General features: G+C 71.5%; 108 protein-coding genes and 2 pseudogenes (1 of these 110 running past the window's edge). 58 read left to right on the forward strand and 52 right to left on the reverse strand.

What is annotated here, in order from left to right:
• On the forward strand, positions 1 to 808 hold an 808-nt coding region (locus DMB66_RS05540; protein ID WP_125802920.1), incomplete at its 5' end, for a TerC/Alx family metal homeostasis membrane protein.
• A 66-nt stretch (positions 809 to 874) separates the two neighbouring features.
• Here the strand turns inward: DMB66_RS05540 and typA are convergent.
• Complete coding sequence (typA, locus tag DMB66_RS05545) at positions 875 to 2,740, reverse strand: translational GTPase TypA (protein WP_125802921.1); 1,866 nt, start codon at positions 2,738 to 2,740, stop codon at positions 875 to 877.
• 160 nt (positions 2,741 to 2,900) lie between these two features.
• Between typA and DMB66_RS05550 the strand changes: the two genes are divergently transcribed.
• Together DMB66_RS05550 and DMB66_RS05555 are read left to right on the forward strand one after the other, a co-directional pair.
• Entirely contained in the window at positions 2,901 to 3,692 is a 792-nt protein-coding gene (locus DMB66_RS05550) for a lytic transglycosylase domain-containing protein (RefSeq protein ID WP_125802922.1), read from the forward strand.
• Between the two features lie 183 nt (positions 3,693 to 3,875).
• Positions 3,876 to 4,301 carry an uL11 family ribosomal protein gene (locus DMB66_RS05555; protein ID WP_125802923.1) on the forward strand — a complete coding sequence of 142 codons (426 nt, stop codon included), beginning with the start codon at positions 3,876 to 3,878 and terminating at the stop codon, positions 4,299 to 4,301.
• Positions 4,302 to 4,354: 53 nt separating this feature from the next.
• Here DMB66_RS05555 and DMB66_RS05560 read toward each other — a convergent pair whose 3' ends face one another.
• On the reverse strand, positions 4,355 to 4,963 hold the full coding sequence (locus tag DMB66_RS05560) for an ATP-dependent Clp protease proteolytic subunit (protein ID WP_233624327.1): 609 nt from the start codon (positions 4,961 to 4,963) through the stop codon (positions 4,355 to 4,357).
• Between the two features lie 150 nt (positions 4,964 to 5,113).
• On the opposite strand from DMB66_RS05560, the gene DMB66_RS05565 reads away from it, so the two are divergent.
• Positions 5,114 to 5,728 carry a cysteine hydrolase gene (locus tag DMB66_RS05565; RefSeq protein ID WP_125802925.1) on the forward strand — a complete coding sequence of 205 codons (615 nt, stop codon included), beginning with the start codon at positions 5,114 to 5,116 and terminating at the stop codon, positions 5,726 to 5,728.
• Positions 5,729 to 5,731: 3 nt separating this feature from the next.
• Here DMB66_RS05565 and DMB66_RS05570 read toward each other — a convergent pair whose 3' ends face one another.
• The 3 genes from DMB66_RS05570 to DMB66_RS05580 all read right to left on the reverse strand — a co-directional run bounded on the left by DMB66_RS05570 (position 5,732) and on the right by DMB66_RS05580 (position 7,599).
• Positions 5,732 to 6,172, reverse strand: coding sequence for an AAA family ATPase (locus DMB66_RS05570; protein ID WP_125802926.1), 441 nt, complete (start codon positions 6,170 to 6,172; stop codon positions 5,732 to 5,734).
• A 72-nt stretch (positions 6,173 to 6,244) separates the two neighbouring features.
• Positions 6,245 to 6,898: an MBL fold metallo-hydrolase gene (locus DMB66_RS05575; RefSeq protein WP_125802927.1), complete on the reverse strand. Its 654-nt coding sequence runs from the start codon at positions 6,896 to 6,898 to the stop codon at positions 6,245 to 6,247.
• Positions 6,899 to 6,900: 2 nt separating this feature from the next.
• Positions 6,901 to 7,599: a maleylpyruvate isomerase family mycothiol-dependent enzyme gene (locus DMB66_RS05580; RefSeq protein ID WP_125802928.1), complete on the reverse strand. Its 699-nt coding sequence runs from the start codon at positions 7,597 to 7,599 to the stop codon at positions 6,901 to 6,903.
• 188 nt (positions 7,600 to 7,787) lie between these two features.
• Between DMB66_RS05580 and rsgA the strand changes: the two genes are divergently transcribed.
• The 13 genes from rsgA to DMB66_RS05650 all read left to right on the forward strand — a co-directional run bounded on the left by rsgA (position 7,788) and on the right by DMB66_RS05650 (position 25,125).
• Positions 7,788 to 8,828 carry a ribosome small subunit-dependent GTPase A gene (gene rsgA / locus DMB66_RS05585; protein ID WP_125802929.1) on the forward strand — a complete coding sequence of 347 codons (1,041 nt, stop codon included), beginning with the start codon at positions 7,788 to 7,790 and terminating at the stop codon, positions 8,826 to 8,828.
• Positions 8,829 to 8,850: 22 nt separating this feature from the next.
• Positions 8,851 to 10,644, forward strand: coding sequence for a hypothetical protein (locus tag DMB66_RS05590; protein WP_125802930.1), 1,794 nt, complete (start codon positions 8,851 to 8,853; stop codon positions 10,642 to 10,644).
• A gap of 110 nt (positions 10,645 to 10,754) precedes the next feature.
• Positions 10,755 to 13,712, forward strand: a complete 2,958-nt coding sequence (gene uvrA / locus DMB66_RS05595) for an excinuclease ABC subunit UvrA (protein WP_125802931.1) — start codon at positions 10,755 to 10,757, stop codon at positions 13,710 to 13,712.
• A 208-nt stretch (positions 13,713 to 13,920) separates the two neighbouring features.
• The gene (locus DMB66_RS05600) at positions 13,921 to 14,475 is read left to right on the forward strand and encodes a Rieske (2Fe-2S) protein (RefSeq protein WP_125802932.1); all 555 of its coding nucleotides are present in this window, start codon (positions 13,921 to 13,923) and stop codon (positions 14,473 to 14,475) included.
• A gap of 149 nt (positions 14,476 to 14,624) precedes the next feature.
• Positions 14,625 to 17,063, forward strand: coding sequence for an excinuclease ABC subunit UvrC (uvrC, locus tag DMB66_RS63500; RefSeq protein WP_233624328.1), 2,439 nt, complete (start codon positions 14,625 to 14,627; stop codon positions 17,061 to 17,063).
• Positions 17,064 to 17,534: 471 nt separating this feature from the next.
• Positions 17,535 to 18,431 carry an RNase adapter RapZ gene (rapZ, locus tag DMB66_RS05615; RefSeq protein WP_125803152.1) on the forward strand — a complete coding sequence of 299 codons (897 nt, stop codon included), beginning with the start codon at positions 17,535 to 17,537 and terminating at the stop codon, positions 18,429 to 18,431.
• An 89-nt stretch (positions 18,432 to 18,520) separates the two neighbouring features.
• Positions 18,521 to 19,567, forward strand: coding sequence for a 2-phospho-L-lactate transferase CofD family protein (locus DMB66_RS05620; protein ID WP_125803153.1), 1,047 nt, complete (start codon positions 18,521 to 18,523; stop codon positions 19,565 to 19,567).
• Positions 19,568 to 19,609: 42 nt separating this feature from the next.
• Complete coding sequence (gene whiA, locus DMB66_RS05625) at positions 19,610 to 20,590, forward strand: DNA-binding protein WhiA (protein WP_125802933.1); 981 nt, start codon at positions 19,610 to 19,612, stop codon at positions 20,588 to 20,590.
• A gap of 676 nt (positions 20,591 to 21,266) precedes the next feature.
• Positions 21,267 to 22,262: a type I glyceraldehyde-3-phosphate dehydrogenase gene (gene gap, locus DMB66_RS05630; RefSeq protein ID WP_125802934.1), complete on the forward strand. Its 996-nt coding sequence runs from the start codon at positions 21,267 to 21,269 to the stop codon at positions 22,260 to 22,262.
• A gap of 5 nt (positions 22,263 to 22,267) precedes the next feature.
• Complete coding sequence (gene pgk / locus DMB66_RS05635; protein ID WP_125802935.1) at positions 22,268 to 23,464, forward strand: phosphoglycerate kinase; 1,197 nt, start codon at positions 22,268 to 22,270, stop codon at positions 23,462 to 23,464.
• Entirely contained in the window at positions 23,464 to 24,255 is a 792-nt protein-coding gene (tpiA, locus tag DMB66_RS05640; RefSeq protein ID WP_125802936.1) for a triose-phosphate isomerase, read from the forward strand. Before pgk ends, tpiA begins: the two co-directional genes overlap by 1 nt.
• Positions 24,256 to 24,342: 87 nt before the next feature.
• Entirely contained in the window at positions 24,343 to 24,597 is a 255-nt protein-coding gene (gene secG, locus DMB66_RS05645) for a preprotein translocase subunit SecG (RefSeq protein WP_125802937.1), read from the forward strand.
• A gap of 180 nt (positions 24,598 to 24,777) precedes the next feature.
• A complete protein-coding gene (locus tag DMB66_RS05650) occupies positions 24,778 to 25,125 on the forward strand; it encodes an RNA polymerase-binding protein RbpA (RefSeq protein WP_125802938.1) in 348 nt (115 codons plus the stop codon).
• A 5-nt stretch (positions 25,126 to 25,130) separates the two neighbouring features.
• On the opposite strand, the gene DMB66_RS05655 is transcribed toward DMB66_RS05650, so the two are convergent.
• On the reverse strand, positions 25,131 to 25,748 hold the full coding sequence (locus tag DMB66_RS05655) for a GNAT family N-acetyltransferase (protein WP_125802939.1): 618 nt from the start codon (positions 25,746 to 25,748) through the stop codon (positions 25,131 to 25,133).
• Positions 25,749 to 25,866: 118 nt separating this feature from the next.
• Between DMB66_RS05655 and DMB66_RS05660 the strand changes: the two genes are divergently transcribed.
• The 4 genes from DMB66_RS05660 (at position 25,867) to DMB66_RS05675 (ending at position 27,705) form a co-directional block, all read left to right on the forward strand.
• The gene (locus DMB66_RS05660) at positions 25,867 to 26,256 is read left to right on the forward strand and encodes a hypothetical protein (protein ID WP_125802940.1); all 390 of its coding nucleotides are present in this window, start codon (positions 25,867 to 25,869) and stop codon (positions 26,254 to 26,256) included.
• A gap of 16 nt (positions 26,257 to 26,272) precedes the next feature.
• Positions 26,273 to 26,857, forward strand: a complete 585-nt coding sequence (locus tag DMB66_RS05665; protein WP_125802941.1) for an RNA polymerase sigma factor — start codon at positions 26,273 to 26,275, stop codon at positions 26,855 to 26,857.
• Entirely contained in the window at positions 26,854 to 27,177 is a 324-nt protein-coding gene (locus DMB66_RS05670; RefSeq protein ID WP_125802942.1) for a hypothetical protein, read from the forward strand. The genes DMB66_RS05665 and DMB66_RS05670 overlap by 4 nt, the downstream gene beginning before the upstream one ends.
• A gap of 120 nt (positions 27,178 to 27,297) precedes the next feature.
• On the forward strand, positions 27,298 to 27,705 hold the full coding sequence (locus DMB66_RS05675) for a VOC family protein (RefSeq protein WP_125802943.1): 408 nt from the start codon (positions 27,298 to 27,300) through the stop codon (positions 27,703 to 27,705).
• Between the two features lie 40 nt (positions 27,706 to 27,745).
• Here the strand turns inward: DMB66_RS05675 and pgl are convergent, their stop codons facing one another.
• The 6 genes from pgl to tkt all read right to left on the reverse strand — a co-directional run bounded on the left by pgl (position 27,746) and on the right by tkt (position 35,883).
• The gene (pgl, locus tag DMB66_RS05680; RefSeq protein ID WP_125802944.1) at positions 27,746 to 28,516 is read right to left on the reverse strand and encodes a 6-phosphogluconolactonase; all 771 of its coding nucleotides are present in this window, start codon (positions 28,514 to 28,516) and stop codon (positions 27,746 to 27,748) included.
• A gap of 72 nt (positions 28,517 to 28,588) precedes the next feature.
• Positions 28,589 to 29,605: a glucose-6-phosphate dehydrogenase assembly protein OpcA gene (locus DMB66_RS05685; protein WP_125802945.1), complete on the reverse strand. Its 1,017-nt coding sequence runs from the start codon at positions 29,603 to 29,605 to the stop codon at positions 28,589 to 28,591.
• A gap of 16 nt (positions 29,606 to 29,621) precedes the next feature.
• The gene (zwf, locus tag DMB66_RS05690) at positions 29,622 to 31,139 is read right to left on the reverse strand and encodes a glucose-6-phosphate dehydrogenase (RefSeq protein ID WP_199752036.1); all 1,518 of its coding nucleotides are present in this window, start codon (positions 31,137 to 31,139) and stop codon (positions 29,622 to 29,624) included.
• Positions 31,140 to 31,189: 50 nt separating this feature from the next.
• Positions 31,190 to 32,680, reverse strand: coding sequence for a glucose-6-phosphate isomerase (locus DMB66_RS05695; RefSeq protein ID WP_125802947.1), 1,491 nt, complete (start codon positions 32,678 to 32,680; stop codon positions 31,190 to 31,192).
• Positions 32,677 to 33,819: a transaldolase gene (tal, locus tag DMB66_RS05700; protein ID WP_125802948.1), complete on the reverse strand. Its 1,143-nt coding sequence runs from the start codon at positions 33,817 to 33,819 to the stop codon at positions 32,677 to 32,679. The genes DMB66_RS05695 and tal overlap by 4 nt, the downstream gene beginning before the upstream one ends.
• A 9-nt stretch (positions 33,820 to 33,828) precedes the next feature.
• Positions 33,829 to 35,883, reverse strand: coding sequence for a transketolase (gene tkt, locus DMB66_RS05705; protein WP_233624348.1), 2,055 nt, complete (start codon positions 35,881 to 35,883; stop codon positions 33,829 to 33,831).
• Between the two features lie 333 nt (positions 35,884 to 36,216).
• Here tkt and DMB66_RS05710 point away from each other — a divergent pair, with 333 nt between their 5' ends.
• Entirely contained in the window at positions 36,217 to 37,179 is a 963-nt protein-coding gene (locus tag DMB66_RS05710; protein ID WP_370318336.1) for a heme o synthase, read from the forward strand.
• Between the two features lie 228 nt (positions 37,180 to 37,407).
• Positions 37,408 to 37,704, forward strand: coding sequence for a hypothetical protein (locus DMB66_RS05715; RefSeq protein ID WP_125802950.1), 297 nt, complete (start codon positions 37,408 to 37,410; stop codon positions 37,702 to 37,704).
• A 561-nt stretch (positions 37,705 to 38,265) separates the two neighbouring features.
• Here the strand turns inward: DMB66_RS05715 and DMB66_RS05720 are convergent.
• Positions 38,266 to 39,219 carry a heme A synthase gene (locus DMB66_RS05720; protein WP_125802951.1) on the reverse strand — a complete coding sequence of 318 codons (954 nt, stop codon included), beginning with the start codon at positions 39,217 to 39,219 and terminating at the stop codon, positions 38,266 to 38,268.
• A 140-nt stretch (positions 39,220 to 39,359) separates the two neighbouring features.
• Here DMB66_RS05720 and DMB66_RS05725 point away from each other — a divergent pair, with 140 nt between their 5' ends.
• From DMB66_RS05725 to DMB66_RS05760, 8 genes are all read left to right on the forward strand, one after another.
• Positions 39,360 to 40,097 carry a metalloregulator ArsR/SmtB family transcription factor gene (locus DMB66_RS05725; protein WP_125802952.1) on the forward strand — a complete coding sequence of 246 codons (738 nt, stop codon included), beginning with the start codon at positions 39,360 to 39,362 and terminating at the stop codon, positions 40,095 to 40,097.
• A complete protein-coding gene (sufB, locus tag DMB66_RS05730; protein ID WP_125802953.1) occupies positions 40,094 to 41,527 on the forward strand; it encodes a Fe-S cluster assembly protein SufB in 1,434 nt (477 codons plus the stop codon). Before DMB66_RS05725 ends, sufB begins: the two co-directional genes overlap by 4 nt.
• A 64-nt stretch (positions 41,528 to 41,591) precedes the next feature.
• On the forward strand, positions 41,592 to 42,725 hold the full coding sequence (gene sufD / locus DMB66_RS05735; RefSeq protein WP_125802954.1) for a Fe-S cluster assembly protein SufD: 1,134 nt from the start codon (positions 41,592 to 41,594) through the stop codon (positions 42,723 to 42,725).
• Complete coding sequence (locus DMB66_RS05740) at positions 42,722 to 43,054, forward strand: non-heme iron oxygenase ferredoxin subunit (RefSeq protein WP_125802955.1); 333 nt, start codon at positions 42,722 to 42,724, stop codon at positions 43,052 to 43,054. Before sufD ends, DMB66_RS05740 begins: the two co-directional genes overlap by 4 nt.
• A complete protein-coding gene (gene sufC / locus DMB66_RS05745) occupies positions 43,051 to 43,815 on the forward strand; it encodes a Fe-S cluster assembly ATPase SufC (RefSeq protein ID WP_125802956.1) in 765 nt (254 codons plus the stop codon). The genes DMB66_RS05740 and sufC overlap by 4 nt, the downstream gene beginning before the upstream one ends.
• A 17-nt stretch (positions 43,816 to 43,832) precedes the next feature.
• The gene (locus DMB66_RS05750; protein ID WP_125802957.1) at positions 43,833 to 45,062 is read left to right on the forward strand and encodes a cysteine desulfurase; all 1,230 of its coding nucleotides are present in this window, start codon (positions 43,833 to 43,835) and stop codon (positions 45,060 to 45,062) included.
• Positions 45,059 to 45,520, forward strand: coding sequence for a Fe-S cluster assembly sulfur transfer protein SufU (gene sufU, locus DMB66_RS05755; protein ID WP_125803155.1), 462 nt, complete (start codon positions 45,059 to 45,061; stop codon positions 45,518 to 45,520). Before DMB66_RS05750 ends, sufU begins: the two co-directional genes overlap by 4 nt.
• A complete protein-coding gene (locus DMB66_RS05760; RefSeq protein ID WP_125802958.1) occupies positions 45,517 to 46,014 on the forward strand; it encodes a metal-sulfur cluster assembly factor in 498 nt (165 codons plus the stop codon). The genes sufU and DMB66_RS05760 overlap by 4 nt, the downstream gene beginning before the upstream one ends.
• A gap of 94 nt (positions 46,015 to 46,108) precedes the next feature.
• On the opposite strand, the gene DMB66_RS05765 is transcribed toward DMB66_RS05760, so the two are convergent.
• The 5 genes from DMB66_RS05765 to DMB66_RS05785 are packed head-to-tail and all read right to left on the reverse strand — an operon-like array spanning position 46,109 to position 50,334.
• A complete protein-coding gene (locus DMB66_RS05765) occupies positions 46,109 to 46,846 on the reverse strand; it encodes an SDR family NAD(P)-dependent oxidoreductase (RefSeq protein WP_125802959.1) in 738 nt (245 codons plus the stop codon).
• A 5-nt stretch (positions 46,847 to 46,851) separates the two neighbouring features.
• Positions 46,852 to 47,865 carry a zinc-binding dehydrogenase gene (locus DMB66_RS05770; RefSeq protein ID WP_125802960.1) on the reverse strand — a complete coding sequence of 338 codons (1,014 nt, stop codon included), beginning with the start codon at positions 47,863 to 47,865 and terminating at the stop codon, positions 46,852 to 46,854.
• Complete coding sequence (locus DMB66_RS05775; protein ID WP_125802961.1) at positions 47,865 to 48,707, reverse strand: fumarylacetoacetate hydrolase family protein; 843 nt, start codon at positions 48,705 to 48,707, stop codon at positions 47,865 to 47,867. Before DMB66_RS05775 ends, DMB66_RS05770 begins: the two co-directional genes overlap by 1 nt.
• Positions 48,704 to 49,579 carry an SMP-30/gluconolactonase/LRE family protein gene (locus DMB66_RS05780; RefSeq protein ID WP_125802962.1) on the reverse strand — a complete coding sequence of 292 codons (876 nt, stop codon included), beginning with the start codon at positions 49,577 to 49,579 and terminating at the stop codon, positions 48,704 to 48,706. The genes DMB66_RS05775 and DMB66_RS05780 overlap by 4 nt, the downstream gene beginning before the upstream one ends.
• On the reverse strand, positions 49,576 to 50,334 hold the full coding sequence (locus DMB66_RS05785; protein ID WP_233624329.1) for an IclR family transcriptional regulator: 759 nt from the start codon (positions 50,332 to 50,334) through the stop codon (positions 49,576 to 49,578). Before DMB66_RS05785 ends, DMB66_RS05780 begins: the two co-directional genes overlap by 4 nt.
• A gap of 59 nt (positions 50,335 to 50,393) precedes the next feature.
• Here DMB66_RS05785 and DMB66_RS05790 point away from each other — a divergent pair, with 59 nt between their 5' ends.
• Both DMB66_RS05790 and DMB66_RS05795 read left to right on the forward strand, forming a co-directional pair.
• Positions 50,394 to 52,109 carry an IlvD/Edd family dehydratase gene (locus DMB66_RS05790; RefSeq protein ID WP_125802963.1) on the forward strand — a complete coding sequence of 572 codons (1,716 nt, stop codon included), beginning with the start codon at positions 50,394 to 50,396 and terminating at the stop codon, positions 52,107 to 52,109.
• A gap of 38 nt (positions 52,110 to 52,147) precedes the next feature.
• A complete protein-coding gene (locus DMB66_RS05795) occupies positions 52,148 to 52,891 on the forward strand; it encodes a maleylpyruvate isomerase family mycothiol-dependent enzyme (protein WP_125802964.1) in 744 nt (247 codons plus the stop codon).
• A gap of 3 nt (positions 52,892 to 52,894) precedes the next feature.
• On the opposite strand, the gene DMB66_RS05800 is transcribed toward DMB66_RS05795, so the two are convergent.
• Positions 52,895 to 53,584: a histidine phosphatase family protein gene (locus DMB66_RS05800; RefSeq protein WP_125802965.1), complete on the reverse strand. Its 690-nt coding sequence runs from the start codon at positions 53,582 to 53,584 to the stop codon at positions 52,895 to 52,897.
• A gap of 170 nt (positions 53,585 to 53,754) precedes the next feature.
• Here DMB66_RS05800 and DMB66_RS05805 point away from each other — a divergent pair, with 170 nt between their 5' ends.
• On the forward strand, positions 53,755 to 54,378 hold the full coding sequence (locus tag DMB66_RS05805) for a LysE family transporter (protein WP_125802966.1): 624 nt from the start codon (positions 53,755 to 53,757) through the stop codon (positions 54,376 to 54,378).
• A 201-nt stretch (positions 54,379 to 54,579) separates the two neighbouring features.
• Here DMB66_RS05805 and DMB66_RS05810 read toward each other — a convergent pair whose 3' ends face one another.
• Entirely contained in the window at positions 54,580 to 55,266 is a 687-nt protein-coding gene (locus DMB66_RS05810) for a DNA alkylation repair protein (protein ID WP_370318337.1), read from the reverse strand.
• A 27-nt stretch (positions 55,267 to 55,293) separates the two neighbouring features.
• Between DMB66_RS05810 and DMB66_RS05815 the strand changes: the two genes are divergently transcribed.
• Positions 55,294 to 55,929: an acVLRF1 family peptidyl-tRNA hydrolase gene (locus DMB66_RS05815; RefSeq protein WP_125802968.1), complete on the forward strand. Its 636-nt coding sequence runs from the start codon at positions 55,294 to 55,296 to the stop codon at positions 55,927 to 55,929.
• Between the two features lie 158 nt (positions 55,930 to 56,087).
• Here DMB66_RS05815 and DMB66_RS05820 read toward each other — a convergent pair whose 3' ends face one another.
• Positions 56,088 to 57,008: a neutral zinc metallopeptidase gene (locus tag DMB66_RS05820; protein ID WP_125802969.1), complete on the reverse strand. Its 921-nt coding sequence runs from the start codon at positions 57,006 to 57,008 to the stop codon at positions 56,088 to 56,090.
• Positions 57,009 to 57,225: 217 nt separating this feature from the next.
• On the opposite strand from DMB66_RS05820, the gene DMB66_RS05825 reads away from it, so the two are divergent.
• From DMB66_RS05825 to DMB66_RS05840, 4 genes are all read left to right on the forward strand, one after another.
• Entirely contained in the window at positions 57,226 to 58,830 is a 1,605-nt protein-coding gene (locus tag DMB66_RS05825) for an ABC-F family ATP-binding cassette domain-containing protein (protein ID WP_125802970.1), read from the forward strand.
• A 489-nt stretch (positions 58,831 to 59,319) separates the two neighbouring features.
• A complete protein-coding gene (locus DMB66_RS05830; protein ID WP_015620263.1) occupies positions 59,320 to 59,547 on the forward strand; it encodes a helix-turn-helix domain-containing protein in 228 nt (75 codons plus the stop codon).
• Positions 59,544 to 60,323: an enoyl-CoA hydratase/isomerase family protein gene (locus tag DMB66_RS05835; RefSeq protein ID WP_125802971.1), complete on the forward strand. Its 780-nt coding sequence runs from the start codon at positions 59,544 to 59,546 to the stop codon at positions 60,321 to 60,323. Before DMB66_RS05830 ends, DMB66_RS05835 begins: the two co-directional genes overlap by 4 nt.
• A gap of 89 nt (positions 60,324 to 60,412) precedes the next feature.
• Positions 60,413 to 62,362, forward strand: coding sequence for an ABC transporter ATP-binding protein (locus tag DMB66_RS05840; protein WP_125802972.1), 1,950 nt, complete (start codon positions 60,413 to 60,415; stop codon positions 62,360 to 62,362).
• 10 nt (positions 62,363 to 62,372) lie between these two features.
• Here DMB66_RS05840 and DMB66_RS05845 read toward each other — a convergent pair whose 3' ends face one another.
• From DMB66_RS05845 to DMB66_RS05875, 6 genes and pseudogenes are all read right to left on the reverse strand, one after another.
• The gene (locus DMB66_RS05845) at positions 62,373 to 63,122 is read right to left on the reverse strand and encodes an alpha/beta fold hydrolase (protein WP_125802973.1); all 750 of its coding nucleotides are present in this window, start codon (positions 63,120 to 63,122) and stop codon (positions 62,373 to 62,375) included.
• Between the two features lie 216 nt (positions 63,123 to 63,338).
• Positions 63,339 to 64,085, reverse strand: coding sequence for a DUF429 domain-containing protein (locus DMB66_RS05855; RefSeq protein WP_125802974.1), 747 nt, complete (start codon positions 64,083 to 64,085; stop codon positions 63,339 to 63,341).
• 94 nt (positions 64,086 to 64,179) lie between these two features.
• Positions 64,180 to 64,779: an SET domain-containing protein gene (locus tag DMB66_RS05860; protein WP_125802975.1), complete on the reverse strand. Its 600-nt coding sequence runs from the start codon at positions 64,777 to 64,779 to the stop codon at positions 64,180 to 64,182.
• The gene (gene mug / locus DMB66_RS05865) at positions 64,776 to 65,348 is read right to left on the reverse strand and encodes a G/U mismatch-specific DNA glycosylase (protein ID WP_125803156.1); all 573 of its coding nucleotides are present in this window, start codon (positions 65,346 to 65,348) and stop codon (positions 64,776 to 64,778) included. The genes DMB66_RS05860 and mug overlap by 4 nt, the downstream gene beginning before the upstream one ends.
• A 653-nt stretch (positions 65,349 to 66,001) precedes the next feature.
• Positions 66,002 to 66,758 (reverse strand): annotated as a pseudogene (locus tag DMB66_RS05870) (SDR family oxidoreductase).
• A gap of 36 nt (positions 66,759 to 66,794) precedes the next feature.
• Positions 66,795 to 67,553: a helix-turn-helix domain-containing protein gene (locus tag DMB66_RS05875; RefSeq protein ID WP_125802976.1), complete on the reverse strand. Its 759-nt coding sequence runs from the start codon at positions 67,551 to 67,553 to the stop codon at positions 66,795 to 66,797.
• Between the two features lie 118 nt (positions 67,554 to 67,671).
• Here DMB66_RS05875 and DMB66_RS05880 point away from each other — a divergent pair, with 118 nt between their 5' ends.
• A complete protein-coding gene (locus DMB66_RS05880; protein WP_125802977.1) occupies positions 67,672 to 68,043 on the forward strand; it encodes a nuclear transport factor 2 family protein in 372 nt (123 codons plus the stop codon).
• Positions 68,044 to 68,224: 181 nt separating this feature from the next.
• On the opposite strand, the gene DMB66_RS05885 is transcribed toward DMB66_RS05880, so the two are convergent.
• From DMB66_RS05885 to DMB66_RS05895, 3 genes are all read right to left on the reverse strand, one after another.
• A complete protein-coding gene (locus DMB66_RS05885) occupies positions 68,225 to 68,737 on the reverse strand; it encodes a GNAT family N-acetyltransferase (protein ID WP_125802978.1) in 513 nt (170 codons plus the stop codon).
• 72 nt (positions 68,738 to 68,809) lie between these two features.
• Entirely contained in the window at positions 68,810 to 69,550 is a 741-nt protein-coding gene (locus tag DMB66_RS05890; protein WP_125802979.1) for an SDR family oxidoreductase, read from the reverse strand.
• 104 nt (positions 69,551 to 69,654) lie between these two features.
• The gene (locus DMB66_RS05895) at positions 69,655 to 70,320 is read right to left on the reverse strand and encodes a cutinase family protein (protein WP_125802980.1); all 666 of its coding nucleotides are present in this window, start codon (positions 70,318 to 70,320) and stop codon (positions 69,655 to 69,657) included.
• Between the two features lie 189 nt (positions 70,321 to 70,509).
• Between DMB66_RS05895 and DMB66_RS05900 the strand changes: the two genes are divergently transcribed.
• Complete coding sequence (locus DMB66_RS05900; protein WP_125802981.1) at positions 70,510 to 71,784, forward strand: CdaR family transcriptional regulator; 1,275 nt, start codon at positions 70,510 to 70,512, stop codon at positions 71,782 to 71,784.
• 11 nt (positions 71,785 to 71,795) lie between these two features.
• Here the strand turns inward: DMB66_RS05900 and DMB66_RS05905 are convergent, their stop codons facing one another.
• The 4 genes from DMB66_RS05905 to DMB66_RS05920 all read right to left on the reverse strand — a co-directional run bounded on the left by DMB66_RS05905 (position 71,796) and on the right by DMB66_RS05920 (position 74,603).
• Positions 71,796 to 72,233 carry a hypothetical protein gene (locus DMB66_RS05905; protein WP_125802982.1) on the reverse strand — a complete coding sequence of 146 codons (438 nt, stop codon included), beginning with the start codon at positions 72,231 to 72,233 and terminating at the stop codon, positions 71,796 to 71,798.
• The gene (locus tag DMB66_RS05910; RefSeq protein ID WP_125802983.1) at positions 72,230 to 73,048 is read right to left on the reverse strand and encodes a DUF692 domain-containing protein; all 819 of its coding nucleotides are present in this window, start codon (positions 73,046 to 73,048) and stop codon (positions 72,230 to 72,232) included. Before DMB66_RS05910 ends, DMB66_RS05905 begins: the two co-directional genes overlap by 4 nt.
• On the reverse strand, positions 73,045 to 73,959 hold the full coding sequence (locus tag DMB66_RS05915) for a TIGR04222 domain-containing membrane protein (protein ID WP_125802984.1): 915 nt from the start codon (positions 73,957 to 73,959) through the stop codon (positions 73,045 to 73,047). The genes DMB66_RS05910 and DMB66_RS05915 overlap by 4 nt, the downstream gene beginning before the upstream one ends.
• A 65-nt stretch (positions 73,960 to 74,024) precedes the next feature.
• Positions 74,025 to 74,603 carry a TetR/AcrR family transcriptional regulator gene (locus DMB66_RS05920; protein ID WP_125802985.1) on the reverse strand — a complete coding sequence of 193 codons (579 nt, stop codon included), beginning with the start codon at positions 74,601 to 74,603 and terminating at the stop codon, positions 74,025 to 74,027.
• Positions 74,604 to 74,765: 162 nt separating this feature from the next.
• Between DMB66_RS05920 and DMB66_RS05925 the strand changes: the two genes are divergently transcribed.
• Both DMB66_RS05925 and DMB66_RS05930 read left to right on the forward strand, forming a co-directional pair.
• The gene (locus DMB66_RS05925; protein ID WP_125802986.1) at positions 74,766 to 75,413 is read left to right on the forward strand and encodes an HAD family hydrolase; all 648 of its coding nucleotides are present in this window, start codon (positions 74,766 to 74,768) and stop codon (positions 75,411 to 75,413) included.
• A 153-nt stretch (positions 75,414 to 75,566) separates the two neighbouring features.
• A complete protein-coding gene (locus DMB66_RS05930) occupies positions 75,567 to 76,484 on the forward strand; it encodes a serine protein kinase RIO (protein WP_370318338.1) in 918 nt (305 codons plus the stop codon).
• A 79-nt stretch (positions 76,485 to 76,563) separates the two neighbouring features.
• On the opposite strand, the gene DMB66_RS05935 is transcribed toward DMB66_RS05930, so the two are convergent.
• The 3 genes from DMB66_RS05935 to acnA form a co-directional block, all read right to left on the reverse strand.
• Positions 76,564 to 76,809, reverse strand: a complete 246-nt coding sequence (locus DMB66_RS05935) for a DUF2630 family protein (RefSeq protein ID WP_125802987.1) — start codon at positions 76,807 to 76,809, stop codon at positions 76,564 to 76,566.
• Positions 76,810 to 76,833: 24 nt separating this feature from the next.
• The gene (locus DMB66_RS05940; RefSeq protein ID WP_125802988.1) at positions 76,834 to 77,574 is read right to left on the reverse strand and encodes a response regulator transcription factor; all 741 of its coding nucleotides are present in this window, start codon (positions 77,572 to 77,574) and stop codon (positions 76,834 to 76,836) included.
• A gap of 98 nt (positions 77,575 to 77,672) precedes the next feature.
• Positions 77,673 to 80,450, reverse strand: a complete 2,778-nt coding sequence (gene acnA, locus DMB66_RS05945; protein WP_125802989.1) for an aconitate hydratase AcnA — start codon at positions 80,448 to 80,450, stop codon at positions 77,673 to 77,675.
• Positions 80,451 to 80,638: 188 nt separating this feature from the next.
• On the opposite strand from acnA, the gene DMB66_RS05950 reads away from it, so the two are divergent.
• Together DMB66_RS05950 and pulA are read left to right on the forward strand one after the other, a co-directional pair.
• Positions 80,639 to 81,034: a hypothetical protein gene (locus DMB66_RS05950; RefSeq protein ID WP_125802990.1), complete on the forward strand. Its 396-nt coding sequence runs from the start codon at positions 80,639 to 80,641 to the stop codon at positions 81,032 to 81,034.
• Positions 81,035 to 81,059: 25 nt separating this feature from the next.
• Positions 81,060 to 84,365: a pullulanase-type alpha-1,6-glucosidase gene (gene pulA, locus DMB66_RS05955; protein WP_125802991.1), complete on the forward strand. Its 3,306-nt coding sequence runs from the start codon at positions 81,060 to 81,062 to the stop codon at positions 84,363 to 84,365.
• Between the two features lie 90 nt (positions 84,366 to 84,455).
• Here the strand turns inward: pulA and DMB66_RS05960 are convergent, their stop codons facing one another.
• Both DMB66_RS05960 and DMB66_RS05965 read right to left on the reverse strand, forming a co-directional pair.
• A complete protein-coding gene (locus tag DMB66_RS05960; RefSeq protein WP_158647149.1) occupies positions 84,456 to 85,685 on the reverse strand; it encodes a Clp protease N-terminal domain-containing protein in 1,230 nt (409 codons plus the stop codon).
• A 246-nt stretch (positions 85,686 to 85,931) separates the two neighbouring features.
• Complete coding sequence (locus tag DMB66_RS05965) at positions 85,932 to 88,931, reverse strand: ATP-binding protein (protein WP_125802993.1); 3,000 nt, start codon at positions 88,929 to 88,931, stop codon at positions 85,932 to 85,934.
• Between the two features lie 30 nt (positions 88,932 to 88,961).
• Here DMB66_RS05965 and DMB66_RS62440 point away from each other — a divergent pair, with 30 nt between their 5' ends.
• Positions 88,962 to 89,576, forward strand: a complete 615-nt coding sequence (locus tag DMB66_RS62440; RefSeq protein ID WP_199752040.1) for a hypothetical protein — start codon at positions 88,962 to 88,964, stop codon at positions 89,574 to 89,576.
• A 79-nt stretch (positions 89,577 to 89,655) separates the two neighbouring features.
• Here DMB66_RS62440 and DMB66_RS05975 read toward each other — a convergent pair whose 3' ends face one another.
• Together DMB66_RS05975 and DMB66_RS05980 are read right to left on the reverse strand one after the other, a co-directional pair.
• The gene (locus DMB66_RS05975; protein WP_125802994.1) at positions 89,656 to 91,122 is read right to left on the reverse strand and encodes an aminopeptidase P family protein; all 1,467 of its coding nucleotides are present in this window, start codon (positions 91,120 to 91,122) and stop codon (positions 89,656 to 89,658) included.
• A gap of 82 nt (positions 91,123 to 91,204) precedes the next feature.
• A complete protein-coding gene (locus tag DMB66_RS05980; protein WP_125802995.1) occupies positions 91,205 to 91,891 on the reverse strand; it encodes a superoxide dismutase family protein in 687 nt (228 codons plus the stop codon).
• A gap of 127 nt (positions 91,892 to 92,018) precedes the next feature.
• On the opposite strand from DMB66_RS05980, the gene DMB66_RS05985 reads away from it, so the two are divergent.
• Positions 92,019 to 92,960, forward strand: a complete 942-nt coding sequence (locus tag DMB66_RS05985; protein ID WP_125802996.1) for a carbohydrate kinase — start codon at positions 92,019 to 92,021, stop codon at positions 92,958 to 92,960.
• A 64-nt stretch (positions 92,961 to 93,024) separates the two neighbouring features.
• On the opposite strand, the gene DMB66_RS05990 is transcribed toward DMB66_RS05985, so the two are convergent.
• Positions 93,025 to 93,426, reverse strand: coding sequence for a helix-turn-helix domain-containing protein (locus DMB66_RS05990; protein ID WP_125802997.1), 402 nt, complete (start codon positions 93,424 to 93,426; stop codon positions 93,025 to 93,027).
• On the opposite strand from DMB66_RS05990, the gene DMB66_RS05995 reads away from it, so the two are divergent.
• On the forward strand, positions 93,425 to 94,156 hold the full coding sequence (locus DMB66_RS05995; RefSeq protein WP_125802998.1) for an alpha/beta fold hydrolase: 732 nt from the start codon (positions 93,425 to 93,427) through the stop codon (positions 94,154 to 94,156). The genes DMB66_RS05990 and DMB66_RS05995 overlap by 2 nt on opposite strands.
• Here the strand turns inward: DMB66_RS05995 and DMB66_RS06000 are convergent.
• Positions 94,140 to 94,727 (reverse strand): TetR/AcrR family transcriptional regulator, encoded by a 588-nt coding sequence (locus DMB66_RS06000; RefSeq protein WP_125802999.1) that lies wholly within the window; start codon positions 94,725 to 94,727, stop codon positions 94,140 to 94,142. The two genes, DMB66_RS05995 and DMB66_RS06000, sit on opposite strands and share 17 nt — an antisense overlap.
• Before the next feature lie 108 nt (positions 94,728 to 94,835).
• Here DMB66_RS06000 and DMB66_RS06005 point away from each other — a divergent pair, with 108 nt between their 5' ends.
• On the forward strand, positions 94,836 to 95,552 hold the full coding sequence (locus DMB66_RS06005) for an NADPH-dependent F420 reductase (RefSeq protein ID WP_125803000.1): 717 nt from the start codon (positions 94,836 to 94,838) through the stop codon (positions 95,550 to 95,552).
• A gap of 127 nt (positions 95,553 to 95,679) precedes the next feature.
• On the opposite strand, the pseudogene DMB66_RS65185 reads toward DMB66_RS06005, so the two are convergent.
• Positions 95,680 to 95,901, reverse strand: a pseudogene (locus DMB66_RS65185) (cyclase family protein); the annotation flags it as partial.
• Positions 95,902 to 96,059: 158 nt separating this feature from the next.
• Between DMB66_RS65185 and DMB66_RS06015 the strand changes: the two are divergent.
• Positions 96,060 to 97,070 carry a sigma-70 family RNA polymerase sigma factor gene (locus DMB66_RS06015; protein ID WP_233624330.1) on the forward strand — a complete coding sequence of 337 codons (1,011 nt, stop codon included), beginning with the start codon at positions 96,060 to 96,062 and terminating at the stop codon, positions 97,068 to 97,070.
• A gap of 6 nt (positions 97,071 to 97,076) precedes the next feature.
• Here DMB66_RS06015 and DMB66_RS06020 read toward each other — a convergent pair whose 3' ends face one another.
• From DMB66_RS06020 to DMB66_RS06035, 4 genes are read right to left on the reverse strand one after another with little or no spacing between them, the layout of a single operon-like run.
• Positions 97,077 to 97,469: a thioesterase family protein gene (locus DMB66_RS06020; RefSeq protein WP_125803002.1), complete on the reverse strand. Its 393-nt coding sequence runs from the start codon at positions 97,467 to 97,469 to the stop codon at positions 97,077 to 97,079.
• A gap of 9 nt (positions 97,470 to 97,478) precedes the next feature.
• Positions 97,479 to 99,083 (reverse strand): PH domain-containing protein, encoded by a 1,605-nt coding sequence (locus tag DMB66_RS06025; protein ID WP_199752055.1) that lies wholly within the window; start codon positions 99,081 to 99,083, stop codon positions 97,479 to 97,481.
• Positions 99,080 to 99,601 (reverse strand): PH domain-containing protein, encoded by a 522-nt coding sequence (locus DMB66_RS06030; RefSeq protein WP_125803003.1) that lies wholly within the window; start codon positions 99,599 to 99,601, stop codon positions 99,080 to 99,082. Before DMB66_RS06030 ends, DMB66_RS06025 begins: the two co-directional genes overlap by 4 nt.
• 9 nt (positions 99,602 to 99,610) lie before the next feature.
• Positions 99,611 to 99,832: a hypothetical protein gene (locus DMB66_RS06035; protein WP_125803004.1), complete on the reverse strand. Its 222-nt coding sequence runs from the start codon at positions 99,830 to 99,832 to the stop codon at positions 99,611 to 99,613.
• Positions 99,833 to 100,143: 311 nt separating this feature from the next.
• Here DMB66_RS06035 and DMB66_RS06040 point away from each other — a divergent pair, with 311 nt between their 5' ends.
• From DMB66_RS06040 to DMB66_RS06050, 3 genes are read left to right on the forward strand one after another with little or no spacing between them, the layout of a single operon-like run.
• On the forward strand, positions 100,144 to 101,277 hold the full coding sequence (locus DMB66_RS06040; protein ID WP_233624331.1) for a MoxR family ATPase: 1,134 nt from the start codon (positions 100,144 to 100,146) through the stop codon (positions 101,275 to 101,277).
• Positions 101,278 to 101,287: 10 nt separating this feature from the next.
• Positions 101,288 to 102,301 carry a DUF58 domain-containing protein gene (locus DMB66_RS06045; protein ID WP_125803005.1) on the forward strand — a complete coding sequence of 338 codons (1,014 nt, stop codon included), beginning with the start codon at positions 101,288 to 101,290 and terminating at the stop codon, positions 102,299 to 102,301.
• Positions 102,298 to 103,248, forward strand: coding sequence for a VWA domain-containing protein (locus DMB66_RS06050; RefSeq protein ID WP_125803006.1), 951 nt, complete (start codon positions 102,298 to 102,300; stop codon positions 103,246 to 103,248). Before DMB66_RS06045 ends, DMB66_RS06050 begins: the two co-directional genes overlap by 4 nt.
• A gap of 1,031 nt (positions 103,249 to 104,279) precedes the next feature.
• On the opposite strand, the gene DMB66_RS61030 is transcribed toward DMB66_RS06050, so the two are convergent.
• From DMB66_RS61030 to DMB66_RS06070, 4 genes are all read right to left on the reverse strand, one after another.
• The gene (locus DMB66_RS61030; RefSeq protein WP_158647150.1) at positions 104,280 to 105,464 is read right to left on the reverse strand and encodes an acyltransferase family protein; all 1,185 of its coding nucleotides are present in this window, start codon (positions 105,462 to 105,464) and stop codon (positions 104,280 to 104,282) included.
• Positions 105,461 to 106,516, reverse strand: a complete 1,056-nt coding sequence (locus DMB66_RS06060) for an alpha/beta hydrolase (protein ID WP_125803008.1) — start codon at positions 106,514 to 106,516, stop codon at positions 105,461 to 105,463. The genes DMB66_RS61030 and DMB66_RS06060 overlap by 4 nt, the downstream gene beginning before the upstream one ends.
• 74 nt (positions 106,517 to 106,590) lie before the next feature.
• Positions 106,591 to 107,250, reverse strand: coding sequence for a response regulator transcription factor (locus DMB66_RS06065; RefSeq protein ID WP_125803009.1), 660 nt, complete (start codon positions 107,248 to 107,250; stop codon positions 106,591 to 106,593).
• Positions 107,247 to 108,602: a sensor histidine kinase gene (locus tag DMB66_RS06070; RefSeq protein WP_125803010.1), complete on the reverse strand. Its 1,356-nt coding sequence runs from the start codon at positions 108,600 to 108,602 to the stop codon at positions 107,247 to 107,249. Before DMB66_RS06070 ends, DMB66_RS06065 begins: the two co-directional genes overlap by 4 nt.
• Positions 108,603 to 108,752: 150 nt before the next feature.
• Here DMB66_RS06070 and DMB66_RS06075 point away from each other — a divergent pair, with 150 nt between their 5' ends.
• The 5 genes from DMB66_RS06075 to DMB66_RS06095 all read left to right on the forward strand — a co-directional run.
• Positions 108,753 to 109,457, forward strand: a complete 705-nt coding sequence (locus tag DMB66_RS06075; protein WP_125803011.1) for a beta-ketoacyl-ACP reductase — start codon at positions 108,753 to 108,755, stop codon at positions 109,455 to 109,457.
• Positions 109,458 to 109,527: 70 nt separating this feature from the next.
• Positions 109,528 to 110,295: an enoyl-ACP reductase FabI gene (fabI, locus tag DMB66_RS06080; protein WP_125803012.1), complete on the forward strand. Its 768-nt coding sequence runs from the start codon at positions 109,528 to 109,530 to the stop codon at positions 110,293 to 110,295.
• Positions 110,296 to 110,359: 64 nt separating this feature from the next.
• Positions 110,360 to 111,388 carry a ferrochelatase gene (locus DMB66_RS06085; protein WP_125803013.1) on the forward strand — a complete coding sequence of 343 codons (1,029 nt, stop codon included), beginning with the start codon at positions 110,360 to 110,362 and terminating at the stop codon, positions 111,386 to 111,388.
• The gene (locus DMB66_RS06090; RefSeq protein ID WP_125803014.1) at positions 111,385 to 112,164 is read left to right on the forward strand and encodes an HAD-IIA family hydrolase; all 780 of its coding nucleotides are present in this window, start codon (positions 111,385 to 111,387) and stop codon (positions 112,162 to 112,164) included. The genes DMB66_RS06085 and DMB66_RS06090 overlap by 4 nt, the downstream gene beginning before the upstream one ends.
• 93 nt (positions 112,165 to 112,257) lie before the next feature.
• Positions 112,258 to 112,874: the 5' portion of a hypothetical protein gene (locus DMB66_RS06095; RefSeq protein WP_125803015.1), read on the forward strand. It continues 139 nt past the right edge of the window; 617 of the gene's 756 nt are visible here — the first part of the coding sequence; the start codon lies at positions 112,258 to 112,260; its stop codon lies beyond the right edge, outside the window.

Raw genomic sequence — 112,874 nt, forward strand, 5'->3', positions numbered from 1 at the left:
GTCCGCCGGTGAGTTCTATACGGGCTGGCTGACCGAGTACAGCCTCTCCGTCGACAACCTCTTCGTCTTCGTGATCATCATGGCGCGCTTCGCCGTGCCGCGGCAGTTCCAGCAGAAGGTGCTGCTCATCGGCATCGTGCTGGCACTTCTCATGCGTGGTGCCTTCATCGCCGCCGGCGCCGCGCTGATCTCGCAGTTCTCCTGGGTCTTCTACATCTTCGGTGCGTTCCTGGTCTACACCGCCATCTCCCTGCTCAAGCAGGGCGAGAACGACGAGGACGACTTCAAGGAGAACATCCTCATCCGGTGGAGCAAGCGCGCGCTGCCGATCTCGTCGTCGTTCGACAGCGGCAAGATGACCGTCATGACCGAGGCCGGCAAGCGGCTGTTCACGCCGATGCTCATCGTCATGATCGCGATCGGCACCACCGACCTGATCTTCGCGCTCGACTCCATCCCGGCAATCTTCGGTATCACGAAGGAGCCGTACCTGGTCTTCACCGCGAACGTCTTCGCCCTGATGGGCCTGCGTCAGCTGTACTTCCTGCTGGGCGGGCTGCTGGAGCGGCTGGTCTACCTCAACATCGGCCTGGCGTTCGTGCTCGCCTTCATCGGTGTGAAGCTGTTCCTGGAGGCCCTGCACAGCAACGCGCTGAGCTTCATCAACGGTGGCGACGGCGTGTCCTGGGCGCCGGAGATTCCGATCTGGTTGTCGCTGCTGGTCATCCTCGGCACGCTGGGCGCCGCCACGGTAGCGAGCCTGGTGAAGTCGTCCCGGGACAAGAAAAAGGAACTGGTCAAGGCCTGAGCAAGACAGCCAAAAGCGGGGGTACGGGAGCGCGACTGCGCTCCCGTACCCCCGCTCTTTGGTTTGTCAGCCCTGGTGCTTGCGGCGGGCAGCGGCCCGGCCGCGGACCTGCTGGTCGAGCACGACCTTGCGGATGCGCACGGCGGCCGGGGTGACCTCGACGCACTCGTCCTCGCGGCAGAACTCGAGGGCCTGCTCCAGCGACAGCTTGCGCGGCGGGATCAGCTTCTCGGTCTCGTCGGAGGTCGACTGACGCATGTTCGTCAGCTTCTTCTCCTTGGTGATGTTGACGTCCATGTCGTCCATCCGCGAGTTCTCGCCGACGATCATGCCCTCGTAGACCTCGGTGGTCGGGTCGACGAAGAGCTGGCCACGCTCCTGCAGGTTGGTCATCGCGAAGGCCGTCACCACGCCGGCCCGGTCCGCCACCAGCGAGCCGTTCTGCCGGGTGCGCAGCTCGCCGAACCACGGCTCGTAGGCCTCGAAGATGTGGTGCATGATGCCGGTGCCGCGGGTCTCGGTGAGGAACTCGGTCCGGAAGCCGATCAGGGCGCGGGCCGGGACCAGCCACTCCATCCGCAGCCAGCCGGTGCCGTGGTTGATCAGCTCTTCCATCCGGCCCTTGCGGGTGGACAGCAGGGTGGTGATGGCGCCCATGTATTCGTCGGGGGAGTCGATGGTGAGGCGCTCGACCGGCTCGTGGGTCTTGCCGTCGATCTGCTTGGTGACCACCTGCGGCTTGCCCACGGTCAGCTCGTAGGACTCGCGGCGCATCTGCTCGACCAGGATGGCCAGGGCGAGCTCGCCGCGGCCCTGCACCTCCCAGGCGTCCGGGCGCTCGGTCGGCAGGATGCGCAGCGAGACGTTACCGACCATCTCGCGTTCGAGCCGGTCCTTGACCATGCGGGCGGTCACCTTGCCGCCCTTGACCTTGCCGACCAGCGGCGAGGTGTTGGTGCCCAGCACCATGGAGATGGCCGGCTCGTCGACGCTGATCAACGGCAGCGGGATCGGATTTTCCGCGTCGGCCAGGGTCTCGCCGATCATGATCTCGGCGATGCCGGCGACCGCCATGATGTCGCCGGGGCCGGCGCTCTCGGCGGGCTTGCGCTCCAGGCCCTCGGTGATCAGCAGCTCGGAGATGCGCACGCTGCTGATCGTGCCGTCGGTCCGGCACCAGGCCACGGTCTGGCCCTTGCGGATCGTGCCCTCGTGCACCCGGCACAGCGCGAGCCGGCCGAGGAAGTTGGAGGCGTCGAGGTTGACGACGTGCGCCTGCAGCGGCGCGCCCTCGGTGTAGGTCGGCGCGGGGATGGTCTTGAGGATCGTGTCGAACAACACCTCGAGATCGGTCGCGTCCTCGGGGACAGTGCCGTCCTTGGGCTGGGTCAGCGAGGCGACGCCGTCGCGGGCGCAGGCGTAGACGATCGGGAACTCGATCTGGTGCTCGTCGGCGTCGAGGTCGAGGAAGAGCTCGTACGTCTCGTCGACGACCTCCTTGATCCGGGCGTCGGGGCGGTCGACCTTGTTGATGATCAGGATGATCGGGAGCTTGGCGTGCAGGGCCTTGCGCAGCACGAAGCGCGTCTGCGGCAGCGGGCCCTCGCTGGCATCGACCAGCAGGGCGACGCCGTCGACCATGGTGAGGCCGCGCTCGACCTCACCGCCGAAGTCGGCGTGACCGGGGGTGTCGATGATGTTGATGGTGACGGGCTCGCCGTCGGCGGGCTTGTAGCTGATCGCCGTGTTCTTGGCGAGAATGGTGATGCCCTTTTCCCGCTCCAGGTCCATGGAGTCCATGGCGCGGTCGGCCATCTCGCCCCGCGCGTGGGACTGGCTCCCCTGGCGCAGCATGGCGTCGACCAGGGTGGTCTTGCCATGGTCGACGTGGGCGATGATGGCGACGTTGCGTAGGTCGGTGCGGGTCTGCATACCACCATTGTCCCCGGTCTTTGTTGCGGCGACCTTCCGGGGTCACAACCCGGAGGCGGTTGTGGACCTCGTCCCTCATGTCCCTTTTGAGGGGCGGCACAGGGTGCGACCCGCTGCTAGCGTTCGGGCGTCTTGTCGGGCACCGGGAAGGACGTCGTCGATGAATCGCAGGCTCCAGGTGATCGTCGCGGCGCTGGTCGGAGTCCTGGTGGTGGCCGGCTGCGGGCTCGGCGGCACGAGCGAGGAGCCGGTCCCGGTGGCGGCGCAGCCGTCGGCCTCCGAGCCGGAGAACATCGTCGACCCGGTGCTCGAGACCGAGGAGCCCGACCCGGAGGCGACCACGGCGAAGCCGAAGCCGTCGAAGAGCAAGGCCAAGCCCAAGGCCACCCCGACCGAGGACCCGAACAACTTCCAGCTGCCGGAGTGCGCGCGCCGCGAGGGCAAGCAGGTCTCGAAGGCCAAGGCGAAGGCGGCGTTGCGGGCGGCGGCGGCGAAGAAATACTGGCCGAAGTCGGCTCCCAAGCTCACGGTGCCGAGCCGGCTGGTGCTCACCACGGCGTGGCACGAGAGCGGCTGGCAGTCGGACATCGTCAACTGCGACGGCGGCCGGGGGCTCATGCAGGTGATGCCGGACACCGAGGCCTTCATCAACCAGCGCTTCGAGCAGTCGTACGCGAGCACCGACTACAAGCAGAACGCGGTGCTCGGCGCCAACTACCTGGCCTGGCTGACCAAGGCGTTCGGGGACGCTTACTTCAAGGGCAAGTACGACCTGAGCGCCGCCAAGTGCAAGTCCCACTCGAGCATGTGCCTGCTCAACATGGTGATCGCGGGCTACAACGTCGGTCGCCAGCCGGTGGACGACGGGTTTGCGAGCAAGCAGCTGCCGAACCCTCAGTACGTGGATGTCGTGCGTTCGCTGATGAAGTCCTGCTACTGCGACCGCTACTAGGGCGACCGGTCGTCAAGGGCCGCAGCGGCCCAGCTACACTAGTCGGCGGTACCCGAGACTGTGCCCCGCTGCTTTGACCCAAGAACGAGCGCGGGAGTAAGGTCTCGGGGTTGTCGTGCGTTGATGATGCTGGCGAGCTCCTGACTTTGGCCCGTGCAGCACACACTAAGGAGCTTTTGCGTAATGCCGCCCAAGAAGAAGACCCATGAGGTAACCCTCGCGCTTGAGGCGGGTAACGCCGCGATGGTCGACCTCGGCAAGATGCTCGGCCCGACCGGTGCCAACATGCGTGCGGTCAAGGTCGAGTACGACGAGGCGACGTCGAAGTCGCGTGGCGAGATCATCCCGGTCGTCGTCACGGTCTTCGAGGACCGCAGCCACCAGCTCGTCTACAAGACGCCGCCGACGAGCTTCCTGATCCGCAAGGCTCTGGGCATCCAGTCGGGCGCGGCCAACCCGCTGACCCAGACGGTGGGCACGCTCAGCGCCGACCAGATCAAGCAGATCGCCGAGCGCAAGCTCCCCGACCTGAACGCGAACGACGTCGACGCCGCGATCAAGGTCGTCGCCGGCACCGCGCGCTCGATGGGCGTCAAGGTAGCCGAGTAAGTCTCGTAAGCGCTTGAACGGCGCGGGCCCCCACACCGGGGCCCGCGCCGTTTTCATGCCCCCTTGCCGATGATCTCGTCGATGAGCCCGTAGTCGCGGGCCTCGGCCGAGCTCAGGACGCGCCCGGTGGACAGGTCGTCCTCGATCCGGCTGCGCGACTGGCCGGTCACCTCGACCAGGCGCAGCACGACCTCCTCCAGCTCGCGCAGGTGCTGCCCGGCGGCCGCGGCCACCTCGTCGGCGGTGCCGGTGACCCCGGCCGCCCGGGGCTCGGCCAGCTTGAACCGGGCATGCCGGTATGCCGAGCGCCGCTCGGCCGCGGCCAGCACCGCCAGCACGGCCCCGCCGGCCTCGGAGGTGACGACGGCGTGCACCGGAGCGGCCATCGCGTCCATCACGTCGATGACGGCGTGGGCGGCGTTCAGGTCACCGCCGGAGCTGGCCACGTGCAGCTGGATCGTCTCCGGGCCGGCGGCGTCGAGGGTGAGCAGGGCGGCGGCGATCCCCGAGGCGGCCTGCCCGGTGAGCGGGCCACGGATCATGACGATGCGCTGGTCGAAGAGGCGCTCCTCGAGCCAGCCGGGGAGGGCGGGCCCGCCGCCCGGCCACGGCTCGGAGGGGGGAGGAGGGCTGGAGGGCTGCCATCGCAGATCGGGTGTCACCGGGCCTCCGAGCGTCGAGGGGTGTTCCGAGTCTAGGTACGCGCGCACCGGATGGGGGAACCGTTCAGCCGTGGGCGGACGGCGCATTGCCCGGGGGTGGCCGGGATGCTTGCATAGAGTTATGTGACCCACCACACACCGGGAGATGCGATGACCGAGCCGCTGCAGCTTGACCCCGCCAGTACGGCGATCGTGCTGATCGAGTACCAGAACGAGTTCGTCTCGGACGGCGGGGCCCTGCACAACGCCGTCGCGCCGGTGATGGAGAAGACCGACATGCTGGCCAACACGGTCGCCCTGGTCGACGCCGCGCGGGCGGCCGGCGTGACGATCATGCACGCGCCGATCACGTTCGCGCCCGGCTACGGCGAGCTGTCGCGGCACCCGTACGGGATCCTCAAGGGGGTGGTGGACGGCAACGCGTTCGTGAAGGGCACCTGGGGCGCGGCGATCGTCGACGACCTGACGCCCGCCGAGGGCGACATCCTCATCGAGGGCAAGCGCGGCCTGGACACCTTCGCCAGCACGAACCTCGACTTCATCCTGCGCGGGCGTGGCATCTCCACGGTGATCCTGGCCGGCTTCCTGACCAACTGCTGCGTCGAGTCCACGATGCGCAGTGCGTACGAGAACGGTTACCGGGTCATCACGCTGACCGACTGCACCGCGGCGACCTCGGCCGAGGAGCACGACAACGCCATCGCGTACGACTTCCCGATGTTCTCGCTGCCGATGGAGTCGGGCCAGGTCACCGCAGTTCTCTAGGGGTCATGGCTCGAGGCGCCATAGCGCGTCGAGCGGCACCGCTCGGATCTTGTCGCCGAACGGGAGAGTCTGCTGCCCTGTGTAGAGGACGTAGCCGGCGACGAAACGCTCGCCGAGTGTCCGACGAACCGCTTCGGGAAAGCCTCCGATCACCACGCGTTCCAGGTAGTCCTTTCGGCGCCAATCGGAGGAGTGGTCCACCCGCGGACCGTGGTGGAACGCGGCGTCGACGAACCGGTCGGGGCCGCCGCTCATCTCGCCTTGGGAGAAAGGCCAGAGTTCGATGATCTCCATGCGGCCCGGAAGGGCATCGGGAAGCGCCCGGAGGGCCAGGACCCGGGACGAGCCGGTGAGAAGAAACCTTCCTGGCGTGGGGTCGAGATCGACCTTGACTTTGATCGGCCGCAGCAACTCGGGGACAAGTTGGATCTCGTCGATCACCATGAGTCCGTCGTGGTCATTTGGCCGCCATCCGTGTGGTCACCTGGCCGCTGTTTCGGTGGTCATCTGGCCGGATCACCAGCCGCGTTCGCGCCACTCGGCGACGTGCGGGCGCTCGGCACCGAGCGTCGAGTCCTTGCCGTGGCCCGGGTAGAACCAGGTGTCGTCGCCCAGGCGCCCGAACAGCTTGGTCTCCACGTCGCCGATCAGGGACGCGAAGTTCTTCTTGTCGCCGCGGGTGTTGCCGACGCCGCCCGGGAACAGGCTGTCGCCGGTCCACAGGTGGGCGATGCCGTCCGGCTCGCGGTAGAGCAGCACGATTGAGCCGGGCGTGTGCCCGACCACGTGGATCACCTCCAGCGTGCAGTCACCCACCGCGATCGTGTCGCCGTCACGGACCGTTTCGGTCACCACCGGGATCGCCTCGGCGTCGTCGGCGCCGGCGATCGATGCCGCGCCGGTCGCCTTGACGACCTGCTGCAGGGCGCCGGTGTGGTCGGGGTGGCGGTGGGTGGTCACCACCGCCGACAGCCCGGCCGGGCCGATCAGCGTCAGCAGGGTGTCGGCGTCGTTGGCGGCGTCGATCAGCACCTGCGTGCCGTCGGCGCGGCAGGTCAGCAGGTAGGCGTTGTTGTCCATCGGGCCCACCGACACCTTGCGGACGGTGAGGCCGTTGAGCTCGCGGACCGCTGGCTCGCCGCCGCGGGTCACTTCTCCGGTGTATGCCATGGTCATTTCCACCTCGGTGGCTCGGGCAGGTCGCCGGGCGGCGACACGGTGAGGTCGGCGCCGTCGGCGCGGCCGGACAGCCACGCCGCGATCGAGCGGGCCGGGCCGCTGACCTCCGGGGCGCCGTCCGGGTCGCCGATGGTCAGCGTGTGTTCCAGGCCCCGCGGCCGGAGCACCAGGTCGAAGTCCTGGAAGCCGCCGACGATCTCGCGCAGCAGCCGCAGCGCGAAGGCGTCCGGCCAGTCCGCGGGGGTGTATTCCCGGCCCAGGTCGACGTGGTGCACCTCCACCTCGCGCAGCCGGGCCCACGGCACCGCCGCCGCGGAGGCGCCGGTCGGTGCCAGGTAGAACGTCCATGCCTCGGCCGGCATCGCCGCGGCCGCGTCGGCGAAGCGTTCGTGCGCCTGGCGGATGTCGGCGATCTGGTCGGCCAGCGGCCGGTCCGCGCCGGCGTCGATGCCGTCCACGCGGGCCGCCGGCGAGGCATAGGCCGGCGTCTCCACGCCGGTGCGGGCCCAGGTCAGCAGGTTGGTGTAGGCGTCGGCGTTGCGGGCCACGTGGGTCAGGACGTGGCCGACGGTCCAGCCGGGCAGGGCCGACGGCGCGCGCACCGCGCCGTCGTCCAGGGCCTCGGCGGTACGGATCAGACGTTCGGTGGCCTGATCAACGTCGGTCATCAGCACAAGCGGGTCAACCGTCACGCAGAAACCCTAGCGTCGGAATTCGCTTTCGTGGCCGTAGCGGCGTCCGTACCGTCGGTGCAGACGCGCCAGACGATCGTGGAGGGGGTGGGAATCGTGCTGCTCGTCGTTCGTGCGTTCCGGCTTCGCCCGGAGGCCACCGCCTGACCCCGGTCGGGCGCGGCCTCCTTTCACCCTAAGGGTTCCTCATGTCTGACCTGTCCGCGCTGGGCTGGAACGAGACACTCGCCTCCGCCTATCGAACCTTCGACCGTCCCGACGCCACCCCGGCCCGCGTGCTGCGCGCCGACCGTGGGGTCTGCACCGTTCTTGATCCATCCGGGGTCACCCGGGCCAGCCTGGCCGGCAGCGTGCTGCTCGGCGCCGCCCACGACCCCGCCAATCTGCCCTGCGCCGGTGACTGGGTGGTGCTGCGGCGCTGGCCGGACCGGCGTACCACCGTCGACTGTGTCCTGCCGCGGCGCACCGCGCTGATCCGCCGTACCGCGGACAAGGACTCCGCCGGCCAGGTCCTGGCCGCCAACATGGACGCCGTCGCGGTCGTCGAGCCGATGCACCCGGAGCCCGACGACGCCCGCCTCGAACGCCTGCTTGCGCTGGCCTGGGAGTCCGGAGCGCAACCGGTGATCGTGCTGACCAAGAGCGACACCGCGAGCGACCCGCAGGCGGTCGCGCGCCAGCTCGCCGGGCTGGCGCCGGGGGTACGGGTACTGCCGGTCAGCGTGCACCAGGGTACCGGCCTGGAGGCGTTGCGTTCCTACGTCGCGCCCGGCCGCACGCTGGCGTTGCTGGGCCGTTCCGGGGCCGGCAAGTCGTCGCTGGTCAACGCGCTGGCGGGGACGGACGTGATGGGGATCCAGGAGATCCGGCGCGCCGACGGCAAAGGCCGGCACACGACCGCGTACCGGAATCTGGTGTTGATCCCCGGCGGGGGAGCCGTCCTGGACACGCCCGGCATCCGCGGGGTGGGCCTGCTCGACACCGCCGTGGGTCTCGACCGGGCCTTCGCCGACGTGGCCGCGCTCGCCGCGCGCTGTCGCTTCGGTGATTGTGGTCACGACGGCGAGCCCGGCTGCGCGGTGGCCGTCGCGCTGGCCGACGGGACGCTGCAGCCGCGCCGCCTGGAGAACTGGCGCAGGCTGCACCGCGAGGTCGCCGTCGAGAGCGGGCGGCGGGCCGCCCGGCTGGCGCAGGCCGCCGGGGAGTCCCGGCACAAACCGCACCGCTGACCGCCTCTGGCACAATTCACCGGTGCCCGCGGTGGAAGAGGTCCTGGACGAGCCCGACCTCTCGGTCGCGGCGGTGCCCGCGCCTGCGCGCCGCCGCCCCGACCTGTGGGCGTCGATCAGCTATCTCGCGCTCGCCGTGCTGGTGCTGATCCAGCTCTGGATCAGCCCGGCCGGCCGGGTGCTGTCGCACAACGACGACGACCACGGCTTCTTCGCCTTCGTGCTGGCGCACGGCGAGCGAGTCGTCTTCCACGGGGCGAATCCGCTGTTCAGCGACCGGATGAACGTGCCGGACGGCGTCAACATGATGGCCAACACCACGGTGCTGGGGCTGAGCGTGCCGATGGCGCCGGTCACCCACTGGCTCGGCGTGGGCGTCTCGGTCGTGCTGCTGCTCACTCTCGGTCTCGCGGGTACGGCGTTCGCCTGGTACTGGGTGCTGTCGCGGCATCTGGTCGAGGGCCGGCTCGCCGCCTGGATCGGCGGGCTGTGGTGCGGGTTCGCGCCGACGATGGTGTCGCACGCCAACGGGCACATCAACTTCGTCTCGCAGTTCCTGGTCCCGTTCATCGTCTGGCAGGTGCTGCGGCTGCGCGAGCCCGGCCGGGCCGTGCGCGGCGGGATCGCGCTCGGGCTGCTGGTGGTGCTGCAGGTCTTCATCAACGAGGAGACCCTGCTGTTCACCGCGCTGACGCTGGGCGTGTTCGTGATCGCGTACGCGGCCCTGGAGTGGGACACCGTGGCCGGCGTCGCGCGCCGGTTCCTCGCCGGGCTGGGTGTGGCGGTTGTCACCGCGCTGGTGCCGCTGGCGTACCCGCTGTGGTTCCAGTTCGCCGGGCCGCAGAGTTACAGCGGGCAGCCGTTCGAGCCGGGCAAGTTCGTCACCGACCTGCTCTCGCTGGGCGCGTACGCCCGGCAGTCGCTGGCCGGCAACGCGGCGATCGCCCGGTCGCTGAGCGTCAGCCCGACCGAGGACAACACGTTCTTCGGCGTACCGCTGCTGGTGATGCTCGTCATCTCCGTCGCGCTGCTGTGGCGCAACCTGGCCGCCCGGGCCGCCGCGATCGCCGGCCTGGTCCTGCTGGTCATGTCGATGGGCCCCGAGCTGCGCGTCGGCGGCTACGACACCGGCATTCCGCTGCCGTTCGCGCTGATCGCCCACGTGCCGGTGATCGACCTGGTCAGCGTCACCCGGTTCGCGATGGTCCCGGCGACGATCATCGGCGTGCTGCTCGCGCTCGCCGCCGACCGGGCGCCGCTGCTGAGCCGGCGCCGGCGGATCGCGTTCTGGATCGGCCTGGCCGTGGCGATCGTGCCGGTGCTGCCCAAGCCGCTGCCGGTGGTCGCCGCCGAGCCGCTGCCGCCGTTCATCGCCCAGCAGATGTGGCGGGGGTACGTCAGCGACGACCGCACCCTGGTCACCGTGCCGTTGCCCGAGGTCACCACCGGCCGGACCGGGATGCGGTGGTTCGCGCTGTCCGGGCTCGACTACACCGTTCCGCGCGGCTACTTCATGGGCCCGGCGAACCCGCCGCTGAACCGGACCGGCTCCTGGAACGCCGCGCCCCGGCCTACCGCCGACCTGTTACGCCTCGCGGGGGCGTACGGTCGGAGGCCGGTGGTCACGGACGCCGACCGGCGTGCCGCGGTCACCGACCTGACCTACTGGCGGGCCGCGGTGGTGGTGCTCGTGCCGGGGACGCCGAATGCCGACGTTCTGGAGAGCATGCTCACCGACCTGCTCGGGAAGTCTCCGCAGCAGGTCGGCGGAGTGCGGCTGTGGGATGTCCGGGACGTCGTTCCCCCCTCAGAGTGACGGGAATGCCGGTCCGGTCCCCGGCGCTGTAGCTCGCTGGCGGAAAACTTGTCGTACCCCGCGGCTAGGGTGGCGGCGCCCATTGTCTTGACGTTACGGAGTGGCTGGCTGTGGCCGACCGACTGATCATTCGCGGCGCGCGGGAGCACAACCTGCGCGACGTCAACCTCGACCTGCCCCGCGACGCGATGATCGTGTTCACCGGTCTCAGCGGCTCGGGCAAGTCCAGCCTCGCCTTCGACACGATCTTCGCGGAGGGCCAGCGGCGATACGTGGAGTCACTGTCGTCCTACGCGCGGCAGTTCCTCGGCCAGATGGACAAACCCGACGTGGACTTCATCGAGGGCCTGTCCCCGGCCGTCTCGATCGACCAGAAGTCGACGTCGCGCAACCCCCGCTCGACCGTCGGCACGATCACCGAGGTCTACGACTACCTGCGGCTGCTCTTCGCGCGCACCGGCACCCCGCACTGCCCGATCTGCGGCGAGCGGATCAGCAAGCAGTCCCCGCAGCAGATCGTCGACCGCGTCCTGGCGATGCCCGAGGGCACCCGCTTCATGGTGCTCGCGCCGGTCATCCGCGGCCGCAAGGGTGAGTATGTCGACCTCTTCGCCGAGCTGCAGGCCAAGGGCTACGCCCGGGCCCGGGTCGACGGCGTGGTGCACCCGCTGGCCGAGCCGCCGAAGCTCAAGAAGCAGGAAAAGCACACCATCGAGGTGGTCGTCGACCGGCTCTCGGTGAAGGCGAGCAGCAAGCAGCGCCTGACCGACTCGGTGGAGGCGACCCTGGGGTTGTCCGGCGGCATCGTGCTGCTCGACTTCGTGGATCTGCCCGAGGACGACCCGGGCCGGGAGCGCCGGTTCTCCGAGCACCTGGCCTGCCCGAACGATCACCCGCTGGCGATCGAGGATCTGGAGCCGCGGGTCTTCTCCTTCAACGCGCCCTACGGCGCCTGCCCGGAATGCACCGGCCTGGGCACCAAGAAGGAGGTCGACCCGGAGCTGCTCGTCCCGGACGAGGAGCGCAGCCTGCGCGAGGGCGCGATCCAGCCCTGGTCCGGCGGCACCACCCTGGAATACTTCCTGCGCCTGCTGGAGGCCCTGGCCAACGCCGAGAAGTTCAGCATCGACACCCCCTGGCGGCAGCTGCCGAGCCGGGCGCAGAAGACGATCCTGTACGGCTCCGAGGACCAGGTCCACGTCCGCTACCGCAACAAGTACGGCCGCGAGCGCTCCTACTACACCGGCTTCGAGGGCGTGGTGCAGTGGATCGAGCGCCGCCACGGCGACACCGAGAGCGACTGGTCGCGCGACAAGTACGAGGGCTACATGCGCGACATCCCGTGCCCGGCCTGCGGCGGCGCCCGGCTCAAGCCGGAGGTCCTGGCGGTCACGATCGCGGGCAAGAGCATCGCCGAGGTCTGCAACTTGTCCGTCGGCGAGTGCGCCGAGTTGCTGGCCTCCATCGAGCTCACCGACCGCGAGTCGATGATCGCCGAGCGGGTCCTCAAGGAGATCAACGCCCGGCTGCGCTTCCTGGTCGACGTGGGCCTGGACTACCTGTCGCTGGACCGCGGCGCCGGCACCCTGTCCGGCGGCGAGGCGCAGCGCATCCGGCTGGCCACCCAGATCGGCTCCGGCCTGGTCGGCGTGCTCTACGTGCTGGACGAGCCGTCGATCGGCCTGCACCAGCGCGACAACCACCGGCTCATCGAGACCCTGGTCCGGCTGCGCAACCTGGGCAACACGCTGATCGTGGTCGAGCACGACGAGGACACCATCCGGACGGCCGACTGGATCGTCGACATCGGCCCCGGCGCCGGCGAGCACGGCGGTCACATCGTGCACAGCGGCTCGGTCAAGGGCCTGCTGGCCAACAAGGAGTCCCCGACGGGTGCCTATCTGTCGGGCCGCAAGAAGATCCCGATGCCGGCCACCCGCCGCCCGCAGGATCCGGCGCGCGAGTTGGTGGTGCAGGGTGCCCGCGAGCACAACCTGCGCGACATCACCGTCGGCTTCCCGCTGGGGCAGTTCATCGCGGTCACCGGGGTCAGCGGCTCCGGCAAGTCGACGCTGGTCAACGACATTCTCTACACCGTGCTGGCAAACCAGATCAACCGCGCCCGGATGGTGCCGGGCCGGCACACCCGGATCACCGGTCTGGAGCACGTCGACAAGGTCGTGGGCGTGGACCAGTCGCCGATCGGCCGCACCCCGCGGTCCAACCCGGCGACCTACACCGGTGTCTTCGACAACGTCCGCAAGCTGTTCGCCGAGACCGTCGAGGCGAAGGTCCGCGGCTACGGTCCCGGCCGGTTCTCGTTCAACGTCAAGGGCGGCCGCTGCGAGAACTGCTCCGGCGACGGCACCATCAAGATCGAGATGAACTTCCTGCCGGACGTCTACGTCCCCTGCGAGGTGTGCAAGGGCGCCCGGTACAACCGGGAGACCCTCGAGGTGCACTACAAGGGCAAGACGATCTCCGAGGTGCTGGAGATGCCGATCGAGGAGGCCGCGTCCTTCTTCGAGCCCATCACGTCGATCCACCGCCACCTCAAGACGCTGGTCGACGTGGGCCTGGGCTATGTGCGCCTGGGCCAGCCGGCCCCGACCCTGTCCGGCGGCGAGGCGCAGCGCGTCAAGCTCGCCTCCGAGCTGCAGAAACGCTCCACCGGCCGGACGGTGTACGTGCTCGACGAGCCCACCACCGGCCTGCACTTCGAAGACATCCGCAAGCTGCTGCTGGTGCTCAACGGCCTGGTCGACAAGGGCAACACGGTCATCACCATCGAACACAACCTCGACGTGATCAAGAACGCCGACTGGCTGATCGACATGGGCCCCGAGGGCGGCAACAAGGGCGGCCTGGTGCTGGCCACCGGCACCCCCGAGGAGATCGCCGACGTCCCGGACAGCCACACCGGGCAATATCTGCGCCCGATGCTCGGCCTCACCGGGGAGCCGGCCGGCGCGGCCGCCGCGATGGCCCGCGCCGCCAAGGCAAACGGCACCCCGAAGGCGGTCGCGAAGCCGCGGGCGACCCGGTCCCGGGCGAAGGCCGCCGTCTGATTGACAGGTAACACACAGCTACCACGGTCCGCCCGCCTCCGACCTGGGGGCGGGCGGTTTCCGCGTCCCCGAAACCCCCGCGAACACGGCATCGGTGCCGAAATTTTTCCGACTGGCCCATGAACCACTTCGCGGATGGCAGCGTATGTACAAGCAACGCCGCGTGACGCAACGCGCGGAACCAGGGGTAGGGAAGGGTTCGGAAGAGATGACTGACGTGCAGACGAGGCCCGAAGCCGAGAACGCCACCGCCCAGCCGGCCTGCGGGGGAGCGGGCTCGTCACGGCGCGTTGTGCTCGCCGGAGCCTCCGCGCTCGGCGTCGGCTGCCTGCTCGCCGCCTGCGGGACCGACACCGCCGGCGCCGGCAGCAACGGCGCCAGCGGCGGCGACTTCAGCAACGATCCCGCGCCGGCCGGCAGCAAGGGCGCCGACACCGGCTCGACCACGGACAGCGGCTCCGGCGACACCGGTAGTGGCGGCGGCAGCGCGCTGGCCCTGGTCGCGGACGTCCCCGAGGGCGGCGGCGTCATCAAGGGCGACTACGTGATCACCCAGCCCGCCGCCGGCACCTTCAAGGCCTTCAGCAAGGTCTGCACCCACCAGGGCTGCGACGTCACCGAGGTCGACGCCGGCGCGATCACCTGCAAGTGCCACAACAGCAAGTTCTCCATCGAGGACGGCGCGCCGACCAGCGGCCCGGCCAAGAAGCCGCTGACCGAGACCAAGGTCAAGGTGGACGGCGACAACATCGTCGCCGCCTGAGTCCAGTTCGCTGGATGAGAGCTGGGGCCGGCCTGATCCTGCCGACATGGCCGGCCCCGACACACTCCGGCCGGAGGCCCGACGCCGTGGCGGCGGCAACGGGCCTCCGGTCGGATAATCATGTCAGGGGTCCGCACTAGTGTTGAGCCGTGCCTGACCCGTCCAGCTACCGGCCGGCGCCCGGGACCATTCCGGACGCTCCCGGTGTCTACCGTTTCCGTGACCCCACCGGCCGCGTCATCTATGTGGGCAAGGCGAAGAGCCTCCGCAGCCGGCTGAATTCCTACTTCGCCGACACGTGGAGCCTGCACGCGCGCACCCAGCAGATGGTCACCACCGCGACCGCCGTCGACTGGGTCACCGTCGGCAGCGAAGTCGAGGCGCTGCAGCTCGAGTTCTCCTGGATCAAGGAGTTCGACCCGCGCTTCAACGTGAAATACCGCGACGACAAGTCGTACCCGTTCCTCGCCGTCACCCTCAACGAGGAATACCCGCGCCTGCAGGTCATGCGCGGCGCCAAGCGCAAGGGCGTGCGCTACTTCGGGCCGTATTCGCACGCCTGGGCCATCCGCGAGACCCTCGACCTGCTGCTGCGGGTCTTCCCGGCCCGCACCTGCTCCACCGGCGTGTTCAAGCGGGCCGGCCAGATCGGTCGCCCGTGCCTGCTCGGCTACATCGGCAAGTGCTCGGCGCCGTGCGTCGGCACGGTCTCCGCCGCGGAGCACCGGGCGATCGTCGACGACTTCTGCGACTTCATGACCGGCCGCACCGACACATTCGTCAAGCGCCTCGAGCGCGACATGATGCGGATGTCCGAGCAGCTCGAGTTCGAGAAGGCGGCCCGTCTGCGCGACGACATCGCCGCGCTGCGCAAGGCCATGGAGAAGCAGACCGTGGTGCTCGGCGACGGCACCGACGCCGACGTCGTGGCCTTCGCCGAGGACCCGCTCGAGGCCGCGGTGCAGGTCTTCCACGTCCGCGACGGCCGCGTCCGCGGCCAGCGCGGCTGGGTCGTGGAAAAGGTCGAGGACCTCACCACGGGAGACCTCGTGCACCACTTCTGCACCCAGGTGTACGGCGACGAGCACGGCGAGAACGACGTCCCGCGCGAGCTGCTGGTGCCCGCCCTGCCGCCGGACGCCGAAGCGCTGGAGAAGTGGCTGACCGAACACCGCGGCAGCCGGGTCAGCCTGCGCGTGCCACAGCGCGGCGACAAGCGCTCCCTGATGGAGACCGTGGCCCGCAACGCCGCCGAGTCCCTGTCCCGGCACAAGCTGCGCCGCGCCGGCGACCTGACCACCCGCAGCAAGGCGCTGGACGAGATCGCCGAGGCGCTGGGCATGGAGACGGCGCCGCTGCGCATCGAGTGCTTCGACGTCTCGCAGATCCAGGGCACCGACGTGGTGGCCAGCATGGTGGTCTTCGAGGACGGCCTGGCCCGCAAGAGCGAATACCGCCGCTTCGCAGTCCGCGGCAACCCGGACGGCTCGGGCACCGACGACCTGGCGGCGATGAGCGAGGTGATGCGGCGCCGCTTCGCCCGCTACCGCGCCGAGGGCTCCCCGGGGGTGCCGCTCGGCTCCCCGGCCGGTTCCCCGACCGACATCTTGGTCGACCTCCCGGCCGATTCCTTGGCCGACCCTCCGGCTGATTCCTTGGTCGACCTCCCGGCTGATTCCTTGGCCGACCCTCCGGCCGATTCCTTGGCCGACGTCCCGGCTGGGTTCTCGGTCGGTGCGCCGACCGGTGGCCCGGCTGGCGTCCCGGCCGGCATCCCGGGCGATGGCGTGGCTGGTTTCTCGGCGGATGGCCCAGCTGCTGTTGTTGTCACGGGCGACGGCACGACCGCCGTCGCCCCTAAGGATGGCGATCCGGAGCCGGTGACCCACGAGCTGCCGGGCATCGATCCGCTGACCGGCCGGCCGCGCCGCTTCGCCTACCCACCCAACCTGGTCGTGGTCGACGGCGGCCAGCCGCAGGTCAACGCCGTGGCCGCGGTCATGTCCGACCTCGGCATCACCGACGTGGCGCTGTGCGGCCTGGCCAAGCGCCTGGAGGAGGTGTGGCTGCCGGGCGAGGACTTCCCGGTGATCCTGCCCCGCACCTCCGAGGCGCTCTACCTGCTGCAACGGGTCCGCGACGAGGCACACCGCTTCGCCATCACCTACCACCGGCAGCGGCGGTCCAAGCGCATGACGGCGTCGGCACTGGACAACATCGCGGGGCTGGGGGAGACGCGGCGCAAGGCGCTGCTGCGGCATTTCGGCTCCCTGAAGCGGCTGAGCCAGGCCACCCCGGAAGAGATCACCGAGGTGCCGGGGATCGGCCGGCGCACCGCGGAGGCGGTCCTCGCGGCTCTGGCCGAAACCACCGACACCCCCAAACCCGACAGCCCCCCGGCCGAGAAATCGGTGCCCTCGACCGGCGGCGCGGGCAAGACGAAGCCCGGCGCCAACCGGAATCGCGTGCAGCGCCCACCCACCGCCGACGACACGGCGGCCGCCGCAGGGCCACCGGATGAAGCAGACGACGCCGGTCCCGGCCTCTCGTTCCCCCCGGCTGTGGACGGGGCAGGTCGCCACGAGTGATCCGAAGAATGCGGCGAGGGTGGCCCAGGCTCGGGCCGTGCCTGAGCGTCGAGCGGTCGCTGGGGGCCGGAGCCGGGGTGGCCTGGTTCGGGCGGTGTCCGAGTGTCGAGTGGTGGCTGGGGCCGGAGCCGGGGTGGCCTGGCGCGGGCCGTGCCCGAGCGCCGACCCGTCGCCGGGACGGGAACAGGCCCGGGCGACTCGGCCGGGTGCTGATCGTGCACCCCACCCAGCGGCCGGTCGCCGGAACTGGCCGGTCGTCGGAGCCGATCGGTGGCGGCGGAATACGGACCAGGCGGGGCGTCGTTCACCCGGTGGGTCGATTCGGAAGGCCCTCGGGAGCCGACGGGCACCGGATTGGGTAATGGACACGACGTCCCGCGGCCCTCGGCCGGGGCTTCGGCCTAGGATGCAGTGTCCGCCCGGAAGGGGCGCAGACGCAGTGTTGTTCAGGAGGAGTGCGTGACCGAGTCGATGCCGGAGTTCGCTCCGGAGCCCACACCCGACGAGGCCGGTACCGACCTCGTGGTGGTGACCGGGGTGTCCGGCGGTGGCCGCAGCACGGTGGCCCGGGCCCTGGAGAACGTCGGCTTCTACGTCGTCGACAACCTGCCCCAGGCGCTCATGCTCGACATGGCGCAGCTCGCGTTCGAGGCCGGCGGCGCCGCCCGGCGTACAGCTATGGTCCTGGACGTTCGCAGCCGGGCCTTCTCCACCGACCTGGCCGGCGCGGTCCGGGCGCTCAAGGAGCGCGGCTTCTCGCCGCGGGTCGTTTTTGTCGACGCCGACGACGAGGTGCTGATCCGGCGCTTCGAGTCGGTCCGGCGCTCGCACCCGATGCAGGGCGACGGCCGGCTCGCCGACGGCATCGCCGCCGAGCGCAAGCTGCTCGAGGAGGCCCGCGAGCACTCCGACGTGATCATCGACACCAGTCACCTGAACGTGAACCAGCTCCGCCGCCGCGTCGAGGAGCTGTTCGGCGGCGAGGACGCCCGGCGGCTGCGCATCACCGTGCTGTCGTTCGGCTTCAAGTACGGCCTGCCGCCCGACGCCGACTATGTGATGGACGCCCGCTTCCTGCCGAACCCGTTCTGGGTGCCGGAGCTGCGTGAGCACACGGGCCTGGAAGAGGGCGTCAGCAGCTACGTGCTCGGCCAGGAGGGCGCTCACGACTTCGTGGGCATCTATGCCGGCCTGATCGCGTCGACGGCGCCCGGCTTCGAGCGCGAGGGCAAGCGCTACCTGACGGTCGCGGTCGGCTGCACCGGCGGCAAGCACCGCAGCGTAGCTATCGCCGAGGAGCTCACGGCCCAGCTTCGCGACATCCGCCTGTCCGCACACTCCTCGCACCGCGACCTGGGGCGGGAGTGACGGCGGCTCAGCCGGCGGGGCCGGGCAGCGAACCGGTGGAGCGGAGCGGCGCGACCGGCGATTCCAGCGAGGGGAAGGCCAGCCGGCCGATCAAGGTTGTCGCGTTCGGGGGCGGGCACGGCCTCGCGGCCTCCCTGCGCGGGCTGCGCCATTGTGCTCCCGCGCTGGACCTCGACATCACCGCCGTGGTCACAGTCGGTGACAACGGCGGCTCCAGCGGGCGGCTGCGCGCGGAACGTGACGCACAGCTACCGCCCGGCGACCTGCGGATGGCGCTCGCCGCCCTGGCCGGTGACGAACCGAGCCACCAGCGCATGGTGGCGCTGATGCAGCACCGCTTCGCGCTGGTCGGCAAGCCCGATCGCCGCTCCGCCGCCGCGGAGGGTGGTGACAAGGCCGGCTGGGGCAATGTCGACCGGCGGATCGCGTCGGTCGGCGGCAAGCATGATCCGCTCGCCGGGCATGCCGTCGGCAACCTGTTGCTGCTCGGCCTCCTGGAGCTGCTCGGCGATCCAGTCCAAGCCATCGAGCACGCCGCCGACATGGTCGGCGCCCGGGGCCGGGTGCTGCCCATGGCCTCGCACGCCGTGGGCATTGAGGCCGATGTGCGCGGCGGTGATCCCGCTCGGCCCGACGACGTCGTCACCGTGCGTGGTCAGCATGCCGTCGCCGTCACTACCGGCCATGTCGAGGCGTTGCGGATCGTGCCCTCGTCGCCGCCGGCCTGCCAACCCGCCGTCGCCGCCATCGCCGAGGCCGATTGGCTGATCTTCGGGCCCGGCAGCTGGTACACGAGTGTGCTTCCGCACCTGCTGGTGCCCGAGCTGGCCGAGGCGATCGTCGCCAGCCCGGCCCGGCGGCTGGTGACCTTGAACCTGGCCGCCGACAACGAGACCCTCGGGCTCTCCGTGGCGGATCACCTGGCCGCCCTGCACTGGTATCTGCCGCAGCTGCGCGTGGACACCGTGCTGGCCGACGCGAAGTGGGTCGGCGAGCCCGATCCGGTGCACCGGGCCGCCCAGGCGCTCGGCGCACGCCTGGTTCTGGCGCCGCTGGCCGTTGCGGACGGCAGTCCCAAGCATGATCCTGAGTCGTTGGGCACAGCACTGGTGCCCGTCCTCGGCTCCGATCGTTAAGCAACTGGCGTACCGCGAAACAAGCAAGAGGTGACTTCGAAAATGGCGATGACGGCAGCGGTCAAGGACGAGCTGAGCCGGGTCGATGTGCCCAAGCCGTGCTGCCGCCGTGCGGAGATGGCCGCCCTGCTGCGCTTTGCCGGTGGGCTGCACATCGTCTCCGGGCGGGTAGTGGTCGAGGCCGAGCTCGACACCGGCGCGGTGGCCCGGCGGCTGCGGCGGGAGATCGCCGAGGTGTACGGCTACCCGAGCGAGGTGCACGTGCTCGCCTCCGGTGGCCTGCGCAAGGGTAGCCACTACATCGTGCGGATCGTCAAGGACGGCGAGGCCCTGGCCCGGCAGACCGGTCTGCTGGACGTCCGCGGCCGGCCGGTCCGTGGCCTGCCGCCGCACGTCGTCTCCGCCAACGTCTGCTGCGCGGTGGCGGCGTGGCGGGGCGCGTTCATGGCGCACGGCTCGCTGACCGAGCCCGGCCGCTCCAGCGCGCTGGAGATCACCTGCCCGGGCCCGGAGGCGGCGCTGGCGCTGCGCGGCGCCGCGCGCCGCATCGGCATCACCGCCAAGGAGCGCGAGGTGCGCGGCGTTGACCGCGTGGTGATCAAGGACGGGGACGCGATCGCGGCGCTGCTCACCCGGATCGGGGCGCACTCCAGCGTGCTGGCCTGGGAGGAGCGCCGGGTACGCCGGGAGGTCCGCGCGACCGCCAACCGCCTGGCCAACTTCGACGACGCGAATCTGCGCCGCTCCGCCCGTGCGGCCGTGGCGGCGGCGGCGCGCGTGACCAGGGCGCTGGAGATCCTCGCGGAGGAGGCGCCCAACCACCTCACCTCCGCCGGCCGGCTGCGGCTCGAACACCGGCAGGCGTCGCTGGAGGAACTGGGCGCGCTGGCCGATCCGCCGCTGACGAAGGATGCGATCGCCGGCCGTATAAGGCGTCTGCTCGCCCTCGCCGACAAGCGCGCCCGCGACCTGGGCATCCCGGACACCGAGGCAGCGGTGACCCCGGAGATGATGGCCTGCTGACCCGCGCCGGCCCACCGGCCGGGAAGCAGAGCGGCAGCTAGGGAAGCAGAGCGGCAGCTAGGGAAGCAGAGCGGCAGCTAGGGAAGCAGAGCGGCAGCTAGGGAAGCAGAGCGGCAGCTAGGGAAGCAGAGCGGCAGCTAGGGAAGCAGAGCGGGGCGCCCTGACCGCTGCTATTCGTGTTCCTGACGCGTCTGTTCGTAGCAGTTTCGCAGCTGTCCCAGCCGTCCCCGAAATCCCCCGCTATCCTCATCGCGGATGACTTTCCGCAGCTCACCAGGCTGAGAGCATTGGCGGCGGCCGGTTTCCTCGCGCCGATCACGAGTGACGCGCGTCGATTCTTGGGGTATGCCGGGCGGTGGTCGGGTGGTCCGTGCGTACCGGAAATGGCATGCCGGTGCCGTGAGCGCGCCGTTTCCTTAGGTAACGATCAGGTCGCGTCCCGCCGCCGGTCACCACGAGCTTCTCGGATATGGTGAGGGCGACGGCGACGGTGCCGGCAAGCATGGCCGCCCGCCGCCGGGCGCCGCCGGCAGTGCCAGCATCCGACCTGGCCGCGGCGGACTCGTCTGGCGAGACGCAGCGGCCAGATGAAGCAACAGCCGGCCCTCTCATCAGGTCGGCACGCAGACCTCCGCCGGTCCTAGATCCCGGCGGACCGAAATGAGGAGATCCACCTGTGACCATCCGGGTTGGCATCAACGGCTTCGGCCGTATCGGCCGCAACTTCTTCCGGGCGGTGCTCGCCTCCGGTGCGGACATCGAGATTGTCGGCGTCAACGACCTGACCGACAACACGACGCTCGCTCACCTGCTCAAGTACGACAGCATTCTCGGCCGCCTCGGCCACGAGGTGAAGGCCACCGCCGACGAGATCACCGTCGGTGGCAAGACCTTCAAGGCGTTCGCCGAGCGCGACCCCGCGAACCTGCACTGGGGCGACGTCGGCGCGGACGTCGTCATCGAGTCGACCGGCTTCTTCACCGACGCCACCAAGGCGAAGGCGCACATCACCAACGGTGCGAAGAAGGTCATCATCTCGGCGCCGGCCAAGAACGAGGACATCACGATCGTGATGGGCGTCAACGACAACCTGTACGACGCCGCGCAGCACACGATCATCTCCAACGCCTCGTGCACCACCAACTGCCTCGCGCCGATGGCGAAGGTGCTGAACGACTCGATCGGCATCAACCGTGGCCTGATGACCACGATCCACGCGTACACGCAGGACCAGAACCTGCAGGACGGGCCGCACAGCGACCTGCGCCGGGCCCGCGCCGCCGCGCTGAACATCGTGCCGACCTCGACCGGCGCCGCCAAGGCCGTCAGCCTGGTGCTGCCGGAGCTCAAGGGCAAGCTGGACGGCTTCGCGCTGCGGGTGCCGATCCCCACCGGCTCGGCCACCGACCTGACCTTCACCGCCTCCCGGGAGACCTCGGTCGACGAGGTCAACTCCGCGATCAAGGCCGCCGCGGACGGCCCGCTCAAGGGCATCCTGGTCTACACCGAGGACCCGATCGTGTCCTCGGACATCGTCACCGACCCGGCGTCCTGCATCTTCGACGCCGGCCTCACCAAGGTGATCGGCGACCAGGTCAAGGTCGTCGGCTGGTACGACAACGAGTGGGGCTACTCGAACCGCCTCGTCGACCTGGTCAAGCTGGTCGGCTGAGTCGGTTGAAGACTCTCGACGACCTGCTCGGCGAGGGTGTCTCAGGTCGGCGCGTGCTCGTGCGCGCCGACCTGAACGTCCCGTTCGACAAAAACGAAGCGGGCAAGATCAGCGACGATGGCCGCATCCGCGCGGTGCTGCCTACCCTGATCACCCTGCGTGACGCCGGTGCCCGCGTGATCGTGTGCTCGCACCTCGGCCGTCCCAAGGGCGCGCCCGACCCCAAGTACACCCTCGGCCCGGTCGCCACCCGCCTCGGCGAGCTGCTCGGCAACCCGGTCGTCTTCGCCGAGGACACCGTCGGCCCGTCCGCCAAGGCGGCCGCCGACGCGCTGACCGACGGTCAGGTGCTGCTGCTGGAAAACCTGCGCTTCAACGCCGGTGAGACCAGCAAAGACGACGCCGAGCGCGGCGCGTTCGCGGACGAGCTGGCCACGCTGGCGGATTTCTACGTCGACGACGCGTTCGGCGCGGTGCACCGCAAGCACGCCTCGGTCTACGACGTCGCGGCGCGGCTGCCGCAGTACGCGGGCGGCCTGGTCCTCAAGGAGGTCGAGGTCCTGCGCAAGGTGACCGAGACCCCGGAGCAGCCGTACGTGGTGGTGCTCGGCGGCTCGAAGGTCTCCGACAAGCTCGCCGTCATCCAGGCACTGCTGCCCAAGGTCGACAAGCTGCTCGTCGGCGGCGGCATGTGCTTCACCTTCCTCAAGGCCCAGGGCCACGAGGTCGGCAAGTCGCTGCTCGAGGCCGAGATGATCGACACCTGTGCCGATCTGCTGGCGCAGGCCGCCGGCCGGATCGTGCTGCCGGTGGACGTCGTCGCGGCCACGGCCTTCGACGCCGGCGCCGAGCACGACGTGGTGCGGGCGGAGGCGATCCCGGCCGACCGGCTCGGGCTGGACATCGGCCCGGAGTCCGTCGCGCTGTTCGCCGAGGCGATCGGGTCCGCGAAGACCGTCTTCTGGAACGGCCCGATGGGCGTGTTCGAGCTGGCGCCGTTCGCTGCGGGCACCCGCGGGGTGGCCGAGGCCATCACGAAGATCGACGGCTTCTCGGTGGTCGGCGGCGGTGACTCGGCCGCGGCCGTGCGCACCCTCGGCATCGACGAGTCCGGCTTCGGTCACATCTCCACCGGTGGCGGTGCCTCGCTGGAGTATCTCGAGGGCAAGACCCTGCCCGGCATCCTGGCACTGGAGTCCTGATGGCAGACGTGACCCGCCGACCGATCATGGCCGGCAACTGGAAGATGAACCTCAATCACTTCGAGGCCATCCTCCTGGTGCAGAAGCTCGCCGCGAGCCTGACCGAGCAGCAGCTCACCGAGGTTGAGGCGGTCGTGCTGCCGCCGTTCACCGACCTGCGCAGCGTGCAGACGGCGATCGACGGCGACAAGGTGCCGATCCGCTACGGCGCGCAGGACCTGTCCGCGCACAAGGGCGGCGCGTACACCGGGGAGATCTCCGGGGCGATGCTGGCCAAGCTGGGCTGCACCTACGTGGTGATCGGGCACTCCGAGCGCCGCGAATACCACGGCGAGGACGACGCGCTGGTCAACGCCAAGGTCAAGGCCGCACTGGCGAACGACCTGACGCCGATCCTGTGCGTGGGCGAGGGCCTGGGGATCCGCGAGGCCGGCGAGCACGTCGCGCACTGCTCGACGCAGCTCGACGGCGGCCTCGACGGGCTCAAGGCCGAGCAGGTCAAGAACATCGTGATCGCCTACGAGCCGGTGTGGGCGATCGGCACCGGCAAGACCGCGACGCCCGAGGACGCGCAGGAGGTGTGCGGCGCCATCCGGGTGCGGCTCGCCGAGAAGTTCGGCGCCGAGACGGCGGACGCGGTGCGCATCCAGTACGGCGGCTCGGTCAAGGCGGCCAATATCGCCGCCATCATGGCGAAGCCCGACGTCGACGGTGCGCTGATCGGCGGCGCGAGCCTGGACGCCGAGGAGTTCGCGTCGATCGTCCGGTTCCCCGAGCACGTGCAGCGCTGAGTTGTTGGCCCGGCCGCCGCGATACGGTGGCCGGGCACCAGCTATTGTGGTGGCGCTGCTGTGCCCTTCGAGAGGAATGACCCGACCATGCCGATCGCGTTCGCCTACACGTTGATCGTGTTGCTGATCGTCTCCAGCATCCTGCTGACCCTGCTCGTCCTGCTGCACCGCGGCAAGGGCGGCGGCATGTCCAGCATGTTCGGCGGCGGCGTCACCTCCAGCCTGGCCGGCTCGTCGGTGGCGGAAAAAAACCTGGATCGCTACACGGTGCTCGTGGGCATCGTCTGGTTCGCCTGCATCGTCGGCCTCGGCCTCTGGCTGAAGGTCGCGCAGGCCGCCTGAAACAGATAGTTAACGTACGCTTCCCAAGCGTTCGCTATCAGGTCTTCCTCCAGGCGCTCCGCGAGTCGTAGACTCTGCCGCGCGGTCCGGTGCGTCCGGGCCGCGCGGTTGTTTTTTCCACCGCTTTTATACCGCCGCTTTCCCCGGCGATGAAACGCCCTCGAGACAGGAGTGACTTCCGTGTCCAGTGGCAGTGCGATCCGCGGCAGCCGCGTCGGGTCCAGCCCGATGCGCCCTGACGAGCGCAGTGAGCCCGCCCCGCGGCGGGAGGTGACCTATTGGTGCGCCGCCGGACACCCGGTGGAGGTGCGCTTCGCCGCCGATGTGGTGCCCCCCGAGACGTGGGATTGCGCCCGCTGTGGTCAGCCCGGCGGTCTGGACCGGGAGAAGCCCCCCGGCCGGATGCGCAGCGAGCCGTACAAGTCGCACCTCGCGTATGTGAAGGAGCGGCGATCCGACGCCGACGGCGCGGCCATCCTGGCCGAGGCGCTGGCTAAGGTGCGGCAGCGCCGCGGCCGCAGCGAATAGTCTCCCTACCGCTCGGCCGTGCCGCGGCCGAGGTAGGTGACGCCGGTGGCGCCTGGCACCGGGATCTCGGTGAAGCCCATCCGGTCGTAGAAGGCCCGGGCGCTGACGTTCGTCACCGCCATGCCCAGGTGCACCCGGGACGCGCCGGCGGCCCGCAGCCCGGCCAGCAGGGCGCTGATCAGGCCGCGGCCCCAGCCCTTGCCCTGCCACTGCGGCAGCAGGTCGATGTGCAGGTGGGCGGGATGGTCCGCCAGCTCCGGCACGATCATGCGCTCCGGGTGCTCGAGCAGGGCGAGCATGCTGTCCTCGCGGGTCACCGGCGGGTCCGCCGGGTGTGGGTAGCGGCCGGCGGTCGCGGGCAGCCACTCGTCGCGGTAGCGCCGGACGAAGCGCGCGGTGTCCGCCGTGCCGATCACGTAGCCGACGGCCGCGCCGGTGCCGTCGTCGAGGACGTGCGCGTGTTCCGGCTCCAGCGTCACGTACGGCGCGGCGAAGACGTCGCCCATGAGCCGGTCGGTCGAATACTGACCGCGGGCGTCACCGCCCGCGTCGCCGGTCCGCACGCAGATGTCGTAGACGGCGTCGAGGTCGGCGGGGCGGTACGCGCGGATCAAGGGCTGCACAGCCGCGAGTCTAGGGAACGGCGAACTGTGGCGCGCGTCACCATCCAGCCGCCAACCTTTCCCCGCGCCGCGCGTCTACTCCTGCGAAGGCTCACCCCCCGACCGCACAGGAGTACCCGTGATGCGCCTGACCGTCCGCTCCGCCTCGCTCGCCGCCGTCGCGACCGCCATCGTCGTCGGGGGAGCGGTGACCGCCACGGTGGCCTTCGCGGACGAGGCCCCGCCACCCGCGCCGGTGGCGACGACCGCCCCGCCGGTGGCATCACCCGAACCAGCGGTCAGCACGGATTCGCCCGCCGAGCCGACCACGGCCCCGCCGGTGGCGAGCCCGTCGGCGGAGCCCGCCACGACGGCTCCGCCCGCGGAACCCGCCACGGCGGTTCCCGGGCCGGCAGCGGAGAACACCCCGGAGGCCTCGCCCGTGCCGTCGCGCAAGCCGGCCCTGGTCGCGCCCAAGCCGGCGACTACCAAGCCTCCGGTACCCTCGCCCACCCGGACCCGGCGCTGACCTACAGGACGGCCTGATGACCTTCGTCGTACCGCTACCGACGCTCGTGCCGGGCTGGCTGCGATCGGTGCTGTCCGGGCGGTCGGCGGCGGTGCGCGGCGCCGGCGGGGACGGGCCGCCGGCGATCAACGAGCTCTACCACGCGCGCCGGCTGAGCCTGGTGCGGCTGGCGGTGCTCATGGTCGACGATCTGCCTACCGCCGAGGACATCGTGCAGGACGTGTTCGCCGCCCTGTACCGGCGGCACGGTGCTGACCTGCGTACCGTCGCCGACCCGCACGCGTACCTGACGACCGGGGTGATGAACGCCGCCCGCTCGGCGCTGCGCCGCAGGCGCACCGCCCGCGCCTACGTCCCGCCGCAGCCGGGCCTGGCACCGGCCGCCGAGGACGAGATGCTGCTGGGCCACGGCGACCGTGAGGTGCTGGCCGCGCTGGCGGAGCTGACCGTGCGGCAACGCCAGGTGGTGGTGCTGCGGTATTGGTCGGAGCTGTCCGAGCAGGAGATCGCCGACGTGCTGCGGGTGTCCCGCGGCACGGTGAAGTCGACCGCGAGCCGGGCGCTGAGCCTCCTGCGCGGCCTGCTGGGGGAGAAGCGATGAGCACGGACGTGGAGGAACGGGTCCGCCGGGCGCTGTCCGCGCGGGCCGGTCAGGTCACCCCCGACCGGCTGCAGCCGGCCGCGCCGCCGACCGCGGCGCCGGTCCGGCGGTCGTGGCTGCCCTGGTGGCGCTCGCTGCTGGTGGTCGCGGTCGTGCTGGTGGCGGTGGTCTTCGTGGTAGGGCGTCCCGGCGACGCCCCACCGCCCCAGGTGCCGAACGCCCCGGCCGGCACAGTGCCGTCCCCGTCCCCGTCCCCAACCCCCCAGCGACGTGGCGGAACCGCCCGCCGAGCCGCTGCCGTCGCGCACCGACGCCGGTGAGTCGCCGAGCCCGGCCGAGACGGTGCCGGTCCCGGCGACCTCCGAGCCGAGGGACTCCCCGCTCGCGGAGCCTCCGGCGACCTCTCCCGCGGTGGTGCCCTGACTGGCACGATGAGGCAGGTGAACTGGACGCTGGAAGTAGTTGTCGTGCCCGTCGCGGACATCGACCGGGCCAAAGAGTTCTACGCCGACCGGCTCGGCTTCGCCGTCGACCACGACACCACGATCAACGACGACATCCGGATCGTGCAGCTGACCCCGCCGGGCTCGGGCTGCTCGATCGTCATCGGCAAGGGCGCGGTGCCGGACATGCCGCCCGGCTCGCTCAAGGGACTGCAACTGGTGGTGCCCGACATCAACCAGGCGCACGCCGAGCTGGTGGCCCGCGGCGTGGCGGTCAGCGACGTACAGAAGGTGGGTGAGAATCCGAACCCGACGCCGGATCCGCTGGACAACGTCGGTTTCGTCTTTTTCACCGACCCGGACGGCAACGGCTGGGCCGTGCAGCAGATCTCGTCGCGAGCCTGAGACCCGCGAGGGGCGCCCGCCGGGCGCCCCTGCCGCGTCCTCAGCGCAGGCTGCGGGCCTTCGGTGAGACGTTGGCCGCGGCGGCGCGGTCCAGCAGCCACATCGTCTTCTCGACGCCGACCGCGCCCGCGGCCGGCAGCTGCTGGGGGCCGGCGCCCTCGATCGCCATGCCGACCGCGGCCGCCTTGTCCTTGCCCGCCGCGATCAGCCAGACCTCCTCGGCCGTCCCGATCGTCGGCATGGTCAGCGTGATCCTGTTCGGCGGGGGCTTCGGGCTGTTGTGCACCGCCGCCACCGTGTCGGTCTCGTAACCGACCGGGTGCTCCGGAAAGATCGACGCCACGTGCCCGTCCTCGCCGACGCCGAGCATCAGCACATCGAAATGCGGCAGCTCGGAGCTGCCGGGCTTCGCCGCCGCGGCCAGCTCCCCGGCGTAGCGGGCGGCGGCCGTCTTGGCGTCGTCGCCGTCCGGGCCGTCCGAGGTGGGCATGGCGTGCACCCGGGCCGGGTCCAGCGGCAGCGCGTCCAGCAGCGCCTCGCGGGCCTGGGTCTCGTTGCGGTCCTTGTCGCCCGCGGGCAGGAATCGCTCGTCGCCCCACCACAGGTCGATGCGGGACCAGTCGACCGCGTCCGCGGCGGGCAGTTCCTTGACCGAGCGCAGCACCTTGGCCGCCACCCGGCCGCCGGTCAGCACCACGCTGGCCCAGCCGCGTTCGGCCTGCGCGTCGATGATCTTGATGACCAGCCGCGCCGCCACCGCCGACGCCAGGATGTCAGCGTCGGGAACCACCACTACTACGGTCTCGCTCATGTAGCCCCTCGTCACCTGGAGAAAAGGGGCCGCACGCCGAGTCGGCGGACGGCCCCCACGATCTTAGAACGGTCAGGCGGCCGAGCCGCCGGGGCCGGCGAACGCACCGGCCTCGGCGCCCGCGCGTTCGGCCAGCATGGGGTCCTTCCAGACGTGCACTCGCATCGCGGGCTTGCTGTCCAGCCCGGCCGTCCCGGCCATGGCACCCAGCGCCTCGCCGTAGATCTGGTCGGCGTCGAGCCGGCGCAGCTCCTCGGCGAGCTCGTCACCGACGGTGCGCCTCGGCAACGGCATGTATCTGTCCTCCTGGCCGGTGCGGCTGAACAGCGCCGTCCCTTCCTCGCGGGTGACCCGCACACAGTCGCCGTTCGCGCACTGCAGCTCCACCGAGTGCATCCGCGGCGAGCGGTCGCTGTGCTCCCAGACCGGCTCGATGCCCAGCCGGGACTTCAACCAGCCCTTCATCAGCGCGGCCGTCGGGTCGTTCGGCGGTGCCACGATCGTCGCGCCGGTGACCCGCTCGTCGGTGGTGTCGAACGCGCCGGCCACCAGGGTGCGCCAGAGCGTGATCCGGGTCCAGGTCAGGTCGGTGTCGCCGGGTGCGTAGTCCTTCGCCCGCTGGCGCAGCGCGGCCACCGGGTCCGGCGCGAGCTTGCAGTCGGTGATGCGGCGGTCGGCGACCACGCCCAGGAAGTCGTTGGCGATGACGTCCGGCGGCTCGCTGTGCCACCAGGTCACCACGGGCACGTCCGGTGCCAGCAGCGGCATGACGACCGACTCCGCGTGCAGGGCCAGGCGGCCGTACATGCGCATCACGACGGCCTCGGCCGGGCCGAGCCGGCCGCCGACCACGATCTCCGCGTCCAGCCGGCTGCGGCCCTCGAGGTCCGAGCGGACCACGATGAGCAGCCGGCAGGGGTGCGCGGAGGCCGCTATGGTCGCGGCGGCCTCGGCCTCGCGGACCTTCTTCTCCTCCACGACGGCGACCAGCGTCAGGGCGAGGCCGCTGGCCACACCGCCGGCGCTGCGCCGCTCGGCGGCGAGGGCCTTGACGACCTCGTTACCGGTGGTGTCCCAGAGCCCGATCACTTCGTTCCCCTATCCATTAGGCCCGCCGCCACGCGCGGCCCTCGCGGGCCAACATCTCGTCCGACGCCCGCGGGCCCCACTCGCCGGAGCGGTACGGCTCCGGCTTGGTGCCCGCCCAGGCGGCCTCCAGCGGATCGATGACCCGCCAGCTCTGCTCGATCTCGGCCGCGTCCGGGAACAGCGTCCGGTCGCCGACGAGCACGTCGAGCACGAGCCGCTCGTACGCCTCCGGGCTGGACTCGGTGAACGCCTCGCCGTACTGGAAGTCCATCGCGATGTCGCGGACCTCCATGGTGGTGCCCGGCACCTTGGAGCCGAACTTGAGCACGACGCCCTCGTCCGGCTGCACCCGGATGACCAGCTGGTTGTTGCCGAGCATCTCCACGTCGGCCGGGTCGAACGGCAGGTGCGGCGCCTTCTTGAACATGATGGCGATCTCGGTGACCCGGCGCGGCATCCGCTTGCCCACCCGGACGAAGAACGGCACCTCGGCCCAGCGCCTGTTCTGGATGCCCAGCCGGACGGCCACGTATGTCTCCGTGGTGGACTCCGCCGGGATGTTGGCTTCCTCGAGGTAGCCGACGGCGCGCTCACCGGCGACCCAGCCGGGCAGATACTGCCCGCGGACCGAGCCGTTGGTGATGTCCTTGGGCAGGCTGATGGCCTTGAGGACCTTCAGCTTCTCGGCGCGTACGTCGTTCGGGTCGAAGCTCGTCGGCTCCTCCATGCCCACCAGGGCGAGCAGCTGGAGCAGGTGATTTTGCAGCACGTCGCGGGCCGCGCCGGAGGCGTCGTAGAAGGCCGCCCGGGTGCCGATGCCGACGTCCTCGGCCATGGTGATCTGCACCGAGTCGACGTACTTGGAATTCCACACCGGCTCGAACAGGTTGTTCGCGAAGCGCAGCGCCAGGATGTTCTGGACCGTCTCCTTGCCCAGGTAGTGGTCGATGCGGAACACGTCGGCCGGGGTGAAGACCTCGTCGACCAGCTTGTTCAGCGCCATCGCCGTCTGCAGGTCGTTGCCGAACGGCTTCTCGACCACCACCCGGCGCCAGCCACCGGACTTGGCGTTGTCGGCCATTCCGGTGCGGGCGAGCTGGTTGAGCACCAGCGGGAACGCGGCCGGCGGGATGGAGAAGTAGAACGCGGCGTTGCCGGCGATGCCGTTGCGCTCGCGCAGCTCGTCCAGCGTGCCGGCCAGGTGGTCGAAGGCGGCGTCGTCGTCGAACGAGCCGGGCACGAACTGGAACTGGCTGGCCAGCCGCGTCCAGACGTCCTCACGCCACGGGGTCCGGGCGCCCTTCTTGGCGGCCTCGTATGCCAGCGACTCGAAGTCGCCGTCGCCCCAGTCGCGGCGGGCGAAGCCCAGGACCACGAAGCCGGGCGGCAGCAGGCCCCGGTTGGCGAGGTCGTAGACGGCCGGGATCAGTTTCTTTCGAGACAGGTCGCCCGTGACTCCGAAGATCACCAGAGCACAGGGCTCCGGGATCCTGGGGAGCCGTCGGTCCTGTGCCGTGCGCAGCGGATTACCCACGTGCACCATCCTGCCAGCTTTTCGTGGTCTCGCAGGGTTACGGCCAAGGGTCAGTGCAGCAACATGTCGGCTGCGGCGAGTAGCCGGCCCACGCCCTCGGCGCGGTCGGTCAGGTGCAGGTGCAGCAGCGGGCGGCCGCGGCGCGTCAGTGACTGCCGGTCACCGGCGGCGCGGGCCGCCTGCAGACCGCCGAGCGTCCGCTCCCGCCCCGGCACCGGCACGTCGGCGGTGACCGCGCCGGTGATCTGCAGAAACGAGCCGTGCAGCGATCCGCCGCGGTGATACTGACCCCAGCCGAAGCCGACCGGACGGCCGCTCGCGGCGGCCAGCAGCGGCCGCAACCCGGCCATGGCGGCGTCGCCGGCCGGGTCGAGGAAGGCCTGTACGCAGAGGTGATCGTCCATGTCCGCGAGCAGCTCACGCAGCGCCGCGGTGAGGCCCGTAGCGGTGCCAGTGGTGAAGATCTCCACCGGGCCCTCGACGAAGGACGGCACGCCGGGCGCCGGATCGGCCGTCTCGGCGGGAAAGTCACGGAACGGATCGACGCCGCGCACGTGCGCCGCGAGCGCGACCGCGTACGGCCAGGCGAGGAAGTGGCCGCCGAGCGGGCCGTTGACGGCCATCGCCGGGCGTGCGCCGGCGCCGGGCACCGCCCACGGCGGCAGGCATCCGCCGTAGGTCACCGCCAGCGTGTCGTCGGTCGCCGTGCCCGCGTCCTGCGGGCCCTCGGCCACGATCACCGGCACGCCCAGCCCGCCGGTGATCAGGTCAGCCGCCCACTCGCCGACTCCGTCCAGGCCGGAGCCGTCCGGGATCAGCAGCACCCGGCCGGCGGCGGCGAGCGCGACCCCGAGCGCCAGGGCGGGATTGTCGCCCTCGCCCGCCAGCGACGGGGCGAACAGCTCGGCCTCGTCGATCAGCTCGGCGACGTCCACCCCAGCGAACGCGGCCGGCAGCAGGGTGGCGGCGCTCAGCGCGCCCGATCCGGTGGGCACGACGACCGCACCGGCCGCCGCCAGCTCCGGCGGCGCATCGCCCAGCACCACGAAATGCCGTCCCGCCTCGGCGGCGGTCAGGCCCAGGTCGCGATAGGCCTGCCAGAACACGCTGGCCAGATCCTCGAGGCCCGAACCGGCCAGCACCACGACGGTGCGGCGCAACAGCCCGGCGTCGTCGAGCAGGGCACGGACCCGGTGCGGGTCCGGAGCGTCCAGCACGGTCAGCGGGCGGCCCAGCGTGCGGGCGACAGCCCCGGCCGCGAGGCCGGGACCGGCCAGCACCACATTGCTGAGATCGCCGAGCTCCTCGTGCAGCTCGGCGATCAGCGGGAGCAGCTCACTGCCGCGCCGGTAGGCGTCCAGGAAACCCAGCCGGTGCAGCGCCCGGCCCTCGGCCGCCGGCCCCCAGAGCGTGGGGTCCTTGCCGGCGAGCAGGCCGGGGATGCCGTGCGCGACCAGCTCGCGGCGGGAAGCCGTCGCCGGGCCGCCGTAAACGGCGAGCCCCGCGGCGGCCTCCACGTCCGCGAGCAGGTCGTCGGTCACCGCTGAGCGGCGTCGCTCGGGTTTCCGGCACCCTTGGCCGCGGCCACGAGTGACTTCTTCACGTCGTCGAGCAGCTCGCCCCAGCTGGCTTCGAACTTCTCGACACCCTCGTCCTCGAGGACCCGGAACACGTCGTCCAGATCGACACCGATCTCGGCGACGTCGTCCATCACCTTCTGCGCGGCGGCGTACGAGCCGGTGACCGTGTCGCCACGGGTCTCACCGTGGTCCTCGAACGCCTTGATGACCGCTTCCGGCATGGTGTTCACCGTGCCGGGCGCGATCAGCTCCTCGACGTAGATGGTGTCCTTGTAATCCGGGTTCTTGGTGCCGGTCGAGGCCCAGAGCGGCCGCTGCGGGTGGGCACCCGCGTCGGCCAGCGCCTGCCAGCGGTCGGAGCTGAACACCTCGGCGTACGCCTGGTAGGCGAGCTGGGCGTTCGCGACCGCGGCCCGGCCCCGCAGCGCCTTGGCCTCGTCGCTGCCGATCTTGTCGAGCCGCTTGTCGATCTCGGTGTCCACCCGGGACACGAAGAACGAGGCGACCGAGCCGATCTGGGCCAGGTCGTGGCCGTTGGCCTTGGCCTGCTCCAGGCCCGCCAGGAACGCGTCCATGACGGCCCGGTAGCGCTCCAGCGAGAAGATCAGCGTCACGTTGACGCTGATGCCCGCGCCCAGGGTGGCGGTGATCGCCGGCAGGCCCGCCCGGGTCGCCGGGATCTTGATGTAGAGGTTCGGGCGGTCGACCAGCCACCACAGCGTCTTGGCCTCGGACGCGGTCTTCTCGGTCAGGTGCGCGCTGCGCGGGTCCACCTCGATGGACACCCGGCCGTCGACGCCGCCCGACGCGTCGTACGCCGGCTTCATCACGTCGCACGCCCAGCGCACGTCGTACGAGGTCAGCAGCCGCACGGCCTCCTCGACCGTCACGCCCTGCGCGGCGAGGTCCTTGAGCTGCTCGTCGTAGGCGTCCGCGTCGGCGAGCGCCTTGGCGAAGATGGTCGGGTTGGTGGTCACGCCCACCACGTGCTGCTCGCGGCGCATCTTGTCCAGCGATCCGCTCTGCAGGCGGACACGCGAGAGATCGTCGAGCCATACCGCAACACCCGCGGCAGAGAGCTCAGCCAGCCTGTCGGTCATCGCTACTCCTCAGTTTCCGGTCGTGTGACCGGTGATTTCGCCGACCTTGGCGAGGGCGGCGTTGGCCTTGGCCACCACGTTGTCCGCGGTGAAACCGAACTGCTCGAACAGGACCCCGGCGGGGGCGCTGGCGCCGTAGTGCTCGATGGTGACCGCCTCGCCGGCGTCACCGATCAGGCGGTCCCAGCTCATCCGGATGCCGGCCTCGACCGCAACCCGCGCCTTGACCCCGCGCGGCAGGACCTGCTGCTGGTATGCGGTGTCCTGCTCGAAGAACCACTCCTGGCAGGGCATGGACACGACCCGGGTCGGGGTGCCCGCGGCCTCGAGGCGCTCCTGCGCGGTCAGGCAGATCGACAGCTCGGAACCGGTGCCGATGAGGATGACCTTCGGCTCGCCGCCGGTCGCCTCCGAGACGATGTAGCCGCCCTTGAGGGTGCCCTCGGCCGAGGCGTACTTGCCGCGGTCGATGATCGGCAGGTTCTGCCGGGAGAGGGCCAGCGCGGTCGGCCGGTCGGTGTGCTCCAGCGCGCCGCGCCAGGCCCACGCGGTCTCGTTGGCGTCCGCCGGGCGGACCACGTCGAGGCCGACGATGGCGCGCAGCGCGGTGAGCGTCTCGATCGGCTGGTGGGTCGGTCCGTCCTCGCCCAGGCCGATGGAGTCGTGCGTCCACACGTAGGTGACCGGCAGCTTCATCAGCGCGGACAGCCGCACGGCGCCCCGCATGTAGTCGCTGAACACCAGGAACGTGCCGCCGTACGGGCGGGTGCCGCCGTGCGCCACGATGCCGTTGAGGATCGAGCCCATGCCGTGCTCGCGGATGCCGAAGTGCAGCGTGCGGCCGTACTCGTGACCCGGGAACGCCTTGGTGGCGTACTCGCTCGGGATGAACGAGGGCTCGCCCTTCATCGTGGTGTTGTTGCTCTCGGCCAGGTCGGCCGAGCCGCCCCACAGCTCCGGCAGCACCGGCGCGAGCGCGTCCAGGACCTTGCCGGACGCGGCGCGGGTGGCGATGCCCTTGGCATCCGCGGCGAACTCGGGCAGCGCCGCAGCCCAGCCCTCGGGCAGCGTGCGGGTCGACAGCCGGTCGAACAGGGCCTTGCCCTCGGCGTTCTTCGCGGACCAGGCCTCGAAGGCCTTGTTCCACTCGGCGTGGGCGGCGCGACCGCGCTCGACGACCTCGCGGGCGTGCGCCAGGACCTCCTCGGCGACGGCGAACGACTCGTTCGGGTCGAAGCCGAGGACCTCCTTGGTGGCCTTGACCTCGTCGGCGCCCAGCGCGGAGCCGTGGATCTTGCCGGTGTTCTGCTTGTTCGGCGCCGGCCAGCCGATGATCGTGCGCAGCACGATGAACGTGGGGCGGTCGGTGACCTCCTGGCCCGCCTTGATCGCCGCGTACAGCGCCTCGACGTCCTCGTGGTATTCCGAGCCCTGGTCCGGGTCGCCCTTGCGCCAGTCCACGTGACGCACGTCCCAGCCGTAGGCGGCATACCGGGCGCCGACGTCCTCGTTCTTGGCGATCCGGGTGTCGTCCTCGATGGAGATCTCGTTGTCGTCGTAGATCAGCGTGAGGTTGCCGAGCTTCTGCACCCCGGCGATGGCGCTCGACTCGTGGCTCACGCCCTCCTCGATGTCGCCATCGGAGCACAGCGCGTACACGTGGTGGTCGAACAGCGAGTCACCGTCGGCGGCCGGGTCGAACAGGCCGCGCTCGCGGCGGGCGGCCATCGCCATGCCGACCGCGTTGCCGATGCCCTGTCCGAGCGGGCCGGTGGTGACCTCGACGCCGGGGGTGTGCCCGTACTCAGGGTGACCGGGGGTCAGCGATCCCCACTGGCGCAGCGCGGCCAGGTCGTCCAGCGCCAGGCCGTAGCCCGACAGGTAGAGCTGGATGTAGAGCGTGAGGCTGGAGTGGCCACAGGAGAGGACGAAGCGGTCCCGGCCGGCCCAGTGCGGGTCGGTGGGGTCATGGCGCATGACCCGGTTGAAAAGCAGGTAAGCGGCCGGCGCCAGGCTCATCGCCGTGCCGGGGTGGCCATTGCCGGATTTCTCAACGGCGTCCATGGCCAGCACCCGGACGGTGTCGACCGCCCGGCGGTCGAGGTCGGACCAGTTCAAATCGTCTTTGGCAGCCACGTCGGTTGTGCTCCTCGGGCATGGTGTGGGAACCCTTTTGACTTGACCCTATCCATTGCCGGTAAACCCTCGTCGGGGGAACGGCACAGGCCCATACGCTGAGAGCGGACAGTGAACCTTGCTGGCTGTGACGCCGTGCACCCGGGCCGGGGCGACCGGAGGGCGTCCCGGGCTGCGCGTAGTCTGATCCAGCGTGCCGGCCGGACCCCATCGGCCACGGCTGTGTCTAACGCCCTCGCCGATGCCGGAAGGTGGCTGTCCGTGAGCATGATCACCGAGCGTCCCGACCAGGGGCGGTCGCCCGGTCTTCTCGAGGCGCCGCCGCGACCGGCGGGGCGCGAGGGGGGCCGCCGCGACATCGGCGCCGTCATCAAGGCGTACGTCTCGCTGACCAAGCCGCGCATCGTCGAGCTGCTGCTGGTGACCACGGTCCCCGCGATGATGCTCGCGGCCGGCGGCTGGCCGAGCCTCTGGCTGATGGCGATCGTGCTGGTCGGCGGATCGCTGGCGGCGGGCGCGGCGAGCGCGCTCAACTGCTACATCGACCGCGACATCGACCAGCTGATGCGGCGCACCAAGCGGCGCCCGCTGCCGGCACACACGGTCACCCCCCGCGCGGCCCTGATCTTCGGGCTGGTGCTGGCGGTGGTGTCGGTCGTGCTCATGGGCGCCTTCACCAACTGGCTCGCCACGGCGATGACGGCGGGCTCCATCTTCTACTACGACGTTGTCTACACGTTGTGGCTGAAGCGGCGCACCCCGACGAACACCTTCTGGGGCGGCATCTGCGGCGCGGCCCCGGTGCTCATCGGCTGGGCCGCGGTGACGGGCTCGATCGCCCCGCTGGGCTGGGCGCTTTTTGCGGTTGTCTTCTTTTGGCAGATGCCGCACTTCTACGCGCTGGCCATCAAGTACAAGGACGATTACGCCCGCGCCGGCATCCCGATGCTGCCCGTGGTCCGCTCGGCCGGCCGGGTCAACGCCGAGATCCTGATCTTCACCGGTCTGATGCTGGTGTCGTCGCTGGCGGCGTGGCCGCTGGGCCTGGGCCCGATCTACGGCGTCACGGCGATCCTGTCGGGAGCGATCTTCCTGCTGGAGGCGCTGAAGCTGGTCCGCCGCTCGCGCCGGGGAGAGCCGCTCAAGCCGATGCGGCTGTTCCACTGGTCGTACACATACCTGACCATTCTCTTCATCGCGGTGGCGGTTGACGCACTCGTCTAGAGTGCGCCAATGCGAGGCGACATTCATGCGCGTCGCACAGAATGCCCGTTATCTGGGGTTAGGGAAGTCACTCCGGTACCCCCGTTCGATGGAACCCGATCGGTAGCGCAATTCGGGCAATATCGGTCCAAAATTGAGCCCTCGCCGGCTAAACCCGCAGGTAATTGCCATCACAAAAACGCACCGGGTGTGTTTGCCAAGCGCAGAAGTCTGCCTAGGCTGCGAGTCATGGCAGAAGGTTCCGATACGACACTGACCGCCGACATCAAGTCGTTCGCCGTCGGCCACGGCGGCGCGAAAGCGGTCATCGAGTACGTCGGCAAGCGTGGCGCCCGCATCGTCCTGGTCGGCGAGGACGGCGAGTGGACCGACCAGTTCGCCGCCGACGGCACCGACGTCGCCCGCCAGGCATGCGAAACGGCAGGCGTCGAAGTGGAGAACGCCTGGGAACGCGAACTCATGGAGCAGATGCGCCCGAGCAACGACCTGTGGCGCTCGATGTCACGACGAAGCATGGCGCGCTGACCGAAACACCGCCCGACCCCACAGACCCTCATCCACCGTAGCGACCCGGGATCTCCCGGGTCGCCCTCGTATCCGAACGCCGCTTCCCGGCCGGGCCAAGGTCGGGGTCGAGGCGAAGGTGGGGGTCAAGGCCAAGGTCTAAGGTCAAGATCAAGGTCTAGATCAAATTCTGGTCGTGCCTGGTTGCATGGCCCTGACCGTCGCTCCCGCCGAGGTCGGGCGAGGGCGGCCAATCGCCTGGCGGCTCATGAACGGCCACCCTCACCCTGCCGTGTCCGTGCATGGATCCACGTCGCCAAAACCGCGGAGCCCTCTTCCCGGCCCGCGCCCCGCGCTCGCATGGTGTCCCCTGAGCGGCCACCAGGGCACGGTTACCACCTCCTGAGCATCCGGGCCCACACCCCCGGGCTCGAACCGCATAAAAGGGTGTATATCGCACCCGGCGGTCGCGACCTTGATGCCTTCGGGTATCGAGGGCACCCGCACACACCAAGATTGACAACAGGTCGAGTTCGCCGCGTCGTTCAGGAGCTGTGGGGGCGGGAGCGCGGCGGCGGGGGGTCAGGCGACGGGGGTGGGTGCCGGTGTTGTCGCGGGTGAGGTCGCCGGGGTGGGGTCGGCCGGCTGGGGCTGGTGGTGCGGGCGTTCGCGGAGGCTCCAGAGGACGCTCAGCGTTCCTGCCCAGACCAGGCAGGCGCCGAGCATGTGGGCTCCCACCAGCAGGACCGGCAGGTTGGTGAAGTATTGGACGAAGCCGATCAGCCCCTGGCCCAGCTCGATCACGATCAGGATGCCCGCCGCCCGGATCGCCGGGCGGGGTGCCTTCGCGGCGCGCAGCGCGAACCACAGCCCCACCGACAGGCCGACCAGCAGGAAGACCAGGTCGGCGTGGGTCTGGGCGATCGTCGCCGGGTCCAGGCCGTTGCGCTTGGCGTCCTCGTCGCCCGCGTGGGGGCCGCTGCCCGTCACGATCACGCCCAGCACGATCACCGCCGCGCTGACCAGCGCCAGCAGGCGGGCCAGGGCCGGCAGCGGGGCCGGGACCAGGGTGCGGCGGGGGCGGTCGCCCTCGGCGGTTCTGCGCCACAGCGCGTACGCCAGCGCGATCAGCGCCATCGAGAGCAGGAAGTGCAGGCCGACCACCCACGGGTTCAGGTCCGTCAGCACCGTGATGCCGCCGATCACGCCCTGCCCCGGGATGCCCAGGCCGACCGCCAGCGACAGCACGATGAGTGACCGGCGCCGGGGCTTTTCCAGCAGCGCCGCGATGAAACAGGCCAGCGCGATCAGCGCCAGCACGACGCCGAGCACCCGGTTGCCGAACTCGATGACGCCGTTGACGCCCATCTCCGGGGTCGTCGTGTAGGACTCCTCGGTGCACTTGGGCCAGGTGGGGCAGCCGAGGCCCGAGCCGGTCAGGCGGACCGCCGCACCCGTGACTACCAGGCCGATGTTGGTGATCAGGGAGGCCAGGGCCAGTGGGCGCAGGGGGGTGCGATTGCTCACCCCGGGCATCGTACGCCCGAATTTGATCTTGATTGAGCGCGGTCGGTATGCGCGGTGTCCTGGATCACCGGGGCTGCGGTTTGCAGGGACTCCATGAAATACGTAACGTTGGCGTAGTGAAAAACGGAGTGTTGTCGTGGAGTGGTGGGGTGGCCGTCCCGGTCCCCGGCTTCCGCGTGCCGTCCGTCGACACCAAGTCCGCCGACGGGCGCACCCGGGACAGGGTCGCCCAGCTCCTCTTCGAAAGTGGCGCGGCCACCGCCGCCGAGCTCGGCGCGCAGTTGGGGCTCAGCTCCGCGGCCATCCGCAAGCACCTGGACGCCATGCTCGCCGACCAGCTCGTCGAGGTGCGCGAGAGCCGGCGCCAGGGCCCGCGCGGCCGGGGCCGGCCCGCCAAGGCGTTCGTGCTCACCGCGGCCGCCCGAGAGGGCTTTCCGCACTTCTACGACGGCATCGCGACCGCCGCCCTGCGGTGGATCGCCGAGACCGGCGGCCCGGAGGCGGTCACCGCCTTCGCCACCGCTCAGGTCTCCGCCCTGGAGGAGCGCTGCCGGGCCGCGCTGCTCGGGGCCGGCGACGATCCGATCGCGCGGGCGGAGGCACTCGCCGAGGCCCTGACCGCCGAGGGTTACGCTGCCAACGCGACGACGATCGCGTCCGGCGGGCAGCTGTGCCAGCACCACTGCCCGGTGGCGCACGTCGCCGCTGAGTTTCCCCAGCTGTGCGACGCCGAGACCGCGGTCATCTCGCGGCTCATCGGCACCCACGTGCAGCGCCTGGCCACCATCGCGCACGGCGACGGGGTGTGCACCACGCACATTCCTTCCCCGCCGCGCGTGCCCCGCTCTACCGAGACAACCGCCACCACTGTGAGGACAGATAAATGACCGAGCAGATCGTTCAGCCCGTCGTCACCCAGGAAGAGCACCTCGCCGCCCTGGGCAAGTACGAATACGGCTGGGCCGACATCGACACCGCCGGGGCCACCGCCCAGCGCGGCCTGTCCGAAGCGGTGGTGCGCAACATCTCCACCCTCAAGAGCGAGCCGCAGTGGATGCTCGACCTGCGGCTCAAGGGCCTGCGCCTGTTCGACCGCAAGCCCATGCCGAACTGGGGCGCCGACCTCACCGGCATCGACTTCCAGAACATCAAGTACTTCGTGCGCTCGACCGAGAAGCAGGCCGCCACCTGGGACGACCTGCCGGCCGACATCAAGAACACTTACGACAAGCTGGGCATCCCCGAGGCCGAGAAGCAGCGCCTCGTCTCCGGTGTCGCGGCTCAGTACGAGTCCGAGGTCGTCTACCACAAGATCCGTGAGGACCTCGAGGAGCAGGGCGTCCTGTTCCTGGACACCGACACCGCGCTGCGCGAGCACGAGGACATCTTCAAGGAATACTTCGGCACGGTCATCCCGGTCGGCGACAACAAGTTCGCCGCGCTGAACACCTCCGTGTGGTCCGGTGGCTCCTTCATCTACGTGCCGAAGGGTGTGCACGTCGACATCCCGCTGCAGGCCTACTTCCGGATCAACACCGAGAACATGGGCCAGTTCGAGCGGACGCTGATCATCGTCGACGAGGGCGCCTACATCCACTACGTGGAGGGCTGCACCGCCCCGATCTACTCGTCCGACTCGCTGCACAGCGCGGTCGTCGAGATCATCGTGAAGAAGAACGCCCGCTGCCGGTACACGACCATCCAGAACTGGTCGAACAACGTGTACAACCTGGTCACCAAGCGCGCCACCTGCGAAGAGGGCGCGACCATGGAGTGGGTCGACGGCAACATCGGCTCCAAGGTGACCATGAAGTACCCCGCCGTCTACATGACCGGCCCGCACGCCAAGGGCGAGGTGCTCTCGGTCGCGATGGCCGGCGAGGGCCAGCACCAGGACGCGGGCGCCAAGATGGTGCACGCCGCGCCGCACACCTCCTCGACGATCATCAGCAAGTCGATCGCCCGGGGCGGCGGCCGCACCTCGTACCGCGGCCTCGTGCAGGTCATGGAGGGCTCGCACCACAGCGCCAGCACGGTCAAGTGCGACGCGCTGCTGGTCGACACCATCTCCCGCTCGGACACGTACCCGTACGTGGACATCCGCGAGGACGACGTGTCGATGGGCCACGAGGCCACCGTCTCCAAGATCAGCGACGACCAGCTCTTCTACCTGATGAGCCGGGGCCTGACCGAGGACGAGGCCATGGCGATGATCGTGCGCGGCTTCATCGAGCCGATCGCCAAGGAGCTCCCGATGGAGTACGCCCTCGAGCTCAACCGCCTCATCGAGCTCCAGATGGAAGGGGCAGTGGGCTAGCGCCCACTGCCAGGCTGGCGTCGGTCAAGCAGGCCGTGACGAAGACAACGAGATCAAGGACGAGATGACTACCGAGGCCATGGCCCCGCCGAGCACCAAGTCGCAGGTGCTGCGCTCCTTCGACGTCACCGACTTTCCGGCCGTCAACGGCCTGGAGGAGGAGTGGCGCTTCACGCCGATCAAGCGCCTGAAGGATCTGGTCACCGCGACCACGCTGACCGGCGCGGCGCCGGGCTTCGCGCCCGGCGACCTGCCGGCCGGCGTCTCGGTGACGCAGGTCGACGCGGGCAAGGTCGAGGCGGTGCTGAAGCCGTTCGACCGGATCAGCGCGCTGGCGTACGGGGCGGCGGCGAGCGTCACCCTGGTCGACGTCGCCGCTGACACGGTCGCGAGCGAGCCGGTGGTCATCCGGGTCGTCGGGCAGGGCGCCGAGGCCGCAGCCGCGCGCACCTATGTCAGGCTCGGCAACTTCGCGCAGGCCACCGTCGTCCTGGAGCAGGTCGGCACGGCGACGCTGGCCGACAACGTCGAGGTGGTCATCGGCGACGGTGCCCAGCTCACCTTCGTCACGCTCACCGAGTGGGACGCCGAGACGGTGCAGGCCCAGCACATCAAGTTCAAGGTCGGCCGGGACGCGCGGGTCACCCACGTCCAGGTCAGCCTCGGTGGCAGCCTGCTCCGGCAGTTCACCAGCGTCGAATACGCCGGCCGCGGCGGCGAGGCCGAGCTCTGGGGCCTGTACTTCGCCGACGCCGGCCAGCACATCGAGCACCGCCAGCTGGTCGACCACAGCGTGCCGGACTGCCGCAGCTACGTCGGCTACCGCGGCGCGCTGCAGGGCCGGTCGGCGCACACCGTCTGGGTCGGCGACGTGGTGATCCGCGCGGCGGCCACCGGCACGGAGACGTACGAGATCAACCGGAACCTGCTGCTCTCCGACGGCGCCCGCGCCGACTCGGTGCCGAACCTCGAGATCGAGACCGGCGAGGTGATCAGCGCGGGGCACGCCAGCGCGACCGGCCGCTTCGACGACGAGCAGCTGTTCTACCTGATGGCCCGGGGCATCCCGGAGTTCGAGGCGCGCAAGCTGGTCGTCCGCGGCTTCTTCGCCGAGCTGATCAACAAGATCCCGGTCGAGGAGCTGCGCGAGCGCCTCGGCGACGCCATCGAGGCGAGGCTGGCGAAGGCGGGCGCATGAGTTTCGAGCTAGTAGGCCCCGCCGCCGACCTGGCCAAGGGTTCGGTGATCACCGCGGAGATCGGCGGCGTGGACGTCGCGATCGTGCACGCCGACGACGACGAGTTCTACGCCGTCCGGGACGAGTGCAGCCACGCCGCGGTCGCTCTCTCCGAGGGGGAGGTCGACGGCTGCACGCTTGAGTGCTGGCTGCACGGCTCCCGCTTCGACCTGCGCACGGGTGCGCCCAGCGGCCTGCCCGCCACCGAGCCGGTGGCGACCTTCTCCGTCGAGATCCGCGACGGGGACATCTACGTTTCGACCACGCCGAGTAATGGAGTTATGCCGTGAGCACCCTCGAGATCCGCGACCTGCAGGTGTCGGTCAAGCTGCCCGAGGGCGAGCTGAAGCCGATCCTGGCCGGCGTCGACCTGACCGTGCGGGCGGGTGAGACGCACGCCATCATGGGCCCGAACGGCTCCGGCAAGTCGACCCTGGCCTACTCCATCGCCGGGCACCCGAAATACCAGATCACCGGCGGTACGGTGACCCTCGACGGCGACGACGTCCTGGCGATGACCGTCGACGAGCGGGCCCGCGCCGGCCTCTTCCTGGCCATGCAGTATCCGGTCGAGGTCCCCGGTGTCTCGGTGGCCAACTTCCTGCGTACTGCCAAGACGGCGATCGACGGCCAGGCGCCGAAGCTGCGCACCTGGGCCGGCGAGCTGCGCGGCGCCATGGAGAAGCTGCAGATGGACCCGGCGTTCGCCCAGCGCAACGTCAACGAGGGCTTCTCCGGCGGTGAGAAGAAGCGGCACGAGATCATGCAGCTCGAGCTGCTCAAGCCGAAGATCGCGATCCTCGACGAGACCGACTCCGGCCTCGACATCGACGCGCTGCGCGTCGTCAGCGAGGGCGTCAACCGGGTCCGCGAGTCCGGCGAGGCCGGCCTGCTGCTGATCACCCACTACACCCGCATCCTGCGCTACATCAAGCCGGACTTCGTGCACGTCTTCGTCGCCGGCAAGATCGTCCAGGAGGGCGGCCCGGAGCTCGCCGAGCAGCTCGAGGCCGAGGGCTACGAGCGTTACGTGGCCGGCGCGCGGGCCTGAGGATCGAGGAACCGATCATGACGTTCGACGTGGCGCGGGTGCGTGCCGACTTCCCGATCCTGGGCCGGGAGATCAACGGGCACCCGCTCGTCTACCTCGACAGCGCGAACACCTCGCAGAAACCGCGGCAGGTGCTCGACGCCATGCGCGCGCACCAGGAGCAGTACAACGGCAACGTGTCCCGCTCCGTGCACACGCTCGGCACCGAGTCCACCACGGCCTACGAGGACGCCCGCGCGAAGATCGCCGCCTTCATCGGGGCGCCCAGCCCCGACGAGGTCGTGTTCACCAAGAACTCGACCGAGGCGATCAACCTGGTGGCGTACACGTCGGCGGAACTGCTCAAGCTCGGCCCCGGCGACGAGATCGTGGTCTCCGAGATGGAGCACCACTCCAACCTCGTCCCGTGGCAGCTGCTGTGTCAGCGCACCGGCGCGACCCTGCGCTGGTTCGGCGTCACCGACGAGGGCCGGCTCGACGAGTCGACCCTTGACGAGCTGGTCAACGAGCGCACCAAGCTCGTGGCGATCGTGCACATGTCCAACATCCTGGGCACGATCAACGACCCGGCGCGGATCGTCGCCCGGGCCCACGAGGTCGGCGCGCTGGTCCTGCTCGACTGCTCCCAGTCGGTGCCGCACCTGCCCATCGACGTGGTCGGGCTGGGCGCGGATTTCATCGCGTTCACCGGCCACAAGATGCTCGGCCCGACCGGCATCGGCGTGCTGTGGGGCCGGGCCGCGCTGCTGGCGGCCATGCCGCCGTTCCTGGCCGGCGGGTCGACGATCGAGACGGTGACGATGGCGGGCACCACCTTCGCCGCGCCGCCGGCCCGCTTCGAGGGCGGCACCCCGCCGATCACCGAGGCGATCGGCCTGGGCGCCGCGGTGGATTACCTGACGGCGCTGGGCATGGCGAACGTCCACCGGCACGAGCAGGAGATCACGGCGTACGCGCTGAAGGCCCTGGCGGACGTCCCGGGCGTCCGGGTCTTCGGCCCGGCCACCCCGGAAGGCCGCGGCGGCACGGTCTCGTTCGAGGTCGAGGGTGTACACCCGCACGATGTCGGGCAGATTCTCGACGACCTCGGTGTTGAGGTCAGGGTGGGACATCACTGCGCGCGCCCGGTGTGCGCGCGGTTCGGGGTGCCGGCGATGACCCGGGCCTCGTTCTACCTCTACACGACGACCGACGAGATCGACGCCCTGGTGCGCGGTCTGGAGCGGGTGCGGAAGGTGTTCGCCTGATGATCGACCAGCTCTACCAGGACATCATCCTGGACCACTACAAGCACCCGCACGGCAAGGGCCTGCGGGCCCCGTACGGTGGCGAGGCGCACCACGTCAACCCCACGTGCGGCGACGAGGTGACCTTCCGGGTCGCCGTCGACGGCTCCACCCTGACGGACATCTCGTACGACGGCATCGGCTGCTCGATCAGCCAGGCGTCGGCGTCCGTGCTGCACGAGCTGCTGCAGGGCCGCACCGTGGCGGAGGCGGCCCCGGTGCAGGAGGCATTCGTCGCGCTCATGCAGAGCCGCGGCCAGATCGAGCCCGACGAGGAAGTGCTCGGCGACGGCGTGGCGTTCGCCGGCGTGGCGCGCTATCCGGCCCGGGTCAAATGTGCGCTGCTGCCGTGGATGGCGTTCAAGGACGCCGCGGCGCGCGCCGGTGTGGGCGTGAGCCCGGAGGTGACGGCATCATGACGGAAAAGACGCTGGAAGAGATCGCTTCGGACGCGGCGGACACCGCCGCCCCCGACGACGCGACGGCCCCGGTTGTCGCCGACGCCGATGCGGCTGCGGGCGCTGTTGTCGCCGACGCGGCCGCGGGTGGGGCCGACGCGGTGCCGGTCGCGGCCGGCACGGTCGTCTCCAAGCCGACCATCGACGACATCGAGGAGGCGATGAAGGATGTCGTCGACCCCGAGCTCGGCATCAACGTCGTTGACCTCGGCCTGGTCTACGGCGCCCACGTCGACGACGACAACGTGGTGACCCTGGACATGACGCTGACCTCGGCGGCCTGCCCGCTGACCGACGTCATCGAGGACCAGACCCGCCAGGCCCTGACCACCGGCCCGGGTGGCGGCCTGGTCAAGGACTTCCGGATCAACTGGGTGTGGCTGCCGCCGTGGGGCCCCGACAAGATCACTGACGACGGCCGGGAGCAGTTGCGCGCGCTCGGCTTCAACGTCTGAGACACCTCGGGGGTGTCCGGCGGACACCCGCCGAGCTTCGCCGAACGCCGGGTCAGCGCGCTGACCCGGCGTTTTGTTGTGCTCCGGCGGACGGTCAGCTCGGCAGGCGTACCCCGGTCATGCCGCCGTCCACCGCGAGCAGCGTGCCCGTCGTCGCGGACGCGAGCGGGCTCGCCAGATAGGCGATCGCGTGAGCGATCTCCATGACCGTGACCAACCGCCCGGTCGGTTGCCGCCCCCGCAGCGCGGCGGCCGCGGCCGCGGGATCCTCGGCAGCCTCCAGCAGCCGGGCCACCCACGGTGTGTCGGCCGTTCCTGGCACCACCGCGTTCACCCGCACCCCCTGCCGGACGTGGTCAGCGGCCATCGCCAGGGTCAGCGAAGCCACCGCACCCTTGCTCGCCGAATACAGCGCCCGCTGCGGCAGCCCGATCGGGGCCGCGATCGAGCAGGTGTTGACGATCGCGGCGCTCGGCGAGGCGAGCAGGTACGGCAGCGCCGCGCGCGACACCCGCGCGATGCCGACCACGTTGATGTTCAGCACCCGGTGCCACTCGTCGTCGCTGTTGGCGGTGATGTCGCCGACCGCGCCGATGCCGGCGTTGTTCACCAGGATGTCGATCCGGCCGAACCGCGAAGCGACCGTGGCGATCGCCGCGTCCACCGACGCGCTGTCCCCGACGTCGCCGATCACCGACAGGTCGGCGTCGTGCTCGACCAGGTCCAGGCCGGCCACCCGGGCACCGCGCTCGCGCAGCAGGGCGACGGTCGCGGCGCCGATGCCGCTGGCGCCGCCGGTGACGACGGCGGTGAGTCCGGCGAACTCGCTCATGGGTTTCAACTCCTCGGTTCGACGTGGATCTTCGGGCCGTCGCCCCAGGCGGGGTGACGCTCGCCGGCCAGCGCGGCCGCGACGTCGTCGAGGCCCACGGTGGCGGCGATCAGCGGGCGCGGGTCGACCTCACCCGTGGCGAACAGCTCGACCGTCCCGGCGAAGCCGCCCGAACCGCTGAGCACGCCGACCGCCGTGACGTCCTTGAGTGCCAGCGTCCGGGAGTCGATCAGGCTGGGCTCGCCGGCGAGCCCGACGTAGACCACCCGCCGGCCCGGCTCGACCAGCTCGGCGGCGAGCGCGGGCAGCGCGGCGCCGTTGGACGCGTCGATGACCGCGTCCCAGGCCAGGTCCGGCAGCGTCTCGGTGGTCCAGACCCGGGGGAAGCCCACCGAGGCGGCGGACGCCGGCGACTCGCTGCCGCGCCCCAGCAGGTGCACCTCGGCGCCCTGCGCGGCGGCGATCTGGGCGGTGAGCAGGCCGATCGTGCCGGGCCCGAGGACCAGCAGCCGGCCGCCCGGCGGCAGCGCCGCACCCCGGACCGCGCGCAGCGCGTTGCTGCCGGGCTCGACCAGGGCGCCGAGCGCCGCGTCGACCTGCTCGGGCAGGACCTGCAGTGCCTTCACCGGTACGGGCAGCCGCTCGGCCAGCGCCCCGGGCCAGCCGTTGCGGATGCCGATCTCGTACCGGTCGGCGCAGACGTGCTGCCGCCCGGAACGGCACCGCGCGCAGCGCCCGCAGCCGAGCATGGTGTCCCCGGTGACCCGGCGCCCGAGCCAGGCCTCGTCGACCCCGGCACCGAGGGCGCTGACCGTGCCGGACCACTCGTGGCCGATCCGCATCGGATACCGCGCCTGGCCGGTATGCAGGTAGGACATGGCGCCGCTGAAGAACTCCATGTCGGTGCCGCACACGCCGGCCCGCTCGACGTCCACCACGACCTCACCCGGCCGTGCCGAAGGCGGCTCGACGTCCTGGACCTCCGCCCGGCCCGGCCCGGTGATCACGAAGGCGCGCATCAGCGGGCGGGCACCACATGCTGGCGCTGGCTGCCCAGCCCGTCGATGCCCAGCTCGATCACGTCGCCGGGCCGCAGCCAGACCTGCGGGTCGAAGCCCATCCCGACGCCGGGCGGGGTGCCGGTGTTGATCAGGTCGCCGGGCTCCAGCACCAGGAACTGGCTCAGGTACCGGACGATCTCGTACGGGTCGAAGACCATCGTGGCGGTGTTGCCGGTCTGCCGCCGTACGCCGTTGACGTCCAGCCACATGCCCAGCGCGGACACGTCCGGGATCTCGTCCGGGGTGACCAGCCACGGCCCGGCCGGGTTGAACGTCTCGGCCGACTTGCCCTTGGACCACTGCCCGCCGCGCTCGATCTGGAACGCCCGCTCGCTGACGTCGTTGCAGACCACGTATCCGGCGATGGCGTCCCGGGCGGCGTCGCGGTCGTCCAGGTAGCTCGCCCGCCGGCCGATCACGACGCCGAGCTCGACCTCCCAGTCAAGTTTGGTCGACCCGCGCGGCTGCCGCACGTGGTCGTACGGCCCGACCAGGGTGTTCGGCGGCTTGGTGAACAGGATCGGCTCGGCCGGCACGGCCTGCCCGGTCTCGGCGGCGTGGTCGCGGTAGTTCAGCCCGATGCAGAGGATCTGGTGCGGCCGGCGGATGGGGGCGCCGACCCGCTCCCCGGCGAACCGGTGCACCTGCCCGGCCGCGATCCGCGCCTCGACGGCCTGCCGGAACTCCTGCGGCGCGGCGAAGAACAGCTCTTCGAGGTCGGCGACGTCGGCATAGGTGTCGTCGTCGACGCGGACGACGGGCCGTTCGGACCCGGCGTCGCCGATGCGCATCAGCTTCATGACTCTCCTGTTTTTGAGGGCCCGGCCCACGGGGTGACCGGGAGACCGGCGACGCCGACGTCGGCGAGGAACAGCCGGCCGGACATCGGGTACGCGGCCAGTTGGTCCGCGCCCAGACCGGCCGTGGCGGTGGTGATCAGCAGCCGGCCCAGGTCGGCGCCGACGAACGCGACGCTGGTGGTGTGCGGCGCCGGCACGGTGACGACCCCGGCGGTGCGGGCGTCCGGGGTGTAGCGGCGGACCTCGCCGGCGCCCCAGATCGCGATCCACAGGTGACCGTCGGCGTCCACGCACAGCCCGTCGGGCAGCCCGTCGGTGATCCGGAGCCACTCCCGGCGGGGTCCAGTGGCGCCGGTGGCCGCGTCGTAGGAGCGGACCCACACCACGCCCGGCACGCTGTCGACGCTGTAGAACAGGGTGCCGTCCGGGCTCCACGCGAGCCCGTTGGACAGGTTGAGGTCGTCGTCGAGCACTGTCAGCGAGCCGTCGCGCTCCCGCCGTACCAGGGTCTCGTCACCCCGGGGATCGCCCAGCGCGAGCGTGCCGACCAGGAAGTTGCCCGCCGGATCGCAGGCGCCGTCGTTCAGCCGGCGGCGGGCCCCGGCCGGCACGATCCGGGTCTCCGGCCTGGTGAGCAGCGTCTGCGCGCCGGCGACGAGCAGCTCGCCGGCGAGGGAGCAGACCACCGCGCCGACCGTCCGGTCCCGCTGCTGCGAGCCGGTCACAGCCACCCGGTCGCCGTCGAGGCGGCCCTCGTGCACCGTGCCGGCGTCGACGTCGACCCAGAGCAGCCGCTCGCGCGGCGCGTCCCAGAACGGGCCCTCGCCCAGGGTGAAGCTCTCGGCGGACGCGACCGCGGCGGTCCAGCTCATCGGGCCTGCACCGTCGCCCGGATGGCATCGACCTCGGCGACCAAGGTCGCCAGCGGCGTGCGGGAGACCGGCGCGGAGACGCTGACCGCGCCGCTGGGCCGGGTCGGCGACGTCAGGAACACCGGCACGGCGAGACAGACGATGCCGGGATCGTTCTCCTGGTCGTCGACGGCGTATCCGCGGCCCCGGATCGCGGCCAGCTCGGCGGCGAAGGCATCCGCGCTGGTCAGGGTGCGTGGCGTGCGCGGGGTCAGCGGCCGTTCGCCGACCCAGGCCGTGACGGCGGCGTCGTCGCTGAGCGCGTACGAGAGCAGCAACTTGCCGACCGCCGTGGAGTGCGCCGGATTGCGGCCGCCGATGGTGGAGCTCAGGCGCAGCGCGCCCGCGGGCGGGTCGACCTTCGCCCGGTAGACGACCGTGTGACCGTCGAGCACCGCATAGTGGGCGGTCTCGCCGTAGCGCTCGGCCAGCGTGCTCAGCACCGGGGTGATCCGCAGGTGGTCGGGGCGGGCCTCGTGGTGGGCGAACGCCAGGCGCAGGAACTCGTCGCCGAGCACATACCGGCCGTGGCCGTCGCGGGCGGCGAAGCCGAACCGGCACAGCGAGGCGAGCGCGCGGTGCACAGTGGGCTTGGGGCTGGCCACCGCCCGGGTCATCTCCTCCAGGGAGGCGCCGTCGGCGTGCCGCGCCAGCTCGGCGAGAACGGCGAGCACCCGATCCGCGCCGACCAAGGGGGGTGCGATTTCCGGGGGCACCGGCGTACCGTACCTGATATTCCAGATAAGCAACCAGCGTTCCGATTATTGGAAGTTATATGCCTGAGCTCCGCAGCGCCCAGTGGTACGCCGGCCAGGACCGCAACTCCTACATCCACCGCGCCTGGATGCGCCGTGGACTACCGAACTCGGCGTTCGAGGGCCGCCCGCAGATCGCGATCGCCAACACCGCCTCCGACCTGACCCCCTGCAACAGCCACCTCGACGAGGTCGCCGAGCACGTCAAGCAGGGGGTCTGGGAGGCCGGCGGCGTCCCGCTCAACCTGCCCGTCGTGTCGATCGGCGAGACCCAGGTCCGCCCGACCGCGATGCTCTGGCGCAACATGGCCGCGATGGCGACCGAGGAGATGCTGCGCGCCAACCCGGTCGACGGCGTGGTGCTGCTCGGCGGCTGCGACAAGACCATCCCGGCGCTGCTCATGGCGGCGGCCTCCGTCGACCTGCCCGCCGTCGTGGTGCCGGGCGGCCCGATGCTCACCGGCACGTTCCGGGGCACGCCGCTGGGCTGCGGCACCGACGTGTGGCGGCTGTCCGAGGAGGTCCGGGCCGGCACGCTCAGCCAGGCGGCCTTCCTCGAGTCCGAATCGTCGATGATCCGCAGCCGCGGCCACTGCAACACCATGGGCACCGCCTCGACCATGGGCCTGCTCGCCGAGGCGCTCGGCGCGGTGCTGCCGGGCACGGCCGGCACCCCGGCCCCGGACAGCCGCTTGCTGGCCCGCTCGCACGAGACCGGCCGGCTGATCGTGGAGATGATCGCCGCGGAGCGCCGGCCCAGCCGGGTGCTGACCACCGGCTCGTTCCACAACGCGATCGTCGCGCTGGCCGCGCTCGGCGGCTCCACCAACGCCGTCGTGCACCTGCTGGCCATCGCGGGCCGGCTCGGCGTGCCACTCACGCTCGCCGACTTCGACCGGATCGGTGCGGACGTGCCGCTGCTGGTCGACCTGCAGCCCGCCGGCAAATACCTGATGGAGGACCTGTACCGGGCCGGCGGCCTGGCCGCGGTGCTGCGCGAGGTGACCGATCTGCTCGACCCGGACGCGATCGACGTCACCGGCCGGCCCTTCGTCGAATCCCTGGCCGAGGCGCGGATCTGGGACCCCGACGTGATCCGCAGCCGGGAGAAGCCGGTGCTGCCCCAGGCCGGCATCGCCGTGCTGCACGGCAACCTGGCGCCGTCCGGTGCGATCATCAAGCCCGCCGCGGCCAGCGCGCACCTGCTGCGCCACCGTGGCCGGGCGGTCGTCTTCGACTCCGTGGAGGACTTCCACCGGCGCATCGACGCGCCGGACCTCGACGTCGACGCGGACTCCGTGCTGGTGCTGCGCGGCTGTGGGCCGCGCGGATACCCCGGCATGCCCGAGGTGGCGAACATGCCACTGCCGACCAAGCTGCTGCACCAGGGCGTCCGCGACATGGTCCGGGTCTGCGACGGACGGATGAGCGGTACGGCGTACGGCACGGTCGTGCTGCACGTGGCGCCGGAGGCGGCCGCCAGCGGGCCCCTGGACCGGGTCCGCGACGGCGACTGGATCACCCTCGACGTGGCGAACCGGCAGCTGTCGGTGGAGGTGCCCGACGACGAACTGGCCGCCCGCGAGCCGTCGGCGGCGCTGCGGGCCGCGTTGGCCCGTCCCGCCCGAGGCTGGCAGAAGTTGTACGTCGACACGGTATTGGGCGCGGAGGTGGGCGCCGACCTGGACTTCCTCGTCGGCGGCAGCGGCGACGCGGTGAGCCGGGAGTCCCACTGAGCCGATTTCTTGTCGGAGGCTGGTGGTAAACCAACGGAATGATTCCGCCGCTGCCCTTTCCCGAGTTACTGGACCTCATCGCCGAGCGCTCGGCCGCCCTCCGGCAAGCCGTGGCGACGGGCGACACCGAGACCCGGGTCCCCGGCTGCCCCGACTGGTCCCTGCGCAAACTGGTCGTCCACCTGGGCGCGGTGCAGCGCTGGTGGGCCGAGGCGGTCGCCGCCGGCCCCGTCGACAGCCCACCGGAGTTCGTCGACCGCGAGCCCGCCGGCGACCTGCTGGAATGGTCCGCCGAGTCGACCCTGCTGCTGATCGACGCGCTGCGCGTGGCCGGCCCCGACCGCGACTGCTGGACGTGGTGGGGCGCCTCGGAAGCGCCGATGACCTCGGGTGCGGTGGCCCGCCACCAGGTCCAGGAGGCGGCCGTGCACGCGTGGGACGCCCAGGAGACCGTCGGCAAGCCCGAGCCGATCCCGGCGGCGGTCGCCGTCGACGCGATCGACGAGTTGATCGTGGTGACCCTGGGCTCGATCGGCGCCTGGCCGCACCGCCCGGCCCGGATCGCGCTGTCGGCGGTGGAGGGCCCGACCTGGCTGGTCGACCTGACCCCCACCGGCGCGCAGGCCGACCCGGTCGCGGGCGGCGACCCGCTCGCGACCCTGCGCGGGTCGGCCAGCGACCTCGTGCTGGCGCTCTACAAGCGGATCCCGCTGGACGGCGTCGAGGTCGACGGCGACCGTGCCGCCGTCGAGGAGTTCCTGACCTGGACGGACACCGAGTAGGACCTAGGCCAGGTGGCCGACCGTGTTGTAGCGGTCCAGCACGAGGCCGCCCGACGAGCCGGTAAAGCTCGTGATCGACGCGTTCCGGACCGGGCCGGCCGCCGCCACGATGGCGGCCAGTCCCGTCCAGTCGAGGCCCTCGATGACATATCGCATCATCAGCACCACCGAATCGTGCGCCACCACCAGGACCCGCTCGTCGGCGTGCTCGCGGTTCAGGTCGTCGAGAAAGGAGGTCAGCCGGACGGCGATGTCGCCGAAGGTCTCGCCGCCCGGCGGCCGGTAGGCATACTCACCGGCCTGCTCGAAGCGGGCCGGCTCGGCCGGGAAACGCTGCCGGATCGCCGCGTGGGTCAGCATCTCAAGCTCCCCGACCAGCCGGTCCACCAGCCGGTCGTCGGTGCCGGGAGCGGGCAGCGACAGCCCGGAGGTCGCGGCGGCGATTCGCCACGTCTCCCGGGCCCGCAGGTACGGCGAAGTGACCACCACCTCGGGCAGCTCACCGCCGGGCAGCGCGGCGAGCCACCGCCCCACCGCCGCCGCCTGCTCGACGCCCAGCTCGGTCAGCTCGACATCGGTGTCGCGTCCGGTCAGTCCGGACTCCAGGAGGTCTTGCGCGTCGGCGAGCGGAAAGGCGACGTTCGCCGTGCTCTGCCCGTGCCGGATCAGGACCAGTTCCGCGACCACACCCATGATCGGAACCCTAACGGCGAAAATCGGTAGCCTCCACCGAAGCGGCCCGGCCATCATGGCGACGTGACCAAGCCGAGCCCGCACCCGACCCTGTCTGCCGCCGCGCCCGCCCGGGCCGCGCGACAGCAGCGTGTCGCCGCCGGCCCGCTGGTCCACCACCCACCCGCGCCATGACCGGGGCGTTCCTGGCCGGCGTGATCGCCGGCTACGGCGTCGCCGTGCCCGTCGGCGCCATCGCCGTCCTGATCGCGGGCCTCACCGCCCGCACCTCCCTGCGCGTCGGCGCGGCGGCCGGCCTGGGCGCGGCCACCGCCGACGGGGTGTACGCGCTGATCGCGGTCCTGGGCGGCGCGGCGCTCGCCGCGGCGATCACCCCGATCGCGACACCGCTGCGCTGGGTGGCGGCGGTGACCTTGATACTCCTGGCGGCCCACACGGCCCGAGCGGCGCTGCGGCCGGATGGCGCCCCGAGGTCTTCGGTGGCCGAGCCACCGGCGGCCGGTATGGCGGGCACGACGACGCCGGGCCGGGCCTACCTGGGGATTCTCGGTCTGACGCTGCTCAACCCCGCCACGATCGTCTACTTCGCCGCGCTGGTCCTGGGCCGCGGCGGCACGGGCGGCGGGGTGTGGTTCGTCGTCGGCGCCTTCCTGGCCTCGGCGAGCTGGCAGCTGCTCATCGCGGGCGGCGGCGCACTGGTGGGCAGGCTGCTGACCGGCGCACGCGGCCGTCTGATCACCTCTCTGGTCTCCAGCGCGGTGATCGCGGTCCTCGCTGTCGCCCTCATCGCCTGACGCGACTCATCCACCCAGCTCCGCAGCCGGTCCGTGGCTGCGGAACCGGGATGTCCGCCCGGCGGCGACCGCGAGGGCGGTCCAGAGAAGTCAGAGAGTTTGATCCGGTTGAATAGCTCTTATCCGAAGCTATATCGATTGCTTTGACAGATTTGGTGCGGTGCGATCCGACGTTGTCGCCGGGGGATCGAATCCGTCCGCTCAGAGGTGCTTGAGGGCCTCGCGGACAGACAGGGGCGAGAGGCGGTCGCGGTTGTCGGAGACGTAGTGGGCCACCGCCTCCGGATCGGTGCGGGCGTAGTGCCGCAGCGACCAGCCGATCGCCTTGCGGATGAAGAAGTCCTTGTGGCCTGCCTGCCGCGTGCAGTAGCCGAACAGCCGGTCGGTGTCCGTATCCGTGCCGTAGTGCAGCTGGTGCAGGATCGCCGTGCGGACCAGCCACATGTCCTCGTCGGCCGACCACGCGTCCATCTCGGCACTGAGCTGCGGGTGCCGGCGCACCAGCCCGCCCACGACCCGGGTCGCCAGCGGATCGACCGTGTCCCACCATGACTTCGTCGTGACCAGCGTGGCGATGGTGGCGAGGAAGGCCGGGCCGGGCACCGCCACGTGGGCCCGCAGCCAGTCACAGGCGAAATACTGGTATTCCCGCTCGCCCCGGCTCCAGCACGCCAGCGCCACCGCGCGCAGGTCTGCCTCGGTCGGCTTGGCAAGCCCGGCGAGCACCGTCCGGGCGAGCGCCCGCTGGGCCGGCGCCGGGATGCCGAGGAACGGAAACTGATCACGCATGTAGGCCTCCGCCTGCACGGCGCGCTCCGGGTCGCGGGCCGCACCGAGGAGCCGGGTCAGCCGTTCCAGCAGCTCGTCGGCGAGCGGTCTGGTCATCATGGGATCCTCTCACCGTAGTGTGACGTCATGAGCGCGAGACCGGCGGCTGGCGGCGGACGATGGGTGGACGTCGCCCCGGAGCGGCTGACCCGCTGGCTGGAGAATTTCGCCGCCCGGCACGGCCCGTGGAGCGCCGCCGGCCTGCTGCTGACCGCCGAGGACGGCGCGACCGCCGAGCTCTCGGCGCCGCCCGGGGCGCCGGATGCGAAAGATCTGGACGAGCTTCGCCGGGAGGCGGGGGAGCCGCGCCGGATCGGCCTGCTGTTGGCCCGCAAAGGTGCGGTCGCGGTCGGCGTGGCGGCCGGCACCAAGCTGGTCGTATCCAAGGTCGACACGCACTACGTGCAGGGGCGCACGGCGGCCGGCGGATGGTCCCAGCAGCGCTTCGCGCGCCGCCGCGACAACCAGGCCAAAGCCGCGGCGGCGGACGGCGCCGGCATCGCGGCCCGCCTGCTCCTGCCGGAGGTACGCACCCTGAGCGCCCTGGTGACCGGCGGCGACCACACGGCGGTGGACACCATCCTGGCGACGCCGAGCCTGCAGCCCCTCGGCACTCTGCGCAGCGGCCGCTTCCTCGAGGTCCCGGAGCCCCGCCGAACGGTCCTGGAGGACGCGATAGCCCAGGCCCGGGCGATCCGAATCCTGGTCCGCGACCCCGCCTGACCGGCCCGGTTGGAGGGCGTGCTGCCACGCACGGACCTGGCAGGGCGAGGGTGGCCGTCCATGAGCCGCCAGGCGATTGGCCGCCCTCGCCCGACCCCGGCGGGAGCGACGGTCAGGGCCATGCAATCAGGCACGACAAGATCTTGATCTTGAAGCCGTCAGCTGACCGCGCCCGCCGCGAAGGTGTCGCACTTCTTCGGCGAGCCCGAGTCGTATCCCTGCCGGAACCATTCCTGGCGCTGGGCGCTCGTGCCGTGGGTGAATTCCGCCGGGTTCACCGATCCGCCGCTCTGCTTCTGCAGGGTGTCGTCGCCGATCTTGGCCGCGGTGTCCAGGCCTTCCTGGATGTCCTGCTGGCTGATGCTCTTGAAGATCTTCTGGCCTGAGCCGTCGTCGGTGCCCGTCGCGTTCTTCGCCCAGGCGCCCGCGTAGCAGTCCGCCTGCAGTTCCAGCTTCACCGACAGCTTGTTCGCGTCGCGGGGGGAGCGTTCCTGCTCGCGGCGCATCGCCGCTTCCGTGCCGAGCAGGTCCTGCACGTGGTGGCCGTATTCGTGGGCCAGCACGTAGGGCTGCGCGAACTCGCCCGGCGCGCCCAACTGCTGCGCCAGCACCTGGTAGAACGTCAGGTCGATGTAGACCTTGTCGTCGGCCGGGCAGTAGAACGGCCCCACGCCGGAGTCGGCGCTGCCGCAGCCGGTCTTGACCGCGTTGGCGAACAGCACCGTCTTGGCCGGCTTGTACTGCTCGCCGAAGCTCGCCGGGAGCGCCTCCACCCAGTAGTCCTGGATCGAGTTGACGTAGAGCACGTTGCGGCAGTCGAGTTGCTTGCGCGCGTCGGACTGGGAGCACTTCTGCGCCAGCCCGGTGTTGTCGCCCGTCTGGGTGGCGCCGCCGTCACTGCCCGTCAGCGTGTTGATCCCGAAGTAGCCGCCGACGATGGCGATCAGCAGCGTCACGATGATGCCGGTGAGACCTCCGCCACCGATGGGCAGTCCGCCGATGCCCCCTCCGCCGCCTCCGGAGGAACGCTGATCGTCGATCTGACTGGTGTCGATCCTGGCGTTCTCGTTGAGTTCCATCGCATCCTCGCTCGCGCTTCCGGCACGTGTGGCGGTCTCGTACCCGGTGATCTTGCTCGCTAATCGGTTGGGAGGTCGTGGTGGGCGCCCGGTACAATTGCCGGGTGCTGCTCTGCGAAGGCTGACCTGCCCCGCGCCGGGCTGGATCTTCCGCGATCCTCCTCGGCGCTTCCGTGTGCCCTGAGCCAGCCTTCTTTTCGAGAGCGAGACGTTCCCCATGATTACCGTCACCGGACTAGAACTGCGCGCCGGCTCCCGGATCCTGATCTCCCCGACCACGCTACGGGTCCAGCCCGGCGACCGGATCGGCCTGGTCGGCCGCAACGGCGCCGGCAAGACCACCACGCTGAAGGTCCTGGCCGGCGAGGGTCAGCCGTATGCGGGTGAGGTCACCCGCACCAGCGAGGTCGGCTACCTGCCGCAGGACCCGCGCACCGGTGACCTGAACGTGACCGCCCGCGATCGGGTGCTGTCCGCCCGCGGCCTGGATGTCCTGTTGTCGCAGATGCAAAAGCTCGAGGTCGAGCTCGAGGAGAGCGCCGACGAGAAGCTGATCCGCCGCTACGGCCAGCTCGAGGACCAGTTCGCCAGCCTGGGCGGATATGCCGCCGAGGCCGAGGCGGCCCGGATCTGCGCCAACCTGGGCCTGCCCGACCGCGCGCTGGCCCAGACGATCGGCACCCTCTCCGGCGGCCAGCGCCGGCGCATCGAGCTGGCCCGCATCCTGTTCCAGAATTCCGGCCAGAACGGCAAGGGCATCCTGCTGCTCGACGAGCCGACCAACCACCTGGACCAGGACTCGATCACCTGGCTGCGCGGCTACATCGCCAACCACAAGGGCGGGCTGATCGTGATCAGCCACGACGTCGACCTGCTGGACGCGGTGGTCAACCGGGTCTGGTATCTGGACGCCAACCGCGCCGAGGTCGACATGTACAACGTGGGCTGGAAGACCTATCTGGCCCAGCGGGAGACCGACGAGCGCCGGCGCCGCCGCGAGCGCGCCAACGCCGAGAAGAAGGCCGGCGCGCTGTTGGCGCAGGCCGACAAGATGCGGGCGAAGGCCACCAAGACCGTCGCGGCGCAGAACATGGCCAAGCGGGCCAACAAGCTGCTCGACGGCCTGGAGGACGTGCGCACCTCCGACAAGGTGGCGAAGGTCCGCTTCCCGAGCCCGGCGCCGTGCGGCAAGACGCCGCTGACCGCGCACGGGCTTTCGAAGTCCTACGGCTCCCTGGAGATCTTCGCGGACGTCGACGTGGCGGTGGACCGCGGTTCCCGGGTCGCCATCCTCGGCCTGAACGGCGCCGGCAAGACCACCCTGCTGCGGATCCTCGGCGGGCACCTGCAGTCCGACACCGGTGAGGTGCGGGCCGGGCACGGGCTCCGGCTGGGCTACTACGCCCAGGAGCACGAGACGCTGGACGTGGACCGCACGATCCTGGAGCACATGCGCAGCGCCGGCTCCGAGCAGACCGACACCGAGCTGCGGAAGATCCTGGGTGCGTTCCTCTTCTCGGGTGACGACGTCGACAAGCCGGCCGGCGTGCTCTCCGGCGGCGAGAAGACCCGGCTCGCGCTCGCCACCCTGGTCTGCTCGGGCGCGAACGTGCTGCTGCTGGACGAGCCGACGAACAACCTCGACCCGGTCAGCCGCGAGCAGGTGCTGGACGCCATCGCCAACTACCCGGGCGCGATCGTGCTGGTCACCCACGATGCGGGGGCCGTGCAGGCGCTCAAGCCGGACCGGGCCATCCTGCTGCCCGACGGCGACGAGGACGCGTGGAGCGACGATCTGCTGGAGCTCGTCGAGTTGGCGTGATCGCCGTCGCTTGATCGAGGATCAACGGCATCGTCGGTTGTCAACTGGTGCCCACACAGACAGTGCGACTCTTGCCCGACCCTGGTCGGTGTGCGGCCGGGTTCGGGCACGTCTGACCCCGCCTCAGGCGACCGTTCGGGCAGTGGTCGATGCCTCTTCGTGCACGTCGCATCGACGCTGAGTGACAGCGTTGTCCGTCCATGGTGTAGTTGATGTTTGTGCAGCTCAGCGGGTGGTCTTGGGGCGGCGGCAGGTATACCACGCCGGGCCGTGGGAGCGTCCGGCAAACGCTCTCCGGCGTCCGATTCCCGACCGGTTCCGGACAGTGTGGCAACTGTCTGACATTGATGCACATGGTGACCGTCGGGTTCCTGACAGTGGTAATTGGGCACGTTGGCTAAGCCGAGATACCTAGCGCATGATCGTTGGAGGCGGTCTAATAGGTGGGACCGGTATCGAACCGCACAGTCTGGGACGTGAGGATTCAACATGGCAGCCACGGGCACAGCCACCAGCACTGAGAAGGGTCGCCGAATCGTCGGAAGCGAGCGCCAGACGCTCGCCAAAGACCTGGTGAAGCGTTACACCTCCGGAGAGAGCATTCGGGCGCTGGCCGCCTCCACCGGGCGGTCCTACGGATTCGTGCACCGGGTGCTTACCGAGTCGGGTGTTCAGCTTCGCCAGCGCGGCGGCGCCCGCCGTCGTAAGAAGGCGTGACGACCAGCGCATCCCCCGGGGCCGAAGCAGGTGTTCGGTATGACCAGGACGGGCCGGTCGCGACGGTGACGTTGTGCCGGCCCGATGTGCTCAATGCACAGACTCCGGCCATGTGGTCCGAGCTCGGCAACATTTCCCGGAAATTACCGGGAGACGTGCGAGTCGTCATTGTCCGGGGAGAAGGGCGGGCCTTTTCCGCGGGCCTCGACTTGTCGGTTGCCCGTGGTGGCGGCGATTCTTCGCTGCCGGAGTTGGCCAAGCTGTCCGCGGACGAGTGCGCGGAACGGATTGCGGGCTTCCAGGAAGCGTTCACCTGGTTACGCCGACCCTCGCTGGTCACCATCGCGGCCGTGCAGGGCCACGCGATCGGGGCCGGATTTCAGCTCGCGCTGAACTGCGACTTCCGGGTGCTCGCCGACGACGCCCGTTTTTCGATGGCCGAAGTGACCCTTGGTCTCGTGCCGGATCTCGGCGGCACCAAGCGGCTGACCGAGCTCGTCGGGCCGTCCCGGGCGCTGGAGATCTGCGTCACCGGCCGGCGGATCGCGGCACAGGAGGCGGACCAGATCGGTCTGGCTACTGCCGTCGTGCCCGGCGCCGACCTGTCCGGCGCGGTCTCCGACCTGGCCGCGGCCGTACTGGCCGCCGACCGGGGCGCCGTCGCCGAGGTCAAGGCGCTGCTCTCCGGCGCGACAAACCGCTCGTACGCCGAGCAGGACCGGGCCGAGCGGGAGGCGCAGACCCGTCGCCTGCGCGACCTCGTCGGCGCCGAGTAAGGACCGATCAGGAAGAAACCGGTTACCTCTCGGGTTGTCATACCCAGCGGGCAGACTGTGCCCTGCCACAGACGCCCGGGAGGTGACGCATGGGCCCGAACTCCAGCGGTTCCAGCTGGATGATGCTGCGCTCGATCCAGAATTCCGAGCGCGTCTCGCAGCACCGGCTCAGCCGGGGCACGACAAAACGGATCCTGCGCTTCGCCCGGCCCTACCGGCGCGACATCATCGTCTTCCTGATCACTGTGGTGTTCGCCGCCGGCATCGGGGTGGCCTCTCCGGTGCTCGCCGGTCACGTGATCAACGCGATCACGGCCGGCGGTTCCGACGCCGCCGCGACGGTCATCAGGCTCGCCTTCATGATCGCCGGCCTGGCGGTCGTCGACGCCTTCCTGTCGCTCGCCCAGCGGTGGTATTCGGCCCGCATCGGCGAGGGGATCATCCTCGACCTGCGCACCAGGGTCTACGACCACGTCCAGCGCATGCCGCTGCAGTTCTTCACCCGGACGCAGACCGGCGCGCTGGTCAGCCGGCTCAACAACGACGTCACCGGCGCCCAGCGGGCCTTCACCTCCACCCTGTCCGGCGTGGTCAGCAACGTGATCCAGCTGGTGCTGACCGCGGCCGTGATGTTCAGCCTCTCCTGGCAGATCACCGCGTTGTCGCTGGTGATGCTGCCGGTCTTCATCATCCCCGCGCGCCGGGTCGGCAAGAAGCTCGCCGAGATCACCCGCGAGTCATACAACCTCGACGCGAAGATGAACGCGACCATGACCGAGCGCTTCAACGTCTCCGGTGCCCTGCTGGTCAAGCTCTTCGGCCGGCCCGACATCGAGGCTGCCCATTTCGGTGGGCGCGCGCAGCGGGTCCGCGACATCGGCGTGCAGCAGGCCATGTTCTCCCGCACCTTCTTCGTCGCCATGCTGCTGGTCGCCTCGCTGGCGCAGGCCCTGACGTACGGGCTCGGCGGCTGGCTCGCGGTCACCGGCAGCGTCACCGCCGGCACTGTCGTCACCCTGGCGCTGCTGCTCACCCGCCTCTACGGCCCGCTCACCGCGCTGAGCAACGTGCGGGTCGACGTGATGAGCGCGCTGGTCTCCTTCGACCGGGTCTTCGAGGTCCTCGACCTGAAGCCGGGCATCGAGGAGAAGCCAGCGGCCGTCACGATCCCGCCCGGCGCGGGCCGGCTCGAGTTCCGCGACGTGCACTTCCGCTACCCGAGCGCCGACGAGGTGTCCCTCGCGACGCTGGAGGACGTGGTCGCCCTCGACCGCACGGAGAACGCGCCGGTGCTGCGCGGCGTCGACTTCACCGTCGAGCCCGGGCAGTTGGTGGCGCTGGTCGGCCCGTCCGGCGCCGGCAAGTCGACCACGTCCATGTTGGTCTCCCGGGTCTACGACGTGACCGAGGGCGCGGTCCGCGTCGGCGGCGTCGACGTGCGCGACGCGACCCTGGAGTCGTTGCGCGACACCATCGGCGTCGTCACCCAGGATTCCCACCTGTTCCACGAGACGATCGCGGAAAACCTGCGGTATGCCCGCCCCGGGGCGACCGAGGAGCAGATGTGGGAGGCGTTGCGCGCCGCCCAGGTCGGCGAGCTGGTCCGCTCGCTGCCCGACGGGCTGGAGACGGTCGTCGGCGAACGCGGCTACCGGTTCTCCGGCGGCGAGAAGCAGCGCATCGCGATCGCCCGGCTGCTGCTCAAGCGCCCGTCGATCGTGATATTGGACGAGGCGACGGCGCACCTCGACAGCGAGTCCGAGGCCGCCGTGCAGCGGGCCCTGACCGTGGCGCTGGAGGGCCGGACGGCGCTGGTCATCGCCCACCGCCTGTCCACGGTTCGCGACGCCGACCAGATCCTGGTCCTGGACGAGGGCCGCATCGTGGAGCGCGGCAAGCACAGCGAGCTGGTCGCCGCCGGTGGGCTCTATGCGGAGCTATACAGCACCCAGTTCGCGGTGGGCGACAGCCCGGCCCTGCCGTTTGCGGAGCACACCGAGCAGGTTGTCGTCCCGGTTCCGCACCCGATCGAGCCCTGACCGACCGGGATCAGGCGCCGCGCAGAAAGTCGAGCAGGAGCGGGTTCACCGCGTCGGGCCGTTCGAGGCTGGGCAGGTGCCCCGCCCAGTCCAGCTCGACGTGGCGGGCCCCGGTGATCCGGTCCGCCAGCTCGACGGCGATCTCCCGGAAGTCGATCACGTCGTGGGCGCCGGAGACGAGCAGCGTCCGGGCGGTGATGGCACCCAGATCCGGCTCGGTCCGCAGCGGCGGAAATTCCTCGGCCGCCAGTTGCACGTCAAAGGCGTGCCGCTGCATCCGGCGCACCTGCTCGCGGGCGGCCTGGCCCGCCGCGGGGCCGACCCACATGTCCACATTGAGCTCGGTCGCCGCGGCGACGTCACCATCGGCGAACAGCGCGTCTTCGCGGTCGCCGAAGGCCCGCAGCTCGGCGCCGGGCTGGTGCCCCGACCGCGCCGTGCACAGCAGCGCGAGAGCGGTCACCCGCTGCGGCCGGCCGGCGGCGATCTCCAGCGCGACCCGGCCCCCGCCGGACGCCCCGACCAGCGCGACCTGCTCCGCACCGAGCGAATCCATCAGCTCGACGACGTCGTCGGCATCGCTGGACGGCCGGTCCGGCACCGGCGAGTCACCGAAGCCCCGAAAGTCGCATCGGACCACCCGGTAGCCGGCCGCGGCCAGCACCGGGACCTGCGGATCCCACATGCGCCGGTCGCACACCGTCGAATGCAGCAGGACCACCGTGGGGCCGTCGCCGGCCACGTCATGTGAAAGCGTCATCGGCGCTCACCCTAGGCATCCGGCCGGTGCCGCGCACCCGCTTTATCCGTAGCCGGGGACCAGCCAGATCGGGAGGTCCATCCAGGGCGCGATGCCCGCGTCGAGGATGGTCTTCGGGTCGGTCCAGCGCAGGTCGGCGTGGCCGCCGGTGGCAGATCTTGTGTTCCGGCTGCGCTGTCCCGGCAGGTCGGTGGCAGATCTTGTGTTCCGGCCGTGCTATCCCGGCAGGTCGGCCAGCGCCGCGGTGGGAATCGCGATCCAGCCCTCGGTCCGGGCGGCGGGCAACTCCCGCTCGTCGGGGCGGCAGACCTGATCGCGTACGGCGGCCCGGGCGGTCAACGCCGCCACTACCGCGTCGAGTGCGTGGTCGCTGCGCCGGCACAGCTCTTCGTGCTCGCCCAGGTCGAGCCAGGGTGCGGCCTGGTGGAGGCGGTCGACGACGATCCCCAGCGTCTCCTGGTTCCTGGTGGTCTTGTAGCCACGCCAGGGCAGGCCCCACACCTTCAGGGACGCGGCGGGATAGACCTCCACGACCGTGCCGGAACCGCTGCGATCGACGCTGCGCCCGGCTTGAGCCAGCCGGGTCTGCAGCGCGGCGCAGCGCATCGCCGTGTGCCCGATCCGGTCCGCGGACACGCTCAGCGGCACCAGCCCGGTCAGCCGGCGGGCCACCTCGTCGGTGTGCCGCCAGGCCAGCCGGCGCCGCCATTGCCGGGCGTCCACTCCCTCGGGGACCGGCACCACGCCGGCCCGGTGGGCGCTGACGAAGGTCACGAAGTCGTCCGGCCAGCCCAGCGGGCAGTCGACGCCGATCTTCACGGCTTCCCCGGTCAGGGCGACGATCATGTCGTCATCCGCGGGCACGGCCACCAGACGCACCGTCGCACTCGTGGCGGACCAGGCGATGGCGGCGACCGCGGTCCCGGCCGGATCGGCGGCGAGGTCAACTCCGGCTGTCAGCACGCGCCGACCGTACGCCGGTCGGCAGAACCGGAGTGACGCGCCGGGCGCTCCGGGCTAGAGATTTTCCCGGGCGATGCAACGTAATGGGGTCGAGCTACGTCATTGAGGTGGGGGCCTGGGGAGGCACCCCGATGCCACCGGAAGTCGGGTCAGTGCCCCCGCTGGCCTGACTTTCGGCTGGGTCGGTCCGGCCGGCGATCCGGGCGAGCAGCATCGGGATCCAGTGCTCGCCGTAGCGGATCCGCAGGTCAGCGCGGCGCCAGTCGGCACCGGTCACCGTGCCACGGCACAGCGCCGAGCCGCAGGTGCAATCCATCGTGAAGGCCGGCTCCGCGGTGCTCGTGGCGTAGTCGTTCGTCAGCTCCTCACCCACCGCGATCGCGCGCCGGGCCGCCAACTCGTACGGCCCGACCCACCACAGATTCGGATCACAGCCGTGATTGCCGTAACCGTTGGGGCGGCGCGGCGGCAGGACGAGATGCTCGGTCTCGCTCACGGTGATCGTGTCGACGTACGGCTGCTCCGGGTCGGCGATGAGCCGGCGCAGTTCCGCCCACGACACCAGCCGGCCGCCGAGCCGGGAAACGACCGTGCCCGCCGCGATCGGCTGCCGGGCGAACAGCCCCCGGCCCTCGATCGGTGAGTCGCGCACCTCGACACCGGGATGCAGCCAGCAGTCGGCCTCGGGTGTCACCGCTCCGCCGCCTCCCGCAGGCCCGCGTATGACGCCGCCAGCGTGTCCACGGTGTAGTGCGCGTTCAGGCCGCTCGGATTCGGCAGCACCCACACCGGCACCCCGCCGATCGTCTCCTCCTGCATCCCCATCCGGGCCTTCGGCCGGCCGAAGGCGGCGCGGTAGGCGGTCACACCGAGCACGGCGAGACACCGCGGCTGCCAGGTCGCCATCAGCTTCGCCAGCAGCCGGCCGCCGTCGACGAGCTCCGCGGGGGAGAGCTCGTCGGCCCGCGCGGTCGCCCGGGCGACCACGTTGGTGATGCCCAGGCCCAGCTCCGGCAGCGTCCCCTGCTGCGACGGATGCAGCAGGGTGGGTGTGAAACCGGCCCGGTGCAGCGCGGGCCAGAACCGGTTTCCCGGCCGGGCGAAGTGGTGGCCGGTCGCGGCCGAATACAGGCTCGGGTTGATGCCGGAGAACATCACCCGCAGGCCGGGGCCGACCAGGTCGTCGATGATGCGGTCCGCGGCGGCGGCGACCTCGTCGGGCGTCGGCGACCGGTACGCGGGCGGCGGCGCGGCGGACAGCATCCACCAAGCGTATCGACCGGCAACCGGCAGCGTATCGACCGGCGGCGGGCGAGCGTATCGACCGGCAGCCGGCAGCGTATCGACCGGCGGCGGGCAAGCGTATCGACCGGCAGCCGAGTCGATCACGGAGGCGCGGGAAGGCTCGCCGAGGTGGACCGGCGCCGGTTCACCTCGGCGAGCAGGGCCGCCGGGCCGGGCGTCGATCATGCCCAGGTCGACGAAGAAGGCGCCGCGGCGCAGCCGTTGCGTCCGGCCGGGCCCGGAGGCGAGCCACACGGCGTTCAGGTCGGCGGGGGTTACGACCAGTTGGGTGAGGGGGCCGACGAAGCGCAACCGGACGGCCCCGACCCCCGCCCAGGGCAGGAACACCGCCCGGTGCCGGGACATGGCGAACTCCAGGCCGGCCGCCGAGGTACGCACCCAGCTGGGCTGGGGCCTCGCACCGAGCACGGCCCCACCCCCGGCGGCCGCCGCAGTCGCGACGGTGACCAGCACGGCCTCGACGTAGTCCGACAGGTCCAGCGGGATGCCGGCCGCCACCACCGCGACCATGGCCAGGCCGCGGATCAGCAGGATCACGGGCGCGACGATCATCGCGACGCCGAGCCACAGCCGCCACCGGCTGAGCCGGAAGACGACCGGCTCTGCCGGGCTCACAGCGTCCGCAGCGCACCGCCGTCGACCGGGATGGTCAGGCCGGTCAGGTAGCTCGCCGCCGGGGAGAGCACGAAGGCCGCCACCCGCCCGAACTCGCCGGGCTCGCCCAGCCGGCCGAGCGGGATGGCCGCCGCCGCCTCAGCGGCCGCCGCGTCGGCGTCGTCGGCCGCGTCGAACAGTTCCTTGTTCCGGTCTGTCAGCAGCCGCCCCGGCAGCAGGCTCACCACGCGGACGCCGCGCGGGCCGTACTGGTCGGCCATGTCCTTCGCGGCTCCGGCCAGCCCCGGCCGCAAGCCGTTCGACAGGCCGAGGCCGGCGATGGGCGTGCGCGCCGACGTGGACAGCACCAGGGCGATCGCGCCGCCTGCGGTCAGCTCGGCCGCGATCGTGCGCGCCGCCCGTACCGTGCCCAGAAAGACCGTCTCGAAGGCCCCCGCGCCACTGGTCGTCGGTCATCTCCGCGGCCGTGCCGCGGACCGGGCCGCCCACCGAGATCAGCGCGCCGTCGAGCCGGCCGAAGCGCTCCCGGGCGGTGCGGATCAGCAGCTCCGGCGTGCCGGGATCGGTGAGATCCGCGGCCAGCCCGGCCGCGCCTGCGCCGAGCCGGGCGACGGCGGCGTCGACCGCGGCCTGCGAGCGGGCGGAGACGACGACCTTGGCGCCGTCGGCCACCAGCGCCTGCGCGGTGGCGAAGCCGAGGCCCTTCGAGGCGCCGGTGAGGACGTACACGCGGTCAGCGAGGCCGAGATCCATACCGCCGATCTTGCCACCCGCGCGCCGGCGGCGCTGTCAGCGGCCGTGCAGGAAGGCGGCGGTGGCCGCGTCCGCCGGCAGGAACGACTCGATGGCCAGCTCGTCGAGGGTGACGTCGAGCGGGGTGCCGAGCACCGAGGTGACGCTGAAGAAGGACAGCTCCCGGCCGTCGACGGCGTACCGCAGCGGCACGACCAGACCGTCCGGCCGCGCGGTGGCCCGGCCGCCGGGCAGCGCGAGTAGTTCGTCATGCAGCGACCGCAGCACCGGATCGCCGGTCGCCAGCGCCTGGCGGTCCAGCCGGTGCAGGACGTGGGCGCGCCACTCGGGCAGATTCCGGATCCGCGGCGCCACGCCGTCCGGGTGCAGCGACAGCCGCAGCACGTTCACCGGCGGTTCCAGCAGCTCCGGCGCCGCACCGGCGGTCAGCAGCGGCACTGCCGCGTTGCCGTCGACCAGGGTCCAGTGCCGGTCGATCAGGATCGCCGGATACGGCTCGTGCCCGGCCAGCACGGCGCGCAGCGACGCCAGCACGGCGGCCAGGCCCGGGCCGCCGAGATCCCCTTCGGGATAGGCCGGTGCGAAACCGCCGGCCAGCAGCAGCGCATTGCGGGCGCGCAACGGTACGGCCAGCCCCTCGGCCAACCGCAGGATCATCTCCCTCGTCGGCTGGGCCCGGCCCGTCTCCACGAACGACAGATGCCGGGTGGACACCCCGGCCTGGCCGGCGAGCTCGAGCTGGCTCAGCCGCCGATTCCCCCGCCATTCGCGCAGCAGCACGCCCACGTCGCTCATGCCCCGATCGTAGGGAGTCGGTCGCGGCCCACCGATTACCCGCGAGGTAATCGACCGGGCTACCCGCGCCGGGTGACGGTGGTCCCGGCAACAACACAACCTGACGAGAGGAACCGACATGAGTGACTTCGACACCGTGGTGCAGCGCTACCTGGCCGCCTGGAACGAGACGGACCCGGACCGCCGCCGCGCCGCCGTCGAGGACGTCTTCACCGTCGACGTCCGCTACGTCGACCCGCTGGCGGCGGTGGAGGGCCACGCCGCGCTGGACGGCCTCATCGGCGCGGTGCGGGACCAGTTCCCGGGGCTGGTCTTCACGCCGGGCGGCCCGGTGGACGCCCACCACGAGCAAGTGCGCTTCACCTGGCATCTGGGGCCGGCGGGGCAGGAGCCGATCGTGGTCGGCTTCGACGTGGCGGAGCTGGGCCCGGACGGCCGGATCCGCACGGTCCTGGGCTTCATCGACCAGGCCCCGGCGGCCCTGGGCTGAGGCCAGGTCCCACCAGCCCGGCGGCCCGGGGCCGAGACGTGGCCTGGCGGCCCTGGGCCGAGACGTGGCCTGGCGGCCCGGGGCCGAGACGTGGCCTGGCGGCCTTGGGCCGAGACCTGGCCCCGGCGGCGCCGGGCCGAGGACCTGGGCCGGCGCCGGCGGAGGCCTCGGCGGTGGGCTGTCAGACGGCGAACTGGCGGGTGGTCATGCCGAACCAGCGGTCCGTCAGGCCCTCGTCGGCCATGCCGAGGCGGCCCGCCACCGCCTGCGAGCGTTCGTTGTCGGGGTCGGTCAGTGCCAGCACGCGCGGCAGCGCCGCGATGCCCAGCAGGGCTCCGGCGGCCTCGGTCACCAGCCCGCGGCCCTGCCAGCCGGGGTGCAGGTGCCAGCCGACCTCGACCTCGTCGGTGGGCCCGTCCGCGTCGTGCAGCGGCAACAGCAGCACGGTGCCCACCGGCGTCCCGTGCTCGTGCGGCACGATCGCCCACAATCCGAGCGGTGGCCGCACGGCCGCATGCCGCGACCGCAGGCGGTGCAGCCGTCCCCGCGCCTGGTCGAGGTCTGCGATGACCCGCCGTGGGTGCGGGCCGAGCCAGCGCATGACCGCCCAGCGCGAATACAGGTCGAAGTATGCGGCGAGGTCGTCGTCGGTCCAGGCCCGCAACGCCAGCCGGCGGGTGCGCAGCACCTCCACGGTCAGCCCCGGACCGGGCCGGTATCGGGAAACCTCATGACAGCGACCGTACGTGAAGAGGGGCTCGGCGGCTCAGTCCATGGTGTGACCCCCGTTGACCGTGATGCGCTCGCCGGTGATGAAGCGGGCCGCCTCCGAGGCCAGGAACGCGACCACGTCGGCGATCTCGGCCGGCGTGCCCATCCGGCCGAGCGGGACCTCCCGCCGGTATTCGTCCACGATCCGTGGGTCGATCTCCGCGTGCCGTTCCACCGGGATCCAGCCGGGTGCGACCACGTTGACGGTGATGCCCCACGGCCCCAGCTCGCGGGCCCAGGCGCGGGTCAGCGAGAGCTGCGCGCCCTTGGCCGCGCTGTAGGCCGACATGCCGGGCGCGGCGCGCTCGAAGACGTCCGATCCGATCTGGATGATCCGGCCGCCGCCGCGCGTGCGCATGCCCGGCGCCACCGCCTGCATCAGCAGGGTGGGGCTCTTCACGAAGAAGGTGAGCTGCTGGAGGTGGTCCCGCCAGGTGACGTCGACCGCGTCGATCATCGGCTGCGGACCGGTGGCGTTGGGCACCAGCACCGCGATCGGACCGAGCTGCGACTCGACCGCGGCGACCAGGGCGGTGACGTCGGCCTCGTCGGTGACGTCGGCCCGGAACGCGGCCGCGCGGCCACCGGCGGCCTCGATGCCGGCGACGACGCGCTCGGCCTCCGCACGGTCGGGCAGGTAGTTGACCGCGACGGGCCGGCCGTCGGCGGCGAGCCGGCGGGCGATGTGCGCGCCGAGGCCCCGCGAGGCACCGGTGACCAGAACCGATCCATCCATGCCGGCGACCGTACCGGCCGGCACCGACAAGAATCGGCAGCCGGCGGATCCGAACAGGGCGGTGGGCCCGGCCATCGGCCGGACCCATGGGGAAACGTGGTGCCCTACAGCCGGTCGACGGCGAATTCGGCCGCCTCGCCGGCGTCCCGGGCGTAGCTCAGATGCGCCAGCACGCTCGCGCCCCGGGGGTCGCAGACGGTGTCGCGGTTGGCGCAGATGTCCAGGGTCCGGTTCGCGACCTCGCCGGTGATGCCGCGACCGAGCTTGCGCAACGGGTAGCCGAACACCAGCACGGCCTCGACCCGCGACCGGACCGCCGTGGGAATGGTGGCGACGACCGGCCCGCCGACGGCCGCGCCCTGGGAGCTGACGCCGAGCGAATTGCCCACCACGTTGGCGCCCTGGGAGTATCCGACGAGGACGAACCGCTGGTCGGGGCACTCCTCCGCCTGGCTGGTCACGTGGTCGACCAGCGCCCGGTTGCCGTCGGTCGGCGACGTCGGGCTGAGGCTGGCGGGGTAGTCGACCGCGTGGCTGGTCAGCGTCGCGCCGGACGCCCGGCGCTGGATCGCGGAGAAGACCGGGTCGCCGACGATGACCCCCAGCCCGCCGGGCTCGCTGGTGCCCCGGGCGATGACGACGTCGACGTCCGAGCACGCCGCCGCGTTCGCCGCGGGGCTGGCCGCGACCGCCGCACCGCCGGCGGCCAGCAGCGCGGCGGCGAGCAGGACTCCGGCACGTGTCCGGCCGCGAGGGAGGGGGAAGCGCATGGGATCACCTCTGCTTCTCGTGATGGCTGGTGGAGGCACGAAAGCTAACGAGGCGGGCACTTCCGGTGGTACTAACCGGCATGCTGGTATCGATGGCGAAGGATGTCACCGCGATGCGCGTCCGTCGGCGCCTTGAACGGAACCAAGCAGCTGGCCGTAGAACCGGTCAGAGCGAACGGTGAGTGCAAAGTGGCCGCTCCGATCGGCGCGGTCATCGCCGGACACGCGGGGGAGCACGGCATGACCATGCGAGACGCGACGAGCATCAACGGGTCGGCGGACCGGACGGAGGCGGCGACCGTCGAGCTGCTGCACGCGGACGTCCTCGGGTCGGCCGCGGAGATGGTCCGCGAGATCCAGGACCAGGTGCCCGAGTACGCCTCGGTGAGCGAGCAGGAAGCCCAGGCGTTGCGGCAGGGCGTCGACCTCGCGCTGCACCGCTACCTCGAACTGGTCGACCTGCACGTCAGCCGCGGCGCCCTGGGGCGCAACGGCATCGACTGGCGGGAGGTCTATCGCCTGGTCGGCGCCGAGGAGATGCGTGCGGGGCGCAGCCTGGAAGCGCTGCATGCCGCCGTGCGGATCTGCGCGCGGGTGGCCAGCCGGCGGCTACGGGCGTTCGCCGAACGCCAGGGGTTGCCGCCGAACGCCGTGTCGTGGCTGGCCGAGGCGATCTTCGACAACATCGACGAGGTCGCCCGGGCCTCGGCCGAGGGCTATGCGCAGGCGCTGGAGGAGCAGGCCGGTGAGCTGGGCCGGCGCCGGCGCCACCTGCTCGAGCTCCTCGTCGCCGACCCGCCGCCCTCCGAGCGGGCCCTGATCGCCGCGGCCGCCGCGGCACACTGGCACCTGCCGCGCCGCCTCGCCGTCGTGGTCGTCGCCGCCTCCGGGCCGCTGGCCCAGCCGCCGCCGCTGGCACCGGAGATCCTCTCCGCGTGCGACGACGTCGAGCCGTACCTGATCGTGCCGGACCCCGAGGGCCGGGCCCAGGTGCGGGCGCTGGTCAACGGCCTGGCCCAGCACCACGCCGCGGTGGGGCTGCCGGTGGCGCCCGCCGAGGCCGGCAAGTCGCTGCGCTGGGCCCGCCTGGCCCTGGACCTGGTGGACCGGGGGCACCTGCCGCGCCAGCCGATCATCTGGTGCGGCGATCACCTGGCCACGCTCGCCGTCTTCCAGGACGAGGCGCTGCTCAGCGTGCTCGCCAAGCGCCGCCTCGCGCCCCTCGCCGGGTTGCGCGAGGACAAGCGCCAGCTGCTCGCCGAGACCCTGCTGGCGTGGCTGAGCTTCAACCGGAACGCCAACGAGGTGGCCACCCACCTGCACCTGCACCCACAGACCGTGCGCCACCGCCTGCGCCAGCTGACCGATCTCTTCGGCGAGCAGATGCGCGATCCGGGGCTGCGCTTCGAGCTGGAGCTGGCCCTGCGAGCCGACCGTTCCCACGGCCCCGGGCGCCCCGCGTAGTGCACCAGTCCCTATCCGCGGCGCAGCACGCGTACCCGGCCGGCTATCTGGACCACCACCGCGCCGGCGGCGCCACGCACGGCCGGCATGCGGCGGGCTCGCGGGGGTGCTTCCCCGTCGTAGCTCATGACGGCCTCGCGGACGGCGAGCTCCGCGCCGGCCTCGGCCGGCAGTTCCTGCCGCGCGGCGAGCTCGCGGGCCAGGTCCCAGCCGTCGCGCAGGGAGCCCCGGGTGGGCCGCGTCGCGGCCCACGCCGACCACTGCCGGAACCAGCCGGCGCCGAGGGCATGCGCCAGCTCCGGCCACTGCCGCGCGACCTCCCCGGCCCGCTTTCTGAGCAGCGCGACCCGGGCCGCCTCGACGAGCCGGGCGTCAAAGCCCGGGGGTACGGCGGCCCCGGCCGTCAGCGCGGCCACGAGCTCGGCCTGGCGCCGGGCCAGCGACGTCACGTCACGACCGGGTAGCCGGAGGCGGCGGCGATCGCGTCCAGTTCGGCGCGCAGCTCCGCCGCCGCCGGATAGTCGCCGTCGCGTTCCAGCATCAGGGCCGGCGGCCGGTGCCGGTCGCACAGCTCGGTGATCAGGTCGAGCACCGGCTGCGGCACCGCGTCGGTGTGCGTGTCGTGGTAGACCCCGTCGCGCTCGGCGCCGCCCGCCACGTGCACGTAGGCGATCCGCTCCAGCGGCACCCGGTCGAGCAGCGCCAGCGGGTCCGTGCCGCGGTTGAGGGCGTTCGCGTACACGTTCGCCACATCCAGCAGCAGCAGGGCGTCCGTGCGCTCCAGGATCTCGGTCAGGAACGCGCCCTCGTCCAGCTCGTCGTCCGGCCAGTCGAAGAGGGCCGCGATCGGTTCCAGGGCGATCGGCACCGACAGCTCGGCCTGGGTGCGCTTGACGTTGGCGACCACCGCGTCGACCGCCTCGCGGCTGCGGGGGATCGGCAGCAGGTGGCCGGCCTCCACGCCGCCCGCCCGGACGAACGCGATGTGCTCGCTGACCAGCGGCGCGCCGAGCCGTTCGGCGACCGCCGCCAGGTGGGTGACCCGGGCCGGCTCGACCGGCTCCGCGCCGCCCAGCGACAGCCGCACCCCGTGCGGCACGACGGCCACGCCGCGGTCGCGCAGCTCGCCCAGCCCCACCGGCAGGTCGCCGTGCGCGGGCACCGACTCGGCCACCACCTCGGCGAACCTCAGGCCGGGCAGCTGGGCGACGAAGCCGCCGATCTCGGGGCGCCAGCCGATGCCCACCCCGTATCCGGTGGTCATCCGCCGCACCCGCCTCCGCCGCCGCACCCACCTCCACCTCCGCCTCCGCCGTCCGACGAGCCGCCGCTACAGGAGGAGCCGCCGCCGTCGGAGCCGCTGCTGCTGGTGCCGGAGGAACTGAGCCGCTGGATCTCCGCGTCGGCGGCGAAGGCCGGGTCCATGGTGTAGATCGCCGCCGTGCCGTACAGCGCGACGCCCATCGCCGCGCCTGTCGCGCCGTAGGTCGCATACGACGGGGACTGCTGCGGTGCGAGGTAGGCGTGCTGCTTGCGCAGCGCGGTCAGGCCCTTGGCGGCGGCGTATGTGGCTCGCCGCTTCCTGGTCAGCAGGAAGATCGTCAGAATGACCGCGACCCCGACCGCCGGCACCAGGAAGCCGACGGGCTTGTTGTTCTGGATGCCGTCGACGAACCGGCCCACGCCGGCCACGATCAGCGCCAGGCCGACCAGGGACCACAGGCGCACGGTCTGCACCTTGCCGGGGGCCACCGCCAGGCCCTGGGCCTCCAGGCCCTCGCGCAGCTGCCGGACCGCGGCGACGACCCACTGGTCGCCGGCGAGGTCGCGGGACCGGATGCGCCGGCCCGCCGCGTTGTAGATCGCGGTGTCCAGCGGGGTGACGCCGGCCGGCATCGGCCCGGACTGGTAGAGCGTCTTGTCGGGGCCGCCGGCGATGGCGCCGGCGCCGCGCAGGCCGCCCAGGGAGGCGTAGACGGCGAGCTGGTCGCCGCCGTTGAGATAGGCGACCTGCTGCGGTCCGAGCCGGTCGACCGACGCGCCGGGGATGCCCGCGAACTGGACCCGCCGATGGATCGCCGAGAGGATCACAGTCGCGACGATGACGGTGCAATAAAGGACGAGGAAAGCCGGTCCGGGGATACCCCAGGTGTCACCCTGCGCCGCGAAATTCATGTCGGGCCTCCCGAGCGCTAGTGCGGTTGCTGGACCTCATTGTGCAGGTCATCGCAACGTTCGGGTCACGGCCGGCGGACAGCTTCCTCCACGACGTCCAGGACGCGGCTCAGCTCGCCCGCCGGGCGGCCGGTCGCGAGGTGCAGGACCATGCCGTCGTAGGCCAGTTCGAGGAACTGGGTGAGCACCTCCACCTCCACGTCGTCGCGCAGCACCCCCGCCTCGTGCTGGCGTTCCAGCCGCTCGCGGGTGGCCTCGGCGATCGCGGCCGAGCGCTCGGCCCAGCGCTTGGCGAACTCGGGGTCGGTCCGCAGCCGCCGGGACACCTCAAGCTGGCTGCCGAGCCAGCCGGCGGTGTCGCCGTCGCTGGTGCGGGCCTGCTCGAGCAGGTCACGCATGACCTGGACGAGGCCGTTGCGGCGGACCGTCGCCACCATCGCGGCGGCGTCGTCCTCCGCGACCGCGAGGAAGAGCGAATCCTTGTCCCGGAAGTGATGGAAAATCGCGCCACGTGAAAGGCCGGTGGCCTCCTCGAGACGCCGCACGGTGGCGCCCTCGTAACCGAAACGGGCGAAGCACCCCCGCGCCGCCGCGAGGATCTCGTGGCGGCGGGCATCGAGCTGATCCTGGCTTACCCTGGGCACGCTGCGATCGTGTCACGTCCGTTCGGGCGCTTGCAATCCGTACGTACGGCTTGCCAGGGTGGGAGGGCCGGCCTCGGATGGCGCCAAATCCGTCATCCCGGCCGGCCGTTGTTAACACTGTTGGACTGTCGGGTCCAGCATTCACTCACGTACAGTGCCCGGGTGCCTCTCGTCTTCCTAGCTCTGGACGACACCCTGCTCGACCGCAGCGGTGCGTTCCGACTGTGGGCGAAAGGTTTCCTCGATGAGATCGCCGCACCGCACGACGACCTCAACTGGTTACTGTCGGTGGATGCCGACGGCCTGACCTCCCGGTGGGACCTGGCCGACCTGATCCGCGACCGCTACCAGCTCGACGTCCCCTCGATCGACCTGCTCGAGGAGCTGCACGAGGGCCCGCTGGCGTACGAGCGGCTCGACCCCCTGGTGGCCTGCGCGCTGCAGATCGCCGGGGACGCGGGGTGGGTCCCGGTGGTGGTCACGAACGGCCCGCACGAACAGCAGGAGACCCGGATCCGGCGCACCGGGCTGGACCGCTACATCGCGGACTGGATCATCTCGGAGCAGGCCGGCGTCAGCAAGCCCAACCCGCGCATCTTCGCGCTGGCCGCCCAGCGGGTCCGGATGCGCCTCGGCGGTGCCTGGATCGTCGGGGACAGCCCGGAGGCGGACATCGGCGGCGCCGCCGCGATGGGGCTACCGAGCGTGTGGCTGCACCGCGGCCGGGACTGGATAGACAACCGGTTCGCGCCGACCCGCGTGGTCGGCAACGTGATCCAGGGGCTCTCCGCGGTCATGGGCGCGCGATAAATAGCTTGCGCCGACCGGGTGACGCCCGGGAGAGTGCATCGCGTACGTGATCCGCAGGTTTTCTCGGAATGAAGGGGGTGACCTCATGGCTGTCGTTGTCCTTCGCCATGCCCAGGTTTCCGTTCCTTCTTTCTTCTCCGAGGAGATCCTCCAGTGCGTGAGCACGACTCTTTCGGCCCGGCGACCATGCGCCGCGGCCGCCGCAAGTTCGACGACGACGACGCCAATTTCCTGAAGCGGGGCAAGCTCGAGCCCACCCTGGCCGAGGACCCCGACCTGCCCGAGACCGGCGACCGCTGGTCGACCTGGGACGGCGCCCTGCACGGCCCGCACCCCCGGCCCGACTGGATCCGCACGGAGCACGGCGCCGTGGACACCGAGCTGGGCATGCTCAAGACCGGCAAGGAAGCGGATGTCTTCCTGGTCCGGCGCGCCGTACCCGGCAACGACCAGGTCAGCATGATCGCGGCCAAGCGGTACCGCGACGGCGACCACCGGCTCTTCCACCGCGACGCGGGCTACCTCGAAGGCAGGCGGGTCCGCCGGTCCCGCGAGATGCGCGCGATGACCAACCGCACCGCGTTCGGCAAGGAGCTCATCGCGGGGCAGTGGGCGGCGGCCGAGTTCGGCGCGCTGTCCCGGCTCTGGCAGGTGGGCCAGGAGGGCGGCACGATCTCGGTGCCGTACCCGGTGCAGCTCATCGGCACCGAGCTGATGCTGGAGTTCATCGGCGACTGGGAGACCGGTGAGGCCGCGCCGCGGCTGGCCCAGGTGCGCACCGACCGGGACGGGCTCGAGGACCTGTGGCGGCAGATGACCGAGGCACTCAGCGTGCTGGCCCGCACCCAGATCGCGCACGGCGACCTGTCGCCGTACAACACGCTGGTCCACGAGGGGCGGCTGGTGATCATCGACATGCCGCAGATCGTGGACCTGATCGCCAACCCGCAGGGCGCGGAGTTCCTCGCCCGCGACGTGCGCAACGTCGCGGGCTGGTTCATCGCGCGCGGCCTGCCGGTGGACGCGGACGCGCTGATCGAGCGCCTGAGTTATGAAGCGGGGCTGCTGTGAGAGGGCGGTGGCGGGGCGGTCGGATAGGGCGTCCCGGGCCGCGGCCGCCGAAGACTCGGCGGCCCCGGCCGGGGTCGCATCACTGGAGGTAGCCCTCGACCTCACCGGTGCTGTGGGCCTGCTCCGCGTCCGGGTTGTTGCCGAACTCCCGGGCCGCGCGCCGCCGGCGCAGCAGGTCCCAGCACTGGTCCAGGGCTTCCTCGAGCTCCTTGAGCCGGGCGTGCTCCTCGTCGTTGCTGATCTCGCCGCGGCCCAGCTGCTGGCGGAGCTTGTGCTCCTCGTCGACCAGGCCGTTGATCCGGCTCAGCACAGTGTTGTCATCCATGACCAAGAGCCTCGCATACCCCCGTCAGACCTCGGTGGCCACCGCTGACAGGATTTCCCACTCGCCGGCCAGCGCCTGGGGCTTGGCCTGCGGGGGCAGCACGAGCTTGTAGCCGACCTGCCGGACGGTGCCGATCATCGACTCGTACTCGCTGCCGAGCTTGGCCCGCAGCCGGCGGATGTGCACGTCGACCGTGCGGTGCCCGCCGAAGTAGTCGAAGCCCCACACCTCACGCAGCAGCTGGTCGCGGCTGAACACCCGGCCCGGGTGCTGGGCGAGGAACTTGAGCAGCTCGAACTCCTTGTAGGTCAGGTCGAGCGTGCGGCCCTTGAGCCGCGCCGAGTAGGTGTGCGGGTCGATGGCCAGCTCGCCCGCGGTGACCTGATCGGCGGTGCCGCCCGTGCCGCTGTTGGTGATCCGGGCCACGGTGAGCCGCAGCCGGGCCTCGACCTCGGCCGGTCCGGCGGTGGTGAGCAGCACGTCGTCGAGGCCCCAGTCGGCGGACATGGCGACCAGCCCGGCCTCCTCGACCACGGCCAGCAGCGGCACCCGCAGCCCGGTGGTGCGCAGCATCCGGCACAGGTCGCGGGCTTCGAGCAGGTCGCGGCGCGCGTCGACCAGCACCACGTCGGGGTCGGTGCCCGCGACCAGGGCCCGGACGTCATAGGTGCCCACCCGCAGGGCGTGCCGCAGCAGGTCGAGCGCCGGCAGCGCCCGATCCTCCTGCCCGGTGGCGGGTCGGGTGGCCAGCAGCAGGATCTCCATGACCCCAGCGTGCGGCACTCATGTTTCGAAACGCGTTCTTCATCGAAAAGAACACCTCGCCGCCCGGTGGACGACGAGGTGTTCTCGGTACGAAACGGTCAGCTGGTCAGCATCTTGCGGAGCACGTACTGCAGGATGCCGCCGTGGCGGTAGTAGTCGGCCTCGCCGGGGGTGTCGATCCGGACGTCGGCGTCGAACTCCACGCCGGTGTCCGTCAGGACCTTCACCGTCGACGGGATGCCGCCGTCGTTGAGCGCCTCGACGCCGGTGATCGTGAACGTCTCGGTGCCGGTCAGGCCGAGCGACTCCGCGTTGGTCTTCGGCGGGAACTGCAGCGGGAGCACGCCCATGCCGATCAGGTTGGAGCGGTGGATGCGCTCGTACGACTCGGCGATGACCGCGCGGACGCCCAGCAGCATCGTGCCCTTGGCCGCCCAGTCGCGCGACGAGCCGGAGCCGTACTCCTTGCCGGCCAGGATGACCAGCGGGACGCCGGCCTCCTTGTAGGCGGTTGAGGCGTCGTAGATGCTGCTCTGCTCGCCGGTCAGGTGGTTGACGGTGAAGCCGCCCTCCACCCCCGGGACGAGCTGGTTGCGCAGCCGGATGTTCGCGAACGTGCCGCGGATCATCACCTCGTGGTTGCCGCGCCGCGAGCCGTACGAGTTGAACTCGTGCCGGGGCACGCCGTGCTCGGCCAGATATTTGCCCGCGGGCGAGTCGGCCTTGATCGAGCTGGCCGGCGAGATGTGGTCGGTGGTCACCGAGTCGCCGAGCTTGGCCAGCACCCGCGCGCCGGCGATGTTGGTGACCGGCGAGGGCTGCGCCTGCATGCCCTCGAAGTACGGGGGCTTGCGCACGTAGGTCGAGTCCTCGGCCCACTCGAAGGTCTTGCCCTCCGGCGTGGGCAGCGACTGCCACTGCTCGTCACCGGCGAACACGTCCTGGTAGGCCGTGCTGAACCCGGTCGCGCCGATCGCCGAGGCGATGACCTCGTCGATCTCCTTGGCGCTGGGCCAGATGTCGGCGAGGAAGACCGGCTTGCCGTCCGAGCCGGTGCCCAGCGGCTCGGTGGTGATGTCCAGGTCCATCGTGCCGGCCAGCGCGTACGCGACGACCAGCGGCGGCGAGGCCAGGTAGTTCATCTTGACGTCCGGGTTGATCCGGCCCTCGAAGTTGCGGTTGCCGGAGAGCACGCTGACCGCGGTGAGGTCGGCCTCGTTGACCGCGGCCGAGATGGCCTCGGGCAGCGGGCCGGAGTTGCCGATGCAGGTGGTGCAGCCGTAGCCGACCAGGTTGAAGCCGAGCTTGTCCAGGTACGGCGTGAGGCCGGCCCGGTCGTAGTAGTCCATGACCACCTTGGAACCCGGCGCCAGCGTGGTCTTGACCCACGGCTTGCGGTTCAGGCCCCGGTCGACGGCGTTGCGGGCGAGCAGCGCCGCGCCGATCATGACCTGCGGGTTGGACGTGTTGGTGCAGCTGGTGATGGCGGCGATCACGACCGCGCCGTGGTCCAGCTCGAACTCGGTGCCGTCCTCGCCGACCACCCGGGTCGGGTTGGAGGGCCGGCCCTCGGCGCCGTTCGCCGCGCTGACCAGGTGGTGATGCGGCTTGTCGACGTCGGAGTCGGTGTGGTTGGCCGGCGGGTCGCTGGCCGGGAAGGACTCGGCGCTGGCCTCGTCGGCCGGGCCCTCGACGTCGACGTAGTTGCCGAGCACCTCGCGGAACATCGGCTTGGCGCGGTCCAGCGGGACGCGGTCCTGCGGGCGCTTCGGGCCGGCCAGCGACGGCACGATCGTCGACAGGTCGAGCTCGAGGCGCTCGGAATAGTTCGGCTCCGCTGCCGGGTCGTGCCACAGGCCCTGGCGCTTGGCGTACGCCTCGACCAGCGCGACCTGCTGCTCGGCGCGGCCGGTGAGCTTGAGGTATTTGATCGTCTCGTCGTCGATCGGGAAGATCGCCACGGTCGAGCCGTACTCGGGCGACATGTTGCCGATCGTGGCCCGGTTGGCCAGCGGCACGGCGCCGACGCCGGGGCCGTAGAACTCGACGAACTTGCTGACCACGCCGTGCTCGCGGAGCATCTCGGTGATGGTCAGCACCAGGTCGGTGGCGGTGGTGCCGGCCGGCATCTCGCCGTGCAGCTTGAAGCCGACGACCCGCGGGATCAGCATGCTGACCGGCTGGCCCAGCATCGCGGCCTCGGCCTCGATGCCGCCGACGCCCCAGCCCAGCACGCCCAGGCCGTTGACCATGGTGGTGTGCGAGTCGGTGCCGACGACGGTGTCCGGGTAGGCCTGGCCGCCGCGTTCCATGATCGTGCGGGCCAGGTATTCGATGTTGACCTGGTGCACGATGCCGGTGCCGGGCGGGACGACCTTGAACTCGTTGAACGCGGTCTGGCCCCAGCGCAGGAACTGGTAGCGCTCGCGGTTGCGCTGGTATTCCAGCTCCACGTTGCGGGCGAAGGCGTCCTCGCGACCGAACAGGTCGGCGATGACCGAGTGGTCGATGACCAGCTCGGCGGGGGCGAGGGGGTTGACCTTCGTCGGGTCGCCGCCCAGCTCCTTGACGGCCTCGCGCATGGTGGCGAGGTCGACGACGCAGGGAACGCCGGTGAAGTCCTGCATGAGCACCCGCGCCGGGGTGAACTGGATCTCCACGCTCGGGTCGGCGGTGGGATCCCAGCCGCCGAGTGCCCGGATGTGGTCGGCGGTGATGTTCGCGCCGTCCTCCGTGCGGAGCAGGTTCTCCAGCAGGATCTTCAGGGAGTACGGCAGGCGGTCATGCCCGTCGACCTTGTCGATCGTGAAAATCTCGTAGCTCGCGTCTGCGACGCGTAGCTCGCTCTTCGCACCAAAGGTGTCGAGGCTGGCCACGTCATCTCCTTCACACCCAGCGACCGTGAGTAGTCCTCATCAGTCTGTCGCACCGGTGACGGCCGCCCGCCGGTTAGGTTGTCCTAACTCAGGGTTCACGTCTTCCGTAAACCGTACGTCCGTCTTGTTATCCGGTGCAACCCGGGTCGGTGGTTTGGCCAACAAGATCATCGGGAACCAGGTGTTCCGTGCAGGCACCCACGGATCTGGCTCACCTCACAGACTTCTTCGACCGCTACGGCACCGCCCTGACCAGTGGCGACGTCGCCGGGGTCGCGGGGTGCTACGCACTGCCGGGCATGGTGGTCTCGGACACGTACAGCTTCACCTTCGCCTCCCCGGCGGCGGTGGCGTTGTCGTTTCTCGGCGCCGCGCCCGCGTACCGGGAGCAGCACATCGTCGCCGCGCACGCCCAGCTGCGCGACGTGCAGCGGCTCAGCACGGCGCTGGCGATGGTCGCCGTCGAGTGGGAATACCTGGACAGTCTCGGCAATGCGGTCCCCGGCGAGTGCTATCGCTACCTGATCCGGACCGACGCGAGCGGCCCGCGGATCACCACGGTCATCGCGACCCACGGAAACTGACGTACCCCGGTGCCATCATGTGCAGGTGACGACGATCGAGATCGCCCCGCCTGACGCGTCGACCGGGCTCAGCAGGCCGCAGTGGCTGGTCGTGCACTATCGGCGCGACGACGAGGGCTACGGCGACTGGTCGCTGCACGCCTGGGGCGACATCGCCCCCGAGGCGATCACCGGGTTCCCGGGCGGCCACCCCTTCGCCGGCGAGGACGACTACGGCCGCTTCGCCTGGGTCAGGCTGGCCGACACGGCCCGCGAGGTCGGTTTCCTGGTGGTCGACGCCGCCGGCGCCAAGGACGTGACCGACGACCGGCATGTCGACCCGGCCGTCACCCCGCAGATCTGGCTGCGCCCCGGCGACCCGTCGATCTATCCCAGCGCGGCCGCGGCCGGCCACCCCACCGATCCGGTGACCGAGGACGGCTTCGCGGTCATCCACTACCGCCGGCCCGACGGCGACTACACCGGCTGGGGCGTGCACGCCTGGGAGGGCACGCCGAGCAAGCCGCTGTGGCACGCGCCGCACACCCCCGCGGCCTTCGACGCCTTCGGCGCCGTGTTCCGGGTGCCGGTCCGCCCGGAGGCGGCCGGCCTGCGCTTCGTGCTGCACCGCGGCGACGTCAAGGACCTGCCGGACGACCAGCGCCTCGACCTGACCACCAGCCGCGAGGTGTGGCTGCTGGCCGGCACCGCCGCGCCGGTCCGGCCCGACGTCCGCTCGCTGGGGCCCGAGCTCGACCCGGCCCGCGCGCTCGCCGTCTTCCTCGACCGCACCACGCTGGCCCTGCCGCCGCACCTCGCCGACCTGGCCACGAGCTTCACGCTGGTGGCCGCCCCGGGGGCGGGGGCCCACGACGAGGCCGACAGCCAGGTCACGGGCGGCCTGCGCCGCGACGGCGACGAGCTGTCCGGCGAGCACACCCAGCTGCCGCTGACCCCGCGCCCGGGCGGGCTGTTCCAGGCGCAGAGCCGGCACTTCCCGCACCTGCGGGCCTATCGCGCCTTCGCGGTCCCGGAGCTGGGCGACGCCGCGCTGAGCCACCTGCTGCGCGGGCAGCTGCTGGTGGCCGGCCGCGACCCGGCCGGCCGGCTCACGGTGCTGACGGCGGCCCAGCTGCCGGGCGTCCTCGACGACCTCTATGCGGAGGCCGCCGACGCCGAGCTCGGCGTGGTGCTGACCGACGAGCGCCCGACCATCGCGGTGTGGGCGCCCACCGCGCGCACGGTCGCGCTGGAGCTTTCCCGCACCCCCGACGACGCCGAGCCGAAGGTCCTGCCGATGGACCGCGACGAGCTGACCGGGGTCTGGTCGATCACGGGCAAGCGCAAGTGGCTCGGCCGCTACTACCGCTTCCGGGTCGAGGTCTGGCACCCGGCGGCGCAGCGCGTGGTGACCAGCAGCGTCACGGATCCCTATTCGCTGTCGCTGTCGGTGGACTCGACGCACAGCCAGCTCGTCGACCTGTCCGAGCCGGACCTGCTGCCGCCGGGCTGGGCGACCCGGGCCAAGCCGCCGGCCGTCGCCCCGGCCCGGATGCAGATCGCCGAGCTGCACGTCCGGGATTTCTCCATCGCCGACACCACCGTGCCGCCGGCGCTGCGCGGCACCTACCTGGCCTTCGCCCAGGACGACTCGGCGGGGATGCGGCATCTGCGGATGCTCGCCGACGCCGGCCTCACCCACGTGCACCTGCTGCCCGCCTTCGACTACGCCACCGTGCCGGACCGCCGCGCCGACCAGGCGGTGCCCAAGTGCGACCTGGCCGCGTTCCCGCCGGATTCCACCGAGCAGCAGCGCGCGGTGGCGGCCGTCGCCGCCGAGGACGGCTTCAACTGGGGGTACGACCCGCTGCACTACACGACGCCCGAGGGCAGCTTCGCCGTCGAGCCCGCCGGCAGCGCCCGCATCCTGGAGTTCCGGACGATGGTGGCGGCGCTCAACGCGGCCGGCCTGCGGGTCGTGATGGACGTCGTCTACAACCACACCATGGCCGACGGGCTGGCGCCGTGGAGCGTGCTGGACCGCGTCGTCCCCGGCTACTACCACCGGCTGCTCGACGACGGCACGGTCGCCGAGTCGACCTGCTGCTCCAACACCGCGCCCGAGCACATGATGATGGGCCGCCTGGTCATCGACTCGATCGTCACCTGGGCCCGCGATTACCACGTCGACGGCTTCCGCTTCGACCTGATGGGGCACCACCCGCGCGCCAACATCCTCGAGACCCGGGTCACCCTGGACCACCTCGACCCCGACATCTACCTGTACGGCGAGGGCTGGAATTTCGGCGAGATCGCGTACGACGCCCGGTTCGTGCAGGCGACACAGGTCAACATGGCCGGCACCGGGATCGGCACGTTCAACGACCGGCTGCGCGACGCGGTCCGCGGCGGCGGCTCGTTCGGTGACGATCCGTCGGAGCAGGGGTTCGCGACCGGGCTGGGCGCCGCCACCCCGCTGCCCGTGCACGACCGGATCAAGGTGGGGCTGTCGGGTGGCCTGGCGACCTACCGGTTCGTGACGCACACCGGCGTCGAGCACAGCGGCGCGCAGATCGACTACAACGGCTCACCAAGCGGATACGCGGCCGCCCCGGGCGAGTGCGTCAGCTACGTGGACGCGCACGACAACGAGATCCTCTACGACGCGATGGCCTTCAAGCTGCCGCCGTCGCTGCCGATGATCGAGCGCGCCCGGATGCAGGTGCTCGCGCTCTCCCTGGTCGTGCTCGGGCAGGGCGTCGGCTTCGTCGCGCTGGGCACGGAACGGCTGCGGTCGAAGTCGCTGGACCGCAACTCCTACGACTCGGGCGACTGGTTCAACCAGATCCGCTGGAACAGCGCCGACGGCAACGGCTTCGGCGTGGGCCTGCCGCCGGCCGCCGACAACGAGGACAAGTGGCCGTGGGCCCGCCCACTGCTCGCCGACCCGGCGCTGGTCCCGTCCGCGGAGATCATCGACCTGGCCGCGGCCCGCTATGCCGAGCTGCTGCGCATCCGCGGCTCCTCACCGGTCTTCGGCCTGCCGACGGCGGACGAGGTCCAGCGCCGGCTGTCCTTCCCGCTGGGCGGCCCGGGGGAGAGCCCGGGCGTGATCGTGATGTGCCTGGACGGCACGGGCCTCGACCAGCGCTGGGGCACGGTGGTGGTGGTCTTCAACGCGACCGAGGAGGCGACCACCCAGCACGTCCGGGCGCTCGCGGAGGTCAGGCTGAGCCCGCATCCGGAGCTGGTGGCGTCGGCCGATCCACTGCTGCGCACGGCCACGGCGACGGCGGGCACGCTCACCGTCCCGGCCCGCTCCGTCGCGGTGTTCGTGGCCGAGCTGGGTTAGGGGGTGTCCGGGCCGACCTCATGCTCGGCGTCCTGCTGCCTGCCCCGCCGGGTGGCGGAGTTCCCGCATCGGGCCAGCCGCCGAACCGCCTCATGGTGGCGTTCCGAGCTGCTGATCGAGGTCGTCCCGCAGCGAAGCGGCATCGATGCCGAGCGACCCGAGCAGCAGTGACGCGGTCGAGTCCGCATCCTTCAGGGTCGCGGCCAGCAGGTGCGTGGTGCCGATATCGCGGTGGTGATGACGACGTGCGAGGTCGCCGGCGTGTTCCATCGCCATCGCGGCGGGGCGGGTCCACGACGGGTCACCGATCTTGCCGCCGGTGGACACATGTCGCCGCAGAAGATCGGCAGGGGTGAGCACGTCATCGTCGGGAGGGAGGCGTTCGGCGGCAAGCTGGGCCGAGCGGAGGTCGAAGCCCTTTCGGCTCAGGATGAGGTCACCCTGGTTGCGCTGCCGGTATCGTGCCGCCAGGCCGCTGCCGATCGCGGTGAGTTGTTCCCGCATGCTCATGATCGCCAGCAGTAGATGCGCTTCCTGCACGCTGCGATGACCGGTTATCACGGTCTGTCGCAGGATTTCGAGTTCCAGGACGATCAGGACCGGACCCAACCGTTCGTGCCGAGTGGTGAATCGCCGGATGACGCCGGGAACCCAACGGATCAGCAGCGGGATTCGCTGGTCGGTGATGCCGGCCGGGGCGAGGAGACCGGTGAGTGGGGTGTAGGGCTCTTCCGGCGCCCAGGGGCACTGTTCGCGAAGCGCGGACGTGGTGGCGGCAATATCGAGGCCGGCGGTCCCGGCCAGCGAATGCACGGCGGGATGCTCGGAGCGCAGCAGGCCGAGCAGCAGGGCGGCTACGCCGAGCTGCGGGGCACCGGCCGAGGCCGCTTCGTCAGCGGCCCGCTCCAAGGCTTCGGCGACCTCCCTGTCCCAGAGCGGAAGCGCCGGCCCCGCGCCCGTGGCGCCTTGGGCACGGAGTTTCTCATCGTTGCCCCGCAGCACCACCCAGCGTGCTTCGCGTAACGCAGGCACCCGCGTCGCAGCAGGCTCCGCCTCCTCGGCCTGTCCGGCGGCGTCGGCCGAGACGTTCGCGGCGAGGAGCGGTCCTGCTTCTCCGGCCTGTCTCGCGGCGCCGGCCGGGACGTCCGCTGCGAGCCGCGGGAGCGCCTCGGCCAACGCCGCACCGAGCATGGGCCGGGCCAGGGTCTTGTCGTTGCGGGCCGCGGCGACCAGCACCAGTGCCGGGTCGATTTCCGCATGCCCGTCGAAGAGGGCGTAGTAATACGCGGCTCGCAGAATATCCGCGACCGGGTCGCTCACTTCCGGTGCCGGCCCGTGGGCAGCGCTCATGGTCCGTCCTTTGCCGTGAGTGTGGTGGTCTCGCCTACACGAACTCGCCCGGCGGCGGCGAGGGGCGATTCGATCGGGTCGGTCTGCGGGAATCGTCCGGTCAGCGGAGTGTATGGCCGGACGGCCTTGGTGATGAGATCGCCGTGGTTGACGGTCGTGCTGGCCGAACCGAACCGTCCGGTGGTGCTCCCATCTGCGGGCACAGGCTGGTGCTCGCTATTGCACGGCGGGCGGGCCGCTTGGCAGTGTGACGGTGAAGGTGGTGCCGCCGTCCGGGCCGGCCGGCTCCGCTGTGATCGTGCCGCGGTGGGCGTCGACGATGGCCTTGCTGATGGCCAGGCCGAGGCCGGTGCCCTTGATGCCCTCGGCGACGGCGTTCGAGGCGCGGAAGAACCGGTCGAACAAGTGTGTCCGCTGCCCGGCCGGGATGCCGATGCCGGTGTCGGTGACCCGCAGCGTCGTGGTCTTGTCGTCGTGGCGGCCGGTGACGGTCACGGTGCCGTTCCGTGGGGTGTATTTGACGGCGTTGGACACCAGGTTGTCGAGCACCTGGCGCAGCCGCACCGGATCGGCGTGCACCGGCAGGTTCCGGGCGACGTCGACGGCGACGGTGATGCCCTTGGCGGTGGCGTCGGGGCGGCGGGCGTCCACGCTGTCCACCACCAGCCGGATCAGCGAGACCGGCCGCGGTTCCAGGCGCAGCTGGCCGGCGTCGATCCGGGCCGTGTCCAGCAGGTCGTCGACCAGCCCCCGCATGTGCGCGCTGTGCCGGTCGATCACCGTGGCGAGGTGACGGTGATCGCCGGTCAGGGCGGGGTCCTCGAGCAGCATCTCGGTGTAGGCGCTGATGGTCGCCAGCGGGTTGCGCAGCTCGTGGCTGACCAGGGCGACGAGTTCGTCCTTGAGCCGGTCGAGCTCGCGTAGCCGGCCGTTCTGCTGCTGCTGGTCGTACAGCACCTGTTCGCGCCGGTCGGCCAGCTCCCGGCGGGCGGTGACGTCGGTGGCGATGCCGTCGACGTAGAGCCGGCCGTCCTCCGGGCGGGGCACGGAGCGGATCCAGACCCAGCGGGTGACGCCGTCCAGTCCCAGCACGCGAACCTCGGCGTCGGCGGCCGTGCCGGCGAGGACAGTGCGCCGCAGCTGGTCCATGGCGGGCCGGTCGTCCGGGTGCACCTGCTCGCCCATGGCTCTGGGGAGGTCGGCGTCCGCGGGCAGCTGACCGCCGAAGATACCGGTGCTGTCGGGGCTGGCGTAGACGGCGGTGCGGCTGCCGTCGGCCTCGATGGCGAAGGTCCACACATAGTCGTTGACCTGGGCCACGACCCGGTCGAAGGCCCGCCGGGTGGCGGCCAGGGTCAGGGTGAGCTCCTCCGCCCGGCGGCGCTCGAGATACCGGCCGAGGTGGGCGCAGACGCCGTCGAGCATGGCCATGAGGTCCGCGTCGGCCTCCTCCACCGCGGTGCTCACGAACAGCAGGACGCCCAGCACGCGGTCGTCGCTGCGGACCGGCAGCCCGATGGCGGTGTGCAGGCCGGCGGCGCGGGCCTGCTCCCGCCGCAGCACCGTGCGGGGATCGTCGGCGATCTCGGGGATCCACAGCTCGGTGCCGGTCTCCCAGACGATCCCGGCCAGCCCGGTGCCGCGGGGCAGCACGAACGGCTGGTCGTTGGTCACGGTGCTGAGCGGATGGCCGGGATCGGCCCAGAAGCAGACCCGGCTGATGGTCCCCGTGCCGTCGTCGGTGCGCCAGAACTCCCCGCAGGTCCAGCCCAGCGCGGTGGCGATCGCGGCGACCGCGCCGGTGGCCGCCTGCTCCGCGGTGGTGGCGTCGGCCAGCACGCCCGCCACGGCGTGCTGGGTCCGCTGCAGGATCGCGGCCCGGTGCTGATCGGTGATGTCGTGCAGGGCGGCGACCGCGCCGAGCTGACGGCCGTCGGCGGTGATGATCGGGCGGGCGTTCGCGACGAACCGGCGGCGACGGCCGTTGGTCGCGCGGACGGTGAGTTCCTGGCCGTCGACGTGCTCACCCGCGTACGCCCGGGCCAGCGGCACCTCGTCGGGCTCCAGCGGCCGCTCGCCGTCCGGGCCGTAAAGCCGGGTCGAGTAGGCCGGCGGGTCCTCGCCGGGACCGTGCAGGCTGCGCAACGCGCTGTTGCGCAGCACGAGCCGGCCGTCGGCGTCGCAGGCCACGACGCCGGTGTCGAGGCTGTCCAGCAGGGTGTGCAGGAACGTCCGGTCGTCGGCCGACCGCTGTTCGGCCGCCTTCCGGGCGCTGATGTCGTGCAGGAAGGCGTGGCAGACCAGGGTGTCCTGCTCCGGCACCACCCGCAGGGTCATCTCGATCGGGAACTCGCGGCCGGACCGGTCCACGGCCGCCAGCTCGAGGCGCTGCCCGGACAGGGCCGACACGCCGGAGTCCCGGACCCGTTTCAGCCCGGCATCGTGCGCGGCCTGGAACCGCGCCGGCAGGATCAGCTCGCCGACCGGTCGGCCGACGGCCTCCGCCGGCGCGTAGCCGAACAGGCCGGCCGCGGCGAGGTTCCAGGCGGTGACCACGCCGTCGGCGTCCGTCGACACGTACGCGTCGTTCGCGGTGTCCAGCACCCGGTGCATGCGTTCGGTGGTCAGCAGCAGGTCCCGGTTGACCGTGCGCAGCGCGATCTCCGTCTCGGCGGCGGTGGCCAGTGCCTGCACGATCGCGAGTTCCTGCGGCGTCCACTGCCGGGGCGCGGTGTCGATGACACAGAACGCGCCCAGCACCTCGCCGTCGGACGAGTGCAGCGGATAACCGGCGTAGGCGGCGACCGGCAGGTCATCGATCGTCGGGCTGTCGCACAGCCGGGCATCGGCCCGGGCGTCCGGCACGACCATGGGGGCGTCGTCGGTCACCACGTATCGGCAGAAGGAATGCGACAGCGGCGTCTGGCGGAGGGTGGCCCACGGCTCGCCCAGGCCGACCTGGCCGGCGAAGACCTGGCGGTCGGCGTCGACCAGCACCACCAGCGCCACCGGTGCGCCGGTGTGCCGCGCTGCGGTGGCCACCAGCCGGTCCAGCGACGGGTGGCAGCGGTCGTCCAGCAGGCCGGTTTCCCGCACTCGCCGCAGCCGCGCGGCGTCGTTCACCACGACGTCGCCCGGGTCCGTCGCGGCGGTTGGGCTCGGCCGGCGCCGATCGACGGCCGGCGCCGCAGCCGCCCGAACGCCGCCCTTGTCCACGTCTAACCCATCGTCCGGATCCCGGCGCGGATGAGTGTGTGGCCAGTCACCGCGGGCTGGGCACGCGTGGGTGGGCTCGACCCGGCGCCGGGGCCGTGGGTGCGATGGCGTTGCGCCGGTCTGGGAACATGGGCGCGGCCCGCCGAGCGGCGGGCGTTCCCGAGTTCGGAGGTCACCGTGCGGTTCGCCCGGGCATTGTGCGGCATCGCGCTCGTTGCGGCCCTGGCCGGCTGCACGGACGGAGAGCCGGCCGCGGCCCCGCCGCCGCCCAGTTTCGTCGCGCCCGCCTCGGCGCCGGCCTGGACCGAGCCCGCGGATTACGCGTTCGTCGCCGACCGGCAGTGCGAGGGCCAGCCGTCGCTGGGCAAATACCGGGTGACCGTCACCGCCGGCCAGGTCGCCGGCGTCGAACGGATCGACGGCAAGACGGCCTCCGGCGAGGAGGAGATCGAGGTGCCGTCGCTGGGCGGGCTGATGGAGCTGGCCCAGACCGCCGCCGACGACGGCGGCGCGATGACGGTCAAGGCGGATCCGGCTGACGGCCACCCGGTCCTGATCGCCTTCGACGTCTCCGACGGAAGCGAGGCGGCCGGCGAGGAAGCCGCCAGCTGCTTCGTGATCTCGGACTACGCACCCCGGGCCTAGCCGGGGCCCCGGGCCTAGCGCGCCGCCGGGCCCGCGGCCCGGGCCTAGCGCGGCCCCGGGCCTAGCGTGCCGCCGTCACCTACTCGGGCAGGCGTGGGCCGGCCTCGCGCTGCGCCGCCAGCCATGCCTCGACCTCGTCGGATGAGCGCGGCAGCCCCGCCGACAGGTTGCGGTAGCCGTCGGCGGTGACCAGGACGTCGTCCTCGATGCGGATGCCGATGCCGCGCAACTCGTCGGGGACCAGCTCGTCCTCGGGCTGGAAGTACAGGCCCGGCTCCACCGTCAGCACGTAGCCCTCGCCGAGCTCGCCGTCGCGGTAGTTTTCCTTGCGGGCCGCCGAGCAGTCGTGCACGTCGATGCCGAGCATGTGGCCGAAGCCGTGCAGGGTCCAGCGGCGGTACACCGTGGACTCCTCGGTCATCGCCTCCTCCACGCTCACCGGCAGCAGGCCCAGGTCGTGCAGGCCCTCGGCGAGCACCCGCATGCAGGTCAGGTGCACCTCCTTGAACTTCACCCCCGGCCGGATCGCGTCCATGCCGGCCTGCTGGGAGGCGTGCACGATGTCGTAGACCTGGCGCTGCAGGGGGGTGAAGGCGCCCGAGACCGGCAGCGTGCGGGTCACGTCGGCGGTGTAGAACGTGCGGCCCTCGACGCCCATGTCCATCAGCAGCAGCTCGCCCGGCTTGGTCACCCCGGTGTTGCGCACCCAGTGCAGGATCGTCGCGTGCGCGCCGGCGCCGACGATGCTGCCGTAGCCGACGTCGTTGCCGTCCGTCCGGGCGCGCAGGCCGAAGACGCCCTCCAGCAGGCGCTCCTTGACGCCGCGGTCGGCGGGCAGGATGCGGGCGACGTCCTCGAAGCCGCGCACGGTGGCGTCGACGGCCTCCTGCAGCTGGGAGATCTCCCACTCGTCCTTGATCAGCTTGAGCTCCGAGATCACCCCGGCCAGGGCGCGGTCGCGGCGCTGCCGCGGGTCGGGCTCGTAGGCCAGGATCGCGCGGTCCACGTTGGCGTCGTGGCCGCGCAGCACCCGGGTGCGGGCCGGCGCGGAGTCGGCCAGGGCCCCGCCGAGCTCGGCCCACGGCGCGGTCTCGAGGCCGAGCTCCGTCGACTTTTCGGCCAGGGTGTGCCGGCGGCCGACCCACAGCTCGCCGTCGCGGCTGCGGAAGAACTCGTCGGTCTCCTTGGAGGAGCGCTGGTGGCTGTAGAGGACCGCGTCGTGCCCGGAGCCGCTGGGGCGCATCACCAGCACGCTGCCGGGGTCGCTGTCGCCGGTCAGGTAGACGAAGTCGCTGCCCGGCCGGAACGGGTAGTCGGTGTCGTTGGCCCGGACCTTCTCGCTGCCGCTGGGGATGATCAGCGTCTCGCCGGCGAACGCCTCGGAGAGCGCGGCGCGGCGCTTGGCGTAATTGGGAGACTCCGGCCGCGGGGTCACGCTGAGGGCGTCATCGCGCCAGCCATCGCGCATGAACTGCAGGAACGCCTCCGGGAAATCCGGGTCGTGCGACTCGGTCTTCGGTGTCGTGCCCTCGCTCTGCTCGGCCATTGCCGGCCCTCCCGTCATCCGCGCGGCGTCCCTCGTCCCGCCCTGACGTTACCGCCTCGTCAAGATCAACTGCAGCCCGGCATCACCGGGTGGCCAGGGTGAGGCACGCCACGCGCGGTCCGGCCGTCCCGGCCTTGCCCCCGGCGGTACGGGTGTGCTCGGCGTGCACGATCAATGACCGCGGCGGCTCGATCTCGTCGAACGCCCAGTCCTGGCTCGCGGTGACGGTGGCGGCGCCGCGGGTGTCGGCGGTGAAGTCCAGCCAGACCTCGTTGCGCGGGTTCGCGTACGCCGGGTCGATCGAGGGCGGCGAGGCGGCGGCCATCGGGTCGGGGCTGTGCTGGTAGTGCGGGCCGGCGTCGGCCGGGGTCGCGGTGCAGGGCCGGGTGTGCAGGTGCGCCCCGTACGTCCGGCGTGGCACCAGGCCGGCGGCGGTCAGCCGTACCGTCGTGCCGTGGGCCGTCCGGGCGATGCTGACCTGGGCCGTCGCGCCGGGCGGGACCACCTTGGGGTCGTAGGTGATGGCCCGCGCGCTCTGCGGAAACGGCAGGAACGTGCCGGTCACCGTGCCCTCGGTCAGGGGTGCCGCGAGCCCGCCGGTGGTGGCCGCGGACGACGGCCGGGCCGGGCTGGGGGCGCCGCTGACCAGCCACGGCGTGGAGCCCGGCGGCAGGGACCCGGCGGACCCGGACGGCGGGCCGGCGGGACCGGCGCAGCCGGCCAGGGTGGCGGTGAGCAGGAAGGGCAGGGCGAATGCGCGCGGATGCATGGCACAAATCATGTCAAACAACCACATAACCTCCACATGACAGGCAGGATCCGGGAGTGGCTGGATTTCTGGGGTCCCGGGCGTAAGGCTGACGACATCAGAACGGCGTTACATGGAGGGATTCCGGATGGGCTACGCGGTGGTGCTCGGTGAAGCGTTGGTGGATCTCCTGGAGACCGGACGCGACGGCGAGTTGATCTACCGCCAGGCGATCGGCGGCGCCCCGCTCAACGTCTCGGTCGGCGTCACCCGGCTCGGCGGCGAGGTGCAGTACCTCGGCTCGCTGGGCAATGACACCCTCGGCGACCGGATCGCCGCGTTCCTGCGCCAGGTCGGCGTCGGCACGACCGGCCTGACCCGCGTGCCCGTGCCGACCACGCTGGCCGTGACGACCTTCGACGGCGCCGAGCCGACGTTCCAGTTCTACGGCGAACCACCGTCGTACGCGCTGCTGCGCCCGGAGGACATCGACGAGAAGGTCGTCGCCGAGGCCGCGGTGGTCTACACCGGGTCGATCAGCCTGATGCGCGAGCCGTTCCGGTCGGCGGCCCGCAAAGCGTGGGCGGTGCCGGGGCCGCTGCGCGTCTTCGACCCGAACGTGCGCCCGAAGCTGCTGCCCGACGCCGCCGCGGTCACCGAACTGCGCGACCTGGTCGAGGAGTTCTTCGCGACGGCCGACCTGGTCAAGCTGAGCTCGGCGGACGCCGAGGTGCTCTGGGACGGCGCGGGGCCGGTCGCCGCGGCCGAGCGCATCCTCGGGACCGGCGCGAAGGCGGTCGTGGTCACCTGCGGTTCGAAGGGCGCCTACGTCGCGACGACGGGGGGCAACGGGGTCATGCTGCCGGCGCCGGCGGTCGAGGCGGTGGACGCCACCGGCGCGGGCGACTCGGTGATGGGTGCCCTGGTCCGGCGCCTGCTGGCCGACGGCGTGCCGGCCGAGCCCGAGGGCTGGCAGGGCTACGTGCGCTTCGCGCTCGCGGTGGCCGGCCTGGTCTGCGAACGCCCGGGCGGCGCGGTGGCGATGCCGACCGCCGAAGAGCTCACCGCCCGCTGGGGCGCGCTCATCTAACGCTGCCCTCGCCGGTCTGCGGCAGCCCGCCGACCGCGGCGATGCCGGCGAGCGTCCAGGGCCGTCAGGCGTCGGCGAGCTCGGTGTGGATGGAGTCGCGGGTGACCGGCTGGCCACAGTGGTGGCAGCGCAGGTCGACCTGGACCGGTTGGCCGCAGGTGTGCCGGCGGGTGATTGCCGGGGTGTCCACCGCCCATTCGTCGCCCCACTGCTGCAGGGCGAGGGTGACCGGGAACAGTTCCTCGCCGGCCTCGCTGAGGTGGTACTCGTAGCGGGGCGGGTGCTCGCTGTATTGCCGGCGCTCGATGACCCCGGCGGCCTCGAGCTTGCGCAGCCGGTCGGCGAGGATGTCCCGCGAAACGGCGGTGTAGCCGGCGATGCGGGCGAATCGGTGCACGCCGTAGCCGATCTCGCGCAGGGCGGCTCGCCTCCCGCCCGGCCGGATAGACCCCGGCCCGGCGAGCATGCCGACGATCAGCCATACCGAATCCAGTATCAGGATCCCCCGAACCCGCAGCCAGTTCCTCGAGCCGATCGGGTCACGCGACCAGGGCCACCAGGGCCGGCTGCGCTACCTCACCGGCGGCAGCGGCGCACCGCTGGTGCTGCTGCACACCGTGCGCACCCAGGCCGAACACTTCCGCCACCTCCTGCTCGGCGAGTCGCTGGGCGCCACGCTCGTCCTCACCGCGGCGGCCGACCTGCCCGACCGGGTTCGCCGCGTGGTGTCGGTCAACCCGTACGACTATGCCGGCGGCATCGCCAGATCCAGTCTCCTGGCCCGGCTGATCGTCACCGGCGTCATCACACCCGGGATCGGTTCGCTGCTCGCCCGGCTGGAGCCGAAACCCGTCATGCGCGCCATCCTGGCCGGCGGCCTCGGCGACCCGGCCGCGCTGCGCGAGGACTACCTCGACGAACTGCTCAAGGTCGGCCACCACCCCGGCTACTCGACCGTCGCCCGCGCCGTCTACCGCAACCTGCCTAGCCTCATTGCGGCCCGCGCCCGCTACCCCCAGGTCACCGCGCCCGTTCACCTCATCTACGGCGAGCAGGACTGGTCCCGGCCCTCGGACCGGCAGGCCAACCGGCGACAGTTGCCCGACGCCGAGTTCACCCAGGTGCCCAAGGCCGGCCATTTCGTCGCACTGGAACGGCCCGACGTGCCCGCCGACCTGCTCAACTCGGTCGCCTGACCCAGCCCGATCGCATCAGGGCGTGCAACGCCTGAGGTGAGGATTCATCGGCCAGGGCGGCGCCACCCGCCCAGGCTGTCGCCAACACGCCGAGGAACAAGTCACGTCCCCGGACCCAGGGCTGGGCGCCACCGTCGTGCTGGGCCGCACGCAAGAACTGGTCGGTGACCGTGACGAAACCCTGGCAGGTGATGGCCAGGGGCGAGGTCTCCTCTGCCAGCGCGACCCGGAGAGGTTCCGGGAGACCGTCAAACGCGGTCACCCACTCGCTCAGTGCGTCGAGCCACCGAGCGAGCGCGACGCTGGAATCGGTTTCCTCGCGCCTGATGGCGTCGCGGCGAGACTCCAGTTCCCCATCGCGCGCCTGCAGAAGTGCGGCGAGCAACGCTTCTCGGCTCGGGAAGTGCCGGTAGAGCGTGCCCGGGCCGACGCCGGCCCGCTTCGCGATGGCATCCATGGAGCCGGCGACGCCCGTCTCGGCGAAGAATCGCTGCGCGACGTCGAGGATGTGTGTCCGGTTCCGCTGCTTGTCCGTCCGCGGCTGACGTGCGCCGGTCTTTGCCACGGCCATGGCTGGCACCTCCTTGTTTGACAATCCGGAGACTATCTCCGTATGGTCGTCCGAGTAAAGCGGAGACGCTCTCCATATTGTTGCATCAATCCGGAAGCAGGAGCAGACATGCCCACCCTCGGCATCATCGGAAGCGGAAACATCGGCACAGCCGTGGCTCGGCTCGCCGCGGCGGCCGGCATCCCCGTCGTGGTGGCGAATTCCCGCGGGCCGCGGACCCTCGCCGGCCTCATCGCGCAGCTCGGCCCGCTCGCCGCGGCGGGCACGGTGGAGCAGGCAGCCGAAGCCGGCGACCTCGTCCTCCTGTCGGTGCCGCTCATCGCGCACACCGGAGTACCGCCGGCACCGCTCGCGGGCAAGATCGTGCTGGACACCAGCAACTACTACCCCTCCCGCGACGGCCGCATCGCCGAGTTGGACGAGGAGAAGCTCACCACCAGCGAGCTGGTTCACCGGCACTTCGCGGGAGCCCGCCTGGTCAAGGCGTTCAACAACATCCTGGCCCACCACATCCCCGAGCTGGCCCGCCCCGCCGGCGCCGCCGACCGCACCGCCCTGGCGATAGCCGGTGACCACCCCGAGGCGAAAGTCGACGCGGCGGCGCTGATCGACCGACTGGGCTTCGACACCGTCGACGCCGGCCCGCTGGAGCAGAGCTGGCGCTTCGAGCCGGAGGCTGGGGCCTACACCCGCCTCTATCTCGCCGACCACGGCACTCCCGATGAGCGGATGCTGCAGGCTCCGGGCCGCCCGGTTGCGGCCTCCGAAGTACGCCGCGCGCTGCAGACAGCCGAGCGGGTGCGCGTCGCCGGCCGCGCGTTCTGACCGGGACGGCACGCGCCCTACCCGAGCTGGAGCCGGCGGGCGGAAGGTCCGGGATCGCGGTCAGAATGTGGCGATCGGGTTGAATCAACACGTCTTCGTAGCCCGACGGCTGAACGTCCTGGGGGTCGGCGGCGATCAGCGCGACCTGCCGTTCACGCAGCCACGGCAGGCAGGACGCGTGCCAGCCGGCCTGGGTGAAACCGCCGGCCGCACCGCTCTGGTGCCGGGCGCGGCCATAGCCGGTCCGCAGGAGCACCGCATCGCCGGATCGCACCCGCACACCCTGGCGGCGCTCGGCCTCCTCGAGCTCGTCGGGGAACACGCCCTGCCCCGGTTCCAACCACGGCACATCGCGGACTCGCGGGCACGGTATCTCGGCCCGCCGCCCTCGAACTCACGCACACCAGGTTTCCCGGCGACCACATCTGTTTCGCCGGGGACCCGGCGGCGTTCGAGTTTCGCTTCTGTGGCGTCGTTCGGCGGTGAGTATCGGGCACAATTCGTAGAGTGAGCGACACCCACGTCGAACCCGCCGACCTGGTCCGGGCGCGCAGCGGCGACGACGACGCGTTCAACCGCGTCGTCGGGCCGTTACGCCGGGAACTGCACGCGCATTGCTACCGGATGCTCGGCTCCACCTATGAGGCCGACGACGCCGAGCAGGACGCGCTGCTGCGCGCGTGGCGCGGGCTCGCCGGCTTCGAGGGCCGCGGCTCGCTGCGCTCCTGGCTCTACACCGTGGCGACCCGGACCTGCCTCGACGCCGTCGAGGCCCAGGGCCGGCGCGCACTGCCCGTCGACGTCGGGCCGTCAAGTCCCCGGGCGGTGTTCTGCGACGTGCCGTCGCACGCGGTCGCGTGGCTCGGGCCGTACCCGGATGGGGAACTGCCCCGCGCTCGGCCGGACGCGCGCTATGAGCAGCGCGAGGCCGTCGAGCTGGCGTTCGTCGCCGCCCTGCAGCACCTGCCGGGGGACCAGCGCGCGGCGCTGCTGCTCTACGAGGTGCTCGGCTTCTCGGCGGCGGAGATCGCCGAGGCCATCGCGACCTCGACCGCGTCGGTGGACAGCGCGCTGCAGCGAGCCCGGGCGATCGTGGCCGAGAAGGTGCCGGCCCGCAGCCAGCAGCAGACGCTGCGCACGCTCGGCGACGCGCGGCTGCGACAGGTCGTCACCGGCTACTCCGCCGCCTTGGAACGCGGCGACGTCGACGGTCTGCTCACCCTGCTCACCGACGATGTCACCTGGTCGATGCCGCCGCTGCCGCACTGGTACCGGGGGATCGAGGCCGTCACCGACTTCGCCGTCCGGCTGCCCCTGAGCTCGTGCGGCTCGTGGCAGCACGTCCCGGTGACGGCGAACGGGCAGGCGGCGGTCGCGCAGTATCTGGACGGCAGGGCCTGGTCGATCACCGTGCTCACGCTGCGCGGCGAGCGGATCGCCGAGATCATCTCATTCCTCGGCGCGGAGCACTTCGCGCCCTTCGGGCTGCCCGGTACGGTTCCCGACGATCCGCGATAGGTCGGGCTAGTCGCCGAGGGCCTTGGCGATGAAGCGCTGGCGGTCCAGGAGCATCCGCTCGACGCGGACCTCCGCGACCAGTTCCTCGCCGTCGCGGACGGCGACATCGAAGATGAGCTTGCGCCCGTCGACCTTGGCCAGGGTCGCCAGGGCGGTGACCCGGTGGCCGAGCGGGGTCGGCGCGCGGTGCTCGATCTCGGCGCGGACGCCGACCGTGGTCAGTCCGCCGGGCATCTGCCGGGCTGTCGCGGCGACCGTGGCGGCCTCGGCCAGCGCGAGCACCCGGGGCGTGCCGAGCACAGGCACATCACCCGAGCCGAGCGACTGGGCGGTGTCGGCGTCGGTGACGGTCAGCTCCACCCGGGCGCTGAGCCCGGGGGAGAACTCCGGAAGCTCCATGCGCACAGCTTAAGACCGTGGCGGCCGTCGCCAGTATGTGTCGTCCTCGGGCGCGCCGGGCTGGTCCGGCTCCGCGTGGTGCGGACCCGGCTCCGCCGGGGCTGGGTGCGGTGCGGCCGGGTGTGGCGCGGCCGGGATCTGTGGGGTCGGGACCTGTGGGGTCGGGACCTGCGGAGTTGTGCCGCGGGCCTGGCGGGCGCGGGTCGACAGTTGCTCGGCGATCCACCAGGCCTCGGCGATGTCGCGGTCCTGGGCCACCCCGGAGCGGCCGCCCGCGGTGTCGCCGTAGACCGTCGCCAGGCGCAGCAGCCGCTGCAGCGGGCCCTGCACGACCCGGACGCTCTGCAGCCGCGCGTACGGGACCATCGTCAGCTCCCGGGTGAGCAGCCCGGACCGCGACACGAAGACCTCGGGCGTCAGCCCCGCCCCGAACGACCGCAGCGCGATCGGGTGCAGCCAGCGGGCCCGGGACGGCGGCGGCAGCGTCGCGAGGGTGGCCAGGTCGACCCCGGGCAGCACCTCCCACACCAGCTCCCGGCCGGCCGCGAAGACGCCCACCGGCAGCAGCCGGTCCGAGCGCTTGTCGTCGTTCGACTGCGGGCCCGCATATCCGGCGATGTCCATGCGCATGTGCAGCCAGCCCTTGGCGCGCCAGAGCAGCGGCCAGGTCACGCCGATGGACTGGACCCGGTGCGGCGGGATGATCTGACTGCGGGTCTCCAGCAGCCCATAGCTGACCGCGAGCCGCTCGTCGGGGTCGCGGGCCAGCCGGAACTCCCAGTCCTGCAGCACCCGCCGGACGGGTTGCATCAGCACGCCGGCCATGGCGGTCACGGTGCTGGCGATGCCGACGAAGGTCCAGGTGCCCTCCATGACGAACTGCATGACCACGAAGGCGACGCCGAACGGCAGCAGGAAGGCCTGCGGGGTGAGCAACTGGCTGATCAGCAGGTCGCGGTTGCTGACCCGGAAGAGCGGCCGTTCCAGCGCGGGCGGGCCGGCCGCCGGCGGCGCGGCGGGATCCGGTGCGCCATTGGTACGGCCGGCGAGCGCGAGCAACCGCTGCCGCAGGGCGGAGGCCTCCCGGACGGTCAGGTAGGCCAGGGGCGCCTCGGTCTTGCCCCCGCCGACGACCTCGAGCCGCAGCTCGGCGAGCCCGGTGAGCTGGGCGAGCAGCGGCCGGCGCAGCTCGACGGCCTGCAACCGGTCCAGCGGGATGGCCCGGTTGCGCCGCCAGACCAGCCCGTCCTGGATCCGCAGCTCCCGGCCGACCACGTGATAGCCGGTGTTCAGCCAGCCGATCACCGAGAAGATCACCACGCCGACCGCGAGGACGGCGACGACCAGGGCGAACCGTTCGACCCCCACCTGTGACAACGTCTGCCAGCTCAGCGCGGCGACGATGACGACGATGGACTTGGCCCCGCTGAGTAGCGGGCTGAGCGGATGCAACCGGCGCCGCGGCTCGTCGACCACCACCTCGCTCGGCCCGGCGCCGCCGGCCGATTCCACCCCGGCCGGCTCCGCGCCGGGGTGCGGGATGTCTGGCTCCGTGGCAGCGGGCTCGCGGGGTGCTCCGGGCTCCGGCTGGGGGCGGGGGTAGGCGGTGGTCACAGGCCTTCGGCCCGGTCCTCGCCCAGCGCGGTCAGCCTGTCCCGCAGCCGGGATGCTTCCTCCGGCGGCAGTCCGGGGATCTTGGCGTCGGTGGCCGCCGCCGCAGTGTGCAGCTGGACCGTGGCCAGGCGGAACGCGCGCTCCAACGGACCCGCGGTCACGTCGACGAACTGCATGCGGGCGTACGGGACGATCGACAGCCGGCGGATCACCAGGCCGTGCCGGACCAGCAGGTCGTTGTCGCGCTCGGCGTACCCCCAGGCTTTGACGGCCCGGACCGTCACCACGGAGCGCCAGGCCGCGAAGACCAGGACCACCGCCATCCCCGTCGGCCAGCTCCAGTGGCCGGTCAGCACCCAGCCGACGGTCAGCCCGGCCAGGATCGCGACCACCCAGATCGCCCTGTTGATCAGCTCCACAGTGATCAGGCTGCGGGAGACCGGCCGCCAGTCGACCGTGTCGGGCCACGGCTCGAGCGGGTCGGTCGGGGCGGGCGCCGGGGCGCTGGGCTCGGTCACGCTGAAAGCCTATGGGGTGCTGTCGCTCTGCGGCGTCCGGAACGAGGTCACCTCGCGCAGGAAACCCCGCGCGGTGAGGAACTCGGTGAGGTACTCACGGTGATCGTCGCAGGCCAGCCAGGTCTTCCGGTACGCCGGATCGTGCAGCTTGGGATTGTTCCAGAGCAGCGACCAGGCACCGGGCGCACGACAGCCCTTGCGCGAGCACTGCGGGGGAAGCTCCTCGACCACGAGTGAACAGTAGCCGGTCGAAATGGATTAGAGCGCCGGGCGACCACGGGGGAAGTCGCCCGGCGACGGGCTGAATGTTACACGTCCCGCCCGGCCTTCCGTCTACCCGCTGCGGGTGCCCGTTCGAGCGCATCGCGCAGAAAGATCGACTTCTCGGGCCGCTCCCGACGCTGAACAGACACGTCCGGAAACCCGAACAGCAGAGTGGAGTCGGGGCTCTGCCCGACGGCTCCAAGCATGGTCGTGTAAGTCTTGAGCGTCGGCACCCGTGCCGGCGCGACCCGGATACGCAGAATCTCGATGGAGGACCGGTGGCCGAGCCGACCACGCCCGAGGGCACGAGCAGCGCCGATCCGGGCAGCCCGGTGCCGCCCGCACAGGACGCCACCCAGCTCGAACGGGCCATGTTCGAGGTCAAGCGGGTCATCGTCGGCCAGGACCGGATGATCGAGCGGATGTTCGTCGCGCTGCTGGCCCGCGGGCACTGCCTGCTCGAGGGCGTGCCCGGCGTCGCCAAGACCCTGGCGGTCGAGACCCTGGCCCGGGTGGTCGGCGGCACGTTCTCGCGGATCCAGTTCACCCCCGACCTGGTGCCCGCCGACATCGTCGGCACCCGGATCTACCGGCAGTCGAGCGAGAAGTTCGACGTCGAGCTCGGCCCGGTCTTCGTCAACTTCCTGCTCGCCGACGAGATCAACCGCGCGCCCGCCAAGGTGCAGTCGGCGCTGCTCGAGGTCATGGCCGAGCACCAGGTGTCGATCGGCGGCGAGACACACTCGGTGCCGGACCCGTTCCTGGTCATGGCGACCCAGAACCCGATCGAGCAGGAGGGCGTCTACCCGCTGCCCGAGGCGCAGCGGGACCGCTTCCTGATGAAGATCCTGGTCGGCTATCCCACCGACGCCGAGGAGCGCGAGATCGTCTACCGGATGGGCGTCAGCCCGCCGGAGCCCAAGGCGATCTTCACCTCGGCGGACCTGCTCGCCCTGCAGCGCCGCGCCGACCAGGTCTTCGTGCACAACGCCCTGGTCGACTACACGGTCCGGCTGGTGCTGGCCACCCGCGCGCCGGCGCAGCACGGCATGCCGGACGTCGCCCAGCTGATCCAGTACGGCGCCAGCCCGCGCGCCTCGCTCGGCATCGTCCGCGCCACCCGGGCGATCGCCCTGCTCCGCGGCCGCGACTACGCGCTGCCGCAGGACGTGCTGGACATCGCGCCGGACATCCTGCGGCACCGGCTGGTGCTCAGCTACGACGCGCTCGCCGACGACATCCCGGCCGACCACATCGTGGCGCGCATCATGGCCAGCGTGCCGATGCCCTCGGTCGCCGCCCGCCAGGGTGCCTCACCCAACGGCCACCAGGTGTCCGGCGTGCCGGCCCCGGCCAGCGGCGTCCCGGCCAACGGGCACCCGCAGCAGCCGGCCTGGCCGGGACAGCAGTGACGGTCAGCCCGTGACGACCGCCGGCCTCCCGCCCACCACGAAAGACGCGAGCACGACCCGCGCCGAGGCCGTGCTGTCGCGGCTGCAGCTGCTGGTCACCCGCAAGCTGGACGGCCTGCTGCAGGGTGACTACGCCGGGCTGCTGCCGGGCCCGGGCAGCGAGGCGGGGGAGAGCCGCGAATACCGGCCCGGCGACGACGTGCGCCGGATGGACTGGCCGGTCACGGCCCGGACCACCCAGCCACACGTACGGCGTACGGTCGCCGACCGTGAGCTCGAGACGTGGATGGCAGTCGACCTGTCGGCCAGCCTCGACTTCGGGACGGCGGCCATGCTCAAGCGCGACCTGGTGCTCGCGGCCGCGACGGCGATGGCGCACCTGACCGTCCGCGGCGGCAACCGGATCGGCGCCGTCGTGGGCACCGGTTCCGGCCTGCCCGCCCAGGAGCAGAGCGGCTTCAGTTGGCGCCGGCGGCGGGAGAGCAGCGCACCCGCGCCGGAGGGCCACCCGATCGTCAGGATGCCGGCCCGCCCCGGCCGCAAGGAAGCGCAGGGGCTGCTGCGCGCGATCGCCCGTACCCAGGTCAGGCCGGGACGCGCCGACCTCGGTGAGCTGATCGACATGCTGAACCGGCCCCCGCGCCGCCGGGGTGTCGCCGTGGTCATCTCGGACTTCATGGCGCCGGTGGAGGGCTGGTCCCGGCCGATCCGCAAGCTCGGCGTCCGGCACGACGTGCTGGCGATCGAGGTCGTCGACCCGCGCGAGCTGGAGTTGCCGGACGTCGGCGTGCTGACCCTGGCCGACCCGGAGACCGGCGTGCTGCACGAGGTGCAGACGGCCGACCCGGCGCTGCGCGCCCGCTACGCGGAGGCGGCCGCCAACCAGCGCGGCGAGATTGCCCGGGCGCTGCGGGCGGCCGGTGCCGCACACTTGAGGTTGCGCACCGACACCGACTGGCTGCTGGACGTCGTCCGTTTTGTGGCCGCCCAACGACACGCTCGCACCCGGGGGACAACGCGATGATCCGCTTCCTGCAGCCGTGGTGGCTGCTCGCCGTCCTGTCCGTCCTGGCCGTGGCCGGCGCCTACGTGCTGCGGCAGTTCCGCCGCCGCACGTACGCGATGAAGTTCACGAACGTGGAGCTGCTGCGCAGCCTGGCGCCCAAAGGCCTGGGCTGGCGCCGGCACGTGGCCGCCGGCGCCTTCCTGCTGAGCCTGCTGTCGCTGGCGTTCGCCATGGCCCGCCCGTCGATCGACCGCGAGGAGCCGCTGGAACGGGCGACCGTGATGCTGGCCATCGACGTGTCGCTGTCGATGGAGGCCGACGACGTCCAGCCGAACCGGATCGAGGCGGCCCAGGAGGCGGCCAAGGCGTTCGTGCAGGAGCTGCCGCCGACGTACAACCTGGGCCTGGTCTCCTTCGCCAAGGCGGCGAACGTCCTGGTCTCACCGACCAAGGACCGCGCCGCCGTGATCGCGGGCATCGACGGGCTGACCCTGGCCGAGGCGACAGCGACCGGCGAGGCGGTCTTCACCTCGCTCGACGCGATCCGCACGGTCCCGGCGGACGGCGCCGACGGCGCACCGCCGGCCCGCATCGTGCTGCTCTCGGACGGCTACCGGACCTCGGGCCGCTCCATCGAGGACGCGGCCGCGGCGGCCGAGGCGGCCAACGTGCCCGTGTCCACGATCGCTTTCGGCACCGACACCGGCGTGGTCGACATCCGCGGCCAGCTGCAGCGGGTGCCGGTGGACCGGCTGTCGCTGCAGCAGCTCGCGGACAAGACCAAGGGCTACTTCTACGAGGCGGCGTCGGTCTCCGAGCTCAAGCAGGTCTACGAGGACATGGGCAGCTCGATCGGCCACCGCGTCGAGCCCCGCGAGGTCACCCAGTGGTATGCCGGGGTGGCCCTGCTGCTCGGACTCATCGCCGGAGCGATGAGTCTGCTGTGGACGTCGCGACTGCCCTGACGCCGGTCAGGGTCATGGGCGGTCAGGGCGCGCCGTGCACCAGGACGAAGAGGACGACGACCCAGGCGGCGGCGATGGTGAAGGTGAGAGGAGCGACAAACTTGCTCATGGCAGTGACTTTCCGGTTGGCTTACCGACAGGGAAAGTGCGCACACGGAGCGTCGCGGCCGGCACCCAGCTCCGTCGCGGCGCGGCACGACGCCGCCGGGCTCCGGCAGACAGCCGGGGCCGCGGAACGGCAGGGGGAGCGGAGTGGGTCTTCGTGTCAGCGGATCGGATTCGGGCTCACGGCCGGTGAGGGCACGGAGCGGTCGAGGTCAGAGCGGCTGACGAACGGCCCGGCCACGACTAGGAGGATCGCTATCTCGCACAGCGATCACCTCCGTAAGTAGTGCGGCTCGGGAACCGTCGACGAGCGTACCTCTTAAGCCGGACCTAAGGTAATCGGGACCGTCAACCTTTCGTTGAGCTGCCCCTGTGTTGGGGGTCGGGGGGTTCACTCGGCGGATGTCCACGCAGCGGTACCTCGTTCCGCATGGCTACGGCGTGGGCTGCCTGTGGTGGTGGGTCCCCGCGCGGTCGACCCGGGAGATCCTGGGGACTTTCGCCGGGGTCGAGATCCTGGGGGCTTCGCGGCTCGGCCGGCTCCACGCCGCCACGGCATACCATCGGCCGACGCCGGGCGGCACGAGACTCAGCCGGAGCATCCCTTGTCGGAATACCGGTCATAACGCCAGAAATAGGTCGCTTGACAGTGGGGTGCCGAAGGGCCTTGCAGAAGTCTTTCCGGGGCCTGCTGATTACCAAGATCTCCGGGTTCGGGCCGGTCTCTTTGCGGGCCGGTCCCTTGCGGGCCGGTCACTTGCGGGCCGGGCCGGGCCGGGCCGGGGCGGGCAGGCGCCGGTGCCGCAGCTCGGCGACGAGCCGGCATTGCAGCGTTTCGCGTACCTCGGCCTGTTGACGACGCATCTGACCGGACCGCAGGCGGCGTGCGCCGATCGGGGCATCATCGTGAACTTCGTATTCGTTGCTCAGCCGCGCTGGCTTGCGGATCGTCGGTGTATCGCGAGGGCCAGCAAACCGCCGAGAACGGGTAGCCAAGCGAGCCGATGCCAGACCCAGTCCGTGCTGCCGGGAGCCGTGAGCAGGCCGGGCATCGCCGGGTCGAGGAGGGCGGCGGCGCCGGCGACGGCGAGGAGCACGCTCTGGTGGCCGAGGTAGACCGGTACGGCGACCCGGTTCAGGGCGGCCACCGGACGCCAGGCCCGATCGTGGCGCAGCAGCCGGCCGAGCGGTCCCCGCAGCATCAGAAAGACGCCGATCTGGGTGACCGCCAACGCGACAGCCGCCAGCGAGGGCGGGTCGAGGTTGGAGCGTCCCTGACCGGGAACGCCGACCGCACTCACCGGATAGCCGGCGAACAGAATAAGGGCGGCCAGGACCGTGACCCCGTTGCAGACGAGCGCGGTGCCGACCCAGCCGCCGGCGCCTGATGGCGGCGCGCCGGCCGAACCGTTGGCGGTGCGGGTATCGGCCGGGGCGTTGGTTGTCGGTGGCGGCGTGCAGACCCGGTCGATGGACTTCGGTGCTGGTGCGGCGGTCAGGTCGCTGGTGGCGCGCGGTGTGCGGCCCTCGTCCCTCGCGGCCAGGGCCATGCCGAGCAGCCAGGGAACCGACCACGCAGCCGGGAGCGCCACGAGCCCCGGCAGCAGCCCGAGGTCACCGGCCGCGACCATCGCGATCGGGGGCAGCACCGCGAGCACCCCGACCCGGCTGACAACCCGCCGCAGCGGGCCGGCGGCGGCGCGTAGCCCAAGGTAGGGCAGCAGAAACCAGAGCGGGCTCACGACCAGGCCGGTGATCGTGCTCAGGGTCGCCGTGGACAGCCCCAGCGCGGCCCCGGCGAACAGGACGATCGCCAGACCAGCGAGCAGGCCGAGCACCGCGCGCACCAACCGGACGATCCCGTTGCGCGGGCCGGGTCGCCGGACGGGCTGGCGGGCTGCGGCGTACCCACCGGCGAAGAAGAGCAGGCCCAGTGTCTGCAGTAGCCAGGTGACCGGAGCCAGGGCGGGCATCATGCTGAGCGGGCTCGCGGTCGTGACACCGTCCGGGCCGGGGACCAGGCCGGTGACCAGCCAATGCCCGGCGACCACACCGACGATCGCACCAGCGCGAGCCGCGTCGATGGTCCGGTCGCGCGGGAAGGCACTCATGCCGACCCCACCGTGACGCTTTCGACACCCTCGACCTTGTCGCCCCCGACGCCAACGCCCGTGCCCGAAGCCGAAGCCGCGCTCGAAGCCGCGGCTATGTCCTCGTGCGAGGTCGTGCTTGGAGCCGTGGCCGTGTCTGGAGCCGTGGCTATGTCCTCGTGCGAGGTCGTGTCCGATGTCGCGGTGGAGGCCGAGGGTGAAGCTGTGGCCTCGGATGCGGGATGGCCGAGCACGACTGCGGCGACCGCTTCCAGCGTCGCGGAACCCGGGCTCAGATAGCCGTCGTGCCCGATGACACCGGTCGTCGGCAGGGACAGGGCGCCGAAGGCGGGATTGGACGGTCGTCGGCCGTGGCCGAGGTGACCCACGCGCAGTTGCGGTATCCGCCGGATCCAGTCGTCGGCCGCGAGCGCCGACCAGACCCGGGCGCCGCCCAGATCGGCCGCCGTGCTCGCGCCCATGCCCGGCGCGCCCAGCGCGATGACGTCCGTGACCCGGGGCAGGTGCGGTGCGGCCAGTCCCACGACCAGCGCGCCGTAGCTGTGGCCGATGAGGGTCACCGCGGCCCGGGCGGGCAGCGCCTGTACGAGCTCCGTCAGCGCCGCCGCGCCGGCCCGCGCGCGAAGGTCCCGGGCCGACTCCAGGGATAGCCCTTCCGGCGGGTCGTAGCCGAGCCAGGCCACGACCGCGACCCGCGCGTCGGGGGCTGCGGCGTGCAGCGCGGCGTACACGGTTCGGGCCTGGACGGCGGGTGCCCGGTGGGCGACGCCGCCGAGGCCGCGGTCGAAGTCGCGCAGCCGGGTGTCCACGCCGGGGACGAGCACCGCGATCCGTTCGGCGGTGGCCAGATCGCCGAGCACCTCGACGGCCCGGCCGTCGCCGCGCGGATCGAAGGAGAGGAACCGGCGCCCGGATCGCGCCCAGGACGCATAGGGCTCGCCGGCGTGGGCCATCGCCGTGGCGGCAGGCGTGGCGGCAGGCGTGGTGTCCGTCGTGGACACTCCGAGCGGCAGGGCCAGGATCAGCAGCAAGAGCGGCAGGGTGATTCGCATGGCTCGCACCCTGCGGCGCCGGGGTGGCCCGGGGCGTCACTCCACGGTGCTGACATCGAGGCCCTACCGTGGGGCTATTCGCCGGCCGCGACGAGACCCGACTCGTATGCGAAGACGACCGCCTGGGCCCGGTCGCGCAGGGCGAGCTTGGCCAGGATGCGGCCCACATGGGTCTTCACCGTCTGTTCCGCGACCACCAGCTCCGCCGCTATCTCCTGGTTGGACCGGCCGCGGGCGATCAGCCGCAGCACCTCGGTCTCGCGCGGGGTGAGACCGGCCAGGGCGGTGGGTCGCGGATTCGGGGTGCGGGACGGGCGGGCCGTGAACTCCGCGATGAGCCGGCGGGTCACCGAGGGGGCCAACAGCGCCTCCCCGGCGGCGACGACCCGGACCGCGTGCACCAGATCCGCCGCCGGGGCGTCCTTGAGCAGGAAGCCGCTGGCCCCGGCGCGCAGGGCTTCGTAGACGTAGTCGTCGAGGTCGAAGGTCGTCAGGATGAGCACCCGGACCGAGGAGCCCGGGGTCAGCAGCCTGCGGGTCGCCTCCAGGCCGTCCATGACCGGCATGCGGACGTCCATCAGCACCACGTCCGGGTCGAGCCGGCGGGCCTCCGCGACCGCCGCCGCGCCGTCCGGGGCGTCGCCGACCACGAGCAGGTCGGGCTGGGCCGCGAGCAGCGCCCCGAACCCCTGCCGCACCATGGCCTGATCGTCGGCGATGAGAACCCGGATCATCGGATCCCCTGCGGCGAGGGCGACGGCGAGGGCGGTGAGGGTGGCGAGGGTGGCGATGACGGGGGCGGCGACGACGAGGGCGAGGGTGGCGAGGGCGGCGGCGACGGCAATGGCAGCCTTGCGGCGACCCGGTAGCCGCCGCTTGGCTCGGGGCCGGCCTTCAGCGTGCCGCCGAGCAGGGTGGACCGCTCCCGCATGCCGATCAGCCCGTGCCCGGGCCCGCCGGCCGTCCCCCCGATCGTGCGGGGGTTGGTGGCCGGTGGCTCCGGCGTGTCGGGCCCGCTTTCGGGCATCGTGGCGGACTTGCTCGGGCCGTTGTCGATCTCCACGCGCAGCTCGTCCGCCTTGCTGTTGAGCGAGACCAGCACCGGGCCGCCGGGCGCGTGCCGGGCCGCGTTTGCCAGGGCCTCCTGCACGATTCGGTATGCCGCCAGCCCGACCGCCTCCGGGACGTCGCCGACCTCGGTGGCGGCGAGGCGGACCTCGATCCCGGCCCGTCGTGCCGCCTCGACGAGCGCGGGCACGTCGGACAGCCCCGGCTGCGGCGCGCGGGGCGACTCGTCGGTCTCCGCCCGCAGCACGCCGAGCAGCCGCCGCATGTCGGTCAGCGCCTCCCGGGCGCCCGCCGCGATGGCGGTGAACTCCGTCAGGGCCGGCGGCGGCAGGCCGGAGATCCTGTATGGCGCGGTCTCGGCCTGCACGGCGATCATCGACATGTGGTGGGCCACCACGTCGTGCATCTCGCGGGCGATCCGGGCCCGCTCCTCCAGCACCGCCCGGCGGGCCTGCTCCAGCTCGGTCAGCTCGGATTGCCGGGCCAGCTCCTCGCGGCTGCGCCGGCGGCGCGACACCACGTCGCCGGCGAGCGCGATCGCCACCACCAGCATCGCGGCGCCCCACGCGTTGGCGCGCGGCGCGAACAGGAACACCGGCACGACGTTGAGCGCGGTCACCCAGGCGATGACGGCGGACTCCTCCCGCGCGGCGAGCGCGGCGAGCACGAGCAGGAAGCCGAGGATCTGCACCGGGGACCAGGGCCAGGACTCGCTGGGGACGGCGCCGAGGGTGCCGAGGAACAGCAACGGATAGGCCAGGCGCCAGGCCAGCAGGGGCTGCCGCACGGCGATCACGACCGGCAGCACCGCCCAGACCGCCAGCAGCATGGCCATGAGCTGGCTGAGCTCGCGGTTCTCCAGCAGGTAGGTCCCGTTTGCGACGGTCAGGCCGATCAGGGCGAGGAGGCCCAGCGGTACGCCGTACGGCCGGAATCGGGCCCAGCGGGGCGACCGGGCCGGCGGCGGCCGACGGTCCGGACCGAGCACGACCCGGCGCAGGGGACCGGTTACCTCCATCCCGGCAGGCTACGGCGACCGGCCCCGGCCCGTCGTGCACCTGAGGGATGATCTGGATGCCCTACTCAGGTATGACCGGGGCCGGGCTTCGTGCTACCCGGAGGTAACGCCTAGTCTGCGAACGATCTGTTCTCGACCGAAGGAGTACGCGTGGCCCGCACCGTGTTGGTGACCGGAGGTAACCGCGGCATCGGCCTGGCCATCGCGCAGGCGTTCGCCAAGCAGGGCGACCGGGTGGCCGTCACGCATCGTGGCAGCGGCGCACCCGCGGGCCTGTTCGGCGTCGAGTGTGACATCACCGACTCCGCCGCCGTCGACGCCGCGTTCACGACGGTGGAGCAGGAGCTGGGCCCGGTCGAGGTGCTCGTCGCCAACGCCGGCATCACCGACGACACCCTGCTGCTGCGCATGTCCGAGGAGCAGTTCACCCGGGTGCTGGACACCAACCTGACCGGTTCGTTCCGGGTCGCCAAGCGTGCCAGCAGCAAGATGCTGCGGGCCAAGTGGGGCCGGATCATCTTCATCTCCTCGGTCGTCGGCCTGTACGGCGGGCCCGGCCAGGTGAACTATGCGGCGAGCAAGGCCGGCCTGGTCGGCATGGCCCGCTCGATCACCCGGGAGCTGGGCAGCCGTAACATCACGGCGAACGTGGTCGCGCCGGGCTTCATCGGCACCGAGATGACCGATGTGCTGTCCGACACCCGCAAGGCGGAGATCCTCAAGGCGATCCCGGCCGGGCGGCTCGCCGCGCCGGACGAGGTCGCGCAGGCGGTGACGTTCCTCGCCGGTGACGGCGCGGCATACATCTCGGGTGCGGTCATCCCGGTCGACGGCGGCCTCGGCATGGGTCACTGAGCCCACCCGCGGCGAAAGACCCATGCGAAGTCGTTGGATGACCCAGCTCTGCGAAACGGAGAACAGAAAAGTGTCTGGACTGCTGGCCGGCAAGCGGCTGCTCATCACCGGCATCATCACCGACGCGTCGATCGCGTTCTCGGTGGCGAAGATCGCCCAGGAGAACGGCGCGACGGTCGTGCTGACCGGCTTCGGCCGGATGTCGCTGGTCGAGCGGATCGCCAAGCGGCTGCCGGAGCCCGCGCCGGTCATCGAGCTGGACGTGACGAATCCGGAGCAGCTCGCCGGCATCGCCGACAAGGTGCGCGAGCACGTCGACGGCCTGGACGGCGTGGTGCACTCGATCGGGTTCGCGCCGCAGAGCTGTCTCGGCGGCGGCTTCCTGGACGCGCCCTGGGAGGACGTGGCCACGGCGTTGCACGTGTCGACGTACTCGTACAAGTCGCTGGCCACGGCCTGCCTGCCGCTGATGGGCCAGGGCGGCAGCATCGTCGGCCTGACCTTCGACGCGACCAAGGCGTGGCCGGTCTACGACTGGATGGGCGTCGCCAAGGCCGGCCTGGAGTCGGCGTCCCGCTATCTCGCCCTGCACCTGGGCAAGCAGGGCATCCGCAGCAACCTGGTGTCGGCCGGCCCGCTGCGCACGATGGCGGCGCGGTCGATCCCGGGCTTCGAGCAGTTCGAGGAGGCCTGGGCGGAGCGCGCGCCGCTGGGCTGGGATCTGGCCGACCAGGAGCCGGCGGCGCGGGCGGTCTGCGCCCTGCTGTCCGACTGGTTCCCGGCCACGACGGGCGAGATCGTGCACGTCGACGGCGGTTACCACGCGCTGGGCGCCTGACCGCAGGCCGCACGGGGCCGGGGGCGCAGGTGCGGCCCCCGGCTCGGCGAGGGAGGATGGGGCGGTGGGTTACGACGCGTTCCTGCTGCTCTCCTTCGGCGGCCCCGAGCACCCCGACGACGTGATGCCTTTCCTGCGCAACGTGACGCGCGGGCGGGGCATCCCTGAGGAACGGCTCGCCGAGGTGGCCGAGCACTACTACCACTTCGGCGGGGTCTCGCCGATCAACCAGCAGTGCCGGGAGCTGCTCGCGGCGGTGACGGCCGACTTCGGCGCGCACGGTGTGACGCTGCCCACGTACTGGGGAAACCGCAACTGGCAGCCGATGCTCGCCGACACCCTGGCGCGGATGCGCGACGACGGCGTCACCTCGGCGCTCGGCTTCGCCACCAGCGCGTACGGCGGCTACTCCTCCTGCAAGCAGTACTGGGAGGACATCGCCCAGGCCCGTGCCAAGGTCGGCCCGGGCGCGCCCGCGGTGGCCAAGCTGCGCCAGTTCCACGATCACCCGGGCTTCGTCGCGCCGCACGCCGACGCGGTCAGGGCGGCCCTGGCCGGGCTGGACCCGGCCCGCCGGGCCGGCACCCGGATCGTCTTCACCGCCCACTCGATCCCGGTGTCGATGGCCAAGACCGCCGGGCCCGACGGCGGCCGCTACGAGGCCCAGCTGCACGAGACCGCCGCGCTGGTGCACGCCGCCGCCGCGCCCGACCTGCCCTGGGACCTGGTCTGGCAGAGCCGTTCCGGCCCGCCGCAGGTGCCGTGGCTGGAGCCGGACATCAACGATCACCTGACCGCGCTGGCCGCCAAGGATGTCACCGACGTGGTGGTGAGCCCGATCGGCTTCGTCTCGGATCACCTGGAGGTGCTCTGGGACCTGGACAACGAGGCCCGCGACACGGCCGCCGAGCTGGGCCTGGGCTACGCCCGCGCGGCCACCCCCGGCACCGACCCGAGGTTCGTCACGATGGTCCGCGAGCTGGTCGAGGAGCGCACGAGCGGCGCGGCCCGCGAGCGGCTCGGTACGCTGCCGATCTGGGACCAGTGCCCCGCCAACTGCTGCCCGCCCCCGCAACGCCGAGGAGCCTCATGACCGAGCGCAAGGCCGTCGAGAGTTGGCTCACCGACATGGACGGGGTCCTCGTGCACGAGGGCGAGCCGGTCCCCGGTGCCCCCGAGTTCGTCAACCGGATGAAGGCGTCGGGCAAGCCGTTCCTCATCCTGACCAACAACTCCATCTACACACCCCGTGACCTGCAGGCCCGGCTGGCCCGGATGGGCTTCGACGTGCCCGAGCAGTCGATCTGGACGGCGGCCCTGGCGACCGCGCAGTTCCTGGCCGACCAGCGCCCGGGCGGCACGGCGTACGTGATCGGCGAGGCCGGCCTGACCACGGCGATGCACGCGGTCGGCTACGTGCTGACCGACTACGCGCCGGACTACGTGGTGCTCGGCGAGACCCGCACGTACAGCTTCGAGGCGATCACCAAGGCGGTCCGCCTGATCAACGACGGCGCCCGGTTCATCTGCACCAACCCGGACCCGACCGGGCCGTCCAACGAGGGCGCCCTGCCGGCGGCCGGCTCCGTGGCGGCGATGATCTCGAAGGCGACCGGCGTCGAGCCGTACTTCGTGGGCAAGCCGAACCCGATGATGATGCGCTCGGCGCTGAACGTGATCGGCGGGCACAGCGAGAGCACCGCGATGATCGGTGACCGGATGGACACCGACGTGCTGTGCGGCCTGGAGGCGGGCCTGGAGACGATCCTGGTCCTGACCGGGATCAGCACGCGGGCGGAGAGCGAGCGGTATCCGTACCGGCCGTCGCGCATCGTGGACAGCGTCGCCGACCTGATCGTCGAGATCTGACCGGGGCGCCGGACAGCCCCTCGACGGCTCGGTGTGCCCGCCTCTGGCGGGCTATCCGAGATGTGTGTACGTCCGGGGCGGAAGGAGTGCCGATTGGAGATAGCGAGGCTGCTACTCGGCGTTCTCGTCGCTACGGCCCTCCCGGCCAGCGTGCCGGCGTTGCGCGAGAGACGACTTGTAGCGCTGCTGTTTTCGGGAGTCTTCGGCTGCTACGCGGTTGTGCCGGCCCTGAACGGCTGGGCTGCGTCGTTCACCTGGGTTACCGCGGTTGCCGCCAGTCAGGCAAACGTCTTCCTGCGCGGCAATTCATCTGGTGAAACATCGTCGCGTACATTCCGCGACGCGTTCAAGGACTTGAACAAGGCGGTTAGGCCGGCGGTCGTCGCTGGATTGGTGCTGCTCCCCATTCCGGTAGCCTGGGTCGCGTTCTACGGCGAGCAGTATGTCCGCGCGTTGACGAGATCAGCTGGCAGCGACGAGGTCGCGGTAGTCGTATCGGGGCTCCTGCTGGTGGTATTCGTGGGCAATGATCTGGCATATCTCGCGGTGCGGCCGTATCTGTCGAGGTTGAGCACGAGTGGTGCGAACGCCGACAGCATCGTCCCGTCGGGGATATATGTCGGCTGGGTCGAAAGGGCGGTCATTTTTACCTTTGTGGCAGGTGGGCAGGCCGATGCCGCGGCCCTGGCGGTTGCCGCCAAGGCTCTCTT

It is taken from the genome of Actinoplanes sp. ATCC 53533 (assembly GCF_003947245.1).

Coding starts and splice junctions, on each gene's coding strand:
- DMB66_RS06090 (WP_125803014.1), top strand. CDS start 111,385: ATGACCGAGCGCAAGGCCGTCGAGAGTTGGCTCACCGACATGGACGGG.
- DMB66_RS05760 (WP_125802958.1), top strand. CDS start 45,517: ATGACGGAAAAGACGCTGGAAGAGATCGCTTCGGACGCGGCGGACACC.
- DMB66_RS05890 (WP_125802979.1), bottom strand. CDS start 69,550: ATGGATGGATCGGTTCTGGTCACCGGTGCCTCGCGGGGCCTCGGCGCG.
- DMB66_RS05940 (WP_125802988.1), bottom strand. CDS start 77,574: ATGGAGATCCTGCTGCTGGCCACCCGACCCGCCACCGGGCAGGAGGAT.
- DMB66_RS05600 (WP_125802932.1), top strand. CDS start 13,921: ATGACTGACGTGCAGACGAGGCCCGAAGCCGAGAACGCCACCGCCCAG.
- DMB66_RS05825 (WP_125802970.1), top strand. CDS start 57,226: ATGATTACCGTCACCGGACTAGAACTGCGCGCCGGCTCCCGGATCCTG.
- pgl (WP_125802944.1), bottom strand. CDS start 28,516: ATGAGCGAGACCGTAGTAGTGGTGGTTCCCGACGCTGACATCCTGGCG.
- DMB66_RS61030 (WP_158647150.1), bottom strand. CDS start 105,464: ATGAGTGCCTTCCCGCGCGACCGGACCATCGACGCGGCTCGCGCTGGT.
- DMB66_RS05820 (WP_125802969.1), bottom strand. CDS start 57,008: ATGGAACTCAACGAGAACGCCAGGATCGACACCAGTCAGATCGACGAT.
- DMB66_RS05975 (WP_125802994.1), bottom strand. CDS start 91,122: ATGGCCGAGCAGAGCGAGGGCACGACACCGAAGACCGAGTCGCACGAC.
- DMB66_RS05800 (WP_125802965.1), bottom strand. CDS start 53,584: ATGGGTGTGGTCGCGGAACTGGTCCTGATCCGGCACGGGCAGAGCACG.
- DMB66_RS05575 (WP_125802927.1), bottom strand. CDS start 6,898: ATGGCATACACCGGAGAAGTGACCCGCGGCGGCGAGCCAGCGGTCCGC.
- DMB66_RS05895 (WP_125802980.1), bottom strand. CDS start 70,320: ATGCGCTTCCCCCTCCCTCGCGGCCGGACACGTGCCGGAGTCCTGCTC.
- rsgA (WP_125802929.1), top strand. CDS start 7,788: ATGTCTGACCTGTCCGCGCTGGGCTGGAACGAGACACTCGCCTCCGCC.
- DMB66_RS05830 (WP_015620263.1), top strand. CDS start 59,320: ATGGCAGCCACGGGCACAGCCACCAGCACTGAGAAGGGTCGCCGAATC.
- DMB66_RS05670 (WP_125802942.1), top strand. CDS start 26,854: ATGAGCACGGACGTGGAGGAACGGGTCCGCCGGGCGCTGTCCGCGCGG.
- DMB66_RS05780 (WP_125802962.1), bottom strand. CDS start 49,579: ATGAGCTGGACCGCCGCGGTCGCGTCCGCCGAGAGCTTCACCCTGGGC.
- DMB66_RS05665 (WP_125802941.1), top strand. CDS start 26,273: ATGACCTTCGTCGTACCGCTACCGACGCTCGTGCCGGGCTGGCTGCGA.
- DMB66_RS05840 (WP_125802972.1), top strand. CDS start 60,413: ATGGGCCCGAACTCCAGCGGTTCCAGCTGGATGATGCTGCGCTCGATC.
- DMB66_RS05765 (WP_125802959.1), bottom strand. CDS start 46,846: ATGAGCGAGTTCGCCGGACTCACCGCCGTCGTCACCGGCGGCGCCAGC.
- DMB66_RS06060 (WP_125803008.1), bottom strand. CDS start 106,516: ATGCGAATCACCCTGCCGCTCTTGCTGCTGATCCTGGCCCTGCCGCTC.
- typA (WP_125802921.1), bottom strand. CDS start 2,740: ATGCAGACCCGCACCGACCTACGCAACGTCGCCATCATCGCCCACGTC.
- DMB66_RS05550 (WP_125802922.1), top strand. CDS start 2,901: ATGAATCGCAGGCTCCAGGTGATCGTCGCGGCGCTGGTCGGAGTCCTG.
- DMB66_RS05805 (WP_125802966.1), top strand. CDS start 53,755: ATGACCGGGGCGTTCCTGGCCGGCGTGATCGCCGGCTACGGCGTCGCC.
- DMB66_RS05915 (WP_125802984.1), bottom strand. CDS start 73,959: ATGAATTTCGCGGCGCAGGGTGACACCTGGGGTATCCCCGGACCGGCT.
- whiA (WP_125802933.1), top strand. CDS start 19,610: ATGGCGATGACGGCAGCGGTCAAGGACGAGCTGAGCCGGGTCGATGTG.
- DMB66_RS06000 (WP_125802999.1), bottom strand. CDS start 94,727: ATGGCCGTGGCAAAGACCGGCGCACGTCAGCCGCGGACGGACAAGCAG.
- sufB (WP_125802953.1), top strand. CDS start 40,094: ATGACCGAGCAGATCGTTCAGCCCGTCGTCACCCAGGAAGAGCACCTC.
- DMB66_RS05770 (WP_125802960.1), bottom strand. CDS start 47,865: ATGCGCGCCTTCGTGATCACCGGGCCGGGCCGGGCGGAGGTCCAGGAC.
- DMB66_RS05750 (WP_125802957.1), top strand. CDS start 43,833: ATGACGTTCGACGTGGCGCGGGTGCGTGCCGACTTCCCGATCCTGGGC.
- DMB66_RS05815 (WP_125802968.1), top strand. CDS start 55,294: ATGAGCGCGAGACCGGCGGCTGGCGGCGGACGATGGGTGGACGTCGCC.
- DMB66_RS06020 (WP_125803002.1), bottom strand. CDS start 97,469: ATGGAGCTTCCGGAGTTCTCCCCCGGGCTCAGCGCCCGGGTGGAGCTG.
- DMB66_RS05910 (WP_125802983.1), bottom strand. CDS start 73,048: ATGACCACCGGATACGGGGTGGGCATCGGCTGGCGCCCCGAGATCGGC.
- DMB66_RS05715 (WP_125802950.1), top strand. CDS start 37,408: ATGGCAGAAGGTTCCGATACGACACTGACCGCCGACATCAAGTCGTTC.
- DMB66_RS05990 (WP_125802997.1), bottom strand. CDS start 93,426: ATGCTCGCCGGGCCGGGGTCTATCCGGCCGGGCGGGAGGCGAGCCGCC.
- DMB66_RS05720 (WP_125802951.1), bottom strand. CDS start 39,219: ATGCCCGGGGTGAGCAATCGCACCCCCCTGCGCCCACTGGCCCTGGCC.
- secG (WP_125802937.1), top strand. CDS start 24,343: ATGCCGATCGCGTTCGCCTACACGTTGATCGTGTTGCTGATCGTCTCC.
- DMB66_RS05740 (WP_125802955.1), top strand. CDS start 42,722: ATGAGTTTCGAGCTAGTAGGCCCCGCCGCCGACCTGGCCAAGGGTTCG.
- DMB66_RS05845 (WP_125802973.1), bottom strand. CDS start 63,122: ATGACGCTTTCACATGACGTGGCCGGCGACGGCCCCACGGTGGTCCTG.
- DMB66_RS05875 (WP_125802976.1), bottom strand. CDS start 67,553: ATGAGCGACGTGGGCGTGCTGCTGCGCGAATGGCGGGGGAATCGGCGG.
- DMB66_RS05790 (WP_125802963.1), top strand. CDS start 50,394: ATGCCTGAGCTCCGCAGCGCCCAGTGGTACGCCGGCCAGGACCGCAAC.
- DMB66_RS06005 (WP_125803000.1), top strand. CDS start 94,836: ATGCCCACCCTCGGCATCATCGGAAGCGGAAACATCGGCACAGCCGTG.
- tkt (WP_233624348.1), bottom strand. CDS start 35,883: ATGGACGCCGTTGAGAAATCCGGCAATGGCCACCCCGGCACGGCGATG.
- DMB66_RS62440 (WP_199752040.1), top strand. CDS start 88,962: ATGAGTGTGTGGCCAGTCACCGCGGGCTGGGCACGCGTGGGTGGGCTC.
- DMB66_RS05775 (WP_125802961.1), bottom strand. CDS start 48,707: ATGAAGCTGATGCGCATCGGCGACGCCGGGTCCGAACGGCCCGTCGTC.
- DMB66_RS05565 (WP_125802925.1), top strand. CDS start 5,114: ATGACCGAGCCGCTGCAGCTTGACCCCGCCAGTACGGCGATCGTGCTG.
- DMB66_RS05980 (WP_125802995.1), bottom strand. CDS start 91,891: ATGCATCCGCGCGCATTCGCCCTGCCCTTCCTGCTCACCGCCACCCTG.
- DMB66_RS05985 (WP_125802996.1), top strand. CDS start 92,019: ATGGGCTACGCGGTGGTGCTCGGTGAAGCGTTGGTGGATCTCCTGGAG.
- DMB66_RS05795 (WP_125802964.1), top strand. CDS start 52,148: ATGATTCCGCCGCTGCCCTTTCCCGAGTTACTGGACCTCATCGCCGAG.
- sufD (WP_125802954.1), top strand. CDS start 41,592: ATGACTACCGAGGCCATGGCCCCGCCGAGCACCAAGTCGCAGGTGCTG.
- DMB66_RS05880 (WP_125802977.1), top strand. CDS start 67,672: ATGAGTGACTTCGACACCGTGGTGCAGCGCTACCTGGCCGCCTGGAAC.
- rapZ (WP_125803152.1), top strand. CDS start 17,535: ATGCCGGAGTTCGCTCCGGAGCCCACACCCGACGAGGCCGGTACCGAC.
- DMB66_RS06050 (WP_125803006.1), top strand. CDS start 102,298: ATGATCCGCTTCCTGCAGCCGTGGTGGCTGCTCGCCGTCCTGTCCGTC.
- tpiA (WP_125802936.1), top strand. CDS start 23,464: ATGGCAGACGTGACCCGCCGACCGATCATGGCCGGCAACTGGAAGATG.
- DMB66_RS05995 (WP_125802998.1), top strand. CDS start 93,425: ATGCCGACGATCAGCCATACCGAATCCAGTATCAGGATCCCCCGAACC.
- DMB66_RS06070 (WP_125803010.1), bottom strand. CDS start 108,602: ATGGAGGTAACCGGTCCCCTGCGCCGGGTCGTGCTCGGTCCGGACCGT.
- DMB66_RS06065 (WP_125803009.1), bottom strand. CDS start 107,250: ATGATCCGGGTTCTCATCGCCGACGATCAGGCCATGGTGCGGCAGGGG.
- DMB66_RS05935 (WP_125802987.1), bottom strand. CDS start 76,809: ATGGATGACAACACTGTGCTGAGCCGGATCAACGGCCTGGTCGACGAG.
- DMB66_RS05570 (WP_125802926.1), bottom strand. CDS start 6,172: ATGGTGATCGACGAGATCCAACTTGTCCCCGAGTTGCTGCGGCCGATC.
- DMB66_RS05555 (WP_125802923.1), top strand. CDS start 3,876: ATGCCGCCCAAGAAGAAGACCCATGAGGTAACCCTCGCGCTTGAGGCG.
- tal (WP_125802948.1), bottom strand. CDS start 33,819: ATGACCGACAGGCTGGCTGAGCTCTCTGCCGCGGGTGTTGCGGTATGG.
- DMB66_RS05810 (WP_370318337.1), bottom strand. CDS start 55,266: ATGATGACCAGACCGCTCGCCGACGAGCTGCTGGAACGGCTGACCCGG.
- mug (WP_125803156.1), bottom strand. CDS start 65,348: ATGCTGTCCGCCGCGCCGCCGCCCGCGTACCGGTCGCCGACGCCCGAC.